This is a genomic window from Streptomyces barkulensis (assembly GCF_002843305.1).
GTDB lineage: Bacteria > Actinomycetota > Actinomycetes > Streptomycetales > Streptomycetaceae > Streptomyces > Streptomyces barkulensis.
In genome coordinates this window covers 57,672-173,014 of sequence record NZ_PGSG01000119.1, presented here as the reverse complement: position 1 = coordinate 173,014, position 115,343 = coordinate 57,672, and the positions used below count along the sequence as shown (strand labels likewise).

Below are 115,343 nucleotides of genomic sequence, written 5' to 3'. Positions count from 1 at the left end.
TGGTCGGCAGCCGGGCGGCGGGCGGCAACTCCTGGGGGCGGCGCGGCGGTCGGCGATCCGGGTCTCACCGGCGGGGGAGGGGGCTGCCGGGCGGCGGGCGTGTGAGCGGGCGGGCGGCTTGGGGCCTGTCGCGTCCGCGGGGATCTTCCGGTCTTCCCCGGAGGGGGCTTCCGGTCCGGAGGGGGCTTCCGGGGTCTTTGGGGCCTTCCGGTGCCCGGGCGGCCACTGCCCGGCTCTGTGCGGTCCTGCGCGGGGCCGTGCTGTTCGTGCTGTTCGTGCTGTTCCCGCGTGGGGCGTGCTGTTCCCGCGGGGGTCCTGTCGGTGTTCGTTCCGGCCGTCTCCCGGCGCCTGCTTGCCGAAGCGCCGGACGTGCGGCCGCCGCCTCAGCCCAGCAGGGAGGTCAGCCCGCGGTCCAGGTCCAGCTCCAGGTGCTCGGAGCCGCCCGGCACCACACCGTACGTGCCGTGCAGGAAGCGCAGCAGACCGGTGCTGTCGAACTCGATCACCGCGACCCCCTCGGGAGCGCGCAGTTCGATGACCGTCTGCTCGGGCCGCTCGGGGCCGGACGGCCGGATGTGCACGTCACCGAGACCCACCGCGGCCCGCAGCCCGTCCTCCAGCAGTTCGCGGGAGAACACCCAGACGACCTCCTGGCCGTCCAGGGAGACGTCGGGTGGGAAGACCAGACTGACGGCGAAGGGATCGTGGCGGTCGTAGCGCAGCCCGACGGTCACCTCGCGGGTGACCGAGGGGACGGTGATCAGACGTGCCTGGACGCTGTGGTCGACGACTGCGCGCATGGGGTTGCTCCTTTTCCGGGGGCCTTTTCTCCTACGACCCCGTCAGAGCGTTTTCATGACGGCATACCGCAGGTAATCGATGTGAGTTCCGCAACAGTTCGGTGAAGATCCGACATTGATGTCGTCTTCCCCCGGACCGGGCAAGTATCCCGATCCACCGGCAACCGGGCGGGGTGGAAACGCTGGGTCCCCCCGCCTGTCGCCCTGCGTCACACCCGTCCGCCGTACCCCTTCGCGCCCGTTCACCGGCGACAAGGGCGCTCTTGCGAAGAGGTTGCAACTACTCCTTACCATCGAGGTGTGGAGCCGCCCCGGCTCTCCGTATCCCTCCAGTCACGGGGCCGCGGCGGCCGTGGAAGCCCGGCCGTGGAAGCCCGAGAAGCGGAGTCCTGCCATGCACGTGCCCGACGGATTTCTCAACGCCCCGGTCTCGGTGGCCACCGGCGCCGTCGCCGCGGCCGCCGTCGCGGTCAGCCTGCGCGGCGCCCGCCGCGAACTGGCGGGCGCCGCCGCCCACCACGGAGCGGAGCGCACCGCGCCGCTGGCCGGTCTCGTGGCGGCCTTCGTCTTCGCCGTGCAGATGCTCAACTTCCCCGTGGGCGCGGGCACCAGCGGCCATCTGATGGGCGGGGCGCTGGCGGCGATACTCGTCGGCCCCTACACCGGGGTGCTCGCCCTCTCCGTCGTCCTGCTGATGCAGGCCCTGCTCTTCGCCGACGGCGGACTCACCGCGCTGGGCACCAACATCACCCTGATCGGCGTCGTCACCGTCGTCGCCTCCTACGCCGTCTTCCGCGCCCTGGTACGGGTCCTGCCGCGCCGCCGCGGCTCGGTCACCGCCGCCGCCTTCGTCTCCGCGCTGATCTCCGTACCGGCCGCAGCCGCCGTCTTCACCGGCCTGTACGCGCTCGGCGGCACCGCCGAGGTCCCCCTGGGCAGGGTCCTCACCGCGATGCTCGGCGTCCACACCCTGATCGGCGTCGGCGAGGCGCTGATCACCACCGCCACCGTCGGCGCCGTCCTGGCCGTCCGCCCGGACCTGGTCCACGCCGCCCGCGGGCTGACCCGCCCCCTCGTCCTGCGCAGCGGCCCGGTCGCCACCCCCGGCTCGGGCCCCGCCCCGCAGGCCGCCACCTCCTCCACCACCACCACATCCGGCACCTCCGCGCCCGCCACCGGCCCCGCCTCCGCCCGGAAGGTCTGGGCGGGCGGACTGGCCGCCACCCTCCTGTGCGCCGGCGTCGTCAGCTTCTACGCCTCCGGCGCCCCCGACGGACTGGAGAGGGTCGCCGGCGAGTACGGCATCTCCTCCCAGGAGGAGGAGCACGGCCTGGCCGGCTCCCCGCTCGCCGACTACGGCATCTCGACCATCGCCGACGAGCGCCTCTCCGGCGGACTCGCCGGCGTCATCGGCGCCGGCACGACGCTGGCCGCCGGCACCGGGATCCTCGTCGTCGTGACCCGCCGCAGGAACGCCAGGGCCGTCGCCGCAGCCGCCGTACCGTCCGCGGACGGCGGCGCCGGCCGAGCGGAGAGCGACACCGGCCGCACCCCCGCCGGGAACGCCTGAGATGGGCGCCGGACACGCCCACCGGCTCTACCGCCACGGGCACTCGCCCGTGCACCGCCTCCCCGCCCACACCAAGATCGCGGCCGTCCTCGCCTTCGTCCTCACCGTCGTCGCCACCCCGCGCGAGGCGATGTGGGCCTTCGGCGCCTACGCGCTGCTGCTGGCCGCCGTCGCCGCGCTCTCCCGCGTCCCCGCCCGCCACCTGCTGAAGCGCATGCTGATCGAGGTGCCCTTCGTCGCCTTCGCGGTGCTGATGCCCTTCGTCGCGGAGGGGCCGTACGTGGAGGCGCTGGGCATGTCGCTGAGCGAGTCCGGCCTGTGGGGCGCCTGGAATGTCCTGGCCAAGGGCACCCTCGGCGTCGCCGCCTCCGTCCTGCTGGCCTCCACCACCGAGCTGCGCGAGATCCTGCTCGGCCTCCAGCGGCTGCGCATGCCGCCGCTGCTGGTGCAGATCGCCTCCTTCATGATCCGCTACGGCGACGTGATCGCCGACGAGATGCGCCGGATGCGCCTGGCCCGCGTCTCGCGCGGCTTCACCGCCCGCGGCGTGCGGCAGTGGGGCGTGCTCGCCAAGACCGCCGGGGCGCTGTTCATCCGCGCCTACGAGCGGGGCGAGCGCGTCCACCTGGCCATGGTCAGCCGCGGTTACACCGGCACCATGCCCACCGCCGACGAGACGGCCGCCACCCGCGCCCAGTGGTCCTCTGCCGCCGCCCTCCCGCTCGCCGCGCTCGCGGTCTGCCTGATGGGATGGTGGACCCTGTGACAGCAGCCGATCCGCGAGACGAACCACTGAACAAGCCGCGAACCGAACCGCGAACCGAACCGCGAACCGAACCGCGGGACGAGCCGGGAAACGCCCCCGTACCGCCCCCCTCCCTGGAGGTCTCCGGCCTCGCCTACGCCTACCCCGACGGCCACCAGGCCCTCTTCGGCGTCGACCTCACGGTGGCCCGTGGCGAGCGCGTCGCGCTGCTCGGGCCCAACGGCGCCGGCAAGACCACCCTCGTGCTCCACCTCAACGGCATCCTCACCGGCGGCGCGGGAGGCGTCACCGTGGCCGGACTGCGGGTGGACCCCTCGGACCGGGCCGCCCTGGCCGAGGTCCGCCGCCGCGTCGGCATCGTCTTCCAGGACCCCGACGACCAGCTCTTCATGCCCACCGTCCGCGAGGACGTCGCCTTCGGCCCCGCCAACACCGGCCTGCGCGGCGCCGAACTGGAGGCCCGGGTGCACGAGGCACTGGCCCTGGTCGGAATGGAGGAGTACGCCGACCGGCCCCCGCACCACCTCTCCTTCGGCCAGCGGCGCCGGGTGGCGGTGGCCACCGTGCTGGCCATGCGGCCGGAGATCCTCGTCCTGGACGAGCCCTCCTCCAACCTCGACCCCGCTTCCCGCCGCGAACTGGCCGACATCCTGCGGTCGCTGGACGTCACCGTTCTCATGGTCACCCACGACCTGCCCTACGCCCTGGAGCTGTGCCCCCGCTCGGTCGTCCTCAGCGAGGGCGTCATCGCCGCCGACGGCCCCACCCGGGACCTGCTGTGCGACGAGGCGCTGATGCGCGCCCACCGCCTGGAGCTGCCCTTCGGATTCGACCCCCGGTCGGTGTCGCCGCCGCGCGCGTAGCACCATGTACGACGGCACACATCGGTGCACACATCGGCACACGCATCACCTTTTGACCGGCAGGAGCACGAAGACAGTGGTGGACGTCCAGGGCACGGTGGCGGACGGCTACGAGCCGCTCCGTGACGCCTTCCGCGCCAACCTGACCGAGCGCGGCGACCGGGGCGCGGCCGTGGCCGTCTACCGGGACGGGCACAAGGTCGCCGACCTGTGGGGCGGCCTGGCCGACCCCCGCGGGCAGGAGCCCTGGACCGAGGACACCGCCCAGGTCGTCCGCTCGGTCACCAAGGGCCCGGCCGCCGCCGTCCTCCACCTGCTGCACCAGCGCGGACGCCTGGACCTGGACGCGCCGGTGGGCACCTACTGGCCGGAGTTCAAGGCGGCGGGCAAGGAGCGCGTACCGGTGCGCCACCTGCTCACCCACCGCGCCGGGCTGCCCGCCCTGGACACCCCCCTCACCCCGGAGCAGGCGCTCGACGGCGTCCTCGGACCGCGTGCCGTCGCCGCCCAGGAGCCCGCCTGGGAGCCGGGCACCGCCCACGGCTACCACGCGCAGACCTACAGCTGGCTGCTGGGCGAGCTGGTGCGGCGGGTCACCGGGCGGAGCCTGGGCCGCTGGTTCGCCGAGGAGGTGGCCGCACCGCTCGGCCTCGACCTGTGGATCGGACTGCCCGCCGACCAGACGCACCGGGTGGGCCGGATCGCCGAGGTGGAGGCCCCGCCCGCGCCCGCCTCCGCCGGGCTGCGGGTGCGCCCCAAGCGCGAGGTAGCCGACGCCTGGCGCGATCCGCACTCCCTCACCCGCCGCGCCTTCGGGGCCATCGACCCGCAGCCCGACGAGAACGACCCCGCCTACCGGGCCGCCGAGCTCGCCGCCTCCTCCGGCGTGGCCACCGCCCGCTCCCTGGCCCGCTTCTACGCGGCGCTCATCGGCGATCTCGGCGACGGCACCCGCCGGCTGTACGCCCCCGCCACCCTCACCCAGGCGCGTACCGAGGAGTCGGCCGGCCCCGACCGCGTCCTGCTGGTCGCCACCCGCTTCGGTCTGGGCTACATGCTCCACGGGCCGTCCTCGCCGATGCTGGGCCCCGGCTCCTTCGGCCACCCCGGCCGCGGCGGCTCGCTGGCCTTCGCCGACCCCGAGACGGGCCTGGCCTTCGCCTACGTCACCAACTCCCTCCAGAAGTCGGTCACCTCCGACCCGCGCGCCCAGGCCCTGGTGCGCGCGCTGCGGAAGTCGGCGGCGCACGGGGGCGGTTGACCGGCCCGGCGCCTACGCTGGCCCGATGCAGCGGTTCGAGGAACGCCTGAGGGGCTACGCGGTGCTGGTCACGGGCGCCGGGCGGGGCATCGGCGCGGCGGTCTGCCGGCGGCTGGCCGCCGAGGGCGCCCGGGTGCTGGCCACCGACGTCGACGGCGAGAGCGCCGAACGCACGGCCCGGGAGGTGACCGGTGTGGGCGGACAGGCCGCCCACACCGTCTGCGACGTGGGCGACGACGCCTCGGTGCGGGCGGCCGTCGCTCACGCGGTGGAGCGGTTCGGCGGCCTGGACGTCCTGGTCAACAACGCCTACGGCTTCCAGCCGGAGCCCCCGCTCTTCGAGGACCTGGCGGAGGAGGAGTGGCAGCGCGGCCTGGACCTCACCCTCACCGGCGCGTTCCGCTGCGTCCGCGCTGCCCTGCCCCACCTGGCCGCCGCCCCCGGCCGGCGCGGGGCCGTCGTCAGCGTCGGCTCCGTCAACGGTGAGCGCGACTTCGGCGGACACGCCTACAGCGCCGCCAAGGCGGGACTGGCCTCGCTGACCCGCACCCTGGCCGGGCACGCCGCCCCGCGCGGCGTACGGGTCAACCTGGTCGCGCCGGGAACGGTCGCCACCCGGGCGTGGGAGGGTCGCGACGAGGTGCTGGAGCGCGCGGCCCGGGAGTACCCGCTGGGCCGGGTGGGCCGCCCCGAGGACATCGCCGCGGCCGTCGCCTTCCTCGCCTCGGCCGACGCGTCCTGGATCACCGGCCTGACCCTCCCCGTCGACGGCGGGCTGCTGGTCTCCAACCTCGCGCTGCGCCGTGCGCTCGGCGGGGAGGAGCCGCCCGGCTGAGGGGCCGCGGGGGCCCGTGGTGCCCCGGCCGCGTCGACGGAACGGAGTTTCCCGTTCCGCGCCCCGGTCGCAGCGGCCGCACCCGCGTCCGCCGGGCCGGGGGCGTGTGGGGGCATGTCACTTGACGGCGATGACGTAGACGCTGCCCCACTGCCGCTTGGGGTTGGCGATGGCCGGGTCGAACGGCCAGGGTTCGACGGACCGGAACCCGGCCTCACCGAACAGCTGGACCAGCTTCTCGTGGTCGTAGGCCCAGAGGTGAGGGGTGTAGGCGGGGTCGTCGTCCTGGTCGCGGAAGACGTAGTTGATCAGGTCCAGATAGGTGTTGATGTCGCCGAGGCAGTCGCGCTTGGCGTACCAGCGCTCGATCATCTCGTCCGCCTGGCCGGGGTCGGCCGGGTACTGGTTCAGTACGAACGCCGCGTCGGGGACACCGGTGACGACCTGCCCTCCGGGTGCCAGTACGCGGTGGGCCTCGCGTGCGTAGTGCTTGGCCGAGCGGGGGTAGTCGATGTGCTCCAGGAAGTGCTCGGAGAACAGCACCCGCACGGTGTCGTCGTGGAGGGGGATGCCTTCGCGGACATCCCACAGCAGATCGGCCGGTGGTACGGCGTCGATGTTGAGGAAGCCGTCGATGCGGTGGGCTCCGCCGCCGATCTGGATCTTGGAGGGGACGGCGTCGATCCGTCCGTCGGGCCACGCCCTGGAGCCGGCGCGGTGGTACCGGTACAGCTCGATCTCCTTGGCGGCGGCGCGCAGGGCCCGGCCGAGCCCGTGGGTGGTCGTCGGCTCGTCGAGGAGGGCTTCGATCTGCGCGGCGAGGCCGTCGGGCGAGGGAGGCATGCGGTGCGGGGGCATAGGTGTGGGCTCCTCACGGTGGTGAAGGAAGGGGCGGTCTGCCGTCGCGCTTGGCCTGGGTGCCTGGGCGAAGGCAGGACCGAGCAGGGCACGGCCTACTGAGGTGCGGGGGGTGTTACTCAGGCGGTGGCGGTGGGCTGTGCCCACTGGTTGTTGCGCATCAGGGTGTACTTGATGTCCACCAGACGCGGGGCGATGGTGAGGTCCAGTTGCTCGGCCGGGTGGAGGAGGCCGTCGCCGTCGGGTTCGGCCCGCCAGACGCGGTAGTCGAGATCGGGGTAGGCGGGGTTGATGCCGATCTCGCCCTTGGGGAAGGTCCCGTTGAACGGCGTGGCGATGTCCATGTGGTTCCAGTAGTTCCACGCCTGGAGCGCCTTGTGCTGGTCGAAGTAGAAGTAGAAGTCGGGGTAACGGCCGAAGGTCCGCAGCTCGCGGTGGATGAGGTGGCCCAGGAGCGGGCCCAGCCGGGTGGCGAGGTTGTCGAACTCCCAGCGGGTGCGGTGCCAGGCTTCCGGGGCCTGACCGGGTGTGAACAGGCGGGCCGCGACGAGGTGGCTGATCCGCTCCGCGAGGTAGGGGCGGGCGTGGGCCGCGTCGACGGTGGGGTCGACGCGTGCGAGGAGCTCGTCCAGCTCGCCCGGTGAGGGGCGGAATCTGGCGAGGTCGAACCTGCCGGCCATCTGGGGGAAGGATGCGAAGAGCATCTCCTTGTACAGCCAGTTGTCGAACTCGCCCAGCTCGGCCAGCCGCCTGGTCCGGTCGCTGGTGGAGTGCAGCATCAGGTACTCCGCCAGGGCCTCGAAGTAGATGTATCCGAGGATGGGCAGGCGGGGGATCGTCTCGTCCAGCAGTCGTAGGAACGGGTCGGCCGCCACGGGCGCTCCGTGGTAGGTGATGGCCGCGGCGAGGGCGAGGAAGGCGGTGGAATTCTTGACCCGGCTGACGACCGCTTCGCGTAGCTGGTGCCGCTCCGCCTTGGAGAGCAGGTACTCCAGGTGGGTGTAGATCTGGAGGTGGATCGTGCCCAGGCGCAGGTAGTCGATGCCGGCCAGGCCGCGGTAGGCGTGCCGGGGGACGGTGATCTCGAAGATCAGCGGTGTGGGGGCCCGGCCCCGCTCTCCGAGTCTGGCGACGAAGGCCGGGGCCTCCTTTTGGAGGACGTAGGAGGCGAGGTTGTGCATCCGCAGGCCGCCGCCGCTCGGAGTGAGGGGCGCGCAGTAGATGCTGCCGACCAGGCAGCCCCCGGAGGGGTAGAGGACGCCCTGCTCGCTGATCTGCTCCAGGGCGTGGGTGACGTGCAGCAGGTGCAGCGTTCCGTCGCCGCCGAGCGCGTCGAAGAGCGCGTTGCCGCGCAGGAGCCATCCGTTGGGTGTCTCCTCCAGCAGGCGGGTCTGCCAGGCCGCTTCCCGTGCGGCCAGGGGGTCGCGGTGCCGGTCGGGGCCGGGGACCGGCGTGGAATCGTAGAAGGCGTGGGCGTCGGCCCACAGGTGATAGGTGTCGAGGAAGTCCATCAGCGCACCACCCCGTGGGCTTCCAGCGCCTCCAGGACGGCGTCGGCGCTGCCGGCGCCCGTCAGGTGGGCGGCCTCGCTGTGTACGACGAGGTCGAATGCGGTGGCCCGCAGTGCGTCGAAGGCGGCGGGTACGCGGATGTGAGCGGCGTCCGGCCACCAGCTCAGCTTCGGCAGCCGGTAGCGGTCGAGGGCGTCGGCGGCTTTCAGCAGGTCGCTGACGTGTTCCGCGCGGGCGTGATCGGTCCGGTCATCGGTGGTGAAGGCGACGTACGGCCTCTCGTGGAGCCGTACCGCGATCGCCGCCCGCTCCACAGCCTGTGGGGTGGTGCAGAGGTGGAAGTGGTCCCAGACTGCTTCGGCGTTCTCGACGAGCCAGGTGGCGGCGCGGGGGCCGTGTCCGGGGTCGTCCTTGTCGTGCAGGCGGCGGCAGTCGTGCACGGAGGCCGCCAGGATCAGCGTGGCCGTGTCGTCCTCGTCCAGACCGGTGATCTCGGCCAGCAGCGCCGCCAAGGCCGCGGTGCGCATCGCGTGCCGGACTCCGTGCAGCGAGTTCAGGAGTCTGGGCTCGGCCAGCCAGGCACCGGGGATGGCGGTGCGGGTGAGTAAACGCTGGGGCGCGGGGCGGAGCCGAGGCGGCGGGACGTCCGGGAGGTGGTCCGGCCGGTTGGCCTTGATCCACTCCACGGTGGTGTGGTCGGTGTACTGGTGGCGCGGGAGCCGCTTGCGTGCGGCCAGCTCGACCAGGCTGTCGGTCGGCGGGTTCGTGCTCATCGGGCCTCCCCCTCGGTGGCGTACGACGAGTGGCTCAGGCGGTGGGCGCGGCGTCCGCCGCACCGGCTTTGCGTTCCTGCTCGGCGGCCTCGAAGGCGGCCGTGAACTCGGCGAGTTCCCGCTCGCTCATCAGGTCGACCCCCAGCTCGGCGGCGACGGCCCGGATGCGGGCCGTGGCCTCCTCCTGCGCCGCTTCGCCGGCGGCGTCGTCGAGCAGCACCTCGAACTCGGCGTGGTGGCCCCACGCCTCGCTCCACTTCACGGCGATCTCGACGCCCCGGAAGCGGAAGTTGTGGCGGCGGTTGAACGCCTGGTGCATCCGCTCCTCCAAGCCGAGGGCGTTGAAGACGCGTACGGCGGCCGGGACGTCCTCCCGGGCGATCGCGATCTCCGTCTCCGGGAAGGCGGCACCCTGGCCGATCCTGCCGGCCTTGAGGGAGATCTTCGCCGTCCCGGCGGCTGTGTTGTCAGTGACCTTCAGCAGCTTGTCGGGCAGCACGTAGAAGTGGATGTGCTTGTCGTCGCGCCCGAGGTCCTCGCCGTCCCGCTGCAGACGCTCGACGAGCCGGTCGTGGGTGTTCCGGTCGAAGCGGGCACGCATCTCGATCTCCGTGGCCACGGTCTTCTCCTCCTTCAAAAGGCATGGGTGATCCGCCCGGGCCCCGTGGATGTGGGGCCCGGCTGGTGTCGGGTGGCTGTGTGCTGTTGTCGGGGCCGGGCGGTGCGGCCGTGAGATCGCCGGTGCGGGACCGCACCGCCCCTGCTATGTCCCGTTGTGTGCGGCGGGTGTCAGAGGTTCTCGCCGAAACGGTCGCGTACGACGCCCTCGTGCAGGTAGTTCGGCAGGGCCACGCCGCCGACCGAGGTACGGGTGGTGGCCACCTGCTCCTCGGTGTCGCTCGGAAAGCCCTCCAGCAGCCGCAGGCACTGCCGGGCCCACTCGCGGGACTTCTCCCAGTCACCGCCGTCACGGTGCAGCACCGCCAGCGCGTAGGCGCTCTCGGCGGCCGCCCAGCGGTTGGTGGCCAGCTCCTGCTGGAAGACGGACTCCAGCTCCTCGGCGGAGGCGACGCGGGTCGGATTGGTCATGCTGCCCTCTCTAAGGTCGTGGTACCCCAGTGGTGATCAACGCGTCGACGTCGCATGGGTGACGTCAGCTCCGCTCAGTAGGTGAAGATCTCGGCGAGCGTGCGGTAGTCGTACAGCTCGCCCTTGTCGAACCACAGGGCCACTTCCTGCTCGGCCTCCTCCTTGTTGCCGGAGGCGTGGACCAGATTGGCCACGGCCTTGCCCGACGCCTTGCTGGCGGTCTTGCCGTAGTGGGAGAAGTCCCCGCGGATCGTGCCGGCGGGCGCCTCGTTCGGGTAGGTGCTGCCGACAATCTTGCGGACGGTGGCGACCGCGTCGTAGCCCTCCAGCACCAGAGCGATCACCGGGCCCTGCTGCATGAAGGCGGCGGTGAGGTTGTAGACCTGCGCGCCCAGCCGTTCCTCGAGGTCGAAGTAGTGGCGCCGGGTGAACTCCTCGTCCATCCACTTCATCTTCACGCCGACGATCTTCAGCGCCGCGTCCTCGAAGCGAGAGATGATCTTCCCGGTGAAGCCGCGTACCACCGCGTCCGGCTTGAGCAGTACGAGCGTGCGCTCCACGGTGGGGTCCTGTTCCTGGGCCATCGGCTCCCTTTCAGCTTGCCGGTCATGGGTTATGACGAGTAATCAGCACGTCCCGCCCGAGATTACCCGCGCCGAAAGGGCGTTCCGTTTCCCGGTGGCCGCTACGCCCGCCGATGTCGCCCCACGGTCCGGTGACCGGTGCCCGGCCACCACAGCACCCGCTGTGGAACGGGAGGCGCCGGACCGCGGTCGTGGGGGTGGCGAGGCCCCGCACGCGGCATGCCGGCGGGCTGCCCACCGCCTTGTTGTCGCATCACCAGGCACCAGTGCAGCTGCTCCAGGTGGAACACGCACGCCCGGCATGCCCGGACCTCGACGTCGATGCCGTGCGCGCTGATCGTGCCGATCGGTGCGACCTCCGTGCCGGTGCGGTCGCAACGAAAGCACGTCCCCACCGCCCACGCGAACCGCTCCCACAGCGCGACCGGCTTCACGGCCGCTCCCCGACCTTGACGGGACGGAGGTCGGCGATGTGCGGCGTCCACTCCCGGCCACCGCCCACAGGACGCAGCCACGCCCGGGTGGGCGCCGCCGAGGCGGGGTAGGGCCAGTCCTGCACCTCGCCCCTCCGCCCGGTGCGGGTGTCCAGGACGAGCGCCCCGGCGGCCAGCCAGTCAGGGGCCGACGGGGGAGTAGACGCGTCGGCTCCCGTGCCGCGTGGCCCGGCGGCCGGTGCGGTGGGCACCCGGTGAGGGTGCATGGCGCTGTTCGTCATCGGACCTCCAGCGATCCTCGGCCGTAGGTGGTGGCCCGCCCCGCGCGTGGGAGAGGGACGGGCCACCTGGACCGCCCGGCGGCGAGGGGAGTCATGGACATCGCCCCGGGCGGCGTTCTCGGTGTGATGCGACAGTAGGCGGGACTCTCCGCGGCACCCCGGAAAAACCTTCCGGGGTCCTTTCGGACCACGAGGTGATGCTCGAAGCATGCGAGGGATGACGGAGAACCTGACCATCGGCGAACGCGTCGCCTGGTACCGGCGCCGACGCGGGCTCTCTCAGGAGGTACTGGCCGGCCTCGTCGGGCGCACCACCGACTGGCTGAGCAAGGCGGAGAACAACCGGATCGAACTCGACCGTCTCTCCGTGATCACGGCGCTGGCCGACGCCCTCGACGTGTCCCTCGGCGACCTGCTCGCCGAGCCGACCCTCATGGAGTGGTCGAGCGACAGCGGCCACCACACGGTCCCCGCGCTGCGTGAGGCACTCATGGACTACAGGCAGCTCACACCTCTCCTCGGGGCCCCGCCCGAGGGAGAGCCGCCCGCGCTGCCGGAACTGCGGGCGAACGTCACGGAGGTCCTCGACGCCTACCAGTCGTCACGCTACGGCTTCGCGACGCGACGCCTTCCCCTTCTCCTGGCCGACGCGCTGTTCGCGGCCCGCGCGTACTCGGGAGACCAGCGGGAGGAGGCCCACGCCCTGCTCGCTCTGGCCTACCAGGGCGCGGCCATGGTGCTGGGGAAGGTCGGAGAGGTGGAGCTGGCCTGGATCGCGGCCGACCGCGGACTGGCGGCGGCGCAACAGAGCGGACGGGGTGTGGTCACGGGCTCGCTCTTCCGGTCGGTGACGCACTGCCTGCTCTCCACCGGGCGCTTCACCGCAGCGGTGCAACTGGTGAACGACGCGGCGGGCGTCATGCAACCGGAGCTGGGCGGCGCACCCCCCGACTATCTGTCGGTGTACGGCACACTCTTCCTCGCCGGCGCCATGGCCGCGGCACGGGCGGAGGACCGGGCGACGACACGGGCCTTCCTCCAGGAGGCGGACGAGGCCGCACGAAGGCTCGGGACGGACGCCAACCACATGTGGACCGCCTTCGGACCGACCAATGTGGCCATCCACCGCGTGGCCACGGCCGGGGAACTCGGTGACGTACAGGTCGCCGCCGATCTCGGGCAGCGGATCGACACGCGCAGGATGCCGGTCGAGCGGCGGGTACGGCACAGTCTCGAAGTCGCCCGCGCGCTGAGTGCGTGGAACCGCACCGACGAAGCTTTGGCCAAACTGCTGGAAGCCGAACAGGACGCCCCCGAGCAGGTCCGCCACCACTACATGAGCCGCGAACTGGTCATCGGCTGGGTACGCGGCATCCGGGGACGGCCGTCCCAGCCCGTGGCCGATCTGGCCCGGAGGCTTCGCATCGTCTGAAGTGGCTAGGGTCCACGGTGTGAGCGACAACGAGCACGAGGCCAAGATGGCGCGTCCACGCATGGCTGCGGGAGCGCTCTTCTTCGACGACACCGACCGGGTCCTGCTGGTCGAACCGACATACAAGGACTACCTCGACATCCCCGGCGGCTACGTCGAACGAGGCGAGTCGCCGCTGCGGGCCTGCGTACGCGAGGTCCACGAGGAACTGGGCATCACACCTCCCACCGGGCGGCTGCTGGTCGTGGACTGGGCACCGGGCCCCGGAGAGGGAGACAAAGTTCTCTACCTCTTCGATGGCGGGGTCCTGAGCGCCGAAGACCGCGAGCGGATCGAATTGCAGGCGGAAGAGCTGCGCGACTACGGCTTCTACCGTGCGGAGCAGGTCCCCGAGTTGACCATCCCACGCCTTGCGCGGCGCATCGCCGCCGGTGTTCAAGCCCGAGCGGACGGAGGAACCGTCTACCTGGAACATGGCTCTCAGCCCGTGCGCTGACAAGACCTGCGATCTCTCAGGCACCGGCTCGCCCTATTCCCGGCGCCCCGCGCGTTCCACCGGCAGCAGGCCCGCGGCCGTCATGGCCACGGCCGCCGGGGCGGTGACGGGGACGGCGATCAGCGGTGCGGAAGCGGCCCTCCAGCAGGCCGCCGAAGCCGGTCAAGGACAGGCCCAGCACGCCCAGCAGGCATAGCACGGCGCCGAACGCGGCTGCGGAGGCGGCGATACGGGAACCAGTGGGCCGGTGCGCAGGCGTCCGGGGCCCCGGGGGTCGCTGTGGTCCGCGTGCGGGCGGCCTGGCGCGCCACGCCGCCCGCCCGGCAGGGCGGAGGTACTCGAACACCCTGCCGGGGGCATGCGTCGCGGTACTCAGCCCGCCGGACGGACCACTGTGGCGCCCGGCGCCGGGCTCGTGGCGGTGTGGGCGTTGCGGCAGACGCCCGAGGCGCGCAGGGCGAAGGCGATGTCCGAGGCCGCCGCCGCGTCCTCGGCCAGGAAGGCGCAGGTCGGGCCGGAGCCGGAGACCAGGGCGGCCAGTGCGCCCGCGTCAGTGCCCACCGCCAGGGTGTCGTCCAGGGAGGGCAGCAGGGAGACGGCGGCGGGCTGGAGGTCGTTGGACAGGTGCCCGGCCAGCGCGGCGGCGTCCCCGGCGCGCAGCGCGGCCAGCAGCGCGGGGGAGGCCTCGGGCGCGGGTACGGCGTCGGCGCCCGCGCCGCCGCCGCGCGCCTCGCGCAGCCGGTCGCACTCGCGGTAGACGGCCGGGGTGGACAGCCCGCCGGCGGCCACGGCGAACACCCAGTGGAAGACGCCGCCCACCTCCAGCGGTGTCAGCAGCTCGCCCCGGCCCCGGCCCAGCGCCGCGCCGCCGACCAGGGAGAAGGGCACGTCCGAGCCCAACTCGGCGCAGATCCGAAGCAGTTCGTCGCGCGAGGCGCCTGTGCCCCACAGCGCGTCGCAGGCCAGCAGCGCGCCCGCCGCGTCCGCGCTGCCGCCGGCCATGCCGCCGGCCACGGGGATCTCCTTGTTGATGTGCAGATGGACGTCCGGCACGAGGCCGTACCGTACGGCGAGCGCGTCGGCGGCGCGGACGGCCAGATTGGTGCGGTCCAGCGGCACCTGGTCGGTGTCCGGCCCGGAGCAGGTCACGCGCGGGCCCTCGCCGGGGGCCGTGGCGGTGGCGGTGATCTCGTCGTACAGGCCGACGGCCAGGAAGACGTTGGCCAGGTCGTGGAAGCCGTCCGGCCGCAGCCCGCCCACCGCGAGCTGCACGTTGACCTTGGCGGGTACGCGTACGGTGACCGGCGCGGCGGTACGTGCGGCGCCGGTGCCGGCCGTCTGTGCGGTGCTCATGCGCTGGTGGTGCCCTTCCGCTCCGCGATGGCCGCGAAGTCCTCGATCGTCAGTGACTCCCCCCGGGCGCGGGGGTCGATCCCCGCGGCCGTCAGCGCCGCCTCGGCCGCCGCGGCCGAGCCCGCCCAGCCCGCCAGCGCCGCGCGCAGCGTCTTGCGCCGCTGGGCGAAGGCGGCGTCCACCACGGCGAAGACCTCTCGCCGGCCGGCGCTGGTGCGCGGCGGCTCGCGCCGGGTCAGCGACACCAGTCCGGAGTCCACGTTGGGCGCGGGCCAGAAGACGTTGCGCCCGATGGCCCCGGCCCGCCGCACCTGGGCGTACCAGGCGGCCTTCACCGACGGCACCCCGTAGACCTTGGAGCCCGGTTCGGCCGCGAGCCGGTCGGCGACCTCGGCCTGGACCATCACCAGGCCGTGCTCGATGGACGGGAACGTCGCCAGCATGTGCAGCAGGACGGGCACGGCGACGTTGTAGGGGAGGTTGGCGACCAGTGCGGTGGGCTCGGGGCCGGGCAGCTCGGTGACGCGCATCGCGTCGTGGTGGACGAGCGCGAAGCGGTCGGCGCGGCCGGGCAGCCGGGCGGAGACGGTCGCGGGCAGCGCCGCCGCCAGCACGTCGTCGATCTCCACCGCCGTCACCCGGGCGGCCTCCTGGAGCAGTCCCAGCGTCAGCGACCCCAGCCCCGGACCGACCTCGACCACCACGTCCTCGGGCGTCACCCGCGCGGTCCGCACGATCCGGCGGACGGTGTTGGCGTCGATGACGAAGTTCTGGCCGCGCTGCTTGGTGGGGCGCACACCCAGCGCGGCGGCCAGCTCGCGGACGTCGGCGGGGCCGAGGAGGGCGTCGGCGCCGGGAGCGGCATCGGTACCGGCATCGGCGTCGGCGTCGGCGTCGGGGGAGGGGGAGGGGGAGGGGGCTGAGCTCACCGGTGCAGTTTACGGCCGCACACCGGCCAGGGACTCGCGCCCTTCTGCACGTACAGCTTCTTCGCCCGGTAGGTCTGCTCGGCCGGCGGAGCGTCCTGCGGGCGGCCCTTCCCGCCCAGGGAGCGCCAGGTGCGGGTGTCGAACTGGTAGAGCCCGCCGTGGCCGCCGGGGCCCACCGCGTCCGGGCGGCCGCCGGACTCGCAGCGGGCCAGTGCCTCCCAGTTCAGGCCATCGGCGCCCCGCACCGAGGAGGGCGGCTCGGCGGTGCCCACGCGCACGACCTGCGGCCTGGGCGCGCGCACCACCACCGCCTCGGTGAGGCGGGGCCGCCGCCGCACCCCGTTGACCGTGCGCACCTCGTAGGTGAGCCGGCGCAGCCCCGGCGCGCCCGCCTGCTCCACCACCTCGGTGCCGCGCGGCAGCGCCGGGTCCTCACGCCGCTCGGTGGTGTACGGGACGGGCTCGTCGCGCACCCGCTCGGTCTCGGTGATGCGCAGCACGGTGACGGTCTGGCCGTCGCGGGGGAAGGAGTCCGGGTCCACCGAGGCGCGGTCCGCGCCGCGCAGCTCGACGCCCGCGTCGGCCAGCGCCCCGCGCACGGTCGCGGCGTTGGTGCGGACGGTGTGCTCGCGGCCGTCGGCCAGGACGGTCACGCTCCGCTCGGTCCACACGGTCAGCGCCAGGCCGTCGCGCCCGATGCGCCGGTCGCGGGGCACCGACATGCGCGCCCCCTCCGGACGCACCCCGATCCCGCGCAGCGCCGCCTCCACGGTGGCGGCGGTGGTCCACACCCGCCGGGGGCGGCCGTCGAGGGTGAGGGTCAGCGGGCGGCCGTAGCGGACGGTGACGCTGTCGCCGTGGGAGAGGGGCTCGCCGGGGGCGGGGGAGACGGCGTCGTGCGCGCCGACGGACACCTCCTCGTCGGCCAGGAGCTCGGAGACGTCGTCGGCGAAGGTGTGGAGGGTGCGCGGCCCGTCCTCGCCCTCCACCGACAGGCTGACGGCCTTGTCGTCCACGACGAAGGCGCAGGTGCCGCCCGCCAGGAAGGCGACGACGAGTGCCTGCGGCAGCAGGCGGCGCAGGACCTCGGGGCGTTGGGCGGCCTTCCGCTCCCGCGCGGCCCGGCGGGCGGCGGCCCGGCCGCCGGCCGTGCCGGGCGCCGTGCCGTGTGCGGGGCCGTGCGCCTGCGGGGGGACCTCCGCGGAGACGTCCGGGGAGATGTCCGCGGGGCCGCCGGTGGGCTGCCGGGGCAGCCACAGGGCGGGACCGAAGGCTCCGGGATGGCCGGGGCGGCCGGGGTGGCCGGGGTGGCCGGGGTGGCCGGGGGGCTCCGGGTGGTGAGCCGGGGGCTCCGGGCGCGGGGGCGCCTCGGGCGGTCCGTACGCGCCGAGATCCCCGTACACGCCGTACGGCGCGCCGTGGAACTCGTACGAGGGCCGGTAGGTGTCGTACGGGTCCCGCTCGTACTCCGGCCCGCCGCCGTACCCCCGGCCGCCGTACTCCCACGAGTCCCACGGCTGATGCGGCCGGTGCGGCGGCGGCGCGGAGGGGTACGCGTACTCGTACTGCTGGATCCCCTGCGGATGGCTCACGACGTACTCCCAAGCGGTCCTGGTGGCGGGCCGGGACCCTAGCGGAGCATTCGTCACTATCCCAAGTCGTACGACTACCCAACGTTGCGAAAAGCGGGCCACCGCGCCGCGCGCACCCGCCGCCGCGCGCCCGTCAGTAGCCGAACGCGCGGGCCGTGTTGGCCGCGACGTGCTCCGCGAGCGCGTCCTCGTCCAGCCCCTTGACCTCGGCCATCGCACGCAGCGTGTACGGGATCATGTACGGCGCGTTGGGGCGCCCGCGGTACGGGGCCGGGGTCAGGAACGGCGCGTCGGTCTCCACCAGCAGCAGTTCCGGCGGGGCGGCGTCCAGCGCCTCGCGCAGCGGCCGCGCGTTCTTGAAGGTGACGTTGCCGGCGAAGGACATGAACCAGCCGTTCGCGGCGCACACCCGGGCCATCTCGGCGTCGCCGGAGAAGCAGTGGAAGACCGTCCGCTCGGGCGCGCCCTCCTCCCGGAGGACGCGCAGCACGTCCTCGTGGGCGTCCCGGTCGTGGATCACCAGGGCCTTGCCCAGCCGCTTGGCGGTCTCGATGTGGCGGCGGAAGGAGTACCGCTGGGCCTCCCGCCCCTCCTCGCCCGTCCGGAAGTGGTCCAGGCCGCTCTCGCCGACGGCCAGCACCTCCGGCCGGGCGGCCAGCTCGGCGATCTCCTCCAGGGCGGCGTCCAGCGCCTTCCGCCCCCCGTCCCGCTCCAGCCGCGGCGCCTCGTTGGGGTGCAGGGCGACGGCGGCCCACACCGCGTCGTGCTCGGCGGCCACCCGCGCCGACCAGCGGGACCGTTCCAGGTCGCAGCCGACCTGCACCAGGGTCGTCACGCCCACCGCGGCGGCCGCGGCGACGGTCCGGGCGACCGTGGCGTCCTGCATGTCGATATGGGTGTGCGAGTCGGCGACCGGCACGTTCAGCGGTACGGGCGGCGGCGCGGGCTGCGCGGACTTCTCCATGGGCGCGATCCTAGGACGCCCGGGCGGGCCGCCCGCCGCCCGCCCGGCGTCACCTCCACGGCAGGGCCTGCTCCGCCTCGTACACCCGCCCCGCGCGCATGATCCGCACCACGTGCGAGTCGCAGTTCGGGCAGACCGGGCGCGTCAGCGGCGACGGCACCCGCCCGCCGTCCGCCGGGTCGTGGTAGGTGACGAAGGGGCGTCCGTCCCGGTCGGTGTGGTGCCGTATCCCGTACGACCGCTCCCAGCCGTGGCCGCAGCGCAGGCAGGCGAAGGAGTACTCCTCGTGGGTGGTCGTCTCCCTGGGGTCCATGGGAACCTCCTCCTGGCTCTCCTTCCTACCAGTGGACTCCTTCCCGGCCGGAAATGCACGGGTCTGTCCACCCCTTTCCGGTCCGCCCCCTTCCGGCCCGGGCTCCCGCCCGCCGTCCGGACCGTCCGGACCGTCCGGACCGTTCAGACCGTCCGGACCGTTCAGGCCGTTCCCGCGTTCTTCGCCGCGACCACCGCGTCGAAGACCTCCCGCTTGGGCAGCCCCGCCTCGCGCGCCACCTCCGCGATGGCCTCCTTGCGGCGCTCCCCGGCGGCCTCGCGCACCGCCACCCGGCGCACCAGCTCGGCCGCGTCCACCGCGCCGGGCGCCTCGGCGGGCGCGCCCTCGACCACGACGGTGATCTCGCCCCGCACGCCCTCCTCCGCCCAGGCGGTCAGCTCGCCCAGCGTGCCGCGCCGCACCTCCTCGTAGGTCTTGGTCAGCTCCCGGCACACCGCGGCCCGGCGGTCGGCGCCGAAGGCCTCGGCCATGGCGGCCAGCGAGGCGGCCAGCCGGTGCGGAGCCTCGAAGTAGACCAGCGTGCGGCGCTCCCCGGCGGCCTCGCGCAGCCGCCCCAGCCGCTCGCCCGTCTTGCGCGGCAGGAAGCCCTCGAAGCAGAACCGGTCCACCGGCAGCCCCGACAGCGCCAGCGCGGTCAGCACGGCGGACGGCCCGGGCACGGCCGTGACCCTGATCCCGCGCTCGACGGCGGCGGCCACCAGCCGGTAGCCGGGGTCGGACACCGACGGCATCCCCGCGTCCGTGACCAGCAGCACCCGGGAGCCCTCCGACAGCGCGTCGGCCAGCTCCGGGGTCCGCGCGGCCTCGTTGCCCTCGAAGTACGACACCACCCGGCCGGAGGTCCGCACCCCCAGCGCCTGGGTGAGCCGCCGCAGCCGCCGGGTGTCCTCGGCGGCGACGATGTCGGCCCCCTCCAGCTCGGCCGCGAGCCGGGGTGGTGCGTCGGCGGTGTCGCCGATGGGTGTGCCTGCCAGTACGAGTGTTCCGCTCACCCCGCCATCCTCGCAGCTCCGACGGGGGCCGGGGGCCGGTGCGGCGCCTCCCGCCCACCGGTGCGCGGCACCGCGCGGGAGGGCCGTTCCCTACGATGGCCCGCGTGACCAGTGACACCGCGACTCAGGCCCGGCCCGGGGAGCCCGTCGGGGAGCGGACCCCGACGTGGCGCGGGCGGCTGCGGCGCTACGGATACGCCCCGCCGCCCCGGGCGGGCGCACGGGAGCGGCTGGTGCCGCCGTACCCGGAGCCCGGCCGCGGCCGGGTGTGGGGACTGTTCGGACTGGACGGGGACGACGCGCGGCTGCTGGGCCGCCGGGCGGCGTGGGGCGGCCCGGTCCTCGTGGCGCTCCTCGCCGGCCTCCTGCGCTTCTGGAACCTCGGCTCGCCGCACGCGGTGATATTCGACGAGACCTACTACGCCAAGGACGCCTGGGCGCTGTACCGGCTCGGCTACGAGGGCACCTGGCCCGACGGCGCCAACGACACCATCCTCGACAACCCCGCGGCGGCCCCGCTGAGCGAGGCCGCCTCGTACGTGGTGCACCCGCCCGTGGGCAAGTGGATCATCGCCATGGGCGAGGCGGCGTTCGGCCTGACGCCGTTCGGCTGGCGCTTCATGATGGCGGTGCTCGGCACGCTGTCGGTGCTGATGGTCTGCCGCATCGGGCGCCGGCTGCTGCGCTCCACCGCCCTGGGCTGCCTGGCGGGGCTCCTGCTGGCCGTGGACGGCCTGCACCTGGTGATGAGCCGCACCGCGCTGCTCGACCTGGTGCTGATGTTCTTCGTGCTGGCGGCCTTCGGCTGCCTGCTGATCGACCGCGACCGGGCCCGCGCCCGGCTCGCCGCGGCCCTGCCGCCGGACGGGCGGCCCGACGCGGACGCCGGCGACCGGCTGGGCCTGGGCGCGCGCCCCTGGCGGCTCGCGGCCGGTCTCTGCCTGGGACTGGCCTGCGCCACCAAGTGGAGCGGCCTGTACGTCCTGATCGCCTTCGGGATCCTGACGGTCCTGTGGGACGCCGCCTCCCGGCGCACCGCCGGAGCGCGGCACCCCCACCTGTCGATGCTGCGCCGGGACGCCGCCCCCGCCTTCCTCTCCCTGGTGCCGGTCGCCGTCGCCGTCTACGTGGCCTCCTGGGCGGGCTGGTTCGCCGGCCGGGACGGCTACTTCCGCACCTGGGCGGAGGGGCGCCGGGGACTGTCGCCGGAGTCGCTGCCCGTCCCCTTCACCGGTCTGAAGCTGCCCCTGCCCCAGTTCGACATGACCTGGGTGCCGGCCCCGCTGCGCAGCCTGTGGCACTACGAGAGCGAGGTCTACAGCTTCCACGTGGGGCTGACCTCCGAGCACACCTACCAGTCCCACCCCTGGAGCTGGCTGGTGACCGCCCGCCCGGTGTCGTACTTCTACGAGTCCTCCGACCGGGGCGAGAACGGCTGCACGGCGGAGGGCGGCTGCGCCCGCGAGGTGCTCGCCCTGGGCACCCCGCTGCTGTGGTGGGCGGCCTGCTTCGCGCTGCTGTACTGCCTGTACCGCTGGGCGCTGCGGCGCGACTGGCGCGCGGGCGCGATCCTGTGCGGGGTGGCGGCGGGCTGGCTGCCGTGGTTCCTGTACCAGGAGCGCACGATCTTCTACTTCTACGCGGTCGTCTTCGTGCCGTTCCTGTGCCTGGCGCTGGCGATGATGACCGGGGCGATCCTCGGGCCGCCCGGCCGCACCGAGCGGCGGCGGGCGGTGGGCGCGGTGGGCGCGGGCGTGCTCGTGCTGCTGATCGTGTGGAACTTCGTCTACTTCCACCCGCTCTACACCGGGGTGCAGATCCCCAAGGACGCCTGGCAGTCCCGTATGTGGCTGGACACCTGGATCTGACTTCGTCCCGGGGCCGCGGGAGCCCGCGGGGACTGCGGGAGCCGGCGGGGCCCGCTGCCCCGGGGAGCCGGCGGAGAGCGCGGCTTCGGTGAAAAGGCGGCGCCGCCCGCCGGTGAGACCGGCGGGCGGCGTTCCGAGGCGGTCCGACGCGAGGCGTCAGTCGCTTCAGTGCTTCTTGACGGCGTTCTTGTTCTCGTTCTCGTTCTCGCCCTCCTGCTTCTGGCCCTGGCCCTGCTCGGCCTCCTGGCCCTGGCCCTGGCCCTGACCCTGGGCCTGCTCCTGCTTCGGAGCGACGTGGATGTCGGACTCCTTCTCGACCTTCACGACCTTCTTGATCTGGACCTCCTCCTTGGAGTTCCGAGAGCAGTCGAGGTTGTTGATGTCGCTCGACAGGATCGGGAGGTTGACGACCTCCAGGTTCGGGCAGGGCAGGATCTGCGCGTTGTTCTCGAACTTGGCCTCACCGGCGTGGGCGCTGGCGGCCCCACCCGCGAGGGCCATGGCGGCGGCGAAAGAAACGACGAGCGTCTTCTTCAGCATCATGCTGTCTTGTCTCCTTGACGAGAGAAGGAAGGTTCCGATGTCCCCGGCCGCCGCCGAGCGGCCGGATAACCGGTTTCCGGATTGCGGCCGCAGTTCGGCCGGCTCACCGGAAAGGCGGGAGTTGCCCCCACGTCGGCGACATTAACCCACCGAATCCCCGATTGCGCGCTTCCATGTTTCTGCGTGTCCTGCGGAAAGCGGGGCCGGGGCATCGTCGATGGGCGCACTACCTGGGCTTATGCGTTGCCACTGCGCCAAGCGGGTGTTGTTTCCGGCTATATCCCGCGAGCGTGTCATGGAAAGGGGAAAGGCCGCCCCGGTGTGCCGGGGCGGCCTTTCGACAGTGGTGTGCCGGTGGTCCGGTCGACTCCTCAGTCCCTGAAGGACTCGTAGGAGGAGACCTTCTTCGACTCCACGTGGGTGACGGAGCAGTCGAGGTTGTTGATGTCCGCCGACGCGATCGGGACGTTCAGCAGTTCCAGGTTGACGCAGGGAAGGATCTGCGCGTTGTTCTGGAACTTCGGGCCGTCGTTGGCCTGGGAGACGCCGGCTCCGCCGATCACCAGGGCGGCGGCGGAAAGCGCGACGGTGGCGGTCCGCTTCATCTTCATGGCATGTACCTCCAATGTACGAAGCCGCTTCACGGGCTTGCGTGCGTAATGCTAGGAACTGGCGAGCCGAGTACACGGTAAGCCCCGCCGCGCGCCGCGCTGATATTTTCTGCTCCATACGTGTCACGGGCCCGCGCCGCCGGCTGCGGCGTGGGCCCGTGACGTTAATTGCCGGAAGGAGGATCGGCCTTCTGCTTCGCAGTGACAACGACGGTGAGGGGTGGGGGTTGTGCTTCCGAAAGGGTGAACAGGGCGATGCCGGGTGCGTCGACGGGCAATCGGAACGCTTTTCTCGCTGTTCATCTTCGGAAAAGCACACTAATCATTCTCGGCGGTGGACGGGAAAGTCCCGCGATCGTTTCGCGGATCCCCACCGGGCGCCGGTCCGCACGCCTGGCCCCGGTCCGTGTCGCCCACGTGCTCTAGGGTTCTTCGCACGGGCCCCGGCGGTGCCGGTCCGGGGCAGGGGCGGAGATTCGGGAGACTCATGCGTGACGGTCGGAAGGTGGCGGTGATCGGAGCGGTCTTCACCGCCGTGGTCGGAGCCGCCGGGTTCGGGGCGTACACCCTGATCGGCGACAGCGGCGCGGCCGGCGGCCAGAGCCGGCAGGACGTGGCCTCCTCCGACGGCCGGACCGGTGAACCGGCGGCCGAGACGGGCCCGCCCTCGCCGAAGGAGGTCCGCGAGACCGCCGTGAGGTTCCTGAAGGCCTGGCAGGAGGGGAAGGCCGGCGAGGCCGCCGCGCTGACCGACGACGAGGCCGCCGCCGCCAGAGCCCTGACCGGTTTCCGGAAGGACGCCCGGGTGTCGGGCGTGCGCCTGGAGCCGGGCACCGCCGCGGGAGCCGACGTCCCGTTCACCGTGACGGCCGAGGTGGAGTACGGCGAGGAGGAGAAGCCCGCCGCCTGGACGTACGAGTCGGAGCTGACGGTCGTACGGGACGACGACAGCGGCGAGCCCGTCGTCGACTGGGAGGCGTCCGTCCTCCATCCCGAGCTCGAAAGCGGCCAGAAGCTGGAGACCGCCGAGGCCGGGGCCCCGCCCATCAAGGCCCTGGACCGAAACGGCGCCGAGCTGACGGCCGAGGAGTACCCCGAGCTGGCCGCGACCCTGGCCGACCTGCGCAAGCGCTTCGGCGACAGGACGGACGGGAAGCCGGGCTTCGAGACCCGGATCACCGACGCAGCCGGCAAGGAGGTCAAGACGCTCAAACGGCTCAGCAAGGGCACCCCGGGCGAGCTGAGGACCACGCTGGACGCCAAGGTGCAGAAGGCCGCCGTCCAGGCCATCGCGGGCAAGCCCAAGGCGTCGGTCGTCGCGCTGAAGGCCAGCACCGGCGAGATCCTGGCGGTCGCCAACACCCCGGCGAAGGGCTTCAACACCGCCTTCAAGGGTTCCCTCGCCCCCGGCTCCACGATGAAGATCGTCACCGCGTCGATGCTCATCGAGAAGGGCCTGGCCTCCAGCGCGAAGCAGCACCCCTGCCCCAAGTACTTCACCCACGGCGGCTGGAGGTTCCAGAACCTCGACAAGTTCGAGATCAACGGCGGCACCTTCGCGCAGTCCTTCGCCGCCTCCTGCAACACCGCCTTCATCAGCCAGGCCGGCGAGCTGTCGGACGACGACCTCACCAAGCAGGCCCGCGACGTCTTCGGCATCGGGCTGACCTGGCAGGTCGGCACCGCCACCTTCGACGGCTCGGTCCCCGTGCAGTCCGACGCGCAGATGGCCGCCTCGCTGATCGGGCAGGGCGGCGTCAGGGCGAACCCGCTGATCATGGCCTCGGTGTCGGCGACGGTGAAGAGCGGCGTCTTCCGCCAGCCCTACATCGTCTCGCCCGAGGTGGACGGCCGCGGCCTGGCCAAGGCCCCGCGCACCCTCTCCCCGGCCGTCTCCCAGGAGCTGCGCTCGCTGATGCGGCTGACGGCCACCAGCGGTTCGGCGGCCGAGGCCATGGCCGGCACCAGCGGCGACTTCGGCGCGAAGACCGGCTCGGCCGAGGTGGACGGCCAGGAGAAGCCCAACGCCTGGTTCACCGCCTACCGGGGCGACATGGCCGCCGCGGCGGTCGTCCCCGCCTCCGGCCACGGCGGCACGAACGCGGGCCCGGTCGTCCGCCAGGTGCTCAACTCCGTCGGCTGACCCCGCCCTCCGGCACTCCGTACGGCCCGCGCGAGGCGGCATCGCGCGGGCCGTACCCGCCGCGGGCGGGAGGCCGGGCGGAACTCCGGGCGGGGCCCCGCGTGAACTCTGTGTGACGGACATCTCCCCGAAGCCGTTGCGGAGCGATACGGTACGGCCCCGAAACGCAAGACCGGCGCCGCGCGAGAAGGCGGCTTCGGAAGAAGGGGGGACCCGTGCCCACTGACTACGCGTGCCAGGCGGCGGCCGAGCAGGCCGCCCGCGGCATCGCGCCCGTACGGGCGCTTCTGCTGCCCGCCCAGCGATCCGCTCCGGCGCAGCAGGAGGAGGTCTCGGTCGTCATCCGGTCGTTCATGGGCCCCGGCGCGGGCGGCAGGCCGCCCGCGCCGGAGGACTCCGCGCCGCGCGTCGAGCCCGTCGGCGCCCCCATGGGCGCCGCGGTCCTGCTCAGCTTCCTCGACGGCCTGCGAGCGGACCTGAGCGGTGCGCTGGTCGACTGGTACTCCTCGATCCCCGCGCGACTCCCCGTGACGCTGGGCGCGTCCGACTCGGAGCCGTCGGAGCGGAGCCCGGCGCGGCTGCCGAACGGCTGGCAGTCCCTGGCCGATCTGCAGAGCAACGCCCAGGACGTGCTGACCGTCCTGTCGAGCCGGCCGGGCGACGGCCGCCAGGTCGGGCCCGCGGAGCTGAGCTGGCGGCTGGCCCTGCTGGAGGACGCGTTCTCCGGGGCGCTGCGCCGGATGGGCGTCCCGGAACAGCCGGCGGCGGACTGCGCCGCCGAGCTGGCGGTCGCCACCGGCTCGCTGTTCGGCCTCAACCGGCCGACCCCGCGCTCGGCCCCGGCCCAGCACAGCCCGTCGTACTGAGCCGGCGGCCTTCGCGGGGGCGTCCGCGGTGGTGTGCGGGGCCCGTTCCGCGGTGGTGTGCGGGGCCCGTGCGGCGCTCCGGCGTGCGGGGCGGCCGCCCGCAGGGCGGGCATGAGCGTGCGTACTCGGGCGGCGACTAGGCTGAGAGGCTGACCAGCCCACCCGAAGACCACACCAGCCCGGCGCGCCGGGCAACGGGAGCCCCATGGCCACGAACCTCGTCAATCTGGAAGCCGTCGGCAAGGTGTACGGCACCCGTGCGCTGCTCGACGGCGTCTCCCTCGGCGTCAGCGAGGGAGACCGGATCGGCGTCGTCGGGCGCAACGGCGACGGCAAGACCACCCTCGTGCGCATCCTGGCGAAGCTGGAGCCCGCCGACGACGGCCGGGTCACCCACGCCGGCGGGCTGCGGCTGGGCGTGCTCACCCAGCACGACTCGCTCGACCCGGCCGCCACCGTCCGGCACGAGGTCATCGGCGACATGGCCGACCACGAGTGGGCCGGGAACGCCCGCGTCCGCGACATCCTCACCGGCCTCTTCGGCGGACTGGACATGCCCGGCTTCCCGCAGGGCCTGGACACCGTCATCGGCCCGCTGTCCGGCGGCGAGCGGCGGCGCATCGCACTGGCGAAGCTGCTCATCGCCGAGCAGGACCTGATCGTGCTGGACGAGCCCACCAACCACCTCGACGTCGAGGGCATCGCCTGGCTCGCCGGGCACCTGCGCGCCCGGCGCTCGGCGCTGGTCTGCGTCACCCACGACCGCTGGTTCCTGGACCAGGTGTGCACGCGCATGTGGGACGTGCAGCGCGGCACCGTCCACGAGTACGAGGGCGGCTACAGCGACTACGTCTTCGCCCGCGCCGAGCGCGAGCGCATCGCGGCCACCGAGGAGGCCAAGCGGCAGAACCTGGTCCGCAAGGAGCTGGCCTGGCTGCGGCGCGGCGCCCCCGCCCGCACCAGCAAGCCCCGCTTCCGCGTCGAGGCCGCCAACGAACTGATCGCCGACGTGCCGCCGCCGCGCGACAGCGCCGAGCTGATGAAGTTCGCGAACTCCCGGCTGGGCAAGACCGTCTTCGACCTGGAGGACGTGACGGTCCAGGCCGGGCCCAAGGTGCTGCTCAAGCACCTGACCTGGCAGCTCGGCCCCGGCGACCGGATCGGCCTGGTCGGCGTCAACGGGGCCGGCAAGACCTCGCTGCTGCGGGCGCTGGCGGACGCGGCGTACAGCGGCGGCGAGAAGCAGCCGGCGGCCGGCCGGATCAAGGTCGGCAGGACGGTGCGGCTGGCGTACCTCTCCCAGGAGGTCGCCGAACTCGACCCCGCCTGGCGCGTGCTGGAGGCCGTGGAGCGGGTGCGCTCGCGCGTCGACCTGGGCAAGGGGCGCGAGATGAGCGCCTCCCAGCTGTGCGAGCGGTTCGGCTTCGGCAAGGACAAGCAGTGGACGCCCGTCGGGGACCTCTCCGGCGGCGAGCGCCGCAGGCTCCAGATCCTGCGGCTGCTGATGGACGAGCCGAACGTGCTGTTCATGGACGAGCCGACCAACGACCTGGACATCGAGACCCTGACCCAGCTCGAGGATCTGCTCGACGGCTGGCCCGGCTCACTGGTCGTCATCTCCCACGACCGCTACTTCGTCGAGCGGACCACGGACCGGGTGCACGCGCTGCTGGGCGACGGCACGCTGCGGATGCTGCCGCGCGGGCTGGACGAGTACCTGGAGCGCCGCGAGCGGCTGCGGCGGGCGACCACCGCGCCCGGCGCCCCGGCCGCGGCTCCGGCGGGGCAAGCGGCGGCCAAGCCCTCCGCCAAGCCCGCGGCCCTCTCGCGTGCGGCGCAGAAGGAGTTGCAGCGCATCGAGCGCAGGCTGGAGCGGATCGAGGAGCGCCAGGCGGTGCTGCACGCCGAGATGGCCGAGCACGCCACCGACTTCGAGAAGGTCGCCGGCCTCGACGCCGAGCTGCGCGAACTCACCGATGAGCGGGACGACTTGGAGACGCGCTGGCTGGAACTGGCCGAGGAGGGCTGACCGGCGGCGGCGGAGCCGGCCCCGGCGGACGGTAACGGCCAGGTCGCGGGCCGGTCTCACCTGATGGCCCGGAGCGGGAACCGGAGGCGGCTTTCCGGGTGTCCGGTGATAGAAAGAATTTCCTTCCGACCGTCGGCGCCAAGAGCCGGCAACAGCCGAGAAGTGGCGGGCCGTGTCCGATTCGCTCTGCCCCACGGGGGGCGAGGGGCTGGGCAGCCGGTCCGCGCGTGAATGAGGAAACCCATGTCGCAGCCGCCTCCGCCACCAAATCAGCCGCCGTCCGGCGGCTTCGGCCCCCCTCCGGAGCAGCCGGACGACCGACCGGAGGGGGCGGAGCAGCGGGAACAGCCGGAGCAGCAGGAGAAGCCGGAGCAGTCGGGCCAGCCGGAGAGTGCGGAGCGGAAGGAGACTCCGCAGGTTCCGCTGTCCAAGTCGCCACAGCCTTCGGCGGACCAGCCGGACCAGCAGGACCAGCAGGACCAGCAGGACCAGCCGCCGCAGCCGCCGCAGACGCCGCCTCCGGGCCCGCCCTCGTACGGCTACCCGCAGCAGCCCGGTCAGCCCGGTCAGCCCGGTCAGTTCGGCCAGGCACCGCAGTTCCCGCCCAACCAGCCACCGCCGTACGGCTATCCGCAGCAGCCGGGACAGATGCCCCAGGCGCCGTACGGCCAGGCCCCCGCGTACGGGCAGCCCTCCGCGTACGGACAGCAGCCCGGATACGGGCAGCCTCCGGCGTACGGACAGCAGCCCGGATACGGCCAGTACCCGACGCAGCCCATGTACGGCGGCGGCGTGCAGCCGCCCGGCGGCGGCAGCGGGAACGCCAAGGTCCTGGCCGTCGTCGCCGCGGTCGTCGCGGTCCTGCTCGTGGCGGGCGGCGGTGTCTGGCTCCTGACCAAGGACGACGGCGGCGCCGAGGCCAAGAAGGGAGACAAGGGCACCACCCAGGGCGCCGACGGAGGCTCGGGCGACTCCGGGGGTTCCGGTGACTCCGGCGGCTCCGGCGGCGAGAAGGGCCTGATCGACGCCGAGCTCGCCTGGACGGTCGACCCGCCCAAGGTGGACAAGCAGGACATCATCGCGGAAACGCCCGGCACATGGTTCGTGGGTGACAACCTCGTCAAGGCCACGACGAGTTCCACCACGGCCTACGACATGAAGACCGGCAAGGTGGCGTGGTCCATCGACATGCCCCGCCCGAAGGACTGCACCGCCGCCTTCGAGATGTCCGAGAACAGGACCGTGGTCCAGTACGGCCGGCGCTGCGAGTTCGTCATGGGCATCGACCTGGCCGCGGGCAAGAAGCTGTGGAACAAGGAACTGCCGTCCAAGCGCGACAGCTCCTCGGAGTTCAGCTACACGGAGATGGCGGTCAGCGGCGACATCGCCGCGGCGTCCTGGATCGGCAACGCGGTCGGTTACGACCTGTCGACCGGCAAGGAGCTGTGGCAGCAGGAGGAGGGCTCCGACTGCAAGGACCGCGGCTACTCCGGCGGCGGCCAGCTCGTCGCCAAGCTGGAGTGCGGCTTCGGCGGCTCGCAGAAGGTCCAGGGAGTGGGCCCGGGCGGCAAGAAGAAGTGGGAGTGGGAGGTCCCCGACGGCATCGACGTCCGCAAGGTCCTCTCCACCGACCCGCTGGTCCTCGGGGTCAACGCCGGGGGCGAGTCCAGCATCGACATCACCGACGTGATGGTCCTCTCGGACAGCGGCAAGCTCAAGGAGAAGATCACCATCAAGAAGGAGCGCCACGAGCTGGGCTGCCGGGGCATCACGCTCAGCAACTGCCCCGGCACGGTGGTGGACGGCGAGACCATGTACATCTCCTCGAAGCCGCACCAGGGCGGCGGGTACGGGCAGACCAGCGAGATCATCGCCTTCGACCTCACCACGGGTAAGTCGAAGTGGCTGGGGGAGCCGACCTCGGGCGGCCGGATCGTCCCGGTCACCGTGGAGGACGGCGCGCTGCTCGCCTACGAACTCCCCGGCTACGACAAGCCGGGGCAGGTCGTCACGCTCGACCCGGGCAGCGGCAAGCCGTCCCCGCGGATGAAGCTCCCGGCCGACAGCGCGAAGAAGGAGTACGACATGGCCAGCGGCTCCGATGTGCACCCGTTCTGGAAGGACGGCCACTTCTTCCTGGTGAACCACAGGTTCTACGCCTCCGCCGGGCTGAGCGACCTGGCGATAGCCGCCTACAACTGAGGTCCCGCGGCCGTATCCGGCCCCTCGCGGCGGCCCGCCGCCACCGACGGCCCCGCGCCCCTTCCCGTGGAGGGGCGCGGGGCCGCTCGCGTGGGTCCGCGGGAGGTCCCGCCGGTTCTTGCCGGAAGGGGCGCGGGATGCCGGGGGAGCGTGTAGCTTCCGGGGGCAAGACGGAGCCGGGCGGCTCGAAGGGCCGTACGGGGCACGGCCCGGCCCCGGAAGACCGGGGCCGGCGGAACGACAGGGGTGCGGATGACCGTGCGGCTCATGGTGGTCGACGACCACCGTCTGCACGCCGAGGCGCTCGCCTCGGCGCTGAGGTTGCGCGGGCACCGGGTGCTCGCCGCCGCCGCGCCGGCCGCGGGGGCGGCGGAACTGGTGGTCAGCAGGGCCCCCGAGGTGTGTCTGTGGGGCACGGCGTCGCCCGCCGAGCCCGGGGCGTTCGACCCCGTGGCCAGGATCAGGCGGGAGCGGCCGCAAACCGCCGTGGTGGTACTGGGTCCGGTGCCCAGTCCGCGGGGGATAGCGGCGGCGTTCGCGGCGGGGGCGTCGGGCTACATACGGCACGACGAGCGGATCGAGGGTGTCGAGCGCGGCATGGCCAGGGCGCGGGCCGGGGAGGCGGCGGTGGCGCCGCAACTGCTGCGGAGCGCCTTCGCGGAGCTGCTCAATCCGAGGGCCGAGCCGGACGACGAGGGCGTCAGGCTGCTGCGGATGCTCACCCCGCGCGAGGCCGAGGTGCTGGTGCGGGTGGCGGAGGGGGAGGACACCCGGGCGATCGCGGTGGGTATGGGGGTCGCGCCCAGCACGGCCCGCACCCATGTGCAGCGGGTGCTGATGAAGCTCGGGGTCGGATCGCGGCTGGAGGCGGCGGCGCTGGCGGCCCGCACCGGGCTGCTGGACCGGGTGGCCGGCGGGCACGGTGGTGCGGACCGGGGCGCGGGCCAGGGTGCGGGCCGGGGTGCGGGGCCGGGCTGACGTCCCGGCCCCGCACCCGTACCGCCGCTGAGCCCCGGCCCGTACGGCGGCGGACGCGCGGGTCACTCCCCGGCGGGCGGCGTGCCACCGGGGCCGCCGCCTTCGGTCTCCCGCCGGGACGGCGGCGGAACCGTCGGGCTCAGCCGCAGCCAGAGCAGGAACAGCAGTCCCAGCACCAGCATCGACAGCCCGGCCCAGAGGTTGATGTTGACGTCCTGGGCCTTGGCCAGGTCGGCGTCGGAGACGAAGAAGCCCGCGATGGTGACCAGGAGGCCGTAGACCACGAACAGCACGCCGATGACACGGCGGATGTCGAACAGCCGGGCGGCGCTGGCCGACCGCTCCTCCAGGTCGCGCTCCTCCTCCCGCCAGTCCGGCTCCGGATCGCCCTTGCCGGCGCCGGGGACACCGGGGTCGGCGGGGTCGGCGGGGTCGGAAGGACCGGAGGGGGTGCGGGAGTCGGAGGGGCCGCGGTACTCGTGGGCGCCGTGCGGACCGCCCGCACCGCCGCCGTTGCCCTCGTTGCTGCCGTTGCCGTCGTTGCCGTCGTTGCCGTCGTTGCCGTCGTTCGTCACGGTGGATCACATCCTTCGCTGTGCGGTGCGCGGGGCGCTCAGAAGGAGAAGGGGAGGTAGCAGAGGGCGGCGAGGATGATCGCGCCCCAGCCCAGCAGCGCGGGCCTGCGGTACCAGGCCTCGTCGCCCGCGGCCGGGGGCTCGGCCACACCGGGGGCCCGGGTGCCGTACACCAGGCCGGCCAGCCGCTCGACGGGCTTGGGCCTGGTGAGGGGGGTGAGGACCACGACGACGAGTGTGCCCGTGACGAAGGCGACGATGGCGGAGACGAAGTTGGCACCCTGGTCGGTGGGAATGTCGATCAGTCCGCCCCGGTAGAACCAGAAGTAGTTGACCATCGCCGAGACCGTGCCTGCCAGCAGCCCCCAGAAACCGGCCGCGGCCGTCATCCGCTTCCAGAACATGCCGATGATGAAGACGGTGAACAGCGGCACGTTGAAGAAGGAGAACAGCGTCTGGAGGTAGTTCATGATGTTGCTGAACGTCGCCGCGATGAACGCCGTCCCCATGCCCAGCAGCACACCGACCGCGGTGACCACGCGCGCGGTGACCACGTAGTACGAGTCCGGGCGGTCCTTGACCAGGTAGGGCCGCCAGATGTCGTTGGTGAAGACGGTGTTGAAGGCGGAGACGTTGGCGGCCATGCCGGCCATGAAGGCGGCGAGCAGACCGGTCACCGCGATGCCCAGCACGCCGTTGGGCAGCAGGTCGCGCATCAGCAGGGGGACCGCCTCGTTGTACTCCAGGCCGCTGCCCTGCCCGATGTCCGGCGCCACCACCAGCGCCACCAGGCCGGGGATGACGACGATCGCCGGAATGAAGATCTTGGGGAAGGCGGCGATCAGCGGGGTGCGCTGGGCGGCTGAGAGGTTCTTGGCCGACAGGGCGCGCTGGACCTCGGCGAAGTTCGTCGTCCAGTAGCCGAAGCTCAGGGCGAAGCCGAGGCCGAGCACGATGGTGAGCCAGTTGGCGCCCAGCGGGTTGTCCGAACCGATGCCGGTCCCGCCCCAGGCCGAGACGAAGTTGTCGCCCTGCGAGGCGGTGAGCGAGTCGCGCAGACCGCTCCAGCCGCCCACGCGGACCAGGGCCAGGACGGTCAGCGGGATCAGCCCGGCCAGGATCACGAAGAACTGCACGACCTCGTTGTAGATGGCCGAGGACAGACCGCCCAGGGTGATGTAGAGCAGCACGAACAGGCCCGAGACCACGATGGACACCCACTGCGGCCAGCCCAGCAGCGCCTCCAGCACGATGGCCAGCGCGTAGAGGTTGACGCCCGCGATCAGCACCGAGGCGGCCGAGAAGAGGACGCCGCTGAGCAGGTGGGACGAGGGCCCGAAGCGGTGCAGCAGGAACTCGGGGACCGAGCGCACCCGGGACCCGTAGTAGAAGGGCATCATCACCAGGCCGAGGAAGACCATCGCCGGGATGGCGCCAACCCAGTACCAGTGCACGGTGTAGACGCCGTACTGCGCGCCGTTGGCCGCCATGCCCAGGATCTCCAGCGCGCCGAGGTTCGCCGCGATGAAGGCGAGGCCGGTGACCCAGGCGGGCAGCGAGCGGCCGGAGAGGAAGAAGTCCAGGCTGGTCTTGATGCTGCGCCGGGCGGCGAACCCGACTCCGAGGACGACGAGGAAGTAGATGGCCAGGATCGTGTAGTCCAGGGCGTTCGTGGGGAGCCGAAGATCCTGGGCCAACTGGTACGACGGCATGAGCAGGTCGCCTCCGTGGCGTGACGGGGCCGCTGTGGGGGGAGGCCCCTTGACGTCAATGTTCACTCATGGTTTTTTATGTTCGATTATGTTTGGGTCGCAGTATAGGGAGACCCCACGTGAAAAAGACCCCGACCCGCCTCGCCGACGGCCGCGAACTCGTGTACTACGACGTTCGCGGCGGCCACGGCGCCCTGGGACGCGACGCCGTGGACCGGCGCCCCCTGGACGCCGTCGCCACCGCCTCGGAGATCCGCCACGACCCCCTGCTCGGCGAATGGGTCGCGGTCACGGCGCACCGCCAGGCCCGCACCTACCACCCGCCGGCCGACGAATGCCCCCTGTGCCCCTCCCGTGAGGGCCGGCTGACGGAGATCCCGGCGGAGGACTACGAGGTGGCCGTCTTCGAGAACCGCTTCCCCTCCCTGGCCGGCCCCCCGGGGCCGGCGGAGGCCGAGGACGGAAGCGGCCTGTTCCTCCGGGCCCCGGGCGCCGGACGCTGCGAGGTGGTGTGCTTCACCTCCGACCACGACGCCTCCTTCGCCGACCTCACCGAGGAACGGGCCGCCCTGGTCCTGGACGCCTGGACCGACCGCACCGCCGAGCTGTCGGCGCTGCCGGGCGTGCGCCAGGTGTTCTGCTTCGAGAACCGGGGCCGGGAGATCGGCGTCACCCTCGGCCACCCCCACGGCCAGATCTACGCCTATCCCTTCGTCACCCCGCACACCGGGCGCACCCTGCGCTCGGCCGCCGCCCACCGGGAACGCACCGGCGGCAACCTCTTCGACGACGTCGTGGCCGCCGAGCGCGCCGACGGACGGCGCGTGGTGCTGGAGACCGGCCACTGGACCGCCTTCGTGCCGCACGCCGCGCGCTGGCCCTACGAGGTGCACCTGTACCCCCGGCGGCGGGCGGCGGACCTGACGGAACTCGGCGAGGACGCCCGCGCCGACTTCCCCGGCGTCTACCTGGAGCTGCTGCGGCGCTTCGACCGGATCTTCGGCCCCGGCGAGCCGCCCACGCCCTACATCTCCGGCTGGCACCAGGCGCCGCTGGGCCCGGAGGGGGAGAAGGACTGGGCCGGACGGGCGGACTTCGCCCTCCACCTGGAACTCTTCACGATCCGCCGCACGTCCGGGAAGCTGAAGTACCTGGCGGGCTCGGAGTCGGGCATGGGGGTCTTCATCAACGACGTGCCGCCCGAGACCGCGGCGCGGCGACTGCGGGAGGTGGCGAGCCGGTGAGCGGCACGTATCTGGTGACCGGCGGGGCCGGCTACGTCGGAAGCGTCGTCGCGGCGCACCTGCTGGAGGCCGGACACCGGGTGACGGTGGTGGACGACCTGTCCACCGGCTTCCGCGCGGCCGTGCCGGCGGGCGCGGACTTCGTCCGGGCGCGCGTCCAGGACGCCGCCGACTGGCTGGATCCTTCCTGTGACGCGGTGCTGCACTTCGCGGCCAGCTCCCAGGTCGGCGAGTCCGTCCTCCACCCCGAGAAGTACTGGCACAACAACGTCGGCGGCACCATGGCGCTGCTGGACGCGATGCGCGGGGCCGGTGTGCGCACCCTGGTCTTCTCCTCCACCGCCGCCACCTACGGCGAACCCGAGGAGACCCCCATCCGCGAGGACGCGCCCACCGCCCCCACCAACCCCTACGGCGCCTCCAAGCTCGCCGTCGACCACATGATCGCCGGCGAGTGCGCCGCCCACGGCCTGGCCGCCGTCTCGCTGCGCTACTTCAACGTGGCCGGCGCCTACCGCGGCGCGCACGGCACCCTCGGCGAGCGGCACGACCCCGAGTCGCACCTCATCCCGCTGGTGCTGCAGGTCGCGCTCGGGCAGCGGGAGGCGATCTCGGTCTACGGCGACGACTACCCCACCCCCGACGGCACCTGCGTACGCGACTACATCCACGTCGCCGATCTGGCCGAGGCCCATCTGCTGGCGCTGGAGGCCGCGGCGCCGGGGGAGCACCTGGTGTGCAACCTGGGCAACGGCAGCGGCTTCTCCGTCCGCGAGGTGATCCGCACCGTCCGCGAGGTCACCGGCCACCCCGTGCCCGAGAAGACGGCGCCGCGCCGCGGCGGCGACCCGGCGTTCCTGGTCGCCTCGGCGGAGCGGGCCAGGCGGCGGCTGGGTTGGCGGCCCTCGCGCACCGACCTGAAGGACATCGTCGCCGACGCCTGGGCCTTCGCCCGGGGCAGGGCGCCGGACGCCGGCGGCGACGGCTACGGCGGCGCCGGCGGCGACGGCTACGGCGGTGACGGCGGAGAGGGGAGCGGAACATGAACGGGCCACTGAACCCCGAGGCGGAGGCGGAGGCCGAGGCGCTGAACGCGGCGCAGACGGCGGAGGCCGCCGACGGCTTCCGCGCGGTCCACGGCGGCGAACCCGCCGGGATCTGGGCCGCGCCGGGCCGCGTCAACCTCATCGGCGAGCACACCGACTACAACGACGGCTTCGTCATGCCGCTCGCCCTGCCGCACACTACCCGGGTGGCGGCGGCCCGCCGCGACGACGGCGCACTGGCCGTCCACTCGGCCGACGTGTCGGGCGGCACGGTGCGCCTTCAGGCCGAGAAGCTCGCCCCCGGCACGGTCGGCGGCTGGGCCGCGTATCCGGCCGGCGTGGTGTGGGCGCTGCGCGAGGCCGGCCTGCTGTCCGGCCGGGAGGGGGGCGCCGACCTCTACATCCGCAGCGATGTGCCCACCGGCGCGGGCCTGTCCTCCTCGGCCGCCCTGGAGGTCGCCACGGCGGTGGCCCTGAACGACCTGTACGGCCTGGGGCTGGCCCCCGAGCGGATCGCCCTGCTCTGCCGGCGGGCCGAGAACGAGTTCGTCGGCGTCCCCTGCGGGATCATGGACCAGATGGCGTCGGCCCGCTGCACGGCCGGGCACGCCCTCCACCTCGACACCCGGGACCTGGCGGCCCGCCAGATCCCGTTCGACCTGGCGGCCGCGGACCTGCGGCTGCTGGTGGTCGACACCCGCGTCAGGCACGCGCTGGCCGACGGCGAGTACGCCCGGCGCCGGGCGGGCTGCGAGGCGGCCGCGGCGGCCCTGGGGGTCGCGGCCCTGCGCGACGTCCCCCACGGGGAGCTGGACGCGGCGCTGGCCCGGCTGGCCGATCCGGCGCTGCGGCCCCTGGTGCGCCATGTGGTCACCGAGAACCGGCGGGTGGAGGAGGTCACCGGCCTCCTCGACGCGGGCGACCCCCGCTCGATCGGCCCGGTCCTGACCGCCGGGCACGCCTCGCTGCGCGACGACTTCGCCGTCTCCTGCCCCGAGCTGGATCTGGCGGTGGAGACGGCCGGCGCGGCGGGCGCGCTGGGCGCCCGGATGACCGGCGGCGGCTTCGGCGGCTCCGCGATCGTCCTGGTGGAGGCCGCCGGGGCGGAGGAGGTCGGCGCGGAGGTCGCCGACGCCTTCGACGCCGCGGGCCACCCGGCCCCGCGGCTGTTCGAGGCGGTGCCCTCGGCGGGGGCGCGCCGGCTGGACGGGTGAGGCGCCGGATCGCTGGACGGGTGAGACGCCGAGCCCGAGCCCGAGCCCGGGGCCGGGTCCGGGGCCGGGTGTGCGCGGCGGGGTGTGCGCGGCGGGGCGTGCCGTGCGGCGGCCGGTGCGGTGATCACAATGCGTCGGAAGCGGTCGGACCGCGCCGCACCGGACACCACCGGCCGTGCACGTCCGGTCGCCGCGGACCGTGCGGACGGTCGGTTTTCGCCAACCGGTCTCTTCGGCCGCGTCCCGGCCCTACGCTGATGGACGGCACCGGCCGCCGGGGGCCGGTGCGCATCAGGGGGCGGCACACGCCGGATGCGGCGCGCGGTGGCCGGGTACGAGCAGGGCACGGCGGTGTACGTGCGGCCCGTCCGGCCCCGCACCGGGCGCCGCGCCCGAGCGCGGGTGGGCCTTTCGGCGGCAGGGGGTGTGCGTGCAACGTATCCGGGTTCTCGTGGTGGACGACCATCGCATATTCGCCGAGTCCCTCGCCGCGGCACTCGCGGTGGAGCAGGACGTGGAGGTGGCCGCGGCCGGCAGCGGCCCCGCCGCGCTGCGCACCCTGGAACGGGCGGCGGCCGACGGCCGCCGCTTCGACGTCCTGCTGATCGACGCCGATCTGGGGGCCGCCGTGCCGGCGGCCGCCGCGTCGCCACCGGACCCGGCCACCGCCGAAGCGCCTGCCGCGGCCGGCGGCATCGCCCTGGTCTCACGGGTCCGCAGCGACCACCCCGAGGTCCGCACCGTGGTGCTCGCCGAGCGCGACGACCCGCGCCGCGCGGCCGCCGCGCTCCAGGCGGGGGCGTCGGGCTGGGTCGCCAAGGAGAGCTCGCTGTCCCGGCTGCTCCATGTGGTCCGTGGGGTGCTGCGCGGCGAGACACATCTGCCGCCCGCCCTGCTGACCGGGGTGCTGCGCGAGCTGACCGCGACGCGCAGGCACCGCACCGAGAGCGAGCGGCTGGTGGAGTCGCTGACCCCGCGCGAGCACGAGGTGCTGCGCTGCATGGTGGCCGGGCTGGGCCGCAAGGCGGTCGCCGAGCGGCTGTACCTCTCCCCGCACACCGTCCGCACCCATATGCAGAACGTGCTGGGCAAGCTGGGGGTGCACTCCACCCTGGCCGCGGTGGCGCTGGCCCGCAAGGCGGGCGTCGGCCCGGCGGACCTGGAGCATGTGACGACGTAAGTCCCACCCCGCCCCGACCGCGACGGGCCCGTGTCACGGCCCCGTCAGGGGACGTTGTCGAACGGCGCGGTGAGCTGCCGCAGCAGCCCGGCCAGCTCCGCCCGCCGGCTGGACGGCAGCTCGGCGAGGATGGCCCGCTCCTGTTCCAGCAGTCCGGCCAGGGCCCGGTCGGCGCGGTCGCGTCCGGCCTCCGTCAGCCGGACCAGTACGCCGCGCCGGTCGCTGGGGTCGGGCAGCCGCTCCACCAGTCCCTTCTTCGCCAGCCGGTCGATGCGGTTGGTCATGGTCCCGGAGGTGACCAGGGTCTGCGTCAGCAGCTGGCCGGGGGAGAGCTGGTAGGGGGCGCCGGCCCGGCGCAGCGCGGTCAGCACGTCGAACTCCCAGGGCTCCAGCCCGTGTTCGGCGAAGGCGATGCGGCGGGCCCGGTCGAGGTGGCGGGCGAGCCTGCTGACCCGGCTGAGCACCTCCAGGGGCTCCACATCGAGATCGGGGCGCTCGCGGCGCCACGCTGCCACCAGTCGGTCGACCTCGTCCTCCATGAGGACAGTGTAGTAGTTCTGTCGACGTGAAGTCTCTTGACATCGAGATAACTCCGGCGGACCCTACTGCCATGGAACCAGCCGACCCGCTCCGGCGCACCGGCGTCCCGGTGTGGGACCCCGCGCAGTACCGCAGCCATGCCGGCCACCGCCTGCGCCCGCTCCACGACCTGCTGGCCCGCGTCCCCCCTCTGCCCTCGCCCCGGCCCCGCATCGCCGACCTGGGCTGCGGCCCCGGCGAGCCGACCGCTCTGCTGGCCGAACACTGGCCCGCGGCCCGGATCACCGGCTACGACCTGTCCGAGGCGATGCTCGCCGAGGCCCGTGCGCACGCCGGACCCACCTCCGGGGGCGGAGCCGTGGACTTCGCCCGCGCCGACCTTGCCGCCTGGCACCCCAAGGAGCCGCACGACCTGATCGTCTCCAACGCGGCGCTGCACTGGTGCCCCGGACACATCACCCGTTTCCCCGACTGGATCGCGGCGCTGCGCCCCACAGGCGTCCTGGCCTTCCAGGTCCCCGGCAACTTCGCCGCCCCCGGGCACACCCTGCTCACGGACCTGTGCACCTCACCGCGCTGGCGCGACCGCCTCGGAGCCGGAACCCGCCGCACCCCTGTGGCCGAACCCGCCGAATACGCCCAGGCGCTGGCGGCGCTCGGCTGCGAAACGGACGTGTGGGAGACGACGTACGTGCACGTCCTCACCGGCCGGGACCCGGTGCTGGAGTGGATGAAGGGCACCGCCCTGCGTCCCGTCCTCACCGCACTCGACCCCGACGCGGCCGCACGCGAGGCGTTCCTGGCCGAGTACCGCGACCTGCTGCGCGAGGCCTACCCGCCGGGCCCCCACGGCACCCTCTTCCCGTTCCGCCGGATCTTCGCCGTCGCCGTCAGGTGTACCTGACGGCGCGAGCGCCCACGAACCCACGCCCACGAACCCACGCCCGGGCGCCCGCCGGGCGGACTTCCGGAAGGAGACACCGTGATCGAGGCGCTCGACCACGTACAGCTCGCCGCCCCGCGCGGATCCGAGGAGATCCTGCGCGCCTTCTACACCGGACTGCTCGGTATGGCGGAGACCCCCAAGCCGCCCGCCCTCGCGGCCCGCGGCGGCTGCTGGTTCGAAGCCGGCTCCGTCCGGCTCCACCTCGGGATCGAGGAGGATTTCCGGCCCGCGCTCAAGGCCCACCCCGGCCTGCGGGTGAGGGACGCCGAAACCCTGGACACCCTGGCCACCCGCCTGGCGGACGCCGGGCACCCGGTCACCTGGGACGACTCCGTCCCCGGCGTGCGCCGCTTCCACAGCGCCGACCCCGTCGGCAACCGGCTGGAGTTCCTTCAGCCGGCCGGGTGACGGGCGCGCGAGGGGAGCCCGGCCGCCGGGCCTCAGCTGCGGCGGTGGCCTATCAGGCGCGGCTTGGGCTCCAGGCCGTCCAGCCCGTGCCAGGCGAGGTTCACCAGATGGGCGGCCACCTCGGGCTTGTCGGGCCTGCGGGCGTTCAGCCACCACTGGCCCGTCAGGGCCACCATGCCCACCAGGGCCTGCGCGTACAGCGGCGCCAGCTTCGGGTCGAAGCCGCGCGCCTTGAACTCCAGGCCCAGAATGTCCTCCACCTGGGTGGCGATGTCGCTGATCAGCGAGGCGAAGGTGCCCGTCGACTGGGCCACCGGCGAGTCCCGCACCAGGATGCGGAACCCGTCGGTGTACTGCTCGATGTAGTCCAGCAGCGCGAACGCCGCCTGCTCCAGCAGCTCACGCGGATGACCGCCGGTCAGTGCCCCCGTCACCATGTCCAGCAGCCGCCGCATCTCCCGGTCGACCACGACCGCGTACAGCCCCTCCTTGCCGCCGAAGTGCTCGTAGACCACCGGCTTGGAGACCCCGGCCTTGGCCGCGATCTCCTCCACCGACGTGCCCTCGAAGCCGCGTTCGGCGAAGAGCGCGCGACCGATGTCCAGCAGTTGTTCGCGGCGCTCCTTCCCCGTCATCCGGCGGCGGGTCCGCCGGGTGGTTCCTGAGGGCCTGCCCTTGGTACTGCTGTCGTCGGTCGCCACTCCTCCATCATGCCGCTTCTGCGGCCTCCTCCCGGCGGCGGGAGTCGATCCGCTTCCGCGACGGCCAGCGCACGTCGTACGCCCAGCCGGCCTTCTCGAACCAGCGGATCAGCCGGGCGCTGGAGTCGATCTGGCCCTTCAGCACACCGTGCCGGGCGCAGGTCGGGTCCGCGTGGTGCAGGTTGTGCCAGGACTCCCCGCAGGAGAGCACCGCCAGCCACCACACGTTGCCCGAGCGGTCACGCGACTTGAACGGGCGCTTGCCCACCGCGTGGCAGATGGAGTTGATCGACCAGGTGACGTGGTGCAGCAGCGCCACCCGCACCAGCGAGCCCCAGAAGAACGCGGTCAGCGCGCCCTGCCAGCTCATCGTGACCAGTCCGCCGACCACCGGCGGGACGGCCAGCGACACGGCCGTCCACAGCACGAACTGGCGGGAGACGCGGCGGATGACCGGGTCCTTGATCAGATCCGGGGCGTACTTGTGCTGCGGCGTCTGCTCCTCGTCGAACATCCAGCCCACATGGGCCCACCACAGGCCCTTGAGCAGGGCGGGGACGGTCTCGCCGTAGCGCCAGGGGGAGTGCGGGTCGCCCTCGGCGTCGGAGTACCTGTGGTGCTTGCGGTGGTCGGCGACCCACCGCACCAGCGGACCCTCCACGGCCATCGACCCGGCGATCGCCAGCGCGACGCGCAGCGGCTTCTTCGCCTTGAACGCGCCGTGGGTGAAGTAGCGGTGGAAACCGATGGTGATGCCGTGGCAGCCCAGGAAGTACATGCCGACCAGCAGCCCGAGGTCCAGCCAGCTCACCCCCCAGCCCCAGGCGAGCGGAACCGCGGCCACCAGGGCGACGAAGGGGACGGTGATGAACAGCAGAAGGGTGATCTGCTCCACGGAACGGCGCTGCTCGCCGCCGAGCGTGGCCGAGGGGAGCGGTTCCCCGGACGCCGCGGCGGATTTCGCCGTGCCCGCTGTGTCCTGGGAGTTCGTGCGAAGCACGTCGGGACTGATCGTCATAGATCGCTCTCGTTTGAAGCTGGGGGACGGGGGGTGCGTTACTTACGGTCCCGTAACCTACGCAATCGTAAGTATGGCAGCCATGAGCACGAGGGCAAGAGGGCCGCATGGTGGACTGGATGATCCACGCACTCCGGCGGCGGCCTATCCTGGGAGCCGTCGGACAACGCGGTCCGTGACCTGCCAGAAGCATCGCCGCAAGGAGCCGCACCTGTGAGCAGTGCCGACACCTCCCCGAACCCGGTTGGCAAGAACCCTTCCCCGGCCGGGGGGGTCCCCACGGCGGGCCGTCCGGGTACCCCGGACGCCCGAAAGGAACCCAGCGCCCCCGAAGCCCCACTGGAGGCCACCCCCGAAGCCCGTGCCGAGACCAGCGCGGCCCTGCGGGCCGACATCCGCCGGCTGGGCGATCTCCTCGGCGAGACGCTCGTCCGCCAGGAGGGCGCCGAGCTGCTGGAGCTCGTCGAGCGCGTACGCGCCCTGACCAGGACCGACGGCGAGGCCGCCGCCGCCCTGCTCAGCCGTACCGACCTCGCCACCGCCACCAAGCTCGTACGGGCCTTCTCGACCTACTTCCACCTCGCCAACATCACCGAGCAGGTCCACCGCGGCCGCGAACTGCGCGCCCGGCGGGCCGCCGAGGGCGGAAACCTCTCCCGCACCGCGGACATGCTCAAGGACGCCGACCCCGCCCATCTGCGGGACACCGCGGCGAACCTCGGCGTGCGCCCGGTCTTCACCGCCCACCCCACCGAGGCCGCCCGCCGGTCGGTGCTCACCAAGCTCCGCAAGGTCGCCGAGCTGCTGGAGAACACCGACCCCAACGAGCGCCGCCGCACCGACCTGCGGCTCGCCGAGAACATCGACCTGATCTGGCAGACCGACGAGCTGCGCGTGGCCCGCCCCGAGCCGGCCGACGAGGCGCGCAACGCCGTCTACTACCTCGACGAGCTGCACCGCGACGCCGTCGGCGACGTCCTGGAGGACCTCGCCGCCGAGCTGGAGCGGGCCGGAGCCCCGCTCCCGCCCGCCACCCGCCCGCTGACCTTCGGCACCTGGATCGGCGGCGACCGCGACGGCAACCCCAACGTCACCCCCGCCGTCACCTGGGAGGTGCTGCTGCTCCAGCACGAGCACGGCATCACCGACGCCCTGGAGCACGTCGACGAGCTGCGCGCGGCCCTGTCCAACTCCATCCGCATCAGCGGCGTCACCGAGGAACTGCGCGAGTCCCTGGAACGCGACCTCGAACTCCTGCCGGAGATCAGCCCCCGCTACAAGCGGCTCAACGCCGAGGAGCCCTACCGGCTCAAGGTCACCTGCATCCGGCAGAAGCTGCTCAACACCCGCGAGCGCCTGGCCGAGGGCGACCCGCACGTGCCCGGCCGCGACTACCTGGGCACCGGCGAACTCCTGGCCGACCTGGAGCTGGTCCAGAACTCCCTGCGCGAGCACCGCGGCTCGCTGGTCGCCGACGGCCACCTGGAGCGCGTGATGCGCACCCTGGGCGCCTTCGGCCTCCAGCTGGCCACCATGGACGTGCGCGAGCACGCCGACGCGCACCACCACGCCCTCGGGCAGCTCTTCGACCGGCTCGGCGAGGAGTCCTGGCGCTACGCCGACATGCCGCGCGACTACCGGCGGCGACTGCTCGCCAAGGAACTGCGCTCCCGCCGCCCGCTGGCCCCCCAGCCCGCGCCGCTGGACGCCGCCGGAGCCAAGACCTTCGGCGTCTTCACCACAGTCCGCAGGGCGCTGGACACCTTCGGCCCCGAGGTCATCGAGTCCTACATCATCTCCATGTGCCAGGGCGCCGACGACGTCTTCGCCGTCGCCGTCCTCGCGCGCGAGGCGGGCCTGATCGACCTGCACGCCGGCTGGGCCCGCATCGGCGTCGTGCCGCTGCTGGAGACCACCGACGAGCTGCGCATCGCCGACGAGCTGCTGGACTCGATGCTGTCCGACCCCTCCTACCGGCGGCTGGTCGCCCTGCGCGGCGACATCCAGGAGGTCATGCTCGGTTACTCCGACTCCTCGAAGTTCGGCGGCATCACCACCTCCCAGTGGGAGATCCACCGGGCCCAGCGGCGGCTGCGCGACGTCGCCCACCGCCACGGGGTGCGGCTGCGCCTGTTCCACGGCCGCGGCGGCACCGTCGGCCGCGGCGGCGGCCCCACCCACGACGCGATCCTCGCCCAGCCCTGGGGCACCCTGGAGGGCGAGATCAAGGTCACCGAGCAGGGCGAGGTCATCTCCGACAAGTACCTCATCCCCTCCCTGGCCCGGGAGAACCTGGAGCAGACGGTGGCCGCCACCCTCCAGGCGTCCGCCCTGCACACCGCGCCCCGCCAGTCCGACGAGGCGCTGGCCCGCTGGGACGCGGCGATGGACACCGTCTCCGAGGCCGCCCACAGCGCCTACCGCGCGCTGGTGGAGGACCCGGACCTGCCCGCGTACTTCTTCGCCTCCACCCCCGTGGACCAGCTCGCCGACCTCTACCTCGGCTCCCGCCCCTCGCGCCGCCCCGACTCCGGCGCCGGCCTGGACGGGCTGCGGGCGATCCCGTGGGTGTTCGGCTGGACCCAGTCGCGGCAGATCGTGCCCGGCTGGTTCGGCGTCGGCACCGGCCTGAAGGCCGCGCGCGAGGCCGGACTCGACGGCGTGCTGGACGAGGCCTACGGGCGCTGGCACTTCTTCCGCAACTTCCTGTCCAACGTCGGGATGACGCTGGCCAAGACGGACCTGCGGATCGCCCGGCACTACGTGGAGACCCTGGTGCCGGCCGAGTTGCGGCACATCTTCGCCACCATCGAGGCCGAGCACGAGCTGACGGTGCGCGAGGTGCTGCGGATCACCGGCGAGCGGGAACTGCTGGACGCCCAGCCGGTGCTCAAGCAGACCTTCGCCATCCGCGACGCCTACCTGGACCCGATCTCCTACCTCCAGGTCACGCTGCTGGCCCGGCAGCGCGAGGCCGCCGAGCGCGGCGAGGAGCCCGATCCGCTGCTGGGCCGGGCCCTGCTGCTGACGGTCAACGGCGTGGCGGCGGGCCTGCGCAACACCGGCTGAGGCGCGCCGCGCCCCGCACCCTGCCCGCGTCCCGCGTCCTGGGGGCGCGGACAGGGTGCGGACGGGGCGCGGACGAGCGTGTGAACGGCGAAGGGCCCCTCTCCCGGGCGGGAGAGGGGCCCTTGGTCCAGCCTGCGGCCGTGCGCCTCGCGTCAGGGGCCCGGGATCAGTCCTGGGCGACCTTGCGACGGCGCATCACCAGGTAAGCGCCCGCGCCCAGCAGCGCCGCGGCGGCCGCCGCGAGCGCGGCGACGGGGGCCTCGGCGCCGGTCTCGGCCAGGTTGCCGCCCTCGCCCGTCGACTCGCCCGGCTCCTCGCCGCCGGCGACGCCCTCGGTGGCCTCGCCGGTGGAGCCCTCGGTGCCGCCGGTGGTCTCCTCGCCGCCCGCGGCGCCCTCGGTGGTCTCACCGGTGGTGCCCTCGGTGGTCTCGCCCGCGGTGCCCTCGGAGGTGCCCTCCGTGCTGCCGCCGGCGGTCTCCTCACCGCCGCCGGTGGTGGTGCCCTCGGTGGTCTCACCGGTGGTCTCGCCCGTGGAACCGCCGGTGGTGTCGGTGGCGGGGCAGGTGTGGGACAGGTTGAACTTGTCGAGGTCACCACCCTTGATCTCGGCCTCGGCGGCGACGAGCTTCGCCCCGGGCTCGGAGGCCACGTAGGCGTGCTTGTCGGACGGCGGGCCGAACTCGGTGATCGTCTGGGTGCCGCCGGGCTCGAAGGTGACCGTGAGCTTGACGAACTCGGGCTTCTCCTTGCCGCCGGCCGGCAGGACGAAGTGCCAGCCGTCCTTGTCCTCCGGAACGGTCGGGCACTCGCCCCTCTCGAACTCGGCCGCGGTGATGGGCAGCGGCTGACGCAGCTCGGGGGAGGAGGATCCCGTCGCGAAAGCGGGGGCGGCCGGGGCCAGCGCCATGCAGGCCGCCGCGGCCACCGCTGCCGCACGCGTGGAAGTGGGAATGCGCATGAACTACCACCTTTGGTGGCGGGGGACATCTGGGACGTGTGGGGAATGAGGGGGGTGGGCGTAGCTTTTCCCGCCACACGGAACCGGTCAAGCGCGATACGTCACATCTGCCCCCCTGTGTCACCTCTGCCCCGGAGGGTGTCGTATAACAATCAGATCAATATCAAGATCGAAATGCTTAGAGGTGGGCAGCCCGCCGGAAAACGCGACTCACAGCAGCGCGAACGCCGCCCCCATCAGCGCGACCCCCAGCAGCCCGGCCCCCCACGCGGTGCGCCGCATGCCCAGGCCGCCCCCGATCACCGGCGAGGCCAGCACCAGCGCGCCCGCCAGCGGCAGCCACGCGTAGAACACACCGGCGGTACCGGTGCGCACCGCCTCGGCTCCGTCCGACCCGTCCGACCCGTCCGAGCCCTCCCGGCCGGGCCACAGCGCCACCGGGAGCCGCTCACCGGCCTCGTACGACACCGGCGCCTCGACGGCGACCTCCGCCCGCGCGCCCTCGCCGCCGCCCTCCGGCGCGAACGGCCCCGTGCACCTCCACCCGTCGCACTCGGCGACGGTCATCGTCCCCCGCACCGCGCCACGTTCGGCCACCGCCTGCCGCGTCCCGTCGAGGGAGACCCACACACCGGCCATCACCAGCACCGCCGCGACCACACCCATCAGCGCCGCCCGTGCCAGCAGCAGCAGGCCGTACGCGCTCTCACCGGCCCGGCGCGCGGGGCCGCGTCCGGCGGAGGTACTCGGGAACCCAGGAGGCATGGCGGGATCCTGGGGCACGGGAAGCGGACGGTCAACCTCCGCGCGCCCCCGGCGTACGCCCAGGGCCCGCGCAGCCCGGACACGGCCCGGACACGGCCCGGGCCCGGGCCGGGGCACGGCTCAGGCCCGGCTCACGAGTTGTACGTGCCCTGCGCCCGCTCCAGACCGTCCACCAGCAGGCACTCCACGGCGTCCGCGGCCCGGTCCACGAAGTAGTCGAGCTCCTTGCGTTCGGCGGAGGAGAAGTCCTTCAGAACGAAGTCGGCCACCGGCATCCGGCCCGGCGGGCGGCCGATGCCGAAACGCACCCGGTGGTAGCCGGGACCGAGGGACTTGGTGAGCGACTTCAGCCCGTTGTGGCCGTTGTCGCCACCGCCCTTCTTCAGCCGCAGCACCCCGTAGTCGACGTCCAGCTCGTCGTGGACCACGACCAGATGCTCCAGCGGCACCTTGTAGAAGTCGCGCAGCGCGGTGACCGGGCCGCCCGAGAGATTCATGTACGACATCGGCTTGGCCAGCACCACCCGGCGGCTCCCGGCGCCCGGAGCGCCCAGCCGGCCCTCCAGCACCTGCGCCCGGGAGCGGTGCGTCTTGAACTTCCCCCCGATCCGCCCGGCCAGCAGATCGGCGACCATGAACCCCACGTTGTGCCGGTTCGCCGCGTACTCCGGACCGGGATTGCCCAGGCCCACCACCAGCCAGGGGGCGTCGGCGTCGCTCATCGTCGTCTCTCTCCTACAGCGGACCTACGGCAGACCTACAAGCGGACCTACGGGAAAGCACCACGGCCGCCGGCCCGCGCCCACGGCGCGGGCCGGCGGCCGGAGAAAAGAGGGGGGCGAACCCCGCGGATCACTCCGCGGCGCCCTCGCCCTCGCCGCCCTCGCCCTCAGCGGCCTCGGCGGCCTGCGCGGCCAGCACGTTGAGGACGACGGTGTCCTCCTCGACGGCCAGCGAGGAGCCCTTGGGCAGCGGGATGTCCTTGGCCAGGACGGAGTCGCCGGCGGCCAGACCCTGGACGGAGACGGTCACGGACTCCGGGATGTGGGTGGCCTCGGCCTCCACCGGCAGCGTGTTCAGCACGTGCTCCAGCAGGAACTGGCCCGGGGCCAGCTCGCCCTCGGTGTGCACCGGGATCTCGACGGTGACCTGCTCGCCGCGCTTGACCACCAGCAGGTCGATGTGGACCAGGAAGCCGCGGATCGCCTCGCGCTGCACGGCCTTGGGGATCACCAGCTCCTGGCGGCCCTCGATGTCCAGCGTGATCAGCACGTTCGAGGTCTTCAGGGCCATCATCAGGTCGTAGCCGGGAAGGGCCACGTGGACCGGCTCGGTGCCGTGCCCGTAGATGACACCGGGAACCTTGTCCTCGCGGCGGAGCCTGCGGGACGCGCCCTTGCCGAACTCCTTGCGGACCTCGGCGGAGATCTTGACGTCAGCCATGACGCACTCCTCGTCTCTCAAGTCGGTTCTGTGGCGGTTGCCAGAGCTACTCGGCCACGACTGACCTGCTGCGAAGAGCGCGTCGATAACGGATCACCGTGCCACCGCGGGCACGGCTCCCTCGCCGAGCAACTCCACGAGTCTACCGCCCCGGGAAAGCGGGAGCGGACACGGCGGGGGGCGCCGTACCGGGCACGTGCCCGGTACGGCGCCCCCCCGCCGAACCGTTACGCCTGCTCGTCGAAGAGGCTCGTCACCGAGCCGTCCTCGAACACCTCGCGCACCGCGCGGGCGATCGTCGGCGCCATCGACAGCACCGTGATCTTGTCGACGTCCACCTCGCTCGGCGTCGGCAGGGTGTTGGTGAAGATGAACTCGCTCACGTTGGAGTTCTTCAGCCGGTCCGCCGCCGGGCCGGACAGCACACCGTGCGTGGCCGCCACGATCACGTCCTCGGCGCCGTTGGCGAACAGCGCGTCGGCCGCCGCACAGATCGTGCCGCCGGTGTCGACCATGTCGTCCACCAGCACACACACCCGGCCCCGCACATCGCCGACGACCTCGTGGACGGTCACCTGGTTCGCCACGTCCGGGTCACGGCGCTTGTGCACGATCGCCAGCGGCGCGCCCAGCCGGTCGCACCAGCGGTCGGCGACCCGCACCCGGCCCGCGTCCGGCGAGACCACCGTCAGCTTGGAACGGTCCACCTTGCCGCCCACGTAGTCCGTCAGCACCGGCAGCGCGAACAGGTGGTCGACGGGGCCGTCGAAGAAGCCCTGGATCTGGTCGGTGTGCAGATCGATGGTGAGGATCCGGTCGGCGCCGGCCGTCTTGAGCAGATCGGCGATCAGCCGCGCCGAGATCGGCTCACGGCCGCGGTGCTTCTTGTCCTGCCGCGCGTAGCCGTAGAACGGCACGATCACGGTGATGCTCCGGGCCGAGGCCCGCTTGAGCGCGTCCACCATGATCAGCTGCTCCATGATCCACTTGTTGATCGGAGCGGTGTGGCTCTGCATCAGGAAGCAGTCGGCGCCACGGGCGGACTCCTGGAAGCGCACGTAGATCTCGCCGTTGGCGAAGTCGAACGCCTTCGTCGGGACCACGCCGACACCGAGCTGCCCCGCGACCTCCTCCGCCAGACTGGGGTGGGCGCGGCCCGAGAAGAACATCATCTTCTTCTGGCCGGTCGTCTTGATCCCGGTCACAACACAATCTCCTTGCGAGCATCGATTCGTCGGGGCGCACCACGGTGTGCGCTTCTCACGGTACGCCCTGGCCGGCGCACTTCCGCCAGGTCATCCCTGGGTCGCAGGGCCGTCACCGCTCTCCTCGCCCGCGGCCCGGGCCGCCCGCGCGGCCGCGCTCCCGGGACGCTTGCGGGCCACCCAGCCGGCGATGTTGCGCTGCTGGCCGCGCGCGACGGCCAGCGAACCGGGCGGCACATCCTTGGTGATCACGGAGCCGGCGGCGGTGTACGCCCCGTCCCCGACCGTGACGGGAGCCACGAACATGTTGTCCGACCCCGTCCGGCAGTGCGAGCCGATCGTGGTGTGGTGCTTGTTCACCCCGTCGTAGTTCACGAACACGCTCGCGGCACCGATGTTCGAGTACTCGCCGATCGTCGCGTCACCCACGTACGACAGATGCGGCACCTTCGTGCCCTCGCCCACCTCGGCGTTCTTCATCTCCACATACGTGCCGGCCTTCGACTTCGGCCCCAGCCGCGTCCCGGGCCGCAGATACGCGTACGGGCCCACCGACGCGCCCGGGCCGATCTCCGCCGCCTCCGTCACCGCGTTGGACACCACCGCGCCCTCGCCGACGACGGTGTCCGCCAGCCGGCAGTTCGGCCCGACCTCGCAGCCCGCGCCCAGCCGCGTGGAACCCAGCAGCTGCGTACCCGGATGCACCAGCGCGTCCGGCTCGTACGTCACCGTCACGTCCAGCCACGTCGACGCCGGATCCACCACCGTCACACCGGCCAGCATCGCCCGCCGCAGCAGCCGCTCGTTCAGCAGCCTGCGCGCCTCGGCCAGCTGCACCCGGTTGTTGATCCCGACGATCTCCCGGTGGTCGCCCGCCACACACGCGCCCACCCGGTGCCCCTGGGCGCGCAGAATCCCCAGCACGTCCGTCAGGTACTCCTCGCCCTGGCTGTTGTCCGTGCCGATCCGGCCCAGCGCCTCGGCCAGCAGCCGACCGTCGAACGCGAAGACACCCGAGTTGATCTCCCGGACCGCCCGCTGCTCCTCGGTGGCGTCCCTGTGCTCCACGATCGCCGTCACCGCGCCGTCCTCCGCGCGCACGATGCGCCCGTAACCGGTGGCGTCCGGCACCTCGGCCGACAGCACCGTCACCGCGTTGCCCTGCCCGGCGTGCGCCCCGGCCAGGTCCGACAGCGTCTCGCCGGTCAGCAGCGGAGTGTCACCGCAGACGACCACCACCGTCCCCGACGGGCGCACCCCGTCGGCCGCCAGCGCCTCAAGCGCCGTGCGCACCGCGTGCCCGGTGCCCCGCTGCTCGGCCTGCACCGCCGTGCGCGCCTTCGCGTCCAGCGCCGCCAGATGCTCGGTGACCTGCTCGCGGCCGTGGCCGACGACCACCACCAGCTCCTCGGGATCCAGCTCACGGGAGGCGGCCACCACATGACCCACGAGCGACCGCCCGCAGATGTCGTGCAGGACCTTGGGCCTGGCGGACTTCATGCGGGTGCCCTCACCCGCTGCGAGGACGACGACGGCTGCCGGGCGGTTGGCGCTCACGGGTGTGCCCTTCGGCTTCGGGACGGAACTTCGGACGTCTTGTGGACGGATGACGGGACAGGCTGCCGGACCGACACGGAACCCACCCGAAGGACCACTCCCGCACACCCGGCGGCCACCGCCGGTTCACGGGAGGGACCGCGGCGAAACCGCGCGGGAAGGTGTGGTGTCATCCGCAGGATACCCGGGGGGACCCGGTCATTCCGCCGGTGCCCCCTGGCCCGGCACCGTCGCGCCGCCCGTGCCGCCGGGGCTCTCGGAACCGCCCGCGCCCCCCGCGCCCCCCGCGGCTTCCGGACCGTCCGCGCCGTCCGGGCCGCCCGCGCTGTCCGCGCCGTCCGGGCCGCGCCCGGTGATCGCCGCCAGACTCGCGCGCACATGCGCCATGTGCTGCCGCACCGCCTCCCGCCGCTGCTCGTGCGCCCGCACGATCCGCTCCGTCTCCCGCTCCACACGCTCCTGCCGCAGCCGCGCCTTCGCCAGCAGCTCCGCCGCCCGCTCCTCGGCCTCCGCCTGGAGCCGCCGCGCGTCCTCCTCCGCCCCGGCCGCCTCACGCCGCGCCCGCTCCAGGACCGCCTCGCCCCGCCCGGACAGCTCCGCGACCCGCTCCTCCACCGCCGACTCGCGCGCGGCCAGGTACGCCTCCAGCTTCCCGGCCTCCGCCGCCTGCTTCCCCTCCTGCTCCCGCAGCAGCGCCTCACAGCGCTCGGCCATCTCCCGCAGCTCGCGCCCGCCGGCCTCCACCAGCTCACCGGCCTCCGCACGCGCCTCCGCCAGTAGCTCCCCGGCCCGCTCCCGGGCCCGCCCCAGCAGCGCCTCCGCCGCCTCGTCCGCCTCCCGCCGTACCCGGGCCGCACCCTCGTGCGCCGCCTCCCGCCGCGCCCGGCTCTCCTCCTGCGCCCGCTCCAGCACCCGGCGCGACTCGTCCCGCACCCGCTCCCGCAGCTCCCCGGCCTCGGCCTCCGCCTCGGACAGGATCAGCCGGGCCCGATCGCCCAGCGCCTCGAACGTCTGCGGAGGCAGCGCGGCGACCACCCCCCGCAGCCGGTCCGCCTCCGCCTCCAGCTCCCCGGCCAGCACCCCCAGCCGGGTCAGGCGCTCCCGCGCCTGATCCAGATCTCCGTGCAGCACGCCGGTGAAGCGGTCGACCTGATCGGGCCGGTAACCGCGGCCCCGAACGACGGCGAAACCGTGAGGCGACCTGGACGCGGACGACGCAGACATCGTGAACCCCAACCTTCACACAATCCGGCGGACATCCCACCCAGCATGCGCCATGAGACCCCATGCGCCGCAACCGACACAAACCGCGCGAACGCACAAGGAAGCACGATTCTCCCGACACGCCCCCCGACCGGAGGAACACCACGGGAACAGCGCCGGGGCGAAGCCGGGGACAGCACCGGGGACAGCACCGGGAACAGGGCGGGAACAGGGCGGGAACAGCCGTGCCCGGCCCCCGCTCGGCGGAGACCGGGCACGAACACACCGGCAAAGGCCCGGGACACGACGACCGGCGACTACAGCAACCCGTCCCACATCTGCTCGAGCAGCACCGACCACCAGTTCTCCGGCCCGGCCGGAGCCGCCGGATCCAGACACGCCAGCATCCCCTGGAAATCCACCGTCCAGCGGCCCGCCTGCTCCGGCGTCAGCCCGTACCGCAGCCGCCACATCCGGCCCAGCAGCGCCAGACACCGCACGAACTCCGGCAGACCGCTGTTGACGAACTGCGCCGCCGCCGGCCCGCCTCCCGCTGGAGCCTCCAACGGCACCGCCACGATGTGCGCCGTGCCGTACTGCACACACAACTGGCGCCCGTAGTCGTTGCCCATCACCAGATACGAGGCCGCGTCCGCCGCGGGACGCACCCCGCGCTCCTGCGCCAGCTCCGCCAGCGTCGGCACCGGACGCCCCGGCTGCGCCTGCGCCCAGAAGAACGGACCGAACTCCACCGGCAGCCCCGCCCACATCAGCGTCTGCGCCACCACGTCCGGCACACCCTGCCGGGAGACCGCACGCTGGTCGAAACGGAACACCGCCTGCGGGCCGAACGCCTGCACCAGCTCCTGCGCCACACCGTCCGGCCCGACCGGCGGCGCCGGCTGGAGCAGATGCGGCGGCGGCAACGGCACCCGCACCGGCGCCGGACGCGCCGGACCGTCGGCCACCTGGTGCAACTCCCCCTGATGCTCTATCAGATGACGCACACCCTGCCGCCGGGAGGCCACATCACGCCCGTACGGCGCGGTGTGGCTGATCCGCACCTGCGGCCAGGACTCCCGCACCATCCGAGCACAGTAACCACCGGGAACGTCGCAGCACTCCAGCTCCGTGTGCAGCTCCAGCACCTGCTGCGGCGGAACGTTCATCGCCCGCAGCTCGTGCAGGATCTGCCACTCCGGATGCGGAGTACCCGGCGCCGAACGGCGGATCAGCTGCTGCTCGGAACCGTCCGGCGCGCGGTAGCGCAGCACCGCCATATAGCCGGGCCCGACCATCGGCACACCGGACGGCTGCTGCGGATAGCCGTACGACGGCGCCCCCGGAGGAACCCCGGGCGCACCCGGCGCACCCGGCGGCGGCGGACTCCCCGGACCGACCGGCCCCGGACCGACCGGCCCCGGACCGACCGGACCAGGACCACCGGGGCCCGCCAGCATCGTCGCCGCATGGTGCACCCCGCCGCCCGGAGCGGCCGGAGCACCCGGCGGGGGAGTACCGGCGCCCCCCTGGGACGCCACCTCGTCCGCCGACACCAACTGCGTCGGCGCATAGGCCGCACCACCGGACGAACCCCCCGGCGAAGCCGCCCCCGCACCCCCCGGACGCGCCCCCGGCACACCCGGCTCCCCGGGCGGCGGCGGCACGGACGGCCCACCACCGCGCTTCGGCGCACGGCCGGTGGCGACATCGCCCGGCACCCCCGGAGCGCCGGGCGGCTGCGGAGCACCCGGCGGCGGCGGAGTACCGGGACCGCCCGCCGACGGGTCGGCCAGCATCGTCGCCGCATGGTGCACCCCGCCCGGCGGAGTCGCCGGAGTCGCCGGAGTCGCCGGAGCCGGCGGCTGCTGGGACTGCTCGTCCCCGGCCCCCGGAGTCCCCGGAGCCCGCGCAGCGCCCTGCGGCGAGTCCTGCGGACCACCGACCGCCGGAGCCACCGTCGTCCTCGGCAGCGCGCTGCCCTCCGGCAACAACGCCGTCTTCGCCTCCGCACCCGCCCCGGGCGCCGGATCCGGCCCGCCGTCCTCGTCGTCACTCCCGCTGATCGGCGGCGCGAACACCGTCGCCGGCGGCCGCACCGACGCCACACCGCCCCCGCTGCCGCTGGTGTCCGCCGCATCCCACGGCGAACCGGAACCGGAACCGGAACCGGGACCGGAGCCGGAAACCGGCGCCGGAGGAGGAGTGGACCCGGAAGCGGGGGCGGGCGCGGGCTCCGGAGCGGACGAAGACGCCGGCACGGAACCGCCCGACGCCCCGCCCGGACCGCCCGAACCCCCCGAACCGGCGGCCTCACGACGACCCGGAATCCCCAACTGGTCCGCCGCCTCCTGCAACCACTCCGGCGGCGTCAGCAGGAACGACGTCGCCTCCAGATCCACCCGCTGCTGCGGAGCCGCCGCCACCGGCCCGGCCGCAGCCCCGTACTCCTCCTCGTACCGCCGGATCACCTCACCCACCGGCAACGCCGGCCACAACGTCGACTCACCGCTGTCCCGCGCGATCACCAGCCGCTGCCGGCCACCCCCCGACGACGGGACGTCGGGGCGATCCTCCGCCCACGCCACGAAACCCAGATCGAACTCCCGCACCCGCACCTCACGGTGCTGATACGCCGGAACACCGCCGTTGACCCAGCGCTCCGCACGCTCCTGCGCCTGCGCGAACGTCACCATCGAGCCTCACCCCTCCACCGGAACGGCACGCGCGAACCCGCCGTCCACCATCAGGCCGGCCACGGTCTCCAACTCCGGCGGATTACCCGCCAACCGCAGCAGGAAGTCGTCGAAATCCGCGCCGCACGGCAGCAGAAGCCCCGCCACCCGATCCTGCACCGACAGCCCGTCCCGGTCCCGCGCGTCGTCGTACGCGCAGAACCACACCGACCCCAGCGCCTCACCACGCACCTTCACCGCGACGATCCCGCCCTGCACGAAGGCCACACCCAGATAGTCCTTCGTCAGGTGATCCCGCAGACACTTGTTCACGTACACCAGATCGTTGACCGCCGCCTCCTCACGCACCGTGAAGAACGGCTGATCCACCAGCAGCCCCAACTCCGCGTCCAGCGCCACCCCCGCCGGCGCACAACCACCCGCCGCCTTCAGAAACGACCGGTACGCCTCCGGCAGCCGGTACCCCAGCGCCTCCTCCGCGTCCAGCACCTGCTCCTCGGACACCGCCACACCGTGCGGCACCTCGAAGTGCACCGGACGCGTCTCCTGCAACGGCCGCGTCCCCCGCTTCCCGTGATCCACCACAGCCGTCGCCAGACCACCGTGATGCCGCAGCAGAGCCTTCACCTCCACAGGCACCAACTCCAGCCGGCGGCCACCCGCCACGTGATGCCACGTCCAGCCGTGCGGAGTCGCCACCGACGGCAACTCCGCCCACAACTCATGGCCCTCCGCGTGCATCGCCGCGTTCGCCGACACATGGTCGGTCAACCGCAGCTCGTCCGCACCGAAACCCTCCGGCGGCTCCGCGATCTCCACCGCCGCACGCGCGAACGGCGAGAAATCCGGATAACCCAGCTCATCCACCCGCACACCACCCGGATACCGGGCAGCCCGCACCGGATCCGGAAAACGCACGACCTGACCGGCATAGACCGCATTCGGCGGCGCGGACCCCTCCCCGGAACGAGAACCGGGAGAAACCCCCAACCCAGACCTACCTGTCGTCATGGCGGTGCCCCCTGCTGGCAACTGGCTTACGGGCGCCGATGGGCGCTGACGAGCACAGCCTATGCGCTACCCCCACCACCGGTCCCGCTCCGTCCACCCACCCCGGCACACCCCCACCACACCCCTGCCACACCCCTGCCACACCCCCGACGGCCAACCCGCGACCCCGGCACGGCACACTCACAACACGGCCCCACCAGGCCGGGACACGCCCCACGACATGCCCCGAAACCGACCCCGCTTTCCCAAAAGCCCACGCATTTGGCACCCTGAACCAACGCCATCGGGGGGATGCGCGGGGAGGAAACCCAACCATGCACGCCACACAACACAACACCGCCGAACACCCCTCGGACCCCCGCATCGGCTGGGGCGCACCCGACGACACCACCCCCGTCCCGCGCCACCGCCGCGACGGCATCATGCCCACCGTCGCCGCCGCCCTCTCCGTACGCGGCCAGACCCTCACCTGCACCGCCGGCAAGGCCGACAACCCCCCGGCCCTCCACCCCCTCGTCCAGGACTACCTCGACACCCTCACCACCCCCCAACGCGAACGCCACACCGGACGCTGCCCCGAAGTCGTCCTCATCTCCCGCCACCTCACCACCGCCGAAGCGACCCGAAGCAAACGCGCCAGCCGCAAACCCCTCAGCACCGGCGAAGCCCGCAAAGCCCTCAAAGGCGCCAAAATCACCACCCGCCGCATCCGCGAGGACGGCGACCCCGCACACGGCACCTACGCACCCCCCTGCCGCTCCTGCACAGCCCTCCTCGCACACTTCGGCGTACGCCCCGTCGACCCCGCAGGAGAACGGTGAACACCCCCATCCCCCACCCCCGCGACACCACCACCCGCTTCCCCGTCCCCGTCGACGCCGCCCTCCGCGCCGCCGGCTGGACACCCGGACGCCACCACATCGCACAAGCCGAGATCTGGGCCGACACCCTCCGCGCCCACCACTCACCCACCGGACACCAGCACGCCGTCTTCCCCGCCGCCGTCGAAGCCTGGGCCGAATTCGGCGGACTCCACATCACCAGCACCGAACCCGGCCGCCACATCGCCCCCACAGCCGCCCGCATCGACCCCCTGCACGGCCTCCACTGGCCCCGCACCCTCAACGACCTCGGACGCGCCCTCGACACCGCCATCGCACCCCTCGGCGAAGAGGACAACGGCAACGCACTCCTGGCCATCGACGAACAAGGCCGCGTCTACAGCATCGACCACACCGGCGACTGGTACCTCGGCCCCACCCTCGACGCCGCCCTCACCACCCTCGTCACCGGCACCAACCCCAAACGCCTCACCCGCGCCCCGGAATGACCACCGGGACGGGCCTCAGCCCCGGTCCGGAATCACCGCCGACACCCGGAAACCCCCCGCCTCCGTCGGCCCCGACACAAACCCCCCGCCCAGCGCCGCCACCCGCTCACGCATCCCCACCAGACCGTTGCCACCACTGGGCAGCCCCGCCCCCCGCACACCCTCCGCCGGCGCCTCGTTCTCCACCAGCACCGCCACCTCACCCGCACGACGCGCCAACCGCACCCGCGTACGCGCACCCGCCGCATGCTTGTGCACGTTCGTCAACGCCTCCTGAACCACCCGGTACGCCGTCTGCTCCACCCGCCACGCATACGAACGCACCTCCCCCTCCACCGACAACTCCACCGACATCCCCGCCGCCCGCGACTGCCCCACCAGCGCCCCCAGCTCACGCAGACACGGCCCACCGGACTCCTCGGAGCCACCCCCCGGATCCCCCGACCCCGCCGAATCCCGGCCCGCGGCCACCTCCACGACCTCCGCCACCCGCGCCAACGGCCGCCCCGCGTCCACGGCCCCCGCCGGCGCCTCCCCCGGCGCCTCCCCCGACGTCTGCGCGGACGTCTGCGCGGCTCCCGACGGCTTCGCCTCGTGCGACCGCAGCACACCCAGCATCGTCCGCAACTCCGTCAGCGCCTGCCGCCCCATGTCCCCGATCAACACCGCGTTCCGCGACGCCTTCTCCGGATCCTTCCGAGCCACCGCCTGCAACGCCGCCGCATGCACCACCATCAGACTCACCCGATGCGCCACCACATCGTGCATCTCCCGCGCGATCCGCGTCCGCTCCTCGTTGCGCGCCCACTCCGCACGCTCCTCCGCACGATCCGCCAGCAGCGACAACTCCCGCTCCAGACCGTCCGCACGCTCCCGCAGACTCTCCACCAGCCGCCGCCGCGCCCCCACATACAGCCCCAGCAGCACCGGCGGCGCCGTCACACCCACCGACATCAGCACCGAAACCAGCGGAACGAACCACACCGGCGGGTCGTAGCCGTAGTCGTCCCGCCCCACGTTCCGCTGAAGCTCCACGGCCGCCACGATCAGCGACCCCGCCCCCTGCATACCGGCCAGCAGAGCGATGATCCGCCGAGGCACATCCGACGCCGCCAGCGTGTACAGCCCCACCGTCCCCAGCAGGAAACCCATCTGCGCCGGCGTGACCGCGATCGCCACCAGCACCACCGCGATCGGCCACCGCCGCCGCAACACCAGCGCCAGCCCCGCCAGCGCACCCAGCGCCACCGACAGACCCACCGGAATGCCGGCCTCACGCGCGAACGGAACCCCCTGCGCCGAGCACTCCGCGCCCGACACCAGCGCGAGCCCCACGTCCAGCACCGCACTCCGGCGCCGCGTCCACCACAGCGGCCCCCGAGGCGCGTCACCCCGGCCCTGGTCACGGGCCTCGACACTTTCCCCCGTCTCGGTCATACCGCCCAGCCTACGACCGGCGGCCAGGGGTTTTCGGGGTGGTTCCGCACGCGGGAAAACGCGTGCCTGTCGGCAGGCGTGATGACATGCACGGTGATGAAAAAGCTACTTTTCACCCGAACCGCTGAATCATCCAGATTTTCGAACCACGCACGCTTTTGCGAGTCCAGGATGGTGCCATGGTTCAAGCCAAGACGGAGATGAAGGAGCGCGCCCGCGCCCTGCGCCGCGCGGGCCGCACATACGACGAGATCGTGGCGGAGCTGGGGGTGTCGAAGAGCTCGGTGTCGCTGTGGGTGCGGGATCTGCCGAGGCCGAGGCGGCGGCCGCCGTCGGAGGACGCGGTGCGCCGAAGGTCGGAGGTGGTCCGGCGGCGCCGGGAGATCGAGCGCCAACAGACAAAGCTTGCCGCAGCCAATGAGATCGGCCCGCTCACCAGTCGTGAGTTGTTCCTGATCGGGGTTGGGCTGTACTGGGCTGAGGGAGCGAAGAGCAAGCCGCATCGTCTCGATGAACGGGTCGTCTTCGTGAACAGCGATCCGGAGATGATCAGGGTCTATCTCCTGTGGCTGGACCTTCTGGCGATCCCGCGTGAGCAGGTGCGGTTTGCGCTGAACATCCACGAGTCGGCGGACATCGCCGGGGCCGAACGCTTCTGGGCTCAGCATGTAGGTGTCGATGTCGCCGATCTGCAGAAGACGAGCCTCAAGAGGCACAACCCAAAGACGAATCGAGCCGTGACAGGTGAGCACCGAGGTTGCCTGCGGGTGATCGTGAACGGTGGAGCGGACCTGTACCGTCGCATCGAGGGCTGGTGGTACGGCATAGTAGTGGAGGCCGGTCGGAGGCCTGAGCAGATGTCCGATTTGGCGTGAGTTGCCATCCCCTGTGGTGTAATTGGCAGCACAGCGGTTTTTGGTGCCGCTTGTCCAGGTTCGAGTCCTGGCGGGGGAGCTCAGAGTTCGAATGAAGGGCCCCGACCCACCGGTCGGGGCCCTTCGTTGTACTCGCGAGCGGCCCCGCCGGCCCCGGCGGGCCCGACGGCCCGGCGGGTCCGCGCCGGGTTGAGGTTGACGTAGGGGGAAAGGGCATCCTCGGGGTCGAGTCCCCTAGGGGGCGGTACCCCCTTCCTCCTACCCGCGGCTCGTCCCCTGGCAGGACGAGGGCGGGCGGATCGCTCCCTAGGCTGCTTGATGCAGGGTGCCGCACGGGTGGGGTGGTGCTGGCCCCCGTGCGGATACGGCACCGCGCACCATCGCGGCGCCGGACCGGGCGCGGCAGGCTCGTCGCGTAATCCAGATCAAGACTCAGATCAAGATCCAGGCCAGGACCCAGGGCAGGGTCCGGTCAGTTCAGTGCCGGCCGGCGCCGAGGGCCTCGGGGGAGGCTTCGGCCCGGTGCGGTCGATGGCAGTCGATATAGGAGACATACCGTGACAACGGCTGTAGTGAATCCCAGGACCGGGGGCAGTGGAGGAAGTACGGCTGTTGCCGCGCGGGCGCGGCAGGTCGTCAAGGCGTACGGCGCCGGTGAGACGCGGGTGGTGGCGCTCGACTCGGTGGACGTGGACATCGCGCGGGGGGCGTTCACGGCGATCATGGGCCCGTCGGGCTCGGGCAAGTCGACGCTGATGCACTGCCTGGCGGGGCTGGACGCGGTGTCGTCGGGGCAGGTGTGGATCGGTGAGACCGAGATCACGGGGTTGAGGGAGAAGAAGCTGACCCGGCTGCGCCGGGACAAGATCGGTTTCATCTTCCAGGCGTTCAACCTGCTGCCCACCCTGACGGCGCTGGAGAACATCACGCTGCCCATGGACATCGCCGGCCGCAGGCCGGACCGGGAGTGGCTGGACCGCGTGGTGGAGACAGTCGGCCTGTCGGGACGGCTCAAGCACCGTCCCAACCAGCTGTCCGGCGGCCAGCAGCAGCGTGTGGCGGTCGCCCGCGCCCTGGCCGCCCGGCCGGAGATCATCTTCGGTGACGAGCCGACGGGCAATCTGGATTCGCGTGCGGGTGCGGAGGTGCTGGGCTTCCTGCGGCGTTCGGTGGATGAGCTGGGTCAGACGATCGTGATGGTGACGCACGACCCGGTGGCGGCGGGGTACGCGGATCGGGTGCTGTATCTGGCGGACGGGCGCATCGTGGACGAGATGCTGCGGCCGTCGGCGGAGGCTGTGCTGGACCGGATGAAGGCGTTCGACACGTTCGGGCGGGTGTCATGACCGTTCTGAGGACTTCGCTGCGGAATTTCGTGGCGCACAAGGGCCGGATGCTGCTGAGCGGTGTGGCGGTGGTGCTGTCGGTGGCGTTCGTGTGCGGGACGCTGGTGTTCACGGACACGATGAACACGACGTTCGATCGTCTGTTCGAGCAGACGGCGGCCGATGTGACGGTCTCGTCGAAGGACGCGGGCGGTGGTGAGGCTCCGGCGACGGGGCGGCCGGCGACGGTGCCGGGTTCGCTGGTGGAGGAGCTTCGGGGGGTCGAGGGGGTTTCCTCGGTCTCGGGTAGTGCGTTCAGCACGGGTGTGACGGTGGTGAACGCCGACAACGAGAACATGGGGTCGTCGACGGGGGCGCCGACGATCGCGAGTAACTGGACCTCCATCGACGAGAGGTCGATGGAGGTCGCCGAGGGCCGGCTGCCGCGTGGTCCGGGCGAGGTGATGGTTGACGCGGACACGGCCGACAAGCACGGTCTGGAGCTGGGGGACGAGCTGCGGACGATCTCGGCGCTGGGTGATTTCCGGTCGCGGATCGTGGGTGTGGCGGCGTTCAGGTCGACGAATCCGGGTGCGACGGTGGTGTATTTCGACACCGGCACGGTGCAGGAGAGGCTGCTGGGGGATTCGGACGCCTACACGGATGTGTATGTGACGGCGGCCGGGGGTGTGAGCGACGAGGAGCTGAAGGAGCGTGTCGTCGCGGAGCTGGGTTCGGGTGAGTACAAGGTCCGGACTCAGGAGGAGTACACGGCGGAGGGCCAGGACGAGATCGGGTCGTTCCTCGATGTGATCAAGTACGCGCTGCTGGGTTTCGCGGGGATCGCGTTGCTGGTGGGTGTGTTCCTGATCGTGAACACGTTCTCGATGCTGGTGGCGCAGCGGACGCGTGAGATCGGTCTGATGCGGGCGATCGGTTCGAGTCGTCGGCAGGTGAACCGGTCGGTGCTGGTGGAGGCGCTGCTGCTGGGTGTGCTGGGCTCGGTGGTGGGTGTGGCCGCCGGTGTGGGTCTGGCCGTGGGGCTGATGGAGCTCATGGGCCTGGTGGGCATGAATCTGAGCACGGACGATCTGACGCTGCGGTGGGTCACGCCGGTGGTCGGTGTGGTGCTGGGTGTCGTGGTGACGGTGCTGGCGGCGTATCTTCCGGCACGGCGTGCGGGCCGGGTGTCGCCGATGGCGGCGTTGCGGGACGACGGGCTGCCTTCGGCGGGGGGCCGGGTGGGCCGGGTCCGTTCGGGTGTGGGTCTGGTTCTGACGCTGGCCGGTGCGGGTGCGCTGGTGGCGGCGGCGGGTTCGGACGAGGCCGCGGGCGGGTCGTTGTTCCTGGCCGTGGGTGTGTTGCTGACGCTGGTGGGTTTCGTGCTGATCGGTCCGCTGCTGGCGGGCGGTGTGGTGCGGGTGCTGGGCGCGGTGGTGCTGCGGGTGTTCGGTCCGGTGGGGCGGATGGCGGAGCGGAACGCGCTGCGCAATCCGCGTCGTACGGGGGCGACGGGTGCGGCGCTGATGATCGGGCTGGCGTTGGTGTCGTCGTTGTCGGTGGTGGGTGCGTCGCTGGTGGCGTCGGCCGGTGACGAGCTGGACCGGTCGGTGGGCGCGGACTTCATTCTGATGTCGGGTGCGGGTCAGCCGGTGGTGCCGGAGGTCGTGGAGCGGGTGCGCGCCACGGAGGGGGTGGCGCATGTCACCGAGTACCGGTGGCTGGAGGCGCGGCTGACGGGTCCGGACGGGGAGTCGGTGAAGGAGTCGGTGACGGCGGCTTCCGCGACGTATGCCGAGGATCTGCGGGTGGAGACGGTGGCGGGTGAGCTGCCGGCGGCGTATGAGCGGGATTCGATGTCGGTGCCGGAGGATTTCGCGAGGGCGCACGGTGTGGAGGTCGGTGACCGGGTCGAGGTGGATTTCGCGGCCGGTGGTACGGCGGAGCTGACGGTGCGGGCGGTCACGGCGTCGGACACGAGTGTGGACCAGGACGCGATGTATCTGAGCACCGCGACGGCGGAGCGGTATGTGCCGCGGGACCGGATGCCGTTGAACATGATGTTGTTCGCGAAGGCGGAGGAGGGCCAGGAGGATGCGGCGTATGCGGCTCTGAAGGGGGAGCTGGAGGCGTTTCCGCAGTATCAGGTCCGTAATCAGGCGGATTACAAGGAGTTGCTGGAGGACCAGGTGGGGCAGTTGCTCAACATGGTCTACGGGCTGTTGGCGCTGGCGATCGTGGTGGCGGTGCTGGGTGTGGTGAACACGCTGGCGCTGTCGGTGGTGGAGCGGACGCGTGAGATCGGTCTGATGCGGGCGATCGGGCTGTCGCGGCGGCAGTTGCGGCGGATGATCCGGCTGGAGTCGGTGGTGATCGCTCTGTTCGGTGCGCTGCTGGGTCTGGGGCTGGGTCTGGGCTGGGGTGTGGCGGCGCAGCGGTTGCTGGCGTTGGAGGGGTTGAAGGTGCTTCAGGTGCCGTGGCCGACGATCGCGGGGGTGTTCTTCGGTGCCGCGGTGGTGGGGCTGGTGGCCGCTTTGGTGCCGGCGTTCCGGGCGGGCCGGATGAATGTGCTGAACGCGATCGCCACGGAGTAGGCGGGGGAGTCCGTGGGGGGTTTGCGGGGGCTGTGGTGCGGCCCGGTCGCGGTGGGTGCGGTGTCGCGCTCGCCGGGGCCGGGCCGCGGTGCTGTGCGGGGCTCGGGAGGTGGCTCGGGGTGGTTTGCGGGGCCGGGCGGGCGGTGGAAGGGCGAGGCAGGGGGGTGTCGGTCGTCGTAGGCTGGGACCCCCGGCCCGCTCGGCGTGTCGGGTTGTTGGTGTTGTCCGGGGCGCCGGTGCGGGTGCCTTTGTTGTCCAGCCTCTGGGATGGAACGTCTCGATGAGTCTCACCGGTCTTCTTGATGCGGTCGTGGTGGATCCGGCGCTGGCGGAGGCGGTGCGGGCCGCTGCGGAGGGGCGTCGGCGCGAGGTGGATCTGGTGGGTCCGCCGGCCGCGCGGCCGTTCGCGGTGGCGGCGCTGGCGCGGTCGTCGGGGCGTCCGGTGCTGGCGGTGACGGCGACGGGGCGTGAGGCGGAGGATCTGGCGTCGGCGCTGCGGTCGCTGATGCCGTCGGGCCGGGAGGGGGAGGTGGTGGAGTTCCCGGCGTGGGAGACGTTGCCGCATGAGCGGCTTTCGCCCAGGTCGGACACGGTGGGGCGCAGGCTGGCGGTGCTGCGCAGGCTGGCGCATCCGAGTGCGGACGATCCGTCGGCGGGGCCGGTGAGTGTGGTGGTGGCTCCGGTGCGGTCGGTGCTGCAGCCGCAGGTGAAGGGTCTGGGGGATCTGGAGCCGGTGGGGCTGCGTGCGGGGCAGCAGGTGGAGCTGGACGCGGTGGTGGACGCGCTGGGGGCGGCGGCTTACGCGCGGGTGGAGCTGGTGGAGAAGCGGGGTGAGTTCGCGGTCCGGGGCGGGATTCTGGATGTGTTCCCGCCCACGGAGGAGCATCCGCTGCGGGTGGAGTTCTGGGGGGACGAGGTCGAGGAGATCCGTTACTTCCAGGTGGCCGATCAGCGGTCGCTGGAGGTGGCGGAGCACGGGTTGTGGGCGCCGCCGTGCCGTGAGCTGCTGCTGACGGATCAGGTGCGGGCGCGGGCGGCGGAGCTGGCCGAGGCGCATCCGGAGCTGGGCGAGCTGCTGGGGAAGATCGCCGAGGGTATCGCGGTGGAGGGGATGGAGTCCCTGGCGCCGGTGCTGGTGGACGACATGGAGTTGCTGCTGGATGTGATGCCGTCGGGGAGCATGGCGGTGGTGTGCGATCCGGAGCGGGTGCGTACGCGGGCGGCGGATCTGGTGGCGACCAGCCAGGAGTTTCTGCAGGCGTCGTGGGCGGCGTCGGCGGGTGGTGGGCAGGCGCCGATCGATGTGGGTGCGGCGTCGCTGTGGGGGATCGCGGATGTGCGGGACCGGGCGCGTGAGCTGGGGATGCCGTGGTGGTCGGTGAGTCCGTTCGCCCTGGGGTCGGTGGATGCGGTGGATGCGGTGGATGCCGGGGGTGCCGGGGACGAGGGGCCGGGGCCGGGGGCGGATTCGCTGACGCTGGGGATGCGGGCTCCGGAGAGTTACCGGGGGGACACGGCGCGGGCGCTGGCGGACACCAAGGGGTGGCTGGCGGAGGGCTGGCGGTGTGTGTTCCTGACGGAGGGGCACGGTCCGGCGGTGCGCACGGTGGAGGTGCTGGGGGGTGAGGGGATCGCGGCGCGGCTGGAGCCGGAGCTGGGTGAGATCGCCCCGTCGGTGGTGCATGTGTCGTGCGGGACGCTGGAGAGCGGGTTCGTCGATCCGGGTCTGCGGCTGGTGGTGCTGACGGAGACGGATCTGTCGGGTCAGAGGGCGGCGAGCCGGGATCTGGGGCGGATGCCGGCGCGGCGGCGCAAGACGATCGATCCGCTGACGCTGCAGCCGGGTGACTACATCGTGCACGAGCAGCACGGTGTGGGCCGGTACGTGGAGATGGTGCAGCGCACGGTGCAGGGGGCGACGCGCGAGTATCTGCTGGTGGAGTACGCGCCGGCGAAGCGGGGGCAGCCGGGGGACCGGTTGTTCGTGCCGACGGACCAGCTGGAGCAGATCACCAAGTACGTGGGTGGTGAGCAGCCGTCGCTGCACCGGCTGGGGGGTGCGGACTGGACGAAGACGAAGGCGCGGGCGAAGAAGGCGGTCAAGGAGATCGCCGCGGATCTGATCAGGCTGTACTCGGCGCGGATGGCCGCTCCGGGGCATGCTTTCGGTGCGGATTCCCCGTGGCAGCGGGAGCTGGAGGACGCGTTCCCGTACATGGAGACGCCCGATCAGCTGACCACGATCGCCGAGGTGAAGGAGGACATGGAGAAGTCGGTTCCGATGGACCGGCTGATCTGCGGCGATGTGGGTTACGGCAAGACGGAGATCGCGGTGCGGGCGGCGTTCAAGGCGGTGCAGGACGGCAAGCAGGTGGCCGTGCTGGTGCCGACGACGCTGCTGGTGCAGCAGCATTTCGGGACGTTCTCGGAGCGGTACGCGCAGTTCCCGGTGAAGGTGCGGGCGCTGTCGCGGTTCCAGTCGGACGCGGAGGCGAAGGCGGTTCTGGAGGGGCTGCGGGACGGTTCGGTGGATGTGGTGATCGGCACGCACCGGCTGTTCTCGTCGGAGACGAGGTTCAAGGACCTGGGTCTGGTGATCGTCGACGAGGAGCAGCGTTTCGGTGTGGAGCACAAGGAGCAGCTGAAGAAGCTGCGGGCGAACGTGGATGTGCTGACGATGTCGGCGACGCCGATTCCGCGGACGCTGGAGATGGCGGTCACGGGCATCCGGGAGATGTCGACGATCACCACACCGCCGGAGGAGCGGCATCCGGTGCTGACGTTCGTGGGCCCGTACGAGGAGCGGCAGATCGGTGCGGCGATCCGGCGTGAGCTGCTGCGCGAGGGTCAGGTGTTCTACATCCACAACCGGGTGGAGTCGATCGACCGGGCGGCGGCGCGGCTGCGGCAGATCGTCCCGGAGGCGCGGATCGCCACGGCGCACGGGCAGATGTCGGAGGCGGCGCTGGAGAAGGTGGTGGTGGACTTCTGGGAGAAGAGGTTCGATGTGCTGGTCTCCACGACGATCGTGGAGTCGGGTATCGACATCTCCAACGCCAACACGCTGATCGTGGAGCGGGGGGACATGTTCGGCCTGTCCCAGCTGCACCAGTTGCGGGGCCGGGTGGGCCGGGGCCGGGAGCGGGGGTACGCGTACTTCCTGTATCCGCCGGAGAGGCCGCTGACGGAGACGGCGCACGAGCGGCTGGCGACGATCGCGCAGCACACGGAGATGGGCGCGGGCATGTATGTGGCGATGAAGGATCTGGAGATCCGCGGGGCGGGCAATCTGCTGGGCGGGGAGCAGTCGGGTCATATCGCGGGGGTCGGTTTCGACCTGTATGTGCGGATGGTGGGGGAGGCGGTGGCCGACTACCGGGCGGCGCTGGAGTCCGGGGGCTCCGGGGGCGCGGTGGAGGAGGCGCCGCTGGAGGTGAAGATCGAGCTTCCGGTGGACGCGCATGTGCCGCACGACTACGCGCCGGGTGAGCGGCTGCGGCTGCAGGCGTACCGGGCGATCGCGTCGGCGAACTCGGAGGAGGACATCGCGGCGGTGCGCGAGGAGCTGGCGGACCGCTACGGTCCGCTGCCGGAGCCGGTGGAGAACCTGCTGCTGGTGGCGGGGCTGCGGATGCTGGCGCGTTCCTTCGGGGTGGCCGACATCACACTGCAGGGTTCGAACGTGCGGTTCGCGCCGGTGGAGCTGCGGGAGTCGCAGGAGCTGCGGCTGAAGCGGCTGTATCCGCGGTCGGTGGTGAAGGCGGCGGCCCGGCAGGTGCTGGTGCCGCGTCCGGCGACGGCGCGGATCGGGGGGAAGCCGGTGGTGGGGCGTGAACTGCTGGCGTGGACGGGGGAGTTCCTGACCACGGTGCTGGGCTGATGCGCAGGGCCGGCCCCGAAGTCCATCCGGAAGCCGGTGCTGGGAGCGTTCCCGTAGTCGGTGACCTGCGAGGACCGGCCCGGTTCGCCGGGCCGGCCGGAACGTAGGATCGGGTGCCATGGAGCAGCGAGTACTGGGCAGGACGGGCCGCGAGGTGTCCGTCGTAGGACTGGGTACCTGGCAGCTGGGTGCCGACTGGGGGCAGGTGCGCGAGGAGGACGCGCTGGCGGTGCTGGACGCCGCGGTGGAGTCCGGGGTGACGTTCTTCGACACCGCCGACGTGTACGGCGACGGCCGCAGTGAGCGGCTGATCGGCCGCTTCCTGGCGGAGCGGCCGGGGGCGGACGTGTTCGTGGCGACGAAGATGGGCCGCCGGGTGGATCAGCTGCCCGGCAACTACAACCTGGCCAACTTCCGGGCCTGGACGGACCGGTCCCGCACGAACCTGGGCGTGGAGACCCTGGACCTGGTCCAGCTGCACTGCCCGCCGTCGGAGGTGTACTCCTCCGACGAGGTGTTCGAGGCGCTGGACACCCTGGTGGCGGAGAAGCGGATCGCGGCGTACGCGGTGAGTGTGGAGACGTGCGCGCAGGCGCTGGAGGCGATCGCGCGGCCGGGCACGGCGAGTGTGCAGATCATCCTCAATCCGTTCCGGCTCAAGCCGCTTCAGGAGGTCCTTCCGGCGGCGGCCGAGGCGGGGGTGGGCATCATCGCGCGGGTGCCGCTGGCCTCGGGGCTGCTGTCGGGCCGCTACACCCGCGAGACGGTGTTCTCGCCGGACGACCACCGCAGCTTCAACCGGCACGGTGAGGCGTTCGACCAGGGCGAGACGTTCTCGGGCGTGGACTACGAGACGGGTCTTGCGGCGGCGGCGGAGTTCGCCGGGCTGGCGCCGGAGGGGATGACGCCGGCGCAGACGGCGCTGCGCTGGGTGATCCAGCAGCCGGGGGTGACCTCGGTGATCCCCGGTGCGCGCGGCACCGGGCAGGCGCGGGCGAACGCCGCGGCGGCCGAGCTGCCGCCGCTGCCGCAGCGGACGCTGGAGGCGATCGCCGCCCTGTACGACCGCAGGATCCGCGCGCAGGTGCACCACCGCTGGTAGGGGCGCCCGCGCCGCGGACGGGCGGCGGGGCCGGCCGAAGTGGATGGCGGCCGGCCCCGCCGCCCTTTTCTCCCTCTTCACGCCATCGGCACCTTGTCTCCCCTCGTTTCCCCCCAGGTCCCCGATGTGCCCGTGCGGGTGAATGCTCACCGTTGCCCCGGGTAGCCGGAAGGACTCGTGAGGAACCGGCACGAGGGAGTCGATTCAGTGAGCCAGGCCAACGTCTTCGTCATCGGACTGGACGAGGAGAACATCGAGACGCTGCGCGCGGTGCCGCACGCGGTGGAGTACCGCTTCCACCCCCTGCTGAGCGTCGAGGAGCTCCAGCACGGCGAGATACCGGTGGCCGAGCTGCTGGAGAAGGCGTGCAAGGAGCTGGACGCGTTCGACGGCGACATCGACGCCATCGTCGGCTACTGGGACTTCCCCGTCAGCACGCTGGTGCCGATCCTGGCCGAGCGCTACGGGACGCGCGCCACCAGCCTGGAGTCGGTGGTCAAGTGCGAGCACAAGTACTGGAGCCGGCTGGAGCAGCGGAAGGTCGTCGACGAGCACCCGCGTTTCGCGCTGGTGGATCTGGAGGGCGAGCCCCGCCCGCCCGAGGGCCTGCGCTTCCCGATGTGGCTGAAGCCGGTGAAGTCCTACTCCTCGGAGCTGGCCTTCGGAGTGAAGGACGAGGAGGAGTTCGCGGCGGCGGTGGCCGAGATCCGCGAGGGCATCACCCGTATCGGACGGCCCTTCGAGTACGTGATGCGGCGCCTGCAGCTTCCGCCGGAGGTGGCCGAGGCCGGCGGGCAGGCCTGCCTGGCCGAGGAGTCCCTGACGGGCGTCCAGGCCGCAGTCGAGGGCTATGTGTACGACGGCGAGGTCACCGTCTACGGCGTACTGGACTCGATCAACTACCCCGGCACCTCCAGCTTCCTGCGCCACCAGTACCCCGCCTCCCTGCCCGAGCCGGTGCAGCTGCGCCTGCGGGACGTCTCCCGGCGGGTGATCGAGCAGATCGGCATGGACTGGGCCACGTTCAGTATCGAGTACTTCTACGACGCGGCCACCGGTGAGATCAATCTGCTGGAGATCAACCCGCGCCACTCGCAGTCCCACGCCGAGCTGTTCGAGTACGTCGACGGTGTGCCCAACCACCACGCCATGCTCAGCCTGGCGATGGGCCGCGACCCCGACCTGCCCTACCGCGCGGGCCCCTACGCGGTGGCCGCCAAGTGGTACCACCGCCAGTTCGCCGACGGGCTGGTGACGCGCGTGCCGACGGCCGAGGAGGTCGAGCGCGTGGAGCGCGAGGTGCCCGGCGTGCGGATCACCGTCAAGCCGAACGAGGGGCAGCGGCTGTCGGACATGCCCGGCCAGGACAGCTACAGCTTCGAGCTGGCGCACGTCTTCGTCGGCGCCGACAGCGAGGAGGAGATGCGGGCCAAGTACGACCGCTGCCTGGCGATGCTGCCGTTCGAGTTCGCCGAGGAGAGCGGCGGGGACGGCGGCCGGGACAACGGCCGGGACAGCGACCGCGAGTCCGAGCGGGCCGCCTGAGCCGGGCGGAGAGAGGAGGTGGTCCGGCCGTGCGCCATGTGACCAGCCTGCCGTACGCGATCAAGGAAGAGGAGCACGTGTGGATCCCGGTCTCCGACGGGACCCGCCTGGCGGCCCGGATCCGGCGGCCGGTCTCCTCCGACGGCGAGCCGGTGCCCGCGGTGCTGGAGTACATCCCGTACCGCAGGCGCGATCTGACCTCGGTGCGCGACTCGATCCACCACCCCTACATCGCGGGCCACGGCTACGCCTGCGTGCGGGTGGACATCCGCGGCACCGGCGAGTCCGAGGGGGTGCTGCGCGACGAGTACCTGGAGGTGGAGCAGGCGGACGCCGAGGACGTGCTGGCCTGGCTCGCCGAGCAGCCCTGGTGCGACGGGCAAACGGGGATGATGGGCATCTCCTGGGGCGCCTTCGCCGCCCTCCAGGTCGCCGCGCGCCGTCCGCCGAGTCTGGGGGCGATCGTCATCTCCTCCTTCACCGACGACCGGTACGCCGACGACATGCACTACATGGGCGGCTGCCTGCTGTCGGACAACCTGGCCGAGGCGGGCACGATGTTCGCCTACGGCACCTGCCCGCCGGACCCGGCGCTGGTGGGCGAGCGGTGGCGCCGGATGTGGCTGGAGCGGCTGGAGAACACCCGGCCGTGGGCGCTGGAGTGGCTGCGCCACCAGCGGCGCGACGACTACTGGCGGCACGCCTCGGTCTGCGAGGACTACTCGGCGGTTGACGTGCCGGTGCTGGCCTCCAGCGGCTGGGCGGACGGCTACTCCAACGCCGTCACGCGCCTGCTTCAGAACCTGGACGTGCCCCGCAGGGGCCTGATCGGGCCGTGGTCGCACAAGTACCCGCACCTGGGGCAGCCGGGCCCGGCCGTCGGCTACCTCCAGGAGGTGGTGCGCTGGTGGGACCACTGGCTCAAGGGCGCCGACAACGGTGCGATGGACGGGCCGATGCTGCGCGCCTGGATGCAGGAGAGCGTGCCGCCCTCGACCTCGTACGAGGAGCGGCCCGGCCGCTGGGTCGGCGAGCCGTCCTGGCCGTCGCCGCACATCACCCCCACCGCGCTGCCGCTGGGCGCGCACCGCCTCCACCGGCCGGACGAGGAGCCGCGCCAGGCGGAGCTGACGGTGCAGTCGCCGCTGTCGGTGGGCCAGTTCGCCGGAAAGTGGGCCTCCTACAACGCGCCGCCGGACCTGCCCTACGACCAGCGCGAGGAGGACGGCGGGTCGATGGTCTTCGACACCGAGCCGCTGGCCGAGCGGGTGGAGATCCTGGGCGCGCCGAGCGTGGAGCTGGAGCTGTCGGCGAGCGAGCCGGTGGCGATGGTCGCGGCCCGCCTGTCGGACGTGGCCCCCGACGGCCGCGCCACCCGCGTCACCTACGGGCTGCTCAACCTCACCCGGCTGGGCGGCCACGAGGCGGAGCCCGAGCCGCTTCAGCCCGGCCGCCGCTACCGGGCGACGGTGCAGCTCAACGGTGTGGCGCAGGTCTTCCCGCCGGGCCACCGCATCCGGCTGTCGCTGTCCACGTCGTACTGGCCGCTGGCCTGGCCGCCGCCGCGCCCGGTGCTGCTGAGCGTGTACGCGCCCGGCAGCTCGCTGACGCTGCCGGTGCGCCCGGTCGCGGAGTCCGACGAGGTGACCGGGGAGCCGTTCGGCGAGCCCGAGGGGGCCGAGCCGCTCCGCACCCGCCAGGTCGAGCCGCCCGAGCAGCGCTGGGAGGTCTCCCGGAACCTGGTGGACTACGGGTCGGCGCTGGAGATCGTCAAGGACGGCGGGACGGTCCACTTCGAGGAGATCGACCTGGACGTGCACCGCCGCGCCTACGAGCGCTACGACTCGGTGGCCGACGACTTCACCTCGGTCCGCGGCGAGTCGCAGTGGACGATGGAGTTCTCGCGCGGCGACTGGAACGCGCGGACGGTGACCCGCACGGTGCTGAGCTGCACCGAGAAGGAGTTCGTGGTCGACGCCACGCTCGACGGGTACGAGGGGGAGCGCCGGGTGTTCTCCCGCACCTGGAACGAGACGCTGCCCCGCGATCACATCTGACCGCGCCGACCGCGCCCCTCCCCTTCTCCCCCGGCCGGGGGAGAAGGGGAGGCAGGCCGGGAGCCGGGAGCCGGGGCTCAGAGCTCGAGCGACCACTGGGCCGGCTCGGTGGTGAAGTCCAGCAGATCGACCTCGACGTCGAGGTTTCCGGCACTGGCGGGGGCGTCGAAGGCGAACCGCGCGGTGGCCTTCTTGCCCGGCAGCAGATTGCCCTCGAAGCCGGAGCCGATCTCGTCGTCGAAGATCTGCTCGGCCTCCACGCCGTTCTCGCCGGCGCGGGCGGAGAGGGTGATCAGGCCGATGTCGGTCTTCTTGTCACCGGTGTTCTCCAGGGTGACGGTCACCTGGTGGGCCTTGTTGCCCTCGGTGTGGCCGAGGGCGTACTCGCCCGGGGTGTAGGAGGACGCCTCGGAGACGGTGATCTTCAGGCCGCTGCTGTAGGAGGCGGTGTCGCCCGCGGACAGCGGGCCGTCGCCGCTCTCCTGACCGGTCTCCTCGCCCTTCCCGGCCTCGGCGTCCTCGGCGCCCTTGGAGTCCCCCGAGTCCCGGCCCTTCGTGTCGCTGCCGGACGAGGCCTTGGTGACGGTCGGCTCCTCGGCCGCCGCGCAGGCGGTCAGGCCTCCCGCGGCGAGGACGGCGACGGCCGCGGCGGCGATCAGACGCCTGCGGGCGGTAGGGGACTGCTGTGCGGACATGCGAGAACCTTCCGGGCATGTCGGGTCGGAGCGACCCGGACCTTCGAATCGGTGCGACCACTACAGCAAACCTTGTGAATGGAGTCAACCGACATAGAGTTGCCGCGTGAAGTCAACCCTTGTTGTATCTGTTCGGGTCGCCACGAGTGTGCTCGGGCTCTCGGCGCGGGGAGGAACCGGCCCGATGGCGGACGAGAAGGCACCGGCGGTCGCGGCCGAAGCCGCTCACCCCGCCCGGGGCGAGCGGGGTGAGCGGGCCTGGCGGGAGATCGCCGGCGCCCCCGGCGGAGCCGCGGCCGCCCTGGTGCGCGCCGGCGAGGAACTGCTGCTGTGCGGTGGGCGGCCGGTCCCCGGCCCGCTCGGTGAACTCGCCGGGGAGCTCGGAGCCGCCGGGGCGTACTCCCTCCTGCTCGACCACCATCTCGACCACCATCTCGACCACCGCCTCGACCACCGCTCCGGCTCCGCTCCCCGGCGGGCCGCCCCCGCCCCGCCCGGCACCGCCGCGCTGATGGCCGCCCTGGCCGGCCCCGCGGCCACCGTGCTCGACCCCGCCTGTGGATCCGGCGCCCTGCTCGCCGCCGCCGGGAGAGCCGGCGGCGGCCCCCGGCCCGCACGGCTGCACGGACAGGAGGCCGACCCGTACCTCGCCCGGCTCGCCGCACTCCGCCTCGCGCTGCTCGGCGCCGCCGCGCATGTGCGCACCGGCGACGCCCTGCGCGACCCCGAACCGGGTACGGACGCCGGTGCGCTCGCGGACGCCGTGCTCTGCCGCCCGCCGTCCGGCGAACAGGACTGGGGACACCAGGAGCTGGCGTACGACCCCCGCTGGGAGTACGGGCTGCCCGCGCGTGCCGAGTCCGAACTGGCCTGGGCTCAGCACTGCCTGTCCCGGCTGCGGCCGGGCGGCACCGCCGTGCTGCTGATGCCTCCCGCCGCCGCCTCCCGGCGCACAGGCCGCCGGGTGCGCGCCGCCCTGCTGCGCCGGAGGGCGCTGCGCGCGGTCGTCGCGCTGCCCGCCACAGCCGCACGCCCGGACGACCCCCCGCCTCATCTGTGGGTGCTGCGCAGACCGGGCGGGCCGGAAGGCGCCCCCGTCCCCGTGCCCCGGCTCCTGCTCGTCGACGCCGGAGCCCGGCCCCGGGCCGGGGAAGACCGCCGGACACCGATCCGGGAGGAGGCGTACCGCACCGTGCTGGACGCCTGGCGGGCCTTCGACCGCGACGGGGACGTCCCGGGGGAGCCCGGAGCCGTCACCTCCGCCCCCGTCATCGACCTGCTCGACGAGCACGTGGACATAGCGCCCGCCCGGCACGCCTTCGCGGCCGGGGGAACCGCCGCCCCGGACTGAGGGCCCGGGCCGGGAACCGGGCCGAGCCGGGGCCGTCCGCCCCGCCGCGGGCCGGAACACGGCCGGGACGCGGCCGGAACGCGACCGGGCATCGGAACGGTATCGGCCCGCGGATACCGGACCGCACTGTCCGCGGCGGTGTATACCCTTCGCACCGAACGACGTCGCACCAGGGAGTCAGAGCGCTGATGTACGGCCCGCCCGCCACCCCGCCCCCCGCACCGTCCCACCGCGGACCGGGGGCCGGGGGCATCGCGCTGCGACTGCTCTTCGCCTCCTTTCCGCTGTGGTCGCTGGGGCTGCTGGCCTGGGTTCCGTCGCTGCGCTTCGCGATCATCCGCAGAAGGCCCCTGGACTGGGCGGTCTTCGCGGTGAGCGTGGTGCTGACCGTGGTCTACGTGGTGCTGCTGGTCAACGTCCCCGAGAGCGAGCCGGGCGAGGACGGCACGGCTCAGGCCGGGGCCGGTCTGTACATATTCCTGCTCATCGTCGGCTCCGTGGTCCACGCCGTCCTCGGTGACCGCTTCCCGCGCGACCCCGCCCCGTACCGGGCGGCCGCCTCCGTGCCGGGCACCCCTCTGCCGGGCACCCCTCTGCCGGGCGGCCCTCACGCCTCCCCCTACCCGGCCCCGCCCGCCCCCCGGTCCCCCGGGTTCGCCGACGCGCCCACCGCCTACGGCCACCCGCGGCCCCCGGCGTACGGCTACCCCCAGCCCCAGCCCCAGCCCCAGCCCGTACAGCCCCCGCAGTCGCCGCGCATGCGCCAGGTCGCCTCCGAACTGGACGAACTCGGCGAGCTGCTGCGCAAGCGCGACGGACACGGCGGCGGACACGGCGGCGGACACGAGGACGGACACGACGGCGGGTACGGCGGGCGCGGCGGCGACGGGCGGTACGGCCGGTGAACGGACGCCTGATCTCCGGCCGCTACGAGCTGACCGAGCCGCTGGGCCGGGGGGCCATGGGCCAGGTCTGGGGCGGCCACGACCTCGGCCTCGGCGGCCGCCGGGTCGCCGTGAAGCTGATGCACTCCGGGCAGGTCGCCTCCCTGTCCGGCGGCACGGACCCCGAGGAGCTGCGCGAGCGTTTCGAGCGCGAGTGCCGCGTCACCGCCCAGATCGACCACCCCGGCCTGGTCGCCGTCCACGACGCGGGACGGGACGGCGACGAGCTGTATCTGGTGATGCAGCGGCTTGAGGGCAGCGACCTGCGCGACCACCTCGCCGAGTGGGAGCCCTACCCGCCGCAGTGGGCCGTGGCCGTCGCCGCCCAGATGTGCTCGGCCCTGGCGGCCGTGCACGCCGTCGGCATCGTCCACCGCGACCTCAAGCCCGGCAACGCCATCGTGCGGCCCGACGGCCGGGTGGTCATCCTCGACCTGGGCATCGCGGCCGTGCGGTCGGCCGGGGACACCACCCGCCTGACCCGCACCGGCTCCCTCATCGGCACCCCCGTCTACATGGCGCCCGAACAGGCCATGGGCGGCAGCCCCGTCGGCCCCCGGTCCGACCTGTACGCGCTGGGCGTGCTGCTGTACGAACTCCTCACCGGACAGGTCCCCTTCGACGCCCCGGAGCCGACCGGACTGCTGTACAAGAAGCTCCACCACCCGCCCCCGCGGGTGCGCGAGCTGCGCCCGGACGCGCCCGCCGAGCTGGACGCGCTGGTGTGGCGGCTGCTGGACAAGGAGCCCGCGGGGCGCCCCGAGGACGCCCACGAGGTGTACGCCGCCCTCGCCCCGCTGCTGCCCCGGCCCGGACAGGGCGGCCCCACCCTGCCGCTGGACCCCACCCGCCCGTTCCGCGAGCCCATGGCCCCCTGGCCGCCGCGCGGCCGGGCGCCGGGGCCGGCGCCCGCGGTGGTCGTACAGCCCTCCGCGCCTTTGCCCGGCCCCGGTGGTGCCGGCCCCGGTGCCGGGCCCGGGTACGGCACTCCGCCGCCGTCCGTCCCCGGTTCCCTCGCCGGTCCGGCCCCGGGCTTCGGGCCGCCTCCGCCGGCCGATCTGAGCGCCACCCTGGAGGAGGTCCGCACCCTGCTCTCCTCCGGCCACTACACGCGCGTCGCCGATCTGCTCGGCGACGCCCTCCCGGCCGCCGTCGCCGAGCACGGGGCGCACTCGCCCGTCGTCCGCAGCCTGCGCAAGCAGTACGCGGCGGTGCTGCTGGACACCGGCCAGTACGCGCGGGCGCTGCCCGAGATCGGCCGGCTCGCCCAGGAGTACACCGCCGAACGCGGCCCGCACGACCCGGTGGTGGTTCAGCTCCGCCGGGACGAGGCGCTGTGTCTGGAGCGGCTCGGCCGCTGACCCCGGTCCGGCCGTGCCCGCCGGCCGTGCCCGCCGGACCGCCTGCCGGGCGTCCCACCGGGCGGCCCGCCGGGAGGCCATCCACCGGACGTACGTTCAGAGTTCACCCGGGTGTCCCCTCGGCGGCACCCGGCGTGACCGGAGCGTGACTAGCCTCCGCCCGAGGGGTCGGCGGCCGTGGACCGCGGGCGTCCGGCCCGCCGCCCTGTCCGCAGCGTCTGGAAACCACGTGCCGAAGCTCTCAGTGATCGTCCCCTTCCACAACGTCCAGGAGTACGCGCAGGACACCCTGCGCAGTCTCGCGGCCAACGCGCGGCCGGGTACGGAGTTCGTCCTGGTCGACGACTGCTCCACGGACGCCACCGCGGAGATCCTCGACCGGGCCGTGAACGATCTGCCGCGCGCCCGGCTGGTGCGGCACGAGGAGAACCGGGGAATCGCCCAGGCCCGCAACACCGGCATCGAGGCAGCCGAGGGCGAGTACCTGACCTTCCTCGACGGCGACGACTGGTACGCGCCCGGCTATCTGCGGGACCTGCTCCGCACCGTCGAGGAGCTGGACTGCGACTTCGTGCGCACCGACCATGTGCAGTCCACCGGGCGCGACCGCACCGTCAAGCGGGCCCCGGCGCGGCGGCGGGACGCGGTGCTGAGCACCCGGGACGCCATCGCGCCCGCCGAGATGGAGACGATGGTGGACTACCCCTTCGTCTGGGCCGGGATCTACCGGCGCGGCCTGTTCGAGACCGGCGGCGACGGCCTGGGCATGCGGTTCACCACCCATCTGCGCACCGCCGAGGACCGCGTCTTCATATGGCAGCTCCACCTGCGGGCGAAGACGTTCGCGACGGCCGGCCTGCTCGGCGTGTTCTACCGGCGCGGGGTCACCACCTCGCTGACCCAGATCCGCGACGCCCGGCAGCTGGACTTCATCCCGGCCCACGACCTGATCCTGGCCGAGGTCGCCGCCGACCGCGAGGCCGAGCGCTTCCTGCCCAAGATCGTGCGGACCTACTGCGCCATGATCGCCTTCCACGCGGCGAACGCCCACCGCTACGAGCCCGCCGCCGCGCGGCGGCTGAAGCACGAGTCGGCGGCGGCGCTGCGCCGGATGCCGCGCGAGGTGCTGGAACGGACCCTGACGTCGATGGACCACGAGCGCGCCAGAACGCTGCGGCGGCTGCTGGGCGGCACGGCACGGAAGGCGGCCTGAGATGGCTGACACCACGGGCACCACGGGCACCACGGGCACCACGGGCACCACGGACACCACAGGCATCATGCGCACCACCACCAACACCACCACCGGCGGCGGGACCGGAAGCGGCGCCGGCGCGCACACCCGGGTCCAGATCTTCGAGGTCTCCACCCTCTACGGCGCCGCCACGCTCGCCGCCGCCCTGGACGCGGGCCTGTTCGGACCGTGGCACCGGACGCTGCGGGTCCTGCTGGTCTCCAACAACGCGGAGGTGCCCGAGACCGCCTCCCGGCTGGACGGCATGCGCGGCTGGCACCGGCTGGCCGCCCGCTTCGACCGGGTGGTCGACTGGAACGACGCCATCCGCCCCCACCACCCCAGCACCTGGAGCCCGGCGGGCAACGACTGCCCGCTGTGGGAGCGGATGTTCCGCGCGAGCTGGGACCTGGGCGACGGGCCGGTCGACCTCGTCGTGGAGTCCGTGCACGTCAGTCCGGCGAAGGCGCTGGCCGCGATCTTCGCGAGCGCCTCCGTCCACGTCTACGCCGACGGACTGATGAGCTACGGCCCCACCCGCGAGAAGCTGCCGCAGACCCTGGCCTGCCGCATCCAGCGGCTGCTCCACCTCGATCTGGTGCCCGGCCTGACGCCGCTGCTGCTGACCGAGTACGGGGTGCCGTCCGAACTGGTGCCGAACGAGGTCTTCCGCTCGGTCCTGGACGAACTCGACGACGCCGCCGGGGACGACGGCCTGGACGCCGAACTCGACCCGGACGGCGAGGGCATGCCCACCGCCGTACTGCTGGGCCAGTACCTGGCGGCGCTGGGCATCCTCACCGCGGACGAGGAGGAGGCGCTGCACGAGCGGATGCTGCGCGGCGCCGCCGCGGCCGGGCACCGCACGGTCCTCTTCAAGCCCCACCCCACCGCGCCCGCCCGCTACTCCAGGGTGCTGGACAAGGCCGCCGCCGACACCGGTGTGCGGCTGGTGGTGCCGAGGCGGCCGATGCTGGCCGAGACCGTCTTCCGGCGGTGCCGCCCCGAGCTGGTCGTGGGCTGTTTCTCCACCGCGCTGCTCACGGCCTCCGCCCTGTACGGCGTGCCCGTCGCCCGGGTGGGCACCGGACCGCTGCTGGACCGGCTGACGCCGTACCAGAACAGCAACCGCGTCCCGCTGACCCTCGTCGACGCCCTCGTGCCCGATCTGGAGGCCCCGGGCGAGGGGGAGGGCCCGCGCGGCGAGGTGGTCACCGAGTCCGCGGAGGCGGTACGGCGGGCCGAGCCGCTGGTGCGGGCCGTCGGGTACTGCATGCAGGCCGAGCGCTATCCCGCCCTGCGGGCCGAGGCCGAGGCGTGGCTGACGGCCCACCTGGACGACACCACGGTCCGCTACTTCAAGCGGCGCCGGCTGACCGCGCTCGGCCTGCCCGGGGGACTCACGCCCGGTCTGGTGCGCCGTCTGCCGGGCAGTGACCACGCGCTGCGCGCCGCGCGCCGGGTCAGGCGGGCGGCGGCCGCCCGCGCCCGCGGGAAGTAGGCGGACCGGGCCGACCCGGCCCGTGCCCGAGCCCCGGTGGGCTCCGGCACGGGCCGGGTCGGCCGGCACGGCTAACCCAGATACCTGCGCAGCCCCAGCCGCCCCCACAGCAGGCTCGCGCCGAACGACACCACGACCGTGGCGGCCAGCAGCACCACGAACAGCGGCCCGGCCACCGCCCCCGGCACGTCCGCGGAGACCAGCGGCTCCACGATCGCCGAGATCACCATCACATGCACCATGTAGGCGCCCAGCGACGCCCCCGCCAGCTTCGACAGCGACGGGACCCACCGGTCCGGCACCCGCACCCGGGTGACCATGAGCAGCACGCAGCCGGTCATCACGGCGACCAGAAGGTGTGCGTTGGGGATCACGTAGTGGACCCGCGTGTGGTACCAGAGCACCCCGGCCGCCGTCAGCGCCATCGGCACCGCCCACACCCACCGGCGGCCCGCCAGGCGGCCCAGGGCCCCGGCCGGCAGGGCGAACAGCATCGCGCCGCCCAGCGCATACGCCACCTGGTAGACGCCGAAGCCCCAGCCGAAGCGCGGCAGGTCCCATCCGGTCCACCGCTCCAGGTCGCCCATCAGGGAGGGCGCCGACGCGAGCACCAGCAGCACCGCGCCCAGGCCCCACGGCCGCTTCCCGGCCCGCACGAGCACCACGAAGGCCAGGGCGGCGATCAGCGGGATGTAGGCGTACATGAACCACAGGTGGTACGCGGGCCGCACCGACCCGAACAGGGCCTCCACCGCCAGCCGCGACACCGGCCCGTCGTTGGTGCCCCACGCCCGGCCCCACAGCAGGTAGAGGGCCGTCCAGACGAACAGCGGCACCGAGTTGCGCACGATCCGCCGCCACATGCGCCGGCTGTCGCGCGGCGGCGCGCCGACCAGCACCGCCCATCCCGCGATGGCGAAGTACATCGGCACCGCGAACGGGTTGAGCGCCTCCACGACGTGCCCGGTCCAGTAGGCGCCGGGCCCGTTCGCCTCCTGCCGGTCGACCGCGGCGATGAACACCCCGCCGACGTGGCCCAGCATCACCGCGACCGAGCAGATCAGCCGCATCAGGTCGATGTCGTGCCGGTGCTCGCGCGACGCGGGCACGGACCCGGGGGCGGACCCGGGGGCGGGGGAGGACGAGTGGACGGCGGGCGCCGGAACCCCGGGGAGGGCCGCTCCCCGCGCGGAGTCGCTCTGCCCGGAGCCCGCGCCGGCGTCGGGGCCGCGCTCCGGGGACTGCACGGCTGTTTCGTTGGACACGGAGGCCACTCTCGGGCACCCGGGTGTACGGAACGGTAACGACCGGCGAACACTGACCGAGCCGCGCCCCGTCCCGCGCCCCGTCCCGCACTCCGGCTCCGCAGCGGGCTCCGCAGCGGGCGGCGTATCCCCCCGGCCATGGGCTCGTTTGCCGAAACAGTGCCGAAACGGTGGTGGGAGTCACGCCGACTGCCTAGCATCGATCATCGCCGGGACGGCATTGCACAGGTGTTCCCCAGCACCGTCCACACCATCCGTTCCACAGCCGCACTCAGGAGGCTCAATGTTCCGCCGCAGGACCTCGCTCTCCCTCTCAGCCGCGGCGGCGGTGCTCGTCGCGGCGCCGCTGCTGACCGCGTGCGGCAGCGATGCCCACCCGGGTGCGGCGGCCGTCGTCGGCGGTGAGCGGATCACCATGGAGCAGGTGCAGTCGCAGGTGCGGGCCGTGCGGGCCGCGCAGGGCGAGTCGGACCGCAGCGCCGAGCTGATCCGGAACACCGAGCAGCTCACCCGCGGCACGGTCGGCTCCCTGGTCTTCGGGCGGGTGCTGGAGCAGGCCGCCGAAGACGCCGGGGTGACGGTGAACCGCGGCGAGGTCCAGCGGGCGCGCGAGGAGGCCGAGCGCAACGTGGGCGGCCCCGAGCAGCTGGAGGCGATGATGCTCCAGCAGCGGGCCGTGGCGCCCGACGAGATCGACCAGGCGGTGCGCTCCCAGCTGCTGGTCCAGAAACTGGCCGGGAAGCTGGGCGTGAACCTCCGGACGCCGCAGGGCCAGCAGGAGATCACGCAGGCGCTGACCAAGGCCTCCGAGAAGCTGGACGTGACCGTCAACCCGCGCTTCGGCGCCTGGGACGACAAGCAGATCACCCTGACCGACGCCGAGGAGCCGTGGATCAGGAACGTCTCCAGCCCCGAGCCGCAGCAGCCCGCCTGACGGCCGGTCCCCGGCCCGGCCCGCCGGTCCTCGCCGACGGTTCCGCCACTGTTCACCCGGAAGCCCGCGCGGCGTCACACACGCCGTGCGGCGGTCGGGCACTGTTCGGCCTCCCACCGCCGAACAGTGGAGAGACATGAGGACGAAGAGGCCCGGGGCCGTGCCACGGGCGTGGCCGGGGATTCCGCGCCTGCGGCCGGGTGCCGCGCGCGAGGCCGAGGCGCGCACCGCGCTCACCGGATGCGTCCGCGCCTGCGCGGACCGGCTCGCCGAACTCACCGGGCCGGGCGGAGAGCCGGACGCGGGGCGCAACCGCCTGATCGCCGCGCTCGGCGCCCTGATCGCCGCGCACACCGTCCGGGGCGTGGCCGCCGGGCGCTCCTCCGGCCCGGCCGTGGACAAGGAGTCCTTCGACACCCTGCTGCGCGCCGGTGGCGCGGCTCTCGACGCGGCGGGGGAGAAGACCGGGCGCGCCGCGGCGGACGCCCGCGACCTCCGGCTCGCTCTCCTCCTGGCCGACACCGCCCTGACCGTCCGCCGCAACTCCAGGGCGGCCTGGCTGCTGCGTGCCCGCGCCCTGGAGGGACTCGGGCGCGGCGCCGTCGCCGCCGAGGCGTACGAGCGCCACCTGGCCCTGTCCGGGCCCGGCCCGGGCACCCGTGCCGCCGCCGCCCGCCTGGCCGCGCTCGCCGAACGGCGGGAATGCCTTGCCGGGGCCCTGCGGCTGTTCCCCGCCGACGACTGTCCCGAGGTCCGCGCCTTCGCCGAGGCGGCCGGAGACGGCCTGCCGGCGTCCGAGGTCCGCGCCGCCTTCACCGCCTACATGGACCACCGCCTGCGCGAGCGCGGCGCGGCCGACCCCGCCGTACGGGATCTCGCCGCGCTGTACGCCGCGTACTGCCGGCTGGACGGGCGGGGCCGGATGTCCGACCCCCTCCTCGGTGGCAGGGACGGGGGCGGGGACGACGGGGAGCCGCTCGCGGTCGGCGACCTGCGCAACGCCGTGGCGGGCCGGACGGTGTGCCTGGTGTCGAACGCCCCGCGGCTCGCCGACCATGTGCCGGACGCCGGGATCGACGCCTACGACCTCGTCGTCCGCTGCGACGCCTTCCCACCGGACGTCCCCGGCGCGGGGGAGCGCACCGACATCCACGCCCTCTCCCACCGCACCACCGCGCGCCTGGACCACCGGGTCGGAATCCGGCTGGTGTTCGGCGATCCGGCCGACGAGTGGCTGCACGCGGTACGGCGGCTGGTCCCCGGTGCGCAGCGCCGCGTCGGCGACGCCTCGCTCCGCCACCCGGTGACCGATCCGGCGCTGATCGGCGAGAGCGCCGCGGACCCCGGCCCGACCACCGCCTTCACGATGCTGCGGCTGCTGGATTTCCTGGGGGTCTGCCCGGTCGTGGACCTGATCGGCTTCGACCTGCCGGGCCCCGGCCGGCTGCGCCCCGCCGAACGTGCCTGGGCCGAGGCCCGGGCCGAGGACAGCACACGGACGAGGATCTCCCTGCGATGACCGCCTCCCCCACCGCCGCCACCGCCGCCACCAACACCGCCACCGCCTCCCCAACCGCCGCCACCGCCACCGCCACCGCCACCGACACCGCCGCCCTGACCGGCAGGCGCCGCATCGCCTTCGCCTGCCACGCCGACGAGGACACCCTCCCCGGCCTGCTGACCCTGCTGCGCAGCCTGGCGCTGACCAACCCCCGCGTCTGCGAGGACTTCCTCCTCCTCCACCCCGGACTGCCCGAATCCGCCCTGGACGCCGCCCGGCGCCTGCACCCCCGGATCACCGCCCGCAGGACACGGCTCGGACGGTGGGAGGCCCTGCGGGCGCACGAGTACGACACCGTGATCGTGCTGGGCCCCGACATGGTGGTGCTGGGTGACATCGGCCCCCTGCTGCGGCTGCGCCACGGCGTGGGCGCGGCCTTGCAGCTCCCCCTGCCCTCCGGCGAACCCCGCGTACAGGCGGACGAGGGCCTGCTGGTCCTCCAGCGGGAGTGGCTCGCCGACTCCACCCGCGCCCGGCTGGCCGGTGACGGCGTACCCGGATGCGTCGTGCCCCTCGACGGCCGCCACGACCTCCCCGTCCGCCGCCTGCACGGCGGCCTGCCCGTCCCGGAGGAAACGGTGATCCTGCGGTTCGGCGGCGCGGAGGACACCGGTACCGGACACGGGGAGGAACGCAGCCCCGCCGAGCGCGCCCGCGCCCGCTACGAGATGGCCGACGACGACTTCCGCACCGCCTACTGCTCCCTGCCCGGCCCCAGGCACCCCGCCCTCCTCACCCACCTCGCCCGCCCCCTGCTGGAGCGCGGCGCCACCGTCGACCTGGCCCGCGCCCTCGCCCTCGTCCACACCGAGGAGGGCCGCTACCGCGAGGCCGTCGAGGTGCTGCTGTCGGTCACTCCCCGGGCCGACCAGCCGCGCTTCCACGAGACGCTGGGCAGTGCGCTGATGGCCGAGTCCCGCCACGCCGAGGCCGAGACCCATCTGCTGCTGGCCACCGCCTCGCCCGCGGTCGCGCCGAAGGCGTTCAGCCGGCTCGCGCGGCTGGCGTGGCTGCGCGGCGACGACGAATCGGCCCGCGCGTACGCCCGCGAAGGGCTCGACGCCGAGCCCGTCAACCGCACCTGCCGCAGCCTGGCCCTGCTGCCCGGCGAGCCCGCCCCCGACGTCCCCGGCGACGGGCAGCTCGCGCATGTGGCGCTGTTCGCCTCCGGCCAGGAGAACGCGGGCGACAAGGTGCTCCCCGAGGCCGTACGGCTGTGCTTCGGCGCCGACACCGGACCGCGCCGCTGGCTGCCGGTGCCGGTCCACCGCCTCTTCGACGAGGTGGCCCTGGAGCGCGTGAACGCCCGCCGCGCCCTGGTCGTCGGCGGCGGCGGGCTGTTCCTCCCCGACACCTGGCCCAACGGCAACAGCGCCTGGCAGTGGAACGTCCCCGACGCGATGCTGGAGCGGATCACCGTGCCGCTGGCGGTCCTCGCGGTCGGCTACAACGTCTTCGACGGCCAGGCGTACCGCCGCACCCGGTTCACCGAGAGCCTGCGGACCCTGGTGGAGAAGTCGGCGTTCTTCGGCCTGCGCAACCACGGCTCGGTCGAACGCGTCCGGGCGCTGCTGCCCCCCTCCCTGCGGGAGAAGGTGCGCTATCAGCCGTGCCCCACCACCGTGCTGAGCAGGCTCTCGCCCGGCTGGACCGACCCCGTGCGGCGCGACGACACCGTGCTGATCAACTGCGCGTACGACCGCGCGGGCCTGCGCTTCGGTCACGACTACGGCCACTTCCTGGCCGAGATGGCCGCCGCGGTGCGCGAGCTGGGCAAGCGCGCGGAGGTGCGGTACGCGCCCCACACGCCCGCCGACGAGCGGTTCGTGCACGACCTGCGCCGGGAGCACGGCATCGCGCTGCCCGTCGAACCGCTCTACGACCTGCCCAACGCCGGGATCTACGAGCGCTTCCGCCGCACCCGCCTGGTCATCGGGATGCGCGGGCACGCCGGGATGATCCCCTTCGGCTGCGGCACCCCGGTCCTCAGCCTGATCTCGCACCCCAAGCTGGCGTACTTCCTGGCCGACATCGACCGCCCCGGGTGGGGGCTGTCCGTGCACGACCGGGACCTGGGCGCGAAGCTCGCCGAGCGGGCCGCGGCCCTGCTGGACGACCACGACGCGGCGGTGGCCGACGTCCTGGGGCGGCAGCGGCCGCTGTGGGAGACCACCCGCGCCAACCTCGCCGAGCTGGAACGGTGCCTGGGCGTCCCTGTGGAGGCCGCACACCTCACCGGCCCCGGCGTACCGGCCCCGGCACACCGGTCCCCGCACGAGGGCCGGCCCCCATCGGTTACGTTCGGGGCGTGAACCTCTCCAGCCCCGCGCCGGCCCCCGCCACCGGCCGCATCGTCCTGCTCACCACCAGCCACCGCGTCGCGCCCGGACTGCTGTCCTGGCCCGCCTGGCAGGCGCTGCGCACGGCCGGCCGCGTCCTGTGCCCGGATCCCGGCCACCCGCAGCTCCCGTACGTCCGGGACGCGGGCGTCGAGGTGGAGATCGCCCGGCCCACCGCCCGCGAACTGGTGGACGCCTGCACGGGCGCGGACGGCGGCGCTCCGGCGGGCGGGAGCGGCGACGGCGCCCCGGTGGCGGGGGGCGGGCGGACGGTGGTGGTCCTCGCCGGCGCCGAGGGCGAACCGGAGCTGACCGACGGGCTGGCCCGCATGGCCGGCTCCGGCCGCGAGGCGATGCCCGAGCTGGAACTGCTGCCCGGCTCCTACGACCTGCCCGGCGCCCGCCTGCTGGACCTGGTGCAGGTCATGGACCGCATCCGCGCCGAGTGCCCCTGGAGCGGCACCCGCACCGGCGAGGACCTGGTCAAGTACGGCGTCGAGGAGATGTACGAGCTGGTCGAGGCCATCGAGGAGGGCGACCGCGAGGCCCTGCGCGAGGAGCTGGGCGACGTGCTGCTCCAGGTGGTCTTCCACGCCCGCATCGCCCAGGACGACCCCGACGAGCCGTTCTCCGTCGACGACGTGGCGGCCACGATCGTGGAGAAGCTGGTCCACCGCCACCCCCACGTCTTCGGTGACGAGACCGCCGGGACGCCCGAGGAGGTCAAGGCCCACTGGCTGCGCACCAAGGCGGTCGAGAAGCGGCGCGATTCGGTCACCGAGGGCATCCCGCTGGGCCAGCCCGCCCTCGCCCTGGCCGCGAAGCTCGCCGGCCGGGCCCGCGGCGCGGGCATCGACGCCCTCCCGGCCGGCGAGGGCGTCGGCTACGAGCTGCTGGCCCTGGCCGCCCGCGCCGAGGCCCGGGGCACCGACCCCGAGACGGCCCTGCGGGCGGCGGCCCGCACCTACCGGGACGCCATACGGGCGGCCGAGAGCGCGCTCGGGGCGGGCACGGAGGGCACGGGGGCCGGAGACCGGCAGGAGCCGCCCCGGGCCGAGTGACCGGGCCGCACGGGGGTACCCGAAGGCCATGAACGGCATCTACGCAGCGGATCACATCCCACTGGCCGCTTCCGATCTGACGATCGGCATCGGCCCCCTCATCGCGGGAATCGTGGTGGCGGGCCTGCTGATCCTGGCCGTGGTGTACGGGCTGCGCATCCTCAAGCGCGGCGACGAGGGGGTCTCCACCCCGACCGAGTGCCCGGACGAGCCGATCGTCTACGAGGACGGCGTCCGGGACGACGAGGCGCTGCCCCGCGACGGCAGGCGCCGGTTCCCGTACGAGCTCCAGGAGCACGAGGACACCCACCCCGTCGACCCCGACAAGCGCCCCACCTGGAGTCCCGGCAGCAGCGGAGGCTTCGGCTCCGGCGGCCCCGGCCACACCTGATCCTCCGGCCGCACCGGGCCGCATCCGGCCGTCCCCGGCCGTCCCCGGCCGCATCCGGTCCGGCCGGGCCATTGAAGCGCGCCGCCGGGGCCGCCAGACTGTGCCCCCATGACGATCTTCGCGACGGCTCTGGAGCGCGGCGCGCGCCGCACCCGCCGGGCGGCGGCCCGGCTCACCCGCCCCGACGGGCACGGCGGGGGCGCGCTGGTCGCCTTCGGCGCGCTCGCGGCGGCCGACCTGCTGGCCACCGCCCGCCGCCCGCGCGGCGCCGCCCGCGCCGGCAAGCCGCTGCTGATGCCGGCGCTGGCCGCCCACGCCCTGCGCCGCCGCGAGACGGCGGACGTCCCCGCCCCGAAGGCCCTGCTGGCCGGGCTGGCCTGCGCCACGGCCGGTGACACCGCCCTCCTCGCCGACGAGTACGAACCCGCCTTCCTCCTGGGCATGGCCGCCTTCCTGGGCACCCAGGTCAGCTACACGGCCGGCTACGTGCGCCAGGGCGCGCTGAAGGGCCTGCGCCGACGCCCCTGGATCGCGGCGGCCGGCCTGGCCGGCTGGGCCGCGGCCAACGCCGCCATCGCCCCGGGTCTGGAGAAGCGGCTGCGCGCGCCGGTGGCGGGCTACAGCCTCGCCCTGACGGCCATGGCCGTCACCGCCCTGGGCACCGGCGCCCGCGCGGGCACGGGCGCGCTGGCCTTCCTCGGCTCGGACCTGCTCATCGGCCTCCAGGCCGCCGGGCACGCCTTCCCCGGCCAGGAGGTCGCGATCATGGCGGGCTATCTCTTCGGCCAGTACCTGATCACCACCGGCTGGCCCGTCACGCCGGTGTGACATGCGCGGCTCATGCCGCGCCGCATGGCGGGGCCACGGCTGAACCCTGACCCGTCGCACCGGGGATGTGCGTCCCGTCGACGCTGCCGCACAGAGCTCGGGTACGTGGGAACCGTCGGAGGAGACGACCTTCACGGGACCCATGACGCCGGCTGCCGTGGCGGCCCGTGATCCGGGCGTCCCCCGCAGGGGCTGTTTCAGGACATTCCCGCGCGGTGGCGACACGCCGCGGGCGGGTGCGGGCCGGACGCCGGGTGCGCAGGTGGCAGGAGCCCTGCCCGGGAAACACGGCTCCAGGGGCTCGCGCCGCCGATGGCGCACTTCCGACTCGCGCCGCGCCGCCGGTGGGAACGATGACGGCGAGGGCGGCCGCGCCGCGGTGCCGGGCGGGGAAGGGGGGCGGACGGGGATGCGGACGACGCCGGGGATCCTGGCGCGGACCGCGCTGGCCATCGTTCTGGTGGGGGGCTTCCACGCGGTGTCGTGGGCGCTGGTGCTGGGCTACGCGGCCCTGTCGGCCGTCGTGCTGTGGTCACTCCTGGTCGACGGCATGCGCATGACGACACCCGCGCCGCTGTACATGATCGCCTTCGGACTGCCGGCCGTGCTGGCGGTACTGCGCGGGATGTTCTCCGGCGGCCGCGCACCGGCCGCCCGCGGGGGCCGGGCGGTCACCCGGCGGCAGGCCCCGCGGCTGTGGGAGACGGTCACCGGTCTGGCGCGTGCGGTCGGCGCGCCCGAGCCGACCGAGATCCGGCTGACGCTGGAGGCCAACGCCTCCGTCGGCGAGGACACCCGTCTCGGCGCGGGAGTGGCCGCCCGGCGCATGGAGATCGGCGTACCGCTGCTGGCGGGGCTGAGCGAGGGTGAGCTGCGGGCGGTCCTCTGCCACGAGCTGGGCCACTACGCGCGCCGGCACACCCGGTTCGCGGCCACCGCCCACCGGGGCTCGGCCGCCCTGCGCACGGCGCGCGACGGCATCGCCGAGGCGGCGGGGGGCAACGTCCTGGTGGCGTCCTACACGGGCTACCAGCGCTGGGTGCTGGGGGCGTATGCGTGGCTGTTCGACGCCGTCACCTTCGTCGTGCGGCGGCGGCAGGAGTTCCAGGCGGACGCGGCCGCGGCGGCCGTCGTGGGGCGGGAGGCCACGGCGTCCGCCCTGACCGCCGTCCACGCCGTCGGCGCGGCCTGGGCCGACTACCGGGCCCGGCTGCTGGACCCCATGGCCGGGCGCGGGCTGACGCCCGACGACCCGCTGCGCCCCTTCGCCGAGATGCTGGCCGATCCCGAGTACGCCGAGGCGCTTGAGCAGTGGCGGCGCAGGATGCCGGAGCCGCCCCGCTCCCGGCTGGACTCCCACCCTCCGCTGAGCCGCCGTCTGGCCGCCCTCGCCCGCGACGAGGGCGCTCCGGAGGCGCCGCCCGCCCCGGAGCCGGGAGGGGCGGTGGACGCCGCGTACCTCCGGTTCCCCGAGGGGGTGTGGGGTTCCCTGCTGCGCCCGCTCCTGCCGCCGTCGGGGCCGCGCAGGCTTGCGCAGCCGTGGCGGGAGTGGCTGGAGGCCGCGGCCGAGGCGCAGATGGTCCAGGCCGTCGAGGACCTGCGCGAGCCTCTGGCCCGGCTCCTCGGGCCGGACGTCCCGCCGGAGCCCGCCGTGGACGCCGTCCTGGGGCTGCTGGAGGCCGGACGCGGCGCCGAGCTGGCCGAGGCGCTGCACGAGACGGGCTGGGGCATGGACCAGTGGGGCCTGCCCGGGGCGCCGGAGCAGGCGCTGGAGACCCTGGTGGGCCAGGGGCTCACGGGCGCCGGGCGGGCGGGGTGGAGCCTGCGCTGGACGGCGCCCAGCGCCCTGGTCGCCTACGACGACGAGGCCCGGGAGGCGGTGGAGCTGGCGCGGGCGGCGGTGGCCGATCCCGCGGCCGTACCCCTGCTGCGCACCCGTCTCGTCCTGTGCGGCGTCAACACCGCGGCCCCGCTGGACCGCACCGGCCCGGTGGCCCGCCCGCCCGGCGGGGCCGGTCCCACCGCCGGTTCCGCCACCGCCACCGCCACCGGTGCCGGTGCCGGAGCCGGGAAGCCCGGCAGGCTGAACGGCAAGCCGGGGATGCTGGTGGCCGCGGTGGTGGTCACGGTGGTGTTCACCTGGAACCTGTTCACCGGGGACGACGTGCCGGAGCGGCCCTCCGTCCCGGGCACACCGGTCGCCCCCCTCCCCTCGCGCTCCTCCTCGCCCCTGCCGTACCCGCCGCCCCTCGCGCCTCCTCCGGCCGGCCCGGCGGCGGAGTGCGGGCCGGGGGAGATCTGGCTGGCGGGCGACTGCGTACCGTTCGACGACCTCGTCGCCACACCGAAGCCCGTCTTCACGCCGGCCCCCGGCGCCGCGCCCCGGTCGCCGCGGTGAGCAGGCCGCGGTGAGCGTGCCGGAGCGGGCGGGCCGCCGGAGGGCGGGCGCCCGGCGGCCGGGGCCGGGCGGCCGGTGGCGGCTCCTTAGCATGGGTGCCATGGACAAGCGTCCGGCCGAGGCCGAGAAACCCCAGGCGACACCGGCACCCGGCCCGGCCCGGGCGCCGTGGCTGATCGTGCTCGCGGCGTGCGCGGGCCAGTTCCTCGTCGTCCTCGACGTCTCGGTCGTCAACGTGGCGCTGCCGTCCATGCGCGCCGGGCTGCGGATGGACGCCGAGCAGCTCCAGTGGGTGGTCAACACCTACACGCTGACCTTCGCCGGCTTCATGCTGCTCGGCGGGCGGGCCGGCGACCTCTTCGGGCGCAAGCGCGTGTTCCTGGCCGGGCTCGGCCTGTTCACCGCCGCCAGTCTCGCCGGCGGCCTCGCGCAGGAGCCCTGGCAGCTGCTGGCCGCGCGGGCCGTGCAGGGGACGGGCGCGGCCGTCCTCGCCCCGTCCACCCTGACCCTGCTGACCACCTCCGTCCCGGAGGGGCCGGCCCGCGCCCGGGCCATCGGGACCTGGACGGCGGTGGGCGCGGGAGGCGGCGCGGCGGGCGGGTTCGTCGGCGGTGTGCTCACCGACGCGCTGTCCTGGCGCTGGGTGCTGCTGGTCAACGTGCCCATCGGTGTGCTCGTGCTGCTCGCGGTGGCGCTCCGGCTGTCGGCGGACCATCCGGCCGGTGGCGCCCGCCGCCTCGACGTGCCCGGCGCGGTGCTGGTCACCGGCGGTCTCGGCGCGGTGGCGTACGGCATCGTGCAGACGGAGGCGGCCGGCTGGACGGCGCCGGTCACGCTCGTGCCCCTGCTCGGCGGGCTGGCGCTGCTGGGGCTGTTCGTCGCGGTGGAGTCCCGGGCCGGGGCGCCGCTGATGCCGCTGCGCCTGTTCCGGCTGCCGTCGGTGTCGGCGGCCAACGCCGCGATGTTCGTGTGCGGCGCGGCGCTGGTCTCCTCCTGGTACTTCATGTCGCTGTACATGCAGAACGTGCTGCTCTACACACCCCTCCAGGCGGGTCTGGGGTTCCTGCCGCACTCGCTCAGCGTCGTCGCCGGATCCAAGCTCGCGCCCCGGCTGATGCACCTGATCGGGGCCCGCAACACCGCGCTGACGGGCGTGGCGCTGGCGGCGTGCGGCTTCCTGTGGTTCAGCTCGGTCATGGCCGCCGACGGCGGCTACGCGGCCACGGTGATGGGGCCCGGGATAACGACGATGCTCGGCACCGGGCTGCTGGCCACCCCGCTGGCCTCCATGGCCACCTCCGGCGCCCCGCACCGGGACGCGGGCGTGGTCTCGGCGATGGTGAACACCTCGCGCACCATGGGCGGCTCCCTGGGCCTGGCGGTGCTCTCCACCGTCGCGGCCTCCCGGATCACCGGCGAGGCCCCGGACGCCCTCGCCCCCGGTTACGCCCTGGCCTACCGCACCGGTGCGGTGGTCCTGGGGTGCTGTCTGGTGCTGGTCGCGCTGACGCTGCCGGGGGAGGGCCGCCGGGCCCGGTGATGCGGCCGGCGGTGCGGTGGGCGGGCCCGCGTAGGTCGCGCGCTCTCACCAGTACCGGTCGCGCAGGTCGTCCACGCACTCCTGGCTCTCGGAGGAGGTGTCGGCGTTCCGCATGCAGTCGCGGAAGTCGTCGACCTCGTCGGAGTTGAGGAAGGCCACCGCGGCGGCGATGACGGCGGTGGACAGCGCCAGCCCGATGAAGCCCGTGATCGCGCCGGTGACGGCCATCCATCCGTTGGTCGCCTCGCCCCGCTTGACGCGGCGGTGGCCGACGACGCCGAACACGACCGCCAGCACCCCCAGGACCACGCCCAGGAGGGCGGTCCAGAACATCACCAGGGCGATCAGGCCGAGCACGAGGGCGGCGACCCCCATCCCGTCGCGGGGCCGTGCCGGGGGCTCCGGGGGCGGCGGTTCGGGCGCCGGCTCCCCGTAGTGGCCCCAGTCCTGCGGAGGAGGGTAGGAGTGCGAGGGCACTGTGTCCTCCTTTCGGAGGTTTCGCCGTATCCGTTCTTCCGCCGTACCCGTCCGCCGGGCCGCCATGCCGCCACCGGTCCGGCCCGGCGGACGGGGGAGCCCGGACCCCCTCGGCCGGGCGCGCGCGGGCCGCGTTAGCGTCGAGGCGTGGACCACGAGAACGCCGGCGCCGACCGCACCCCGCCCCCGCCCGAGCTGTTCTCGCACGAGTTCGCCGCCGACCCCTACCCCGCGTACGCCTGGCTGCGCGAGCACGCGCCCGTGCACCGCACCGTGCTGCCCAGCGGGGTGGAGGCGTGGCTGGTGACGCGGTACGCGGACGCGCGCGAGACGCTGGCCGACCCGCGGCTGAGCAAGAACCCCGCCCACCACAGCGAGGCCGCGCACGGCAAGGGCAAGGTGGGGATCCCGGGCGAGCGCAGCGCCAACCTGATGACGCACCTGCTCAACATCGACCCGCCCGACCACACCCGGCTGCGGCGGCTGGTGTCCAAGGCGTTCACCCCGCGCCGGGTGGCGGCCTTCGAACCGCGCGTGCGGGAGCTGGCCGACCGGCTCGTCGACGGCTTCGCGGAGCGCGGGAGCGCCGACCTCATCCACGAGTTCGCGTTCCCGCTGCCGATCTACGCCATCTGCGACATGCTCGGCGTCCCGGCCGAGGACCAGGACGACTTCCGCGACTGGGCGGGCATGATGCTGCGTCACGGCGGCGGCCCGCGCGGCGGGGTGGGCCGGGCGGTGAAGCGGATGCGCGCGTACCTGGCCGAGCTGATCCACCGCAAGCGCGGCGACCTGGGCGACGACCTGATCTCCGGGCTGATCCGGGCGAGCGACCACGGCGAGCACCTGACGGAGGACGAGGCCGCGGCGATGGCGTTCATCCTGCTGTTCGCCGGTTTCGAGACCACCGTCAACCTCATCGGCAACGGCACCTACGCGCTGCTGCGCCACCCGGAGCAGCGGCGGCGGCTCCAGGACGCGCTGGCGGCGGGCGACACCGGGCTGCTGCGGACGGCGGTGGAGGAACTGCTGCGCTACGACGGGCCGGTGGAGCTGGCGACCTGGCGGTTCGCCACCGAGCCGCTGGAGGTCGGCGGGCAGCGGATCGGCGCGGGCGACCCGGTGCTGGTGGTGCTGGCCGCCGCCGACCGCGACCCGGCGCGGTTCGCGGACCCGGACGCCCTGGACCTCACACGCGGTGACAACCCCCACCTCGGATACGGCCACGGCATCCACTACTGCCTGGGAGCGCCGCTGGCGCGGCTGGAGGGGCGGATCGCGCTCACGGCCCTGCTGGGACGCCTCCCCGGCCTGCGGCTCGCGGCGGAACCCGCCGACCTGCGCCGGCGGGGCGGCCTCATCATGCGCGGACTGCGTGAACTGCCGGTGGAGTTCGAGCCGGTGCGCGGGTGACACACAGTCATACATGTGATCTGTGCGTGATCTGCAAGACATTGACTTGTGATGATCGGCCCGGTGACGCTACGTTCAGCCGTCAACCGCGCAACCCTGTCATCCGTCCACGCACGAGAGGCCCCACACATGCTTTCCGGGAACGGTAGACACCGCCGCCCCCGCCAGGCTCCCGCCATCTTCGTCACGGCCGGAGTGACCGGCGCGGGATTCGCCATCCCCCTGCTCGGGGCGGCGGGCGCGCAGGCGGCAGACCTCGACACCTGGGACCGGGTCGCGCAGTGCGAGAGCGGCGGCCTGTGGAGCGCCGACACCGGCAACGGCTACTACGGCGGCCTCCAGCTCACCCAGGAGATCTGGGAGCGCTACGACGGTACGGCGTACGCCGAGCGCCCCGACCTCGCCAGCCGCAGCCAGCAGATCGCGGTGGCCGAGAAGATCCTCGCCGACCGGGGGCCGGAGGCCTGGCCCTCCTGCGGCGTCAACGCCGGGCTGCGCCACGACACCACCGGCGAGGCCCCGGCCATCGACCCGGACAACCTCCTGCCGGAGGAGGACGCGCGGGACGGCGGCAGCGGAGAGGGCGGGGGCCTCCTGGACGGCATCCTGCCGGGCGGCGACGCGGAGGAGGAGGGATCCCCGGCCGGTGGCGGGGACGGATCCGGGTCCGGCGGCGGCGCGAAGGACGGCGCTGCGAAGGACGGCGCTGCGAAGGACGGGACCCAGGACGAGAGCAGGGCTCCGGAGGGCGACGGCGCCGAGGACGGCGAGGCCGGGGACGAAGCCCGCGCCGGGGCCGAGGAGGGCACCGGAAAGCACCGCGGTGAGCGCGACCCGCGCGAACTGGAGCTGGAGCGGGGCGCGGAGGGCCGGGCGCCGGAGGGCCGGGAGGCCGCCGGGGACGAGCGGTCCGGGGAGACCGCCGACCGCTCCGCCCGCGCCGAGCGTCCCGCGCTGGCGGGCACCGTGAGCGGTCCGGGAGTCAGCGGGAGCGACGAGGGCTATCTGGTGCGCCCCGGGGACTCGCTTGTGACGATCGCACAGGAGCAGGACGTCCCGGGCGGCTGGAGCGGGCTGTACGAGAGCAACAAGGACGTCGTGGGCGAGGATCCGGACCTGATTCTGCCGGGACAGGAACTCAGTCTCGGATGAGTGCGGACGGCCCTGCGGGATGACCCTCCCGGGCGATTGCGGCGTGTCGTTCCTGTCCGGCCTAACGCTCCTCACCTGACCTGCGGGTTCCGGCCGTGCGGGCGTCATAAAGGGTGAATCGGCGGTTTCTGACATGCTTTGAGACGTATGCCCCGGTGTGCTTACCGTCATCTCGCTCGCACCGCGAGTGCCACCGACCGCAGCGCCGAATCCTGCCGGCGGCCGGTGGGCAGTCGTCGCGTCAGCGCCGAGGGCAGGAGCGGGGGAACCAGGTAGGCGCCGCCCCGGACCGCACGGTCCGGAGCGGCTTGGGGTGAAGTCGCCCGGGGCTCCGCGCCCCGGACGGCCGGGCTTGCTCACTGCCCGAACCCGACAGCTCACCTCGCAGGCGTCGGTGAGGTAAGGGACGTCCATGCTGTTCACCGGCAAGGGGTACGACAGTCGCACCGCCAGGGCCGTCCGCGCGGCCGCGCTGACGGGCGCCGCGGGCGCCGCCATCGCCGTTCCGGTGGCGGGCGCGCCGGGCGCCTCGGCCGCGTCCGTCGACACCTGGGAGCGGGTGGCCCAGTGCGAGTCCGGCGGCGACTGGTCCATCAACACCGGCAACGGCTACTACGGCGGTCTGCAGTTCTCCCAGTCGAGCTGGGAGGCCGCCGGCGGCACCCGGTACGCGCCGCGCGCCGACCTGGCCACCAGGGAGCAGCAGATCGCCGTGGCCGAGCGACTGCTGGCCATGCAGGGGCCGCGCGCCTGGGCCTGCGCGGAGAAGGGCGGTCTCACCGCCGGCGGGCCCGCGGCCGATGTGGACCCGGACGGCGGCCGCTCCGGCGACGGGCGGACGCACTCCGGGCCGCGGAACCGGTCCCAGTCCCAGGAGCAGTCCCAGGAGCAGTCCCAGCGGCAGTCGCAGTCCCAGGGGCATGCCCAGGAGCGGTCCCGGTCGCAGGGCGTCTCCGAGTCCGGCTACACGGTCGAGTCCGGCGACACCCTGCGCGCCATCGCCGCCGCCCACGGCACCACCTGGCAGCAGATCTACCAGGACAACGCCGACGTCATCGGCGACGACCCCAACCTGATCCTCCCCGGCCAGCAGCTCCGGGTCTGATCCCCTGCTGTGCCCGCCCCGGCGCCACTGCCGTCACCCGGCGGCGCCGCCCCGGTGCGGTGCGTCACCTCCTCTGGCGGAGGGCGCGCCGCACCGGGTTTATTCAATTTGGAAACAAAATGCTCCCACCCCCTCTGAACTGCGATTTCACCATCCATTCCGCCGTATGGCACGGGCTGTCGGCCAGGTGGCGTGCGCGGGCCGGATAGGCTCAGGGCACTGAGACCCGACACACATGCCCGACACACACGAAGGAGACCCTCGTGCCGTCCATCGACGTCGTAGTGGCCCGCGAGATCCTCGACTCGCGAGGCAACCCCACGGTCGAGGTCGAGGTCGGCCTCGACGACGGCAGCACCGGCCGTGCGGCCGTTCCGTCCGGCGCCTCCACGGGCGCCTTCGAGGCCCTGGAGCTGCGTGACGGGGACAAGGGCCGCTACGGCGGCAAGGGCGTCGAGAAGGCCGTCCTCGCCGTCATCGAGCAGATCGGCCCGGAGCTGGTCGGTTACGACGCCACCGAGCAGCGCCTGATCGACCAGGCGATGTTCGACCTGGACGCCACCCCGGACAAGTCCTCCCTCGGCGCCAACGCCATCCTCGGCGTCTCGCTGGCCGTCGCCCACGCCGCCTCCGAGGCGTCCGACCTGCCGCTGTTCCGCTACCTCGGCGGGCCGAACGCGCATCTGCTGCCGGTGCCGATGATGAACATCCTCAACGGCGGCTCGCACGCCGACTCCAACGTGGACATCCAGGAGTTCATGATCGCGCCGATCGGCGCCGAGTCCTTCTCCGAGGCCCTGCGCTGGGGCACCGAGGTCTACCACACCCTCAAGAAGGTGCTGAAGGAGCGCGGTCTGTCCACCGGCCTGGGCGACGAGGGCGGCTTCGCCCCGAACCTCGGCTCCAACCGCGAGGCGCTCGACCTCATCCTGGAGGCGATCAAGCAGGCCGGCTACACCCCCGGTCAGGACATCGCCCTCGCCCTGGACGTGGCCGCCTCCGAGTTCCACAAGGACGGAAAGTACGTCTTCGAGGGCCAGGAGCGCACCGCCTCCCAGATGACCGACTACTACGCCGAGCTGGTCGAGGCGTACCCGCTGGTCTCCATCGAGGACCCGCTGTTCGAGGACGACTGGGACGGCTGGAAGACCATCACCGAGCGCCTGGGCGACAAGGTCCAGCTCGTCGGTGACGACCTGTTCGTCACCAACCCCGAGCGCCTGGCCCGCGGCATCGAGGAGAGCGCCGCCAACGCCCTGCTGGTCAAGGTCAACCAGATCGGCTCCCTGACCGAGACGCTGGACGCCGTCGAGCTGGCCCAGCGCAACGGCTTCAAGTGCATGATGTCCCACCGCTCCGGCGAGACCGAGGACGTCACCATCGCCGACCTGGCCGTCGCCACCAACTGCGGCCAGATCAAGACCGGCGCCCCGGCCCGCTCCGAGCGCGTCGCCAAGTACAACCAGCTCCTGCGCATCGAGGAGATCCTCGACGACGCCGCGGTGTACGCCGGACGCTCGGCGTTTCCGCGGTTCCGCTCCGCGGACCGGTAAGCGCAGTCGCTCCATGGGGCGATAGGCACAGCCGCTCCGCGGAGCGGCGGGCGGGGCCGCCGGAAGCGGCCCCGCCGTCATCGCGTCCCCGCCGCCGTCCCGTACGGTGGCGGGGACGCGGCGGCATGGGCGACCACAACCGCGACGGCGGCGCGACGGTACGGCGACGACAGGGCAGCAGGGGAGGCGGGGTGGCCGCGGAACGGGACAGGTTCTCCACCGCGACCAGGCTCAGGGCACTGGGCGCACAGGCGGCCGAGCGCGTCTACCGCGCCCAGAACCGCCGGATGCGCGCCCCCCGGCGCAGCCGGCTGACCGGCCGCGCCGCACTGCTCGTCATGGTCCTGTGCTCGCTCGTCGTCGCCCTGGCCTACCCCATGCGGCAGTACGTCTCGCAGCGCGCGGAGATCGAGGAGCAGCGGCGCCTGGTCGAGGAGCTCCGCGGCCGGGTCGAGGAGAAGCGTGATCTGAAGGCCCGCTGGAAGGACCCGGCCTACGTCGAGCGGATGATCCGCGAGCACCTGCTCTACGTGCGCCCCGGCGAGACCGGCTACATCCTTCCGCGCGACACGGTCGACCGCACCGGCGAGGGCGCCTCCCGTTCCCGTCGCACCGCCGAGCCCGGTCCCACCGGACAGGCCTGGTACCGGCACCTGTGGGACGGCGTGGACACGGCGGACGCCTCCGGCGCCGCCGGACAGCGCCCCTGAGCCTCTGAGCCCTCTGAGCCTCTGAGCCCTCTGAGCCCTTGAACGGCCCGGACGCGCTCCTTCGCCCCCGCCGGAACCCGATTCGCCCCGCCGGGCCCCCGCGCCCGGCCCCGACACCCCTGAGGCATCCTGGCCACATGGAAACGCCCCCGCCCCGTACCGAACCCACCTCGCCGACCGAAGCCGACGTCGAGGCATTCCAGCAGCAGCTCGGCCGCCCGCCGCGCGGCCTGCGCGCCATCGCGCACCGCTGCCCCTGCGGGCAGCCCGACGTGGTGGAGACCGCGCCGCGGCTGGAGGACGGCACGCCCTTCCCGACCACGTACTACCTCACCTGCCCGCGCGCGGCCTCCGCGATCGGCACGCTGGAGGCCGAGGGCGTGATGAAGGAGATGACCGAGCGGCTGAGCACCGACCCGGAGTTGGCCGCCGCGTACCGCCGGGCGCACGAGGACTACATCGCGCGCCGCGACGCCATCGAGGTGCTGGAGGGCTTCCCCAGCGCGGGCGGGATGCCCGACCGCGTCAAGTGCCTGCACGTCCTGGTCGCCCACTCGCTGGCCGCGGGGCCGGGCGTCAACCCGCTGGGCGACGAGGCGATCGCCATGCTCCCGGAGTGGTGGCGCAAGGGGCCGTGCGTGAGCGCGGCCGGGGGCACCGGGGACACCGAAGACACCGGGAACGCCGGGGAGGAGGCGCGGTGACGGACACGGCGAACACCACGGCGAACGGCACGGCGGTCAGGGTCGCCGCCATCGACTGCGGCACCAACTCCATCCGCCTGCTCGTCGCCGACATCGACCCGGCCACCGGCGAACTGACCGACCTCGACCGCCGGATGACCATCGTCCGCCTCGGTCAGGGCGTGGACCGCACCGGACGGCTGGCCCCCGAGGCCCTGGAGCGCACCTTCGCCGCCTGCCGCGAGTACGCCGGGGTGATCCGCGCCCACGGCGTCACCCCGGGGCGCACCCGCTTCGTCGCCACCTCCGCCTCGCGCGACGCCGAGAACCGGGACGACTTCGTGCGCGGCGTCGTGGACATCCTGGGCGTCGAGCCCGAGGTGATCACCGGCGATCAGGAGGCCGAGTTCTCCTTCACCGGCGCGACCAGGGAGCTGGCGGGCGCGGAGCACCTGACCGGGCCGTACCTGGTGGTGGACATCGGCGGCGGCTCCACGGAGTTCGTGGTGGGCGACGACGGGGTGCGGGCCGCCCGCAGCGTGGATGTCGGCTGCGTCCGGCTGACCGAGCGCCATCTGCTGCGCGACGGCGCGATCACCGACCCTCCCTCGCAGGCGCAGATCGCCGCGATGAGGGCGGACGCCGAGGCCGCGCTGGACCTGGTGGAGAAGACCGTCCCGCTGGCGGAGGCGCGGACGCTGGTGGGGCTGGCCGGCTCGGTCACCACCGTCGCCGCCGTCGCGCTGGAGCTGTCCGAGTACGACCCGTCCGCCATCCACCACTCCCGGATCGGCGCGGAGAAGGTCGCGGAGGTCACCGCGCGCCTGCTGGCCGCCACCCACGACGAGCGCGCCGCCATCCCCGTGATGCACCCGGGCCGGGTGGACGTGATCGGCGCGGGCGCCCTCGTCCTCCAGGCGGTCATGGAGCGCACCGGGGCCCGGGAGGTCGTGGTCAGCGAACACGACATTCTCGACGGCATCGCCCACTCCTGCGCCGCGCGCTGACCCGGCGCCCGGTCCACGGCGCCACGGCCCGGGCCTCCGACGGCCCGGGGCCTTCGAGCCAATGAAGGTTCCGAAGGCTCCGGCCGTCACAGATTCCGGTAGACGTCGCGCCGGTTTCCCACCTTCACAACGGGAACGACGAGTTCACCGTCCTCGACCTGATAGGCGATCCGGTAGCTGCCGACCCCGAGTCGGTAGAGTCCGGGCGGGCCGGTGAGTTTCTTGACATCGGCGTCCTCGCGGTAAGGATTGTCGCCGAGCGTGGTCAGCGCGGTCAGGATCCGCATGGCATCGGGTCGGCTGATGGCCCGGAGTTGTCGCTGCGCCGCCGCAGTGAATCGGAACGTGTACTTCACGCCGTGTCTTCACCGTGCTCGGCGAAAAGGTCCGCCAGCAGTTCGGCCATCGTCACAGTGGGGCCGCCCTCGGCCAGGACTGCTTCCGCCTCCCGTGCCAGCATCACGTCGGCCGCCTCTTCCAGCGCCTCGAAGTCGGAGATCGGCACCATGGCTGCCACCGGACTGCCGTTACGTGTGATCACCGTCGGAGTGCCCTGCTCGGCCCGGTCGATGTGGTCCGCGAGGTGAGCGCGGGCCTCCCGTACGGTCACGATGTTCTCGGCCATGAGGAAAGTGTACACGCCGGTGTGTACACATGGGGGTGATGGTGATTAGGTCCTGGTCACCGCATCCGCGGCCCGCGCTCACGTCCTGCGCGGGAGCGGCCTGTACGGGATCAGGCCCTCGCCCGGAACGGCCCGGAGCGCCGCCTGCCAGACCACCGGCGGGCACTCCCCGCCGTTGGGCGCGCTCCGTTCCAGGGTGACCTCGGTCCGGTCGTCGAGCAGGGTGCGCCCGTCGGGGGCGGTGGCGGTGAAGCGCACCGGCACGGTCGCGGGCCCGATGTCGTCGTCCAGGTGCACGGAGAGCACCCCGAAGGGGTCCCGCGCGGTCGCCTCCCGCTCCGTGCAGTCGTCCCGTACGCACAGCCTGACGGTGGTGCCGCCCCCGCCCCCGCCCCCGCCCCCGCCCCCGCCCCCGGCCGCGTCCGCGGCCAGGTCGGCGGGCTCCCAGGACACCTGGACCCCCGACTCGGCGTCGACGAGTGTGCATATCCGGCCCTCGTCCGGCGCGGCGCACCCCGCGGCCAGCAGGATCGGCAGCAGTGCGAGACGGCGCATCAGGTCCCCTCCCCGTTGGTGGAAACACCATGTCAGGGGCGCGCGGCCGGCGGTACCGGCCGCTCCCGGGCACCCCCGCGAAGGCGTGGTCGGGGCGTCGCGGAGGACCTCGCCGGGAAAGTTCGTGAAGTTCTTCACAAGGAAAAGCGCGCCGACAGGCGATGTTACCTGCCGGTAGTGGCGATTCGGGGTCTCCGCGGCCCGGAAGGGGCGGTTCCGGTGACGCCGGGGCGCCGGGCCCCTCTGTCGCGGCGGCCGTGCCGACCGGCTCTTCGGGGAGGCGATCGCGCAGCTCACGGCGGGTGTTGAACGTGCTGTGAGGTGATCCGGTTCCCGGTCGCGGGTGTGCTTCCGGTCACGGGTCGGCGGAGTGTAACAGAAGAGGGTGAGATGCTTGTGAAGACCCTCACGAGGGGTCCCCCGAACGGCAGGGGATACTCGAAGACATGAGCACCACGGAGCGTCCGCGAATCCTCGTAGTGGGTGGCGGGTACGTCGGTCTGTACGCAGCGCGCCGCATCCTGAAGAAGATGCGGTACGGCGAGGCGACCGTCACCGTCGTCGACCCGCGCTCGTACATGACGTACCAGCCCTTCCTGCCGGAGGCAGCCGCCGGGTCCATCTCCCCGCGCCACGTCGTCGTCCCGCTGCGGCGCGTGCTCCCCAAGGCGGAGGTCCTCACCGGCCGCGTCACCACCATCGACCAGGACCGCAAGGTCGCCGTGGTCTCGCCGCTGGTCGGCGAGTCCTACGAGCTGCCCTTCGACTACCTGGTCGTCGCGCTCGGCGCGGTCTCCCGCACCTTCCCGATCCCCGGCCTGGCCGAGAACGGCATCGGCATGAAGGGCGTGGAGGAGGCCATCGGCCTGCGCAACCACGTCCTGGAGCAGCTCGACAAGGCCGACTCCACGAACGACGAGGCCGTCCGGCGCCGGGCGCTGACCTTCGTCTTCGTCGGCGGCGGCTTCGCCGGAGCCGAGACCATCGGCGAGGTCGAGGACATGGCGCGCGACGCGGCCAGGTACTACAACAACGTCCGCCGCGAGGACATGCGCTTCGTCCTCGTCGACGCCGCGGACAAGATCCTCCCCGAGGTCGGTCCCGAACTCGGCAAGTGGGGTCTGGAGCACCTCCAGAAGCGCGGCGTGGAGGTCTACCTGTCCACGTCCATGGAGTCCTGCGTCGACGGCCACGTGGTGCTCAAGAACGGCCTCGAGGTGGACTCCGACACCATCGTGTGGACCGCCGGCGTCAAGCCGAACCCGGCGCTGGCCCGCTACGGCCTGCCGCTGGGCCCGCGCGGCCACGTGGACACCGAGGCGACGCTCCAGGTCAAGGGCGCCGACTACATCTGGGCCGCGGGCGACAACGCCCAGGTCCCGGACCTCGTCGGCCGCGAGGCCGGCAACGAGAACGCCTGGTGCCCGCCGAACGCCCAGCACGCGCTGCGCCAGGCCAAGGTGCTCGGCGACAACGTGATGTCGGCCCTGCGGGGCTTCCCGCAGGGCGAGTACCGCCACGCCAACAAGGGCGCGGTGGCCGGCCTCGGCCTCCACAAGGGCGTCGCGATGATCGCCCTGGGCAAGCGGGTCAAGCTCAAGCTCAAGGGTCGTCTGGCCTGGTACATGCACCGCGGCTACCACGGCCTGGCGGTACCGACCTGGAACCGCAAGATCCGGGTCTTCGCGGACTGGACGCTGGCGATGTTCCTCAAGCGCGAGGTCGTCTCCCTCGGTGCCGTGGAGAACCCGCGCGAGGAGTTCTACGAGGCCGCCGCCCCGGTCTCGGCCGCCGTGCGGGAGGAGTCCCGGCCCAAGGCCAAGGCCTCCTGACCGCACGGTCTCCCGACCGGACACCGGCGCAGCACACAGCACGCACACACCGCAGGGGCGCCCGCCCCTCCCGCACAGGGAGGGGCGGGCGCCCCTCGTCGCTTCCCGCCCCGGCGTCCCCGCCCTTACGTACGCGCCGGCGCACGGCGGTACTCGTACGCGCCGGCTCCCGGACGGCGCGCGCCCCACCGGCCACCGGGGCGCCCCGGCATCCGGCCGCCGGCACCCGGCGAGGCCGCCGCGCCCGGTACCGGACCCCGGCTCACGAGGGGCCGCGGCGCTCACGGGCCGGGCCCGCACGCGCAAGGCGTAAGAGCCCGCGCAAACGGAAGGGGCCGGACCGCAGAGCGGTCCGGCCCCCGGGGCCCCGTGCCGTACGCGGCGCGCCCGTCACTCGGTCCTGATGGCCTCCAGCATGTCCATCCGCGCCGCCCGCCGTGCCGGCCACAGCGCGGCCAGCACGCCCACCAGCGCGGCCAGCGCCAGGAAGACGCCCATGCGCTCCCAGGGCAGCACCAGTTCGTAGGTGGGCAGCGACGCCGAGATCAGCTCCCCGGCCGCCCAGCCGAAGAAGACGCCCAGACCGATGCCGAGCACCCCGCCGAACAGCGAGATCACCAGCGACTCCAGCCGGACCATCCGCTTGGTGCCGCGCCGGTCCAGGCCGATCGCCCGCAGCATCCCGATCTCCTGCGACCGCTCGAAGACCGACATGGCCAGGGTGTTGACCACTCCCAGCACCGCGACGACCACGGCCATGGCCAGCAGCCCGTAGAGCATGTTCAGCATCAGCGTGATCATCTGGGCGACGGACTCCGAGACGTCCTCCTCGTCCTGGACGAGAACGGCCGGGTTGTTGCCCAGGGCGTCCTCCAGGGCGGACCTCGCCGACTCGCTCGCGCCGCCCTCGGTGGCCACCAGCACCTGCATGCTGGTGACCTTCTCCAGATGCGGGTCCAGGGCGGCGGTGTCGAGCATGATGCCGGTCATCATCTCGTTGTCCCGGTACACGCCCCCGACGGTCAGCTCGCCGCGCTCGCCGTCCTCGTAGACCACCTCGAAGGTCGAGCCGGTCTTCCAGCCGTGCTCCTTCGCGGTGCCGGTGTCCACGATGACGCCCTCGCCGCCCAGGCCCGCGAACGAGCCCTCGGCGAAGTCCAGTTCGGTCAGCTCGCCGAAGTCCTCGCCGTCGACGCCGGTGAGGAACTCGTACTCGTCGCCGATGCGGGAGAGGGAGTTGCGCATCGGGCTGAGGGCTGTGACCTCCTCCTGCCCGGCCAGCGTCCGCTCGATCTCCGGCGACAGCGGCCTGTAGTTGGCCATCGAGACCACGTAGTCGGCCTTGAGCGCCTCGGTGGCCATCTTGTCGACGCCCTTCTGGACGCTGCTCGCTATCACGGTCAGACCGGTGATCAGCGTGAGGCCGATCATCAGCGCCGCGGCGGTGGTGGCGGTGCGGCGCGGGTTGCGCACGGCGTTGAGACGCGCCAGCTTGCCCGACACGCCGGCCGTGCGCATCACGGGCGAGGTCAGCGCGATCACCGGGCGCGACAGCAGAGGCGTCAGCACGAACACGCCGATCACCAGCAGCCCGGCGCCCGCGCCCATCGGGATCTTGCCGTCGTCCATGCCGGTGGCGGCCAGCACCAGCACGGCCCCGGCGCCGGCCAGGACCGCGCCGATGGTGTTGCGCACGACCAGACCGCGGACGGTGGCGGGTGCGTGCACGCTGTTCATCGCGGCGACCGGCGGCACCTTCGCGGCGCGACGGGCGGGCAGCCAGGCCGCGACCACGGTGACCGCGATGCCGACGACCAGCGAGGCGATGATCGCGGCCGGAGTGACCATCAGCGGGCCGTCCGGCACGGTGACGCCGAGGGAGCCCATCAGCGAGCGCAGCCCGGCGCCGATCCCGATGCCCGCCAGCAGGCCGATCCCCGCGGCGACCGCGCCGACGACCACGGCCTCCACCAGCACCGAGCGGGTCACCTGGCGGCGGCTCGCGCCGACCGCGCGCAGCAGCGCCAGCTCCTTCGTGCGCTGGGCGACCAGCATGGTGAAGGTGTTGGCGATGATGAAGACGCCGACGAAGAGCGAGATCCCGGCGAACACCAGCAGCCCGGTGCGCATGCCCTCCATCTCCGCCTCGATCATCCTCGCCTGGTCGTCGGCGAGCGCCTGCCCGGTGACCGCCTCGGTCTGCTCGGGCAGGATCCTCTCGACGCTCTTCCTCAACTCCCCCTGGCCCACGCCGTCGGCGGCCGTCAGGACGATCTCGCTGTACAGGCCGGGCTGTGAGAACAGCTCCTGGGCGGTGGCGGTGTCGAACAGCACCAGGGTGCCGCCGGCGGCGACGTTGCCGTCGTCGGTGTCGAAGACGCCGGTGACCTTCTCCTCGCGGACCGGGCCGCTGACGGACAGCCGTACGGTGTCGCCGACCCCGTAGCCGGTGCGCCCGGCGGTCGCGGAGTCCAGCGCGATCTCGCCGGCGCGCTGCGGGGCGCGGCCCTCGCGCAGGTCGTAGCGCGGGTCCTCGCCCGATCCGTCCGGGCCGGTGTCGTAGTTGCCGCCCTGGGTCGACCAGCCCTCGCCGACCAGTTCGCCGTCCTTGCCGGCGAGGGCGGCGAAGCCAAAGACGGCTCCGGTGGCGTGATCGACGCCCGGCAGCTCCCGCGTCCGCTCCAGCAGTTCGCCGGAGAGGTCCGAGGGGCCGCCGGGGTCGGCCTCGTCGCTGGAGAAGTCGGGGCGGACGACCACGTCGACGGCCTCGAAGCCCTTGGCGGAGCTCCTCGCGAAGGCCTCGGAGAGGGTGGCGGTGAAGACCAGGGTGCCGGCGACGAACGCCACGCCGAGCATGACGGCGAGCGTGGTCATCAGCAGTCTGGCCTTGTGCGCGAGCACATTGCGCAGGGCGGTACGGAACATGGGGTCTCGTGATCCTGGGATAGGTGTGGCGGCGCGGCGGGTCGGGGGTGTCGGGGGCCGGGGTCCGGCCGGTCAGCTGGTGCGGCCCCGGGCGTCGAACGCCTTCATGCGGTCCAGCACGCTCTCGGCGGTGGGGTCGGCCATGTCGTCGACGATCCGGCCGTCGGCGAGGAAGACGACCCGGTCCGCGTACGAGGCGGCCACCGGGTCGTGGGTCACCATGACCACGGTCTGGCCCAGCTCCCGCACCGAGTTGCGCAGGAAGCCCAGCACTTCCGAGCCGGAGCGCGAGTCGAGGTTGCCGGTCGGCTCGTCACCGAAGATGATCTCCGGCCGGGCGGCCAGGGCGCGGGCGACCGCCACACGCTGCTGCTGGCCGCCGGAGAGCTGGTTGGGACGGTGCTTGAGCCGTCCCGACAGGCCCACCGTCTCCACCACGCGGTCCAGCCACTCCCGGTCCGGCCTGCGGCCTGCGATGTCCATGGGCAGCGTGATGTTCTCCAGCGCCGTCAGGGTGGGCAGCAGGTTGAACGCCTGGAAGATGAACCCGATCTTGTCCCGGCGCAGCCGGGTCAGCTTCTTCTCCTTCAGGGAGGACAGCTCGGTCTCCCCGATCCAGGCCGATCCGGAGGAGAAAGAGTCCAGGCCGGCCATGCAGTGCATCAGCGTCGACTTGCCCGAGCCCGACGGGCCCATGATCGCGGTGAACGCCCCCCGCCGGAAGTCCACGGTGACGGAGTCCAGGGCCACCACCTTCGTCTCGCCCTGGCCGTAGACCTTGGTCAGGTCCACGGCGCGGGCGGCCGCGGCGCCGGCGGCGGCGGAGGGCGCGGAGAGGGCGTCGGACGGGGTGCTGGTGGTCACGGGAAGGGACTCCTGTCACAGCGGCTTGACGGGGACCCCTCCATCGTCCGTGCGAAACCGGCCACCGGCGTCCACCCCCGAACCGGTCTCTGAGGGAGTCTGCGGGGGGACCGGGGAGGCCCGTGTCATCCCTGAGGAGGAGAGGACGCCCTGATGCCTTCCTGTGGCTGGGCAGCGACTTTCCGTCATTCCTGGCGGTGGTGTGGGGGCGCGTGATCCTCTTTGAAGAGGGGCGCGCGCCGCTGATGCCGCATCAGTTGCCAATAAAATCAGACAACCTGGGGTCGGAAGCCCGTTGTCCGAACGAGCGCCGCGGATAGGCTCGTTGAGCGTCCAGGGGAGGGCCGTAGCCAGTCGTGCGGTCCATGAGCCGGTGCCCGGATGGTGGAATGCAGACACGACGAGCTTAAACCTCGTTGGCCTACAGGCCGTGCCGGTTCGAATCCGGCTCCGGGCACACCGGCCCTTGCGCGGCCCCTGGCGGGGGCATCGCCGACGCCACCCGCCACCCGGCCCGGGGACGATCCGCTGCCGAAGCCGCCGACCGGCGGGCGGCGAGCGACACCGAAGCAGTGATCGGAGCGGAGACCGGCACAGCGGCGCCCCGGCACAGTCGGACGCGCCAGGCCGTATCCCGCAGCAGCGTTCTGAGCGATGAGGCCGGAACGGGCGGAATCGGCATGCCTCGTAGCACTGATGCCCACATCGGCGCGCGGATCGCCGAACAGCGCAAGCCGGCGCGTCTCACGCAACGGGCCCCGGCCGCTCGGGCGCATGTCCCGCACAGTCCGCCGAGCAAGATCGAGAGCGGTCGGCGGCCGGCCTCTCCTGCCCTGGCCGCCGCATGCGCCCGCGCGGAGCGGAAGGGCGGGCCCTCCGCACGACGACACGAAGGGGTGATTCCTCCGTCGGACCCGTACGGCCTCCCGGCGCGCGGGGCGCGGTTCGCGAGACTCTGCGGCGGCGGCCTCGGCGGCGGGCACCGGGCGCACGCCGGACCGGCCGCCGTCCCGGGCACGGACGGGCTCGCCGGCGCATCCCCGGGCGGCCCGCCCTCTTCGCCGGAAGGGAGCGACAGGTGGTCTGGACGGGGCACTGGCACGGGTTCGGCCCGTGGGTCGGCAGCGGTACGGAGTACGCGAGGGAGGGGCCGCGACGCCCCGGGAGCACGCCCGGCGACCCGCGGACGCAGGCCTTCCTCGCGTCGGCGGTGCCGCCGACGATGACCGGCCACTGGCTGCTGCGCCGTGCGCAGGCCGCTCGCGGCCGGACGTGGACGGAGGTGGAGGCGGCCGTCACATGGCTGGAGAAGAACCACGCGGACAACCCGCCGAAGGCACGGGACGACGGCGGGCGGTCGTACGTGGGCGTGGAGACGAAGACCGCGTACGCGCGGGACGCGCTGCCGCGGGGCGTCGACGTCACGTGGGGCTACTGGACCGCGTCCGGGTCGATGGCGTCGTTCTCCGTGGTCTGCTGCCCGAACCGCCACCACCCGCACACCCCCTGCCCCCTCCCGCCGTCCTGACCGTCCGGGCGCGGCCCGGACGGGTGCGTGGCGGCCCCCTGGCGGGGCATCACCGGCACGCCGCCGGGTACCGGAACAATCACGACTCCTTCCGTCGTTCATGCCAGTGCACTACCGTGCGGTCTTTGCTAAAGCATTACTCTTGAGGAAGGGCCGCGCGGTGCGGCCATGGAGGAGTGAGATGAGGAGCAGTAACCCGGTCTTCTCGCGACGGGGATTCAGCCGAGACAACGGCTACGCCGGTTTCAACGCCACGCAGCAGCCGCAGGCCGGGAACCCGTACGCCGCCAACCCGTACGCGACCGGCGCCCAGCCCACCAACCCCTACGCCCAGCAGCCCCAGACGGCCGGACAGCCGGGCTTCCCGCCCGCCGCCCCGCCGCAGGCCGGCCGGATGACGATGGACGACGTCGTCGCCCGTACGGCGATGACGGTCGGCCTGGTCGTCGCCATGGCGGCTGTGGCGTGGATCACGGACCTGTCGCTCGGTCTGGCCCTGGGCGCGATGCTGATCGCGCTGGTCCTGGGCCTGGTGCAGTCCTTCAAGCGCAAGGCGTCGCCTCCGCTGATCCTGGCCTACGCCGCCTTCGAGGGCCTGTTCCTCGGAGCCATCAGCAACTACGTCGACAGCTACATCGCCAACGGTGCGGCGATGCAGGCGGTGCTGGGCACCATGGCGGTCTTCGCCGCGGTGCTGTTCATGTACAAGGCCCGCATCATCCGCGTCACGCGGCGCTTCTACCGCTTCGTGATGGCCGCGGCCATCGGCTTCGTCCTGCTGATGGGCATCAACCTGCTGTTCGCCGTCTTCGGCGGCGGTGACGGCCTCGGCTTCCGCAGCGGTGGCCTGGGCATCCTGTTCGGCGTCATCGGCATCGTGCTCGGCGCCGCCTTCCTGGCCCTGGACTTCAAGCAGGTCGAGGACGGCATCGCCTACGGCGCCCCCCGCGAGGAGTCCTGGCTGGCCGCCTTCGGTCTGACCCTGACCCTGGTCTGGATCTACCTGGAGTTCCTGCGGCTGATCGCCATCCTGCAGAGCAGCGACTGATCCGGCTGCCCGGCCCCGGCCTCCAGGCCGGACCGGACGGGACCTGTGAGGGCTCCCGGGGCACAGCGCCCCGGGGGCCCTCCGCGCGTCCCGCGCGGCTCCTGCGCGCCTTCCGCGTGCCACTGTGCGTTCCGCCCGCCGGCGGCCGGTTGGCGGCCCATTGGCGGCCGTGTGCGCGGGGCGCATAGGGTTGCGCCGTGCTCGACGTGACCCCCCTGCTGACCGCCGTGGACCGCTTCGCCGACCGGCTGCGTGCCATGCCGCACAGCGCCCTGGCCCGGGGCGCCGCGGCCGAGGGGCTCGCACTGGCGGGGGAGTTGGCCGACCGCGCCCAGCGCCTGGAGTCCCCCGGCCGCCCCACGCGCCCCCTGCCCGACGCGGGCCTCTTCGCCGCCGGGGACCAACTCGCGGTGGCCGGGCACGATCTGGCGGAGGCGCTGCGGACGGCCGGGGATCGGGCCGGGGCCGGGCCCCGGGAGCTGGCCGGGGCCGTGGCGCTGGTGGAGGCCGCCGAGTCCGCGGCGCTCGAAGCGGCGTTCAGAGCGAGGCGATGACCCGGTCGGCCAGGACGTAGACGCTCTCCTCGCCGCACGCGAAGGTGAGGGCGTACGCGCCGAGGACGCCCGAGCCGCCCAGCAGCACCGGATCGGCGCCCTCGCGTACCGCGGCGGCGAGCCGCTCGGCGGTCTCGCGGTGGCCGGGCGTCATGCAGACGGTGGTGCCGTCGGCGAAGACGTAGACGTCCAGCGTGCCCAGCGGGCCGGGCCGTACGTCGGCCAGCGGCGTGCGGTGCTCCGCCAGTTCGGCCAGCCGCAGGCGGGTGGACTCGTGGTCGGCGGTCTCGGCGGTCTCGGCGGCACCGCCGGGTTCCTCGGTGGCGTCACAGCCCCCGAATCCCTCCAGGTCCTCGGGGCCGGCCGCGGGGCCGGGGACGACGGGCTCGCCGTTCAGGTCGTAATCGGGCTGGGAGGGGTGGCGGCGGCGTGCCGCGGCCAGCTCCGCGGAGTCGTTCCCGGCCGTGTTCCCGGGCGCCCCGGACTCCCCGGACTCCCCGGACTCCTCGGAGCCGGGTGCGGCGGGCCGCCGGACGCCCGGCCCGGAGCCGGAGCCGTCGCCGTCCCGGTCCGTCTGGCGCGGTATGAACGCCTCGCCCTCGTGCGTACCGCCGCCCAGGGCGCGCTCCAGCAGTGCGTCGAGCAGCGCGGGGTCGGGGTCGGCGCCCTCGTACTCCGTGCCGCGCACCTCCGGCAGGAGGCTCTCGGCGCGGTCCTCGCGGGCCTCCTGGGCGGCCCAGAAGGCGCGGGCCTCGGCCAGCTCGCGCTCGCGCTCCTCCGCGAGGGCGTCGGCGACGGCCGACCGGATCTCCTCGGCGGCCGGGGAGGTGCGGGCCGGGGGGACGAAGGCGTGCGCCAGGGCCGCGCGCGCCTCGGCCGCGGCGAGCCGCACCCGCAGCTCGGCGAGCCGGCGGCGCAGGCCCAGGGCGGTGTGCAGGGCGGCGCCGCCCAGAGCCGCGGCGACGGCGGCGGCCAGCAGCAGGATGAGGGATATGGCGCTCACTGACGTACTCCCGGTTGGAACTCCGACCCCTGAATTCCTATCGCAGCCGGAGGGGAATCTCCTGTCGAGTGGTGTGCCGGGCACCGCCAAAAGGGCGTGCGCGGGCCCCCGTGCGGACCAACGGAACCCCTGTGAGCAGGGAAGACGGCGAGCCCCCAGGACATAGGTCACATCCTGGGGGCTCTTCGGTCTCACCGGTGCATCGACGGCGCGCCGACGGTGAGTCAGATCACATCGCGCGCCGGGCCGGTGTGACGCGGGCCACGCCGGAGGCGGGGGTGCCGGGCCGGCGCGGCGGGCGTCCGGGGCCGGTTCAGCTCAGGCGCTCGATGACCATGGCCATGCCCTGGCCGCCGCCGACGCACATCGTCTCCAGGCCGAACTGCTTGTCGTGCCACTGGAGGGAGTTGATCAGCGTGGTGGTGATGCGGGCGCCGGTCATGCCGAAGGGGTGGCCGACGGCGATGGCGCCGCCGTTGACGTTGAGCCTGTCCACGTCGATGCCCAGGTCCCGGTAGGAGGGGATCACCTGGGCGGCGAACGCCTCGTTGATCTCCACCAGGTCGATGTCGTCGATGGTCATGCCGGCCAGCTTCAGCGCCCGCTTCGACGCCTCGACCGGGCCCAGGCCCATGATCTCGGGGGACAGGCCGGAGACGCCGGTGGAGACGATCCGGGCCAGCGGGGTGATGCCCAGCTCGCGCGCCTTGGTGTCGGACATGATCACCAGCGCGGCGGCGCCGTCGTTGAGCGGGCAGCAGTTGCCCGCGGTGACCAGGCCGTCGGGGCGGAAGACGGGCTTGAGGCCCTGTACGCCCTCCAGGGTCACGCCCGCGCGCGGGCCGTCGTCCCTGGAGACGACCGTGCCGTCGGGCAGGGTGACCGGGGTGATCTCGCGCTCCCAGAAGCCGGAGGCGATGGCCTTCTCGGCGAGGTTCTGCGACCGCACGCCGAACTCGTCCATGTCCTGCCGGGTGACGCCCTTGAGGCGGGCGAGGTTCTCGGCGGTCTGGCCCATGGCGATGTAGACGTCCGGCAGTTCGCCGTCCTCGCGCGGGTCGCGCCATCCCTCGCCGCCGTTCTCGGCGCGGGCGGCGGTGCGCGCCTCGGCGTCGGCGAAGACCGGGTTGTGGGTGCCGGGCATGCCGTCGGAGGTGCCGTTGACCGAGCGGGAGACCGTCTCGACGCCGGCCGAGACGAACACGTCGCCCTCGCCCGCCCTGATGGCGTGCAGGGCCATGCGGGTGGTCTGCAGCGAGGACGAGCAGTAGCGGGTGATGGTGCAGCCCGGCAGGTGGTCCATCCCCATCTGGACGGCGACGACCCGGCCGAGGTTGTGGCCCTGCTCGCCGCCGGGCAGGCCGCAGCCCAGCATCAGGTCGTCGATCTCGGTCGGGTCCAGCTGCGGCACCTTGTCCAGCGCGGCCTTGACGATGCCGGCGGTCAGGTCGTCCGGGCGGACGTCTTTGAGCGAGCCCTTGAAGGCGCGTCCGATCGGCGAACGGGCTGCTGAGACGATCACGGCTTCGGGCATCACGGCTCCAGGGAACGAGGGCGGAGGGCTGTGGATGCTTGGAAACTACCGTTCCGTAAGACGCCGGTCACGACTCGCCACGTGTGATCCGGGCCTCTTTTCTAAGCGCTTGCTCAGTTCAACCCGTTCGCCGGGCCGTTCCGGGCACTCCGGGACCGTTCCGGGCATCCGGGGTACACGGTCACCCGGCGCCCGCCGGCTCGGGCGCCCCGGGCCGCTCGGCCACCGCGATCACCCCGGCCACCGGCAGCCGCCTGCGGCGGCGGCGCCGCAGCAGCGCCAGGGGGCCGCGCGCCCCCGAGACCTCGGTGCCGCCCTCGCCCGCCGCGGCCGCCGCGGCGGCCTCGACGGGAAGGGCCTCCTCGCGGCGTGCGGCACAGGAGTCGGCGGGGCCGCCGGGGCGCTCGTCCTCCTCCGGCTCCTCCGGCTCCTCCGGCCACAGGCCCAGCGCGGCGCAGAGGGTGGGCAGGAAGGCCATGGCGGCGGTCGCGTAGCCCTCCGCCGAGGGGTGGTAGTTGTCGGGGCCGAACAGCTCCCGCGGGTTCGCCTCGAACTCCGGGCCGAGCAGGTCGCCCAGCGAGACCGTCCGGCCGCCCTGCTCCACCACCGCGACCGTCTGGGCCGCCGCGAGCCGGCGGCTCATCCGGCGGGCCAGCCAGCGCAGGGGCTGGGCGACCGGCTCGACCGTGCCCAGATCCGGGCAGGTGCCCACCACGACCTCGCACCCGGCCGCCCGCAGCCGCGCCACCGCGTCCCGCAGCAGCCGCACCGAGACGGCGGGCGGTACGCGGTGGGTGACGTCGTTCGCTCCGATCATGACGACGCACACGTCGGGAGCGCCGTCGCCGTCGACGCCGCCGTCCTCCAGCAGCCGGGACACCTGGCGGTCCAGGTCGTCCGAGCAGGCCCCCGACACCGCCACGTTGCGCAGCCGCACCGGCCGCTCCGCGACCGCGGCCAGTCCCGCGGCCAGCAGCGCGCCGGGGGTCTGCCTCGGCCGGTGGACACCCTGCCCGGCGGCGGTGGAGTCGCCGAGCACCGCCAGCCGCAGCGGTGTGGCCTGCGCGCCCGGCCCGGCGGAGGCGACGGCCGTGCCGTACACCCCGTCCGCCGGCGGCGGCACGTCGTCCGACCCGCCCACCCGGCGCCGCGCCAGCCGTACCTCGGCCATCAGCAGGCCGACGGCCGCCCCGCCGAGCAGCCCGGCTCCTCCGCCGCCGTACGCCGCGGCGGTCGCGATCCTGCGCGCCACTCTCGCCCCGGACACCGGTCCGGGCACAGCCCTCGCCATCGGTCCCTCCGTTCCGCCGCGCCCCCGCAGCCTTCTCGCACCCCGTACGCGCACCCCGTACGCGCACCCCGTGTGCCCGGCACGCGGGGCGCGCGGTACCCGCACGTCACTATGAGTGTCATGCCCAGTACAGGGTGCTGCGCAACGCGCGTCAACACCGCTCCGGCGTCCCCCTAGGCTGGCTGTACGGGCAGGCGACGGCGACTGCCCCCGAATGCGGAGAACCAGGTGCAGTATCACGATTCGATGATCGAGCTTGTCGGCAACACCCCGCTGGTCAAGCTGAACAACGTGGCGGCGGGGATCCGGGCCACCGTTCTGGCCAAGGTCGAGTACTTCAACCCGGGCGGTTCGGTGAAGGACCGGATCGCAGTCCGGATGATCGAGGCGGCCGAACGCTCCGGCGAGCTGAAGCCGGGCGGCGTCATCGTCGAGCCCACCTCCGGCAACACCGGGGTGGGGCTGGCGATCGTGGCCCAGCAGAAGGGCTATCGCTGTATCTTCGTCTGCCCGGACAAGGTGTCCACGGACAAGATCAACACGCTGCGCGCATACGGCGCCGAGGTCGTGGTCTGCCCCACCGCGGTCGACCCCGGGCACCCCGACTCCTACTACAACGTCTCCGACCGGCTGGTGCGCGAGACGCCGGGCGCCTGGAAGCCGGACCAGTACAGCAATCCGGACAACCCGCGCTCCCACTACGAGACCACCGGCCCCGAGCTGTGGGAGCAGACGGACGGCGGGATCACCCACTTCGTGGCCGGCATCGGCACCGGCGGCACCATCAGCGGCACCGGCCGCTACCTCAAGGAGGTCTCCGGCGGAAAGGTGCGGATCGTCGGCGCCGACCCGGAGGGCTCGGTGTACTCCGGCGGCTCGGGGCGCCCCTACCTGGTGGAGGGCGTCGGCGAGGACTTCTGGCCCAGCGCCTACGACCGCGAGGTGACGGACGAGATCGTCGCCGTCTCCGACAAGGACTCCTTCCGGATGACGCGGCGGCTGGCCCGTGAGGAGGGCCTGCTGGTCGGCGGCTCCTGCGGGATGGCCGTGGTCGCGGCGCTGCGCGTGGCCGAGGGCCTCGGGGAGGACGACACGGTCGTCGTCCTGCTGCCGGACGGCGGGCGCGGCTACCTCTCGAAGATCTTCAACGACGAGTGGATGGCGGACTACGGCTTCCTGGAGGAGGGCGAACCCACCCAGGCCCGCGTCGGCGACGTGCTGCGCCGCAAGGACGGCGGGCTGCCCTCGCTGGTCCACATGCATCCCGAGGAGACGGTCGGGGAGGCCGTCGAGGTGCTGCGCGAGTACGGCGTCTCGCAGATGCCCGTGGTCAAGCCCGGAGCCGGGCACCCGGACGTGATGGCGGCCGAGGTCGTCGGCTCGATCGTCGAACGCGACCTGCTGGACGCGCTGTTCGCCGGGCGCGCCAAGCTGGAGGACCCGCTGGAGGCCCATATGAGCGCGCCGCTGCCGCAGGTCGGCTCGGGCGAGCCGGTCGCCGACCTGATGGCGGTGCTGGAGGGGGCCGACGCGGCGATCGTGCTGGTGGAGGGCAAGCCGACCGGAGTGGTCAGCCGCCAGGACCTGCTGGCCTTCCTCGCCCGGGGCACCGGGGCCGCAAGCGGCGCGGCGGAGTAGGTACCGGGCCGTCACGGTCCGGAAAAACGCGGTTAACACCCGTCGGGCACGGTGGTGTCCAACGGCGCGGAGGACTTCCGGAGCGGCTCCCGGACTCCTCCCGGCGCCCGGGACGCGGGCCAGGCCCGGCCGCGCGTCCTCGCGGGGACCGCCGTCGTCCCGGCCCCGGTGTACGCAGGTGTACGCACCGGGGTGCGGCGGTCCCCGCGCGGAACCCCCGCGAGCCCCCGGTGTGGCCCCTCGTGCGGCGGGGCGCGGTGTTCCCGCCTGCCGGTCCTTCCTGTTCTTCCTGTCCTTCCTGTCCTTCCTGTTCTTGTGGGCCGGACCCGTTCCGTTCCGCGGCCCCCGGCACCCACCGCCCCACCGCCCCACCGCGGCCCAGGCCCCGGGTGCCCGCGCTCCCGCCCCGGGAGGGCGGGGCGGGGCCGATACTGAATAGGCTTATGCGGAGCAGGAGGGCCCTGAAGAGGGGGCAGAGGGGCAGGTGGGCACGGTGAGCGGTGCGGGCGCGCGGCTGCTGAGGATGTTCGAGGGGCACCGGCTGACCCCCACCCAGCGGCGGATCGCCCACTGCATGGTGCGGCGCGCGGACGACGCCCCGTTCCTGTCCAGCGTGGAGCTGGCGGAGCTGGCCGGTGTCAGCCAGCCGTCGGTGACCCGCTTCGCCGTGGCACTGGGCTTCGACGGCTACCCGGCGCTGCGCAGGCACCTGCGCGAGGCCCTGCCGGCGCCCTCGGCGGGCGGCGCCCCCGGGACCGGGGAGGACGACGGCGGCGCGGAGGGCAACGCGTACCAGCAGGCCGTGCGCGCCGAGATCGAGCATCTGCGGCAGCTCGCGGCCCTGCTGGCC

The 115,343-nt window shown here is 73.3% G+C and carries 97 protein-coding genes, 2 tRNA genes, 2 pseudogenes and 1 riboswitch (1 of these 102 only partly in view); of the genes and pseudogenes, 58 read left to right on the top strand and 43 right to left on the bottom strand.

Going from position 1 to position 115,343, the window contains the following annotated elements; all coding sequences use genetic code 11:
- Window positions 1-383: 383 nt before the first annotated feature.
- On the bottom strand, window positions 384-800 hold the full coding sequence (locus tag CUT83_RS28705; RefSeq protein WP_101258715.1) for an SsgA family sporulation/cell division regulator: 417 nt from the start codon (window positions 798-800) through the stop codon (window positions 384-386).
- Between the two features lie 394 nt (window positions 801-1,194).
- On the opposite strand from CUT83_RS28705, the gene CUT83_RS28700 reads away from it, so the two are divergent.
- From CUT83_RS28700 to CUT83_RS28680, 5 genes are all read left to right on the top strand, one after another.
- The gene (locus CUT83_RS28700; protein ID WP_101258714.1) at window positions 1,195-2,370 is read left to right on the top strand and encodes an energy-coupling factor ABC transporter permease; all 1,176 of its coding nucleotides are present in this window, start codon (window positions 1,195-1,197) and stop codon (window positions 2,368-2,370) included.
- A gap of 1 nt (window position 2,371) precedes the next feature.
- Window positions 2,372-3,136 carry a cobalt ECF transporter T component CbiQ gene (gene cbiQ, locus CUT83_RS28695; protein ID WP_101258713.1) on the top strand — a complete coding sequence of 255 codons (765 nt, stop codon included), beginning with the start codon at window positions 2,372-2,374 and terminating at the stop codon, window positions 3,134-3,136.
- A 113-nt stretch (window positions 3,137-3,249) separates the two neighbouring features.
- Window positions 3,250-3,999 (top strand): energy-coupling factor ABC transporter ATP-binding protein, encoded by a 750-nt coding sequence (locus CUT83_RS28690; RefSeq protein WP_240958486.1) that lies wholly within the window; start codon window positions 3,250-3,252, stop codon window positions 3,997-3,999.
- A gap of 76 nt (window positions 4,000-4,075) precedes the next feature.
- The gene (locus CUT83_RS28685) at window positions 4,076-5,260 is read left to right on the top strand and encodes a serine hydrolase domain-containing protein (RefSeq protein ID WP_240958463.1); all 1,185 of its coding nucleotides are present in this window, start codon (window positions 4,076-4,078) and stop codon (window positions 5,258-5,260) included.
- Between the two features lie 25 nt (window positions 5,261-5,285).
- A complete protein-coding gene (locus CUT83_RS28680) occupies window positions 5,286-6,095 on the top strand; it encodes an SDR family NAD(P)-dependent oxidoreductase (RefSeq protein ID WP_101258710.1) in 810 nt (269 codons plus the stop codon).
- A gap of 117 nt (window positions 6,096-6,212) precedes the next feature.
- Here the strand turns inward: CUT83_RS28680 and CUT83_RS28675 are convergent, their stop codons facing one another.
- From CUT83_RS28675 to CUT83_RS28640, 7 genes are all read right to left on the bottom strand, one after another.
- Entirely contained in the window at window positions 6,213-6,953 is a 741-nt protein-coding gene (locus CUT83_RS28675; protein WP_101258709.1) for a class I SAM-dependent methyltransferase, read from the bottom strand.
- A 119-nt stretch (window positions 6,954-7,072) separates the two neighbouring features.
- Window positions 7,073-8,464, bottom strand: coding sequence for a hypothetical protein (locus CUT83_RS28670; protein WP_101258708.1), 1,392 nt, complete (start codon window positions 8,462-8,464; stop codon window positions 7,073-7,075).
- On the bottom strand, window positions 8,464-9,237 hold the full coding sequence (locus CUT83_RS28665; protein ID WP_101258707.1) for an HD domain-containing protein: 774 nt from the start codon (window positions 9,235-9,237) through the stop codon (window positions 8,464-8,466). The genes CUT83_RS28670 and CUT83_RS28665 overlap by 1 nt, the downstream gene beginning before the upstream one ends.
- Window positions 9,238-9,271: 34 nt before the next feature.
- Window positions 9,272-9,856, bottom strand: coding sequence for a hypothetical protein (locus tag CUT83_RS28660; RefSeq protein ID WP_101258882.1), 585 nt, complete (start codon window positions 9,854-9,856; stop codon window positions 9,272-9,274).
- 170 nt (window positions 9,857-10,026) lie between these two features.
- On the bottom strand, window positions 10,027-10,326 hold the full coding sequence (locus tag CUT83_RS28655) for a hypothetical protein (RefSeq protein WP_101258706.1): 300 nt from the start codon (window positions 10,324-10,326) through the stop codon (window positions 10,027-10,029).
- Between the two features lie 74 nt (window positions 10,327-10,400).
- A complete protein-coding gene (locus tag CUT83_RS28650; protein ID WP_101258705.1) occupies window positions 10,401-10,910 on the bottom strand; it encodes a nucleoside-diphosphate kinase in 510 nt (169 codons plus the stop codon).
- A 430-nt stretch (window positions 10,911-11,340) separates the two neighbouring features.
- On the bottom strand, window positions 11,341-11,625 hold the full coding sequence (locus CUT83_RS28640; RefSeq protein ID WP_101258703.1) for a hypothetical protein: 285 nt from the start codon (window positions 11,623-11,625) through the stop codon (window positions 11,341-11,343).
- A gap of 217 nt (window positions 11,626-11,842) precedes the next feature.
- On the opposite strand from CUT83_RS28640, the gene CUT83_RS28635 reads away from it, so the two are divergent.
- Window positions 11,843-13,057, top strand: coding sequence for a helix-turn-helix domain-containing protein (locus CUT83_RS28635; RefSeq protein WP_101258702.1), 1,215 nt, complete (start codon window positions 11,843-11,845; stop codon window positions 13,055-13,057).
- A 19-nt stretch (window positions 13,058-13,076) separates the two neighbouring features.
- Window positions 13,077-13,553, top strand: coding sequence for an NUDIX domain-containing protein (locus CUT83_RS28630; protein WP_206282687.1), 477 nt, complete (start codon window positions 13,077-13,079; stop codon window positions 13,551-13,553).
- Window positions 13,554-13,586: 33 nt separating this feature from the next.
- On the opposite strand, the pseudogene CUT83_RS31280 reads toward CUT83_RS28630, so the two are convergent.
- From CUT83_RS31280 to rsmI, 7 genes and pseudogenes are all read right to left on the bottom strand, one after another.
- Window positions 13,587-13,767, bottom strand: a pseudogene (locus CUT83_RS31280) (acyltransferase family protein); the annotation flags it as partial.
- Window positions 13,768-13,925: 158 nt separating this feature from the next.
- On the bottom strand, window positions 13,926-14,906 hold the full coding sequence (locus CUT83_RS28620; RefSeq protein WP_101258701.1) for a 4-(cytidine 5'-diphospho)-2-C-methyl-D-erythritol kinase: 981 nt from the start codon (window positions 14,904-14,906) through the stop codon (window positions 13,926-13,928).
- A complete protein-coding gene (gene rsmA, locus CUT83_RS28615) occupies window positions 14,903-15,721 on the bottom strand; it encodes a 16S rRNA (adenine(1518)-N(6)/adenine(1519)-N(6))-dimethyltransferase RsmA (protein WP_240958487.1) in 819 nt (272 codons plus the stop codon). The genes CUT83_RS28620 and rsmA overlap by 4 nt, the downstream gene beginning before the upstream one ends.
- Window positions 15,722-15,831: 110 nt before the next feature.
- Window positions 15,832-17,427: a resuscitation-promoting factor gene (locus CUT83_RS28610; RefSeq protein WP_277622950.1), complete on the bottom strand. Its 1,596-nt coding sequence runs from the start codon at window positions 17,425-17,427 to the stop codon at window positions 15,832-15,834.
- Between the two features lie 133 nt (window positions 17,428-17,560).
- Window positions 17,561-18,391, bottom strand: coding sequence for a TatD family hydrolase (locus tag CUT83_RS28605; protein ID WP_101258699.1), 831 nt, complete (start codon window positions 18,389-18,391; stop codon window positions 17,561-17,563).
- Window positions 18,392-18,455: 64 nt separating this feature from the next.
- Window positions 18,456-18,704, bottom strand: a pseudogene (locus CUT83_RS28600) (hypothetical protein); the annotation flags it as partial.
- Between the two features lie 161 nt (window positions 18,705-18,865).
- Window positions 18,866-19,717 (bottom strand): 16S rRNA (cytidine(1402)-2'-O)-methyltransferase, encoded by an 852-nt coding sequence (rsmI, locus tag CUT83_RS28595; protein WP_101258697.1) that lies wholly within the window; start codon window positions 19,715-19,717, stop codon window positions 18,866-18,868.
- 95 nt (window positions 19,718-19,812) lie between these two features.
- Between rsmI and CUT83_RS28590 the strand changes: the two genes are divergently transcribed.
- Window positions 19,813-21,585: a dolichyl-phosphate-mannose--protein mannosyltransferase gene (locus CUT83_RS28590; RefSeq protein ID WP_101258696.1), complete on the top strand. Its 1,773-nt coding sequence runs from the start codon at window positions 19,813-19,815 to the stop codon at window positions 21,583-21,585.
- A gap of 165 nt (window positions 21,586-21,750) precedes the next feature.
- On the opposite strand, the gene CUT83_RS29920 is transcribed toward CUT83_RS28590, so the two are convergent.
- Both CUT83_RS29920 and CUT83_RS28580 read right to left on the bottom strand, forming a co-directional pair.
- Complete coding sequence (locus tag CUT83_RS29920) at window positions 21,751-22,128, bottom strand: hypothetical protein (protein ID WP_143688642.1); 378 nt, start codon at window positions 22,126-22,128, stop codon at window positions 21,751-21,753.
- Between the two features lie 371 nt (window positions 22,129-22,499).
- Complete coding sequence (locus CUT83_RS28580) at window positions 22,500-22,739, bottom strand: hypothetical protein (RefSeq protein ID WP_101258695.1); 240 nt, start codon at window positions 22,737-22,739, stop codon at window positions 22,500-22,502.
- Between the two features lie 487 nt (window positions 22,740-23,226).
- On the opposite strand from CUT83_RS28580, the gene CUT83_RS28575 reads away from it, so the two are divergent.
- From CUT83_RS28575 to CUT83_RS28555, 5 genes are all read left to right on the top strand, one after another.
- Entirely contained in the window at window positions 23,227-24,882 is a 1,656-nt protein-coding gene (locus tag CUT83_RS28575) for a penicillin-binding transpeptidase domain-containing protein (protein ID WP_173915165.1), read from the top strand.
- Window positions 24,883-25,097: 215 nt separating this feature from the next.
- Window positions 25,098-25,748, top strand: coding sequence for a hypothetical protein (locus CUT83_RS28570; protein ID WP_101258694.1), 651 nt, complete (start codon window positions 25,098-25,100; stop codon window positions 25,746-25,748).
- A 205-nt stretch (window positions 25,749-25,953) separates the two neighbouring features.
- Window positions 25,954-27,777 carry an ABC-F family ATP-binding cassette domain-containing protein gene (locus tag CUT83_RS28565; RefSeq protein WP_101258693.1) on the top strand — a complete coding sequence of 608 codons (1,824 nt, stop codon included), beginning with the start codon at window positions 25,954-25,956 and terminating at the stop codon, window positions 27,775-27,777.
- 243 nt (window positions 27,778-28,020) lie between these two features.
- Window positions 28,021-29,979, top strand: coding sequence for an outer membrane protein assembly factor BamB family protein (locus tag CUT83_RS28560; RefSeq protein ID WP_101258692.1), 1,959 nt, complete (start codon window positions 28,021-28,023; stop codon window positions 29,977-29,979).
- A 252-nt stretch (window positions 29,980-30,231) separates the two neighbouring features.
- Window positions 30,232-30,957, top strand: coding sequence for a response regulator transcription factor (locus tag CUT83_RS28555; RefSeq protein WP_101258691.1), 726 nt, complete (start codon window positions 30,232-30,234; stop codon window positions 30,955-30,957).
- A gap of 62 nt (window positions 30,958-31,019) precedes the next feature.
- On the opposite strand, the gene CUT83_RS28550 is transcribed toward CUT83_RS28555, so the two are convergent.
- Together CUT83_RS28550 and CUT83_RS28545 are read right to left on the bottom strand one after the other, a co-directional pair.
- Window positions 31,020-31,307 carry a hypothetical protein gene (locus CUT83_RS28550; protein WP_101258878.1) on the bottom strand — a complete coding sequence of 96 codons (288 nt, stop codon included), beginning with the start codon at window positions 31,305-31,307 and terminating at the stop codon, window positions 31,020-31,022.
- A gap of 263 nt (window positions 31,308-31,570) precedes the next feature.
- Entirely contained in the window at window positions 31,571-33,244 is a 1,674-nt protein-coding gene (locus CUT83_RS28545) for a sodium:solute symporter family protein (protein ID WP_101258690.1), read from the bottom strand.
- A gap of 119 nt (window positions 33,245-33,363) precedes the next feature.
- Here CUT83_RS28545 and galT point away from each other — a divergent pair, with 119 nt between their 5' ends.
- From galT to CUT83_RS28525, 4 genes are all read left to right on the top strand, one after another.
- Window positions 33,364-34,488 carry a galactose-1-phosphate uridylyltransferase gene (galT, locus tag CUT83_RS28540; protein WP_101258689.1) on the top strand — a complete coding sequence of 375 codons (1,125 nt, stop codon included), beginning with the start codon at window positions 33,364-33,366 and terminating at the stop codon, window positions 34,486-34,488.
- Window positions 34,485-35,534: a UDP-glucose 4-epimerase GalE gene (galE, locus tag CUT83_RS28535; RefSeq protein ID WP_101258688.1), complete on the top strand. Its 1,050-nt coding sequence runs from the start codon at window positions 34,485-34,487 to the stop codon at window positions 35,532-35,534. Before galT ends, galE begins: the two co-directional genes overlap by 4 nt.
- Entirely contained in the window at window positions 35,531-36,748 is a 1,218-nt protein-coding gene (gene galK / locus CUT83_RS28530) for a galactokinase (RefSeq protein WP_101258687.1), read from the top strand. Before galE ends, galK begins: the two co-directional genes overlap by 4 nt.
- 430 nt (window positions 36,749-37,178) lie before the next feature.
- The gene (locus CUT83_RS28525; RefSeq protein WP_101258686.1) at window positions 37,179-37,928 is read left to right on the top strand and encodes a response regulator transcription factor; all 750 of its coding nucleotides are present in this window, start codon (window positions 37,179-37,181) and stop codon (window positions 37,926-37,928) included.
- A gap of 44 nt (window positions 37,929-37,972) precedes the next feature.
- Here CUT83_RS28525 and CUT83_RS28520 read toward each other — a convergent pair whose 3' ends face one another.
- Window positions 37,973-38,467, bottom strand: a complete 495-nt coding sequence (locus tag CUT83_RS28520; RefSeq protein ID WP_101258685.1) for a MarR family winged helix-turn-helix transcriptional regulator — start codon at window positions 38,465-38,467, stop codon at window positions 37,973-37,975.
- A gap of 71 nt (window positions 38,468-38,538) precedes the next feature.
- Between CUT83_RS28520 and CUT83_RS28515 the strand changes: the two genes are divergently transcribed.
- Window positions 38,539-39,372, top strand: a complete 834-nt coding sequence (locus tag CUT83_RS28515) for a trans-aconitate 2-methyltransferase (protein WP_101258684.1) — start codon at window positions 38,539-38,541, stop codon at window positions 39,370-39,372.
- Between the two features lie 78 nt (window positions 39,373-39,450).
- Entirely contained in the window at window positions 39,451-39,822 is a 372-nt protein-coding gene (locus CUT83_RS28510; RefSeq protein WP_101258683.1) for a VOC family protein, read from the top strand.
- Window positions 39,823-39,854: 32 nt separating this feature from the next.
- Here the strand turns inward: CUT83_RS28510 and CUT83_RS28505 are convergent, their stop codons facing one another.
- Both CUT83_RS28505 and CUT83_RS28500 read right to left on the bottom strand, forming a co-directional pair.
- Window positions 39,855-40,523, bottom strand: a complete 669-nt coding sequence (locus tag CUT83_RS28505) for a TetR/AcrR family transcriptional regulator (protein ID WP_101258682.1) — start codon at window positions 40,521-40,523, stop codon at window positions 39,855-39,857.
- Between the two features lie 7 nt (window positions 40,524-40,530).
- Complete coding sequence (locus CUT83_RS28500; protein ID WP_101258681.1) at window positions 40,531-41,541, bottom strand: acyl-CoA desaturase; 1,011 nt, start codon at window positions 41,539-41,541, stop codon at window positions 40,531-40,533.
- 339 nt (window positions 41,542-41,880) lie between these two features.
- Between CUT83_RS28500 and ppc the strand changes: the two genes are divergently transcribed.
- Complete coding sequence (gene ppc, locus CUT83_RS28495; RefSeq protein WP_101258877.1) at window positions 41,881-44,610, top strand: phosphoenolpyruvate carboxylase; 2,730 nt, start codon at window positions 41,881-41,883, stop codon at window positions 44,608-44,610.
- Window positions 44,611-44,776: 166 nt separating this feature from the next.
- Here the strand turns inward: ppc and CUT83_RS28490 are convergent, their stop codons facing one another.
- From CUT83_RS28490 to CUT83_RS28450, 9 genes are all read right to left on the bottom strand, one after another.
- Window positions 44,777-45,568 (bottom strand): LAVTG motif-containing sortase-dependent surface protein, encoded by a 792-nt coding sequence (locus tag CUT83_RS28490; RefSeq protein ID WP_101258680.1) that lies wholly within the window; start codon window positions 45,566-45,568, stop codon window positions 44,777-44,779.
- Window positions 45,569-45,778: 210 nt separating this feature from the next.
- Complete coding sequence (locus CUT83_RS28485) at window positions 45,779-46,333, bottom strand: hypothetical protein (RefSeq protein WP_240958464.1); 555 nt, start codon at window positions 46,331-46,333, stop codon at window positions 45,779-45,781.
- Window positions 46,334-46,464: 131 nt separating this feature from the next.
- Complete coding sequence (pth, locus tag CUT83_RS28480) at window positions 46,465-47,055, bottom strand: aminoacyl-tRNA hydrolase (RefSeq protein ID WP_101258679.1); 591 nt, start codon at window positions 47,053-47,055, stop codon at window positions 46,465-46,467.
- Window positions 47,056-47,185: 130 nt separating this feature from the next.
- Entirely contained in the window at window positions 47,186-47,776 is a 591-nt protein-coding gene (locus CUT83_RS28475; RefSeq protein WP_101258678.1) for a 50S ribosomal protein L25/general stress protein Ctc, read from the bottom strand.
- Between the two features lie 227 nt (window positions 47,777-48,003).
- Complete coding sequence (locus CUT83_RS28470; RefSeq protein ID WP_101258677.1) at window positions 48,004-48,981, bottom strand: ribose-phosphate diphosphokinase; 978 nt, start codon at window positions 48,979-48,981, stop codon at window positions 48,004-48,006.
- 90 nt (window positions 48,982-49,071) lie between these two features.
- Entirely contained in the window at window positions 49,072-50,538 is a 1,467-nt protein-coding gene (gene glmU / locus CUT83_RS28465) for a bifunctional UDP-N-acetylglucosamine diphosphorylase/glucosamine-1-phosphate N-acetyltransferase GlmU (protein WP_101258676.1), read from the bottom strand.
- 198 nt (window positions 50,539-50,736) lie between these two features.
- Complete coding sequence (locus CUT83_RS28460) at window positions 50,737-51,762, bottom strand: coiled-coil domain-containing protein (protein WP_194074735.1); 1,026 nt, start codon at window positions 51,760-51,762, stop codon at window positions 50,737-50,739.
- A gap of 296 nt (window positions 51,763-52,058) precedes the next feature.
- On the bottom strand, window positions 52,059-54,437 hold the full coding sequence (locus CUT83_RS28455; protein ID WP_101258675.1) for an SUKH-4 family immunity protein: 2,379 nt from the start codon (window positions 54,435-54,437) through the stop codon (window positions 52,059-52,061).
- A gap of 6 nt (window positions 54,438-54,443) precedes the next feature.
- A complete protein-coding gene (locus CUT83_RS28450) occupies window positions 54,444-55,448 on the bottom strand; it encodes an SMI1/KNR4 family protein (protein WP_101258674.1) in 1,005 nt (334 codons plus the stop codon).
- Window positions 55,449-55,762: 314 nt separating this feature from the next.
- On the opposite strand from CUT83_RS28450, the gene CUT83_RS28445 reads away from it, so the two are divergent.
- Entirely contained in the window at window positions 55,763-56,269 is a 507-nt protein-coding gene (locus tag CUT83_RS28445) for a YwqJ-related putative deaminase (RefSeq protein ID WP_101258673.1), read from the top strand.
- Entirely contained in the window at window positions 56,266-56,778 is a 513-nt protein-coding gene (locus CUT83_RS28440) for an SUKH-3 domain-containing protein (RefSeq protein WP_420882503.1), read from the top strand. Before CUT83_RS28445 ends, CUT83_RS28440 begins: the two co-directional genes overlap by 4 nt.
- 15 nt (window positions 56,779-56,793) lie before the next feature.
- Here CUT83_RS28440 and CUT83_RS28435 read toward each other — a convergent pair whose 3' ends face one another.
- Window positions 56,794-58,215: a sensor histidine kinase gene (locus tag CUT83_RS28435; RefSeq protein ID WP_101258672.1), complete on the bottom strand. Its 1,422-nt coding sequence runs from the start codon at window positions 58,213-58,215 to the stop codon at window positions 56,794-56,796.
- Window positions 58,216-58,394: 179 nt separating this feature from the next.
- Between CUT83_RS28435 and CUT83_RS28430 the strand changes: the two genes are divergently transcribed.
- The 8 genes from CUT83_RS28430 (at window position 58,395) to CUT83_RS28395 (ending at window position 71,593) form a co-directional block, all read left to right on the top strand.
- Window positions 58,395-59,090, top strand: a complete 696-nt coding sequence (locus tag CUT83_RS28430) for a hypothetical protein (RefSeq protein WP_101258671.1) — start codon at window positions 58,395-58,397, stop codon at window positions 59,088-59,090.
- Window positions 59,091-59,097: 7 nt separating this feature from the next.
- Window positions 59,098-59,169: transfer RNA gene (locus CUT83_RS28425), tRNA-Gln, on the top strand.
- 478 nt (window positions 59,170-59,647) lie between these two features.
- A complete protein-coding gene (locus CUT83_RS28420) occupies window positions 59,648-60,436 on the top strand; it encodes an ABC transporter ATP-binding protein (protein ID WP_101258670.1) in 789 nt (262 codons plus the stop codon).
- Window positions 60,433-63,009 (top strand): ABC transporter permease, encoded by a 2,577-nt coding sequence (locus CUT83_RS28415; protein WP_101258669.1) that lies wholly within the window; start codon window positions 60,433-60,435, stop codon window positions 63,007-63,009. Before CUT83_RS28420 ends, CUT83_RS28415 begins: the two co-directional genes overlap by 4 nt.
- 280 nt (window positions 63,010-63,289) lie before the next feature.
- Window positions 63,290-66,889 carry a transcription-repair coupling factor gene (gene mfd / locus CUT83_RS28410; RefSeq protein WP_101258668.1) on the top strand — a complete coding sequence of 1,200 codons (3,600 nt, stop codon included), beginning with the start codon at window positions 63,290-63,292 and terminating at the stop codon, window positions 66,887-66,889.
- 118 nt (window positions 66,890-67,007) lie between these two features.
- The gene (locus CUT83_RS28405; protein ID WP_101258667.1) at window positions 67,008-67,991 is read left to right on the top strand and encodes an aldo/keto reductase; all 984 of its coding nucleotides are present in this window, start codon (window positions 67,008-67,010) and stop codon (window positions 67,989-67,991) included.
- 207 nt (window positions 67,992-68,198) lie between these two features.
- Window positions 68,199-69,536 (top strand): ATP-grasp domain-containing protein, encoded by a 1,338-nt coding sequence (locus CUT83_RS28400; RefSeq protein WP_101258666.1) that lies wholly within the window; start codon window positions 68,199-68,201, stop codon window positions 69,534-69,536.
- A gap of 29 nt (window positions 69,537-69,565) precedes the next feature.
- On the top strand, window positions 69,566-71,593 hold the full coding sequence (locus tag CUT83_RS28395) for a CocE/NonD family hydrolase (protein WP_101258665.1): 2,028 nt from the start codon (window positions 69,566-69,568) through the stop codon (window positions 71,591-71,593).
- Window positions 71,594-71,670: 77 nt separating this feature from the next.
- On the opposite strand, the gene CUT83_RS28390 is transcribed toward CUT83_RS28395, so the two are convergent.
- Window positions 71,671-72,288 (bottom strand): DUF4352 domain-containing protein, encoded by a 618-nt coding sequence (locus CUT83_RS28390; RefSeq protein ID WP_101258664.1) that lies wholly within the window; start codon window positions 72,286-72,288, stop codon window positions 71,671-71,673.
- Window positions 72,289-72,472: 184 nt separating this feature from the next.
- Between CUT83_RS28390 and CUT83_RS28385 the strand changes: the two genes are divergently transcribed.
- From CUT83_RS28385 to CUT83_RS28365, 5 genes are all read left to right on the top strand, one after another.
- Entirely contained in the window at window positions 72,473-73,639 is a 1,167-nt protein-coding gene (locus CUT83_RS28385; protein WP_101258663.1) for an N-6 DNA methylase, read from the top strand.
- Window positions 73,640-73,827: 188 nt separating this feature from the next.
- Window positions 73,828-74,544 (top strand): hypothetical protein, encoded by a 717-nt coding sequence (locus CUT83_RS30190; RefSeq protein ID WP_158239065.1) that lies wholly within the window; start codon window positions 73,828-73,830, stop codon window positions 74,542-74,544.
- Entirely contained in the window at window positions 74,541-75,944 is a 1,404-nt protein-coding gene (locus tag CUT83_RS28375) for a serine/threonine-protein kinase (protein ID WP_101258874.1), read from the top strand. The genes CUT83_RS30190 and CUT83_RS28375 overlap by 4 nt, the downstream gene beginning before the upstream one ends.
- A 229-nt stretch (window positions 75,945-76,173) precedes the next feature.
- A complete protein-coding gene (locus CUT83_RS28370) occupies window positions 76,174-77,157 on the top strand; it encodes a glycosyltransferase family 2 protein (protein WP_093846548.1) in 984 nt (327 codons plus the stop codon).
- A gap of 1 nt (window position 77,158) precedes the next feature.
- Window positions 77,159-78,679 (top strand): polysialyltransferase family glycosyltransferase, encoded by a 1,521-nt coding sequence (locus tag CUT83_RS28365; RefSeq protein ID WP_240958466.1) that lies wholly within the window; start codon window positions 77,159-77,161, stop codon window positions 78,677-78,679.
- Between the two features lie 71 nt (window positions 78,680-78,750).
- Here CUT83_RS28365 and CUT83_RS28360 read toward each other — a convergent pair whose 3' ends face one another.
- Complete coding sequence (locus tag CUT83_RS28360; protein ID WP_240958490.1) at window positions 78,751-79,788, bottom strand: acyltransferase; 1,038 nt, start codon at window positions 79,786-79,788, stop codon at window positions 78,751-78,753.
- A 439-nt stretch (window positions 79,789-80,227) separates the two neighbouring features.
- On the opposite strand from CUT83_RS28360, the gene CUT83_RS28355 reads away from it, so the two are divergent.
- The 8 genes from CUT83_RS28355 (at window position 80,228) to CUT83_RS28320 (ending at window position 90,996) form a co-directional block, all read left to right on the top strand.
- Entirely contained in the window at window positions 80,228-80,878 is a 651-nt protein-coding gene (locus CUT83_RS28355) for a SurA N-terminal domain-containing protein (RefSeq protein WP_101258662.1), read from the top strand.
- A gap of 136 nt (window positions 80,879-81,014) precedes the next feature.
- The gene (locus tag CUT83_RS28350) at window positions 81,015-82,397 is read left to right on the top strand and encodes a hypothetical protein (RefSeq protein ID WP_240958468.1); all 1,383 of its coding nucleotides are present in this window, start codon (window positions 81,015-81,017) and stop codon (window positions 82,395-82,397) included.
- A complete protein-coding gene (locus CUT83_RS28345; protein ID WP_101258661.1) occupies window positions 82,394-84,751 on the top strand; it encodes a polysaccharide pyruvyl transferase family protein in 2,358 nt (785 codons plus the stop codon). Before CUT83_RS28350 ends, CUT83_RS28345 begins: the two co-directional genes overlap by 4 nt.
- Window positions 84,748-85,839 (top strand): nucleoside triphosphate pyrophosphohydrolase, encoded by a 1,092-nt coding sequence (locus CUT83_RS28340; RefSeq protein WP_101258660.1) that lies wholly within the window; start codon window positions 84,748-84,750, stop codon window positions 85,837-85,839. Before CUT83_RS28345 ends, CUT83_RS28340 begins: the two co-directional genes overlap by 4 nt.
- Window positions 85,840-85,867: 28 nt before the next feature.
- The gene (locus CUT83_RS28335; protein WP_101258659.1) at window positions 85,868-86,230 is read left to right on the top strand and encodes a DUF6479 family protein; all 363 of its coding nucleotides are present in this window, start codon (window positions 85,868-85,870) and stop codon (window positions 86,228-86,230) included.
- Window positions 86,231-86,338: 108 nt separating this feature from the next.
- Window positions 86,339-87,058: a lysoplasmalogenase gene (locus tag CUT83_RS28330; RefSeq protein WP_101258658.1), complete on the top strand. Its 720-nt coding sequence runs from the start codon at window positions 86,339-86,341 to the stop codon at window positions 87,056-87,058.
- A 409-nt stretch (window positions 87,059-87,467) separates the two neighbouring features.
- Complete coding sequence (locus CUT83_RS28325; protein ID WP_143688641.1) at window positions 87,468-89,456, top strand: M48 family metallopeptidase; 1,989 nt, start codon at window positions 87,468-87,470, stop codon at window positions 89,454-89,456.
- A gap of 91 nt (window positions 89,457-89,547) precedes the next feature.
- Window positions 89,548-90,996 (top strand): MFS transporter, encoded by a 1,449-nt coding sequence (locus CUT83_RS28320; protein ID WP_420882504.1) that lies wholly within the window; start codon window positions 89,548-89,550, stop codon window positions 90,994-90,996.
- Window positions 90,997-91,041: 45 nt separating this feature from the next.
- On the opposite strand, the gene CUT83_RS28315 is transcribed toward CUT83_RS28320, so the two are convergent.
- The gene (locus tag CUT83_RS28315) at window positions 91,042-91,473 is read right to left on the bottom strand and encodes a DUF4190 domain-containing protein (protein WP_194074734.1); all 432 of its coding nucleotides are present in this window, start codon (window positions 91,471-91,473) and stop codon (window positions 91,042-91,044) included.
- A gap of 147 nt (window positions 91,474-91,620) precedes the next feature.
- Between CUT83_RS28315 and CUT83_RS28310 the strand changes: the two genes are divergently transcribed.
- The 7 genes from CUT83_RS28310 to CUT83_RS28280 all read left to right on the top strand — a co-directional run bounded on the left by CUT83_RS28310 (window position 91,621) and on the right by CUT83_RS28280 (window position 99,096).
- Window positions 91,621-92,886, top strand: a complete 1,266-nt coding sequence (locus tag CUT83_RS28310; protein WP_101258656.1) for a cytochrome P450 family protein — start codon at window positions 91,621-91,623, stop codon at window positions 92,884-92,886.
- 195 nt (window positions 92,887-93,081) lie between these two features.
- A complete protein-coding gene (locus CUT83_RS31470; RefSeq protein WP_277347753.1) occupies window positions 93,082-94,038 on the top strand; it encodes a transglycosylase family protein in 957 nt (318 codons plus the stop codon).
- Window positions 94,039-94,273: 235 nt separating this feature from the next.
- A riboswitch (cyclic di-AMP (ydaO/yuaA leader) is annotated at window positions 94,274-94,444 on the top strand.
- Window positions 94,445-94,450: 6 nt separating this feature from the next.
- Window positions 94,451-95,143 (top strand): LysM peptidoglycan-binding domain-containing protein, encoded by a 693-nt coding sequence (locus tag CUT83_RS28300; protein ID WP_101258654.1) that lies wholly within the window; start codon window positions 94,451-94,453, stop codon window positions 95,141-95,143.
- A gap of 263 nt (window positions 95,144-95,406) precedes the next feature.
- On the top strand, window positions 95,407-96,696 hold the full coding sequence (eno, locus tag CUT83_RS28295) for a phosphopyruvate hydratase (protein WP_101258653.1): 1,290 nt from the start codon (window positions 95,407-95,409) through the stop codon (window positions 96,694-96,696).
- 191 nt (window positions 96,697-96,887) lie between these two features.
- A complete protein-coding gene (locus tag CUT83_RS28290) occupies window positions 96,888-97,406 on the top strand; it encodes an FtsB family cell division protein (protein ID WP_240958493.1) in 519 nt (172 codons plus the stop codon).
- 137 nt (window positions 97,407-97,543) lie between these two features.
- Complete coding sequence (locus CUT83_RS28285; protein WP_101258651.1) at window positions 97,544-98,110, top strand: DUF501 domain-containing protein; 567 nt, start codon at window positions 97,544-97,546, stop codon at window positions 98,108-98,110.
- Entirely contained in the window at window positions 98,107-99,096 is a 990-nt protein-coding gene (locus tag CUT83_RS28280) for a Ppx/GppA phosphatase family protein (RefSeq protein ID WP_101258650.1), read from the top strand. Before CUT83_RS28285 ends, CUT83_RS28280 begins: the two co-directional genes overlap by 4 nt.
- 86 nt (window positions 99,097-99,182) lie before the next feature.
- Here the strand turns inward: CUT83_RS28280 and CUT83_RS28275 are convergent, their stop codons facing one another.
- From CUT83_RS28275 to CUT83_RS30185, 3 genes are all read right to left on the bottom strand, one after another.
- Complete coding sequence (locus tag CUT83_RS28275) at window positions 99,183-99,452, bottom strand: type II toxin-antitoxin system RelE family toxin (protein WP_101258649.1); 270 nt, start codon at window positions 99,450-99,452, stop codon at window positions 99,183-99,185.
- Window positions 99,449-99,721, bottom strand: a complete 273-nt coding sequence (locus CUT83_RS28270) for a type II toxin-antitoxin system Phd/YefM family antitoxin (protein ID WP_101258869.1) — start codon at window positions 99,719-99,721, stop codon at window positions 99,449-99,451. Before CUT83_RS28270 ends, CUT83_RS28275 begins: the two co-directional genes overlap by 4 nt.
- Window positions 99,722-99,799: 78 nt before the next feature.
- Entirely contained in the window at window positions 99,800-100,276 is a 477-nt protein-coding gene (locus CUT83_RS30185) for a hypothetical protein (protein WP_158239064.1), read from the bottom strand.
- Between the two features lie 446 nt (window positions 100,277-100,722).
- Between CUT83_RS30185 and CUT83_RS28255 the strand changes: the two genes are divergently transcribed.
- Window positions 100,723-102,108 carry an NAD(P)/FAD-dependent oxidoreductase gene (locus tag CUT83_RS28255; RefSeq protein WP_101258646.1) on the top strand — a complete coding sequence of 462 codons (1,386 nt, stop codon included), beginning with the start codon at window positions 100,723-100,725 and terminating at the stop codon, window positions 102,106-102,108.
- A 390-nt stretch (window positions 102,109-102,498) separates the two neighbouring features.
- Here CUT83_RS28255 and CUT83_RS28250 read toward each other — a convergent pair whose 3' ends face one another.
- On the bottom strand, window positions 102,499-105,033 hold the full coding sequence (locus CUT83_RS28250) for an ABC transporter permease (RefSeq protein WP_101258645.1): 2,535 nt from the start codon (window positions 105,031-105,033) through the stop codon (window positions 102,499-102,501).
- Between the two features lie 72 nt (window positions 105,034-105,105).
- Complete coding sequence (locus CUT83_RS28245; RefSeq protein ID WP_101258644.1) at window positions 105,106-105,897, bottom strand: ABC transporter ATP-binding protein; 792 nt, start codon at window positions 105,895-105,897, stop codon at window positions 105,106-105,108.
- 375 nt (window positions 105,898-106,272) lie between these two features.
- On the opposite strand from CUT83_RS28245, the gene CUT83_RS28240 reads away from it, so the two are divergent.
- The 5 genes from CUT83_RS28240 (at window position 106,273) to CUT83_RS28225 (ending at window position 109,027) form a co-directional block, all read left to right on the top strand.
- Window positions 106,273-106,354, top strand: a tRNA-Leu gene (locus CUT83_RS28240).
- 223 nt (window positions 106,355-106,577) lie between these two features.
- Window positions 106,578-107,123 carry a helix-turn-helix domain-containing protein gene (locus tag CUT83_RS31645; RefSeq protein ID WP_369126579.1) on the top strand — a complete coding sequence of 182 codons (546 nt, stop codon included), beginning with the start codon at window positions 106,578-106,580 and terminating at the stop codon, window positions 107,121-107,123.
- On the top strand, window positions 107,120-107,425 hold the full coding sequence (locus tag CUT83_RS28235; protein WP_369126578.1) for a hypothetical protein: 306 nt from the start codon (window positions 107,120-107,122) through the stop codon (window positions 107,423-107,425). The genes CUT83_RS31645 and CUT83_RS28235 overlap by 4 nt, the downstream gene beginning before the upstream one ends.
- 181 nt (window positions 107,426-107,606) lie before the next feature.
- Entirely contained in the window at window positions 107,607-108,473 is an 867-nt protein-coding gene (locus CUT83_RS28230; protein ID WP_101258642.1) for a Bax inhibitor-1/YccA family protein, read from the top strand.
- Window positions 108,474-108,670: 197 nt separating this feature from the next.
- Complete coding sequence (locus CUT83_RS28225) at window positions 108,671-109,027, top strand: hypothetical protein (protein ID WP_240958470.1); 357 nt, start codon at window positions 108,671-108,673, stop codon at window positions 109,025-109,027.
- On the opposite strand, the gene CUT83_RS28220 is transcribed toward CUT83_RS28225, so the two are convergent.
- The 3 genes from CUT83_RS28220 to CUT83_RS28210 all read right to left on the bottom strand — a co-directional run bounded on the left by CUT83_RS28220 (window position 109,011) and on the right by CUT83_RS28210 (window position 112,855).
- The gene (locus CUT83_RS28220) at window positions 109,011-110,030 is read right to left on the bottom strand and encodes a hypothetical protein (protein ID WP_101258641.1); all 1,020 of its coding nucleotides are present in this window, start codon (window positions 110,028-110,030) and stop codon (window positions 109,011-109,013) included. The two genes, CUT83_RS28225 and CUT83_RS28220, sit on opposite strands and share 17 nt — an antisense overlap.
- Before the next feature lie 313 nt (window positions 110,031-110,343).
- Window positions 110,344-111,564, bottom strand: coding sequence for an acetyl-CoA C-acetyltransferase (locus CUT83_RS28215; RefSeq protein ID WP_173915164.1), 1,221 nt, complete (start codon window positions 111,562-111,564; stop codon window positions 110,344-110,346).
- Between the two features lie 181 nt (window positions 111,565-111,745).
- Complete coding sequence (locus tag CUT83_RS28210) at window positions 111,746-112,855, bottom strand: SGNH/GDSL hydrolase family protein (RefSeq protein ID WP_173915163.1); 1,110 nt, start codon at window positions 112,853-112,855, stop codon at window positions 111,746-111,748.
- Between the two features lie 228 nt (window positions 112,856-113,083).
- Between CUT83_RS28210 and CUT83_RS28205 the strand changes: the two genes are divergently transcribed.
- Both CUT83_RS28205 and CUT83_RS28200 read left to right on the top strand, forming a co-directional pair.
- Window positions 113,084-114,493, top strand: coding sequence for a cystathionine beta-synthase (locus CUT83_RS28205; RefSeq protein ID WP_101258639.1), 1,410 nt, complete (start codon window positions 113,084-113,086; stop codon window positions 114,491-114,493).
- A 493-nt stretch (window positions 114,494-114,986) separates the two neighbouring features.
- Window positions 114,987-115,343 carry the beginning of a MurR/RpiR family transcriptional regulator gene (locus CUT83_RS28200; protein WP_240958471.1) on the top strand. 504 nt of this gene lie beyond the right edge of the window, so 357 of the gene's 861 nt are visible here — the first part of the coding sequence; its start codon is at window positions 114,987-114,989; its stop codon lies beyond the right edge, outside the window.

What these genes read in the sequence shown, in the direction of transcription:
- CUT83_RS28705 (WP_101258715.1), bottom strand. Translation starts at nt 800, where the DNA reads ATGCGCGCAGTCGTCGACCACAGCGTCCAGGCACGTCTGATCACCGTC.
- CUT83_RS28700 (WP_101258714.1), top strand. Translation starts at nt 1,195, where the DNA reads ATGCACGTGCCCGACGGATTTCTCAACGCCCCGGTCTCGGTGGCCACC.
- cbiQ (WP_101258713.1), top strand. Translation starts at nt 2,372, where the DNA reads ATGGGCGCCGGACACGCCCACCGGCTCTACCGCCACGGGCACTCGCCC.
- CUT83_RS28680 (WP_101258710.1), top strand. Translation starts at nt 5,286, where the DNA reads ATGCAGCGGTTCGAGGAACGCCTGAGGGGCTACGCGGTGCTGGTCACG.
- CUT83_RS28675 (WP_101258709.1), bottom strand. Translation starts at nt 6,953, where the DNA reads ATGCCCCCGCACCGCATGCCTCCCTCGCCCGACGGCCTCGCCGCGCAG.
- CUT83_RS28670 (WP_101258708.1), bottom strand. Translation starts at nt 8,464, where the DNA reads ATGGACTTCCTCGACACCTATCACCTGTGGGCCGACGCCCACGCCTTC.
- CUT83_RS28665 (WP_101258707.1), bottom strand. Translation starts at nt 9,237, where the DNA reads ATGAGCACGAACCCGCCGACCGACAGCCTGGTCGAGCTGGCCGCACGC.
- CUT83_RS28655 (WP_101258706.1), bottom strand. Translation starts at nt 10,326, where the DNA reads ATGACCAATCCGACCCGCGTCGCCTCCGCCGAGGAGCTGGAGTCCGTC.
- CUT83_RS28650 (WP_101258705.1), bottom strand. Translation starts at nt 10,910, where the DNA reads ATGGCCCAGGAACAGGACCCCACCGTGGAGCGCACGCTCGTACTGCTC.
- CUT83_RS28640 (WP_101258703.1), bottom strand. Translation starts at nt 11,625, where the DNA reads ATGACGAACAGCGCCATGCACCCTCACCGGGTGCCCACCGCACCGGCC.
- CUT83_RS28635 (WP_101258702.1), top strand. Translation starts at nt 11,843, where the DNA reads ATGACGGAGAACCTGACCATCGGCGAACGCGTCGCCTGGTACCGGCGC.
- CUT83_RS28620 (WP_101258701.1), bottom strand. Translation starts at nt 14,906, where the DNA reads ATGAGCACCGCACAGACGGCCGGCACCGGCGCCGCACGTACCGCCGCG.
- CUT83_RS28605 (WP_101258699.1), bottom strand. Translation starts at nt 18,391, where the DNA reads ATGGAGAAGTCCGCGCAGCCCGCGCCGCCGCCCGTACCGCTGAACGTG.
- CUT83_RS28590 (WP_101258696.1), top strand. Translation starts at nt 19,813, where the DNA reads ATGGCCCGCGTGACCAGTGACACCGCGACTCAGGCCCGGCCCGGGGAG.
- CUT83_RS29920 (WP_143688642.1), bottom strand. Translation starts at nt 22,128, where the DNA reads ATGATGCTGAAGAAGACGCTCGTCGTTTCTTTCGCCGCCGCCATGGCC.
- CUT83_RS28580 (WP_101258695.1), bottom strand. Translation starts at nt 22,739, where the DNA reads ATGAAGATGAAGCGGACCGCCACCGTCGCGCTTTCCGCCGCCGCCCTG.
- CUT83_RS28575 (WP_173915165.1), top strand. Translation starts at nt 23,227, where the DNA reads ATGCGTGACGGTCGGAAGGTGGCGGTGATCGGAGCGGTCTTCACCGCC.
- CUT83_RS28565 (WP_101258693.1), top strand. Translation starts at nt 25,954, where the DNA reads ATGGCCACGAACCTCGTCAATCTGGAAGCCGTCGGCAAGGTGTACGGC.
- CUT83_RS28560 (WP_101258692.1), top strand. Translation starts at nt 28,021, where the DNA reads ATGTCGCAGCCGCCTCCGCCACCAAATCAGCCGCCGTCCGGCGGCTTC.
- CUT83_RS28555 (WP_101258691.1), top strand. Translation starts at nt 30,232, where the DNA reads ATGACCGTGCGGCTCATGGTGGTCGACGACCACCGTCTGCACGCCGAG.
- CUT83_RS28545 (WP_101258690.1), bottom strand. Translation starts at nt 33,244, where the DNA reads ATGCCGTCGTACCAGTTGGCCCAGGATCTTCGGCTCCCCACGAACGCC.
- galK (WP_101258687.1), top strand. Translation starts at nt 35,531, where the DNA reads ATGAACGGGCCACTGAACCCCGAGGCGGAGGCGGAGGCCGAGGCGCTG.
- CUT83_RS28520 (WP_101258685.1), bottom strand. Translation starts at nt 38,467, where the DNA reads ATGGAGGACGAGGTCGACCGACTGGTGGCAGCGTGGCGCCGCGAGCGC.
- CUT83_RS28515 (WP_101258684.1), top strand. Translation starts at nt 38,539, where the DNA reads ATGGAACCAGCCGACCCGCTCCGGCGCACCGGCGTCCCGGTGTGGGAC.
- CUT83_RS28500 (WP_101258681.1), bottom strand. Translation starts at nt 41,541, where the DNA reads ATGACGATCAGTCCCGACGTGCTTCGCACGAACTCCCAGGACACAGCG.
- CUT83_RS28490 (WP_101258680.1), bottom strand. Translation starts at nt 45,568, where the DNA reads ATGCGCATTCCCACTTCCACGCGTGCGGCAGCGGTGGCCGCGGCGGCC.
- CUT83_RS28485 (WP_240958464.1), bottom strand. Translation starts at nt 46,333, where the DNA reads ATGCCTCCTGGGTTCCCGAGTACCTCCGCCGGACGCGGCCCCGCGCGC.
- pth (WP_101258679.1), bottom strand. Translation starts at nt 47,055, where the DNA reads ATGAGCGACGCCGACGCCCCCTGGCTGGTGGTGGGCCTGGGCAATCCC.
- CUT83_RS28475 (WP_101258678.1), bottom strand. Translation starts at nt 47,776, where the DNA reads ATGGCTGACGTCAAGATCTCCGCCGAGGTCCGCAAGGAGTTCGGCAAG.
- CUT83_RS28460 (WP_194074735.1), bottom strand. Translation starts at nt 51,762, where the DNA reads ATGTCTGCGTCGTCCGCGTCCAGGTCGCCTCACGGTTTCGCCGTCGTT.
- CUT83_RS28455 (WP_101258675.1), bottom strand. Translation starts at nt 54,437, where the DNA reads ATGGTGACGTTCGCGCAGGCGCAGGAGCGTGCGGAGCGCTGGGTCAAC.
- CUT83_RS28450 (WP_101258674.1), bottom strand. Translation starts at nt 55,448, where the DNA reads ATGACGACAGGTAGGTCTGGGTTGGGGGTTTCTCCCGGTTCTCGTTCC.
- CUT83_RS28445 (WP_101258673.1), top strand. Translation starts at nt 55,763, where the DNA reads ATGCACGCCACACAACACAACACCGCCGAACACCCCTCGGACCCCCGC.
- CUT83_RS28435 (WP_101258672.1), bottom strand. Translation starts at nt 58,215, where the DNA reads ATGACCGAGACGGGGGAAAGTGTCGAGGCCCGTGACCAGGGCCGGGGT.
- CUT83_RS28430 (WP_101258671.1), top strand. Translation starts at nt 58,395, where the DNA reads ATGGTTCAAGCCAAGACGGAGATGAAGGAGCGCGCCCGCGCCCTGCGC.
- CUT83_RS28415 (WP_101258669.1), top strand. Translation starts at nt 60,433, where the DNA reads ATGACCGTTCTGAGGACTTCGCTGCGGAATTTCGTGGCGCACAAGGGC.
- mfd (WP_101258668.1), top strand. Translation starts at nt 63,290, where the DNA reads ATGAGTCTCACCGGTCTTCTTGATGCGGTCGTGGTGGATCCGGCGCTG.
- CUT83_RS28405 (WP_101258667.1), top strand. Translation starts at nt 67,008, where the DNA reads ATGGAGCAGCGAGTACTGGGCAGGACGGGCCGCGAGGTGTCCGTCGTA.
- CUT83_RS28390 (WP_101258664.1), bottom strand. Translation starts at nt 72,288, where the DNA reads ATGTCCGCACAGCAGTCCCCTACCGCCCGCAGGCGTCTGATCGCCGCC.
- CUT83_RS28385 (WP_101258663.1), top strand. Translation starts at nt 72,473, where the DNA reads ATGGCGGACGAGAAGGCACCGGCGGTCGCGGCCGAAGCCGCTCACCCC.
- CUT83_RS30190 (WP_158239065.1), top strand. Translation starts at nt 73,828, where the DNA reads ATGTACGGCCCGCCCGCCACCCCGCCCCCCGCACCGTCCCACCGCGGA.
- CUT83_RS28365 (WP_240958466.1), top strand. Translation starts at nt 77,159, where the DNA reads ATGGCTGACACCACGGGCACCACGGGCACCACGGGCACCACGGGCACC.
- CUT83_RS28355 (WP_101258662.1), top strand. Translation starts at nt 80,228, where the DNA reads ATGTTCCGCCGCAGGACCTCGCTCTCCCTCTCAGCCGCGGCGGCGGTG.
- CUT83_RS28350 (WP_240958468.1), top strand. Translation starts at nt 81,015, where the DNA reads ATGAGGACGAAGAGGCCCGGGGCCGTGCCACGGGCGTGGCCGGGGATT.
- CUT83_RS28345 (WP_101258661.1), top strand. Translation starts at nt 82,394, where the DNA reads ATGACCGCCTCCCCCACCGCCGCCACCGCCGCCACCAACACCGCCACC.
- CUT83_RS28335 (WP_101258659.1), top strand. Translation starts at nt 85,868, where the DNA reads ATGAACGGCATCTACGCAGCGGATCACATCCCACTGGCCGCTTCCGAT.
- CUT83_RS28330 (WP_101258658.1), top strand. Translation starts at nt 86,339, where the DNA reads ATGACGATCTTCGCGACGGCTCTGGAGCGCGGCGCGCGCCGCACCCGC.
- CUT83_RS28325 (WP_143688641.1), top strand. Translation starts at nt 87,468, where the DNA reads ATGCGGACGACGCCGGGGATCCTGGCGCGGACCGCGCTGGCCATCGTT.
- CUT83_RS28320 (WP_420882504.1), top strand. Translation starts at nt 89,548, where the DNA reads ATGGGTGCCATGGACAAGCGTCCGGCCGAGGCCGAGAAACCCCAGGCG.
- CUT83_RS28300 (WP_101258654.1), top strand. Translation starts at nt 94,451, where the DNA reads ATGCTGTTCACCGGCAAGGGGTACGACAGTCGCACCGCCAGGGCCGTC.
- CUT83_RS28285 (WP_101258651.1), top strand. Translation starts at nt 97,544, where the DNA reads ATGGAAACGCCCCCGCCCCGTACCGAACCCACCTCGCCGACCGAAGCC.
- CUT83_RS28270 (WP_101258869.1), bottom strand. Translation starts at nt 99,721, where the DNA reads ATGGCCGAGAACATCGTGACCGTACGGGAGGCCCGCGCTCACCTCGCG.
- CUT83_RS30185 (WP_158239064.1), bottom strand. Translation starts at nt 100,276, where the DNA reads ATGCGCCGTCTCGCACTGCTGCCGATCCTGCTGGCCGCGGGGTGCGCC.
- CUT83_RS28255 (WP_101258646.1), top strand. Translation starts at nt 100,723, where the DNA reads ATGAGCACCACGGAGCGTCCGCGAATCCTCGTAGTGGGTGGCGGGTAC.
- CUT83_RS28250 (WP_101258645.1), bottom strand. Translation starts at nt 105,033, where the DNA reads ATGTTCCGTACCGCCCTGCGCAATGTGCTCGCGCACAAGGCCAGACTG.
- CUT83_RS31645 (WP_369126579.1), top strand. Translation starts at nt 106,578, where the DNA reads ATGCCTCGTAGCACTGATGCCCACATCGGCGCGCGGATCGCCGAACAG.
- CUT83_RS28235 (WP_369126578.1), top strand. Translation starts at nt 107,120, where the DNA reads ATGACCGGCCACTGGCTGCTGCGCCGTGCGCAGGCCGCTCGCGGCCGG.
- CUT83_RS28230 (WP_101258642.1), top strand. Translation starts at nt 107,607, where the DNA reads ATGAGGAGCAGTAACCCGGTCTTCTCGCGACGGGGATTCAGCCGAGAC.
- CUT83_RS28215 (WP_173915164.1), bottom strand. Translation starts at nt 111,564, where the DNA reads ATGCCCGAAGCCGTGATCGTCTCAGCAGCCCGTTCGCCGATCGGACGC.
- CUT83_RS28210 (WP_173915163.1), bottom strand. Translation starts at nt 112,855, where the DNA reads ATGGCGAGGGCTGTGCCCGGACCGGTGTCCGGGGCGAGAGTGGCGCGC.